Raw genomic sequence first — 111,763 nt, forward strand, 5'->3', positions numbered from 1 at the left:
TGTTGGGTAGTTAAATGTCGTTTCCACAAAATACTTGATCGTATTATTTGGACTGTTCATCACTGCTTGACCAATGTGAATAATTTCCGCAGCGTTATTACCAAAACAATGTACGCCCAAAATTTCCAAAGTATCGCGGTGGAATAAAATCTTCAACTCACCGACGGTATCGCCTGTAATTTGCGCACGAGCTAAATGACGGAAAGATGCCTGCCCCACTTCATAGGGAATTTTTTCTTCCGTTAATTGCTGTTCATTCTTACCAATCGAAGAAATTTCTGGAATGGTGTAAATCCCTGTAGGAATATCAACTACAGGTTCAATACCTTCTTCACCACTCATATTTGCCCCTGCACAACGACCTTGGTCATAAGCAGCAGAAGCCAAAGATGGCCAACCAATTACATCACCTGCAGCGTAAATATTCTCAACTTCAGTTTGATATTGATCATTTACAGTAATTTGACCGCGGCTGTTTGGCGTAATACCGACATTCTCTAGTCCAAGACCATCTGTATTACCAGAACGGCCATTACACCATAAAATCGCATCAGCCTTAATTTTCTTACCACTGAGCAAATGCATCACCACGTGATCATCGAAAGTTTCAAGATGATCAATCTGTTCGTTATGACGAATCAATACACCCTGCTCACGCAAGTGATATGACAAGGCATCTGAAATTTCATCATCTAAATAGCTGAGCAATTTCATTTGGGTATTGATCAGATCAACTTTATGATCCAATCCAATGAAAATTGACGCATATTCGCAGCCAATTACACCTGCACCATAAATGATGATTTTCTGAATCGAGAAATCCAAATCCAAAATTTTATCTGAATCAAATACACGCGGATGATTAAAATCAAGCATCGCAGGACGATAAGGACGGCTACCTGTCGCAATTACCAACTGCTTGAACATGATGGTTTCTTTAATCCCATCAGGCGTAAAGACCAATACTGTGTTTTGATCTTGGATATAAGCACGCCCATGATAAATATCAATCTTGTTACGATCGTAAAAACGCGAATGTGTTTCTACCTGTTGTTGAATGACTTTATGTGCATTGCGCAGTACTTGCTTCATGGTGAATTGTTTCCAATCCCCCACTTTTTGGAACATTGGATCGCGTTGATAGCGAATAATGCTCGATACTGTTTGACGCAACGCCTTACTCGGAATTGTGCCAACGTGAGTACAGTTTCCCCCCAGTTGCTCTCGCATATCAATAATTGCAACGCGCTTACCAGATTTGGCAAGTTTCATTGCCGCGCCTTCACCAGCTGGGCCCGAACCTAGAACGACCGCATCATATTTCAAGAAAGTTCCACTAACGACCTCTTTCTTACGTGCCATTCAACGCTCCTTTTCTATAAATTTGTGTCTATTTTCACTCTATTATGACTGAAAATAGCTGACTTTGCTGTATTTCATAGTCATATATTGAATGATAACGACATTTAGAAAATGAATAGTGTTTTCGCCCTATCAATGTGCAATTCCGTTATAATGTTTAAATATCTCTCCGTGTAAACAGTGGAAAAGTTGAATATGTCTGAAAGCCGTAAACCTGAACAGGGTATCAAACTTCGTGGTGCAGAAAAAGTTTCACGTATTCCTGTCAAAGTTGTACCTACGGTTGAAGTGCCTCGTAAGCCAGACTGGATTCGTGTCAAGATGACAGCGCCAGAGGAAGTTCAACGCATTAAAACAACTTTACGTGCACAAAAATTACATACTGTATGTGAAGAAGCTGCCTGCCCAAATTTACCAGAATGTTTTGGCGGTGGTACTGCAACCTTTATGATTATGGGTGACATCTGTACTCGTCGTTGTCCATTCTGTGATGTTGCTCATGGTCGTCCAAATGCGCTTGACCCAGATGAACCACGTCATATGGCTGAAACTATTTCCAATTTAGGTTTGAAATATGCCGTAATTACTTCGGTAGACCGTGATGATCTATTGGATGGTGGCGCACAGCACTTTGTAGATTGTATTAAAGAAGCTCGTAACTTAAGCCCGAAAACTCTACTCGAAATTTTGGTGCCAGACTTCCGTGGTCGTATGGATATTGCCTTACGTATTATGACTGAATGCCCACCAGACGTGTTTAACCACAATATCGAAACTGTGCCACGTTTGTATAAAGCGATGCGTCCAGGTTCAGATTACCAACACTCTTTAACGCTACTTAAAATGTTTAAAGAGTACTGCCCTGATGTTCCAACCAAATGTGGTTTGATGGTCGGTATTGGTGAAACTGAAGAAGAAGTCATTGCACTATTAGATGACTTACGTGCCCATGATGTAGACTATGTAACCATCGGTCAGTATTTACAGCCATCTAAAGAACATGCACCGATTGACCGTTTTGTCAGCCCAGAAGAATTCGAGCGTTACGCAGAACATGGTCGTAAACTTGGTTTTAGAAACATCTGGTCTGCACCAATGGTTCGATCAAGTTACTTTGCTGACCGCCAATACTATGGCGAACCTGTACCCGCAGTGCGTCGTAAAGTTGACCCAGCAAAGAAAATTACAGTGCAAACAATTGAAGCTTAATTAAGTCTTTGATTTTAAAAACCCTTTAAATACATAATTTAAAGGGTTTTTTATTGTCATAAACATCAATTAAAGCGATTACGCTATATCCAGTACACGTTAAAACTATAAAAGAACTCATTTACTTCGAAACGAACTTGATAACCCAACTGGGTCAATTCAGCCGAAAGCTCCCGAATTTCACTAAGCGGCAAATGCTTAGGTAAAACAGCAAATACTGCTGTATTCCCCTGCTGAGCACTTTCTTCGATTAATTTTGCTAAGCGCTCTTTATAGAGGTTGATATCCAATTTGGCGGTTGCCGTAAGAATTTTGGCATGTTCGGCGGTAATAAAGCTCATTCTTGTTCTCTTGGTATTGATGAATTATTTCTTTTGATCATAGCAAACAGAATAGAGATAAAGTTGAAAAATTGTACGGATTTTTATCTTTAAATTTCTAACATGATCTATTTTCAAGAACTGGGATGATGAGGTGATTGTATAAAAATATGACCAATTCAAAAGTTGCTCTAAAACTAAGCATATTTTACCTATGAGTAAATAACCCTCCAATAAATTGCATCATCATAAGTCAAATTAACTAATTTAATTTTCACACAATTTATTAGAAGTATTGAATTGATTGAGAAATCAAAATTGGCATAAGGATTGCTATATATCAAATACATAGATTGGAGATAGATTAAGTAAAGGTTAAACTTATGTTGAAAATTAAACTTATTTCATTGGCTGTATTAACGACATTGAGCTCAGCATTCACCTATGCCGATGATTTCAAAATTCTTAAACAAATATCTGAAAAACCAACCTTACTTAAAGAGGGTGCATATAAAGGCAACTACTATGTACCATCCACACTAAATACCATTACTTGGGGCTATTTACCCAATCGAGATGCAAAACCAGTTTTGACGGTAAATTCTGGAAGCATTGTCACATTCGATACGGTCTCCCATGAAGGTTTACTTGAAGATCAAGGCCGTGATGCAGACAAATATTTCCAATCTAAAGGGGTCAAGTCTGAATATATTCTAGATGAAGCCAAAAAAATTACTCAATCCAAATTAGCACATGACTTCCATAAAGATGGCCCCCACATTGTTACAGGGCCAGTTGCCATTGCAGGTGCTGAGCCTGGGGATATTTTAAAAGTCGAAGTGATTAAGGTCGAACCACGTGTACCCTATGGTGTAATTTCGAATCGACATGGAAAAGGAGCATTGGTCGGAGAATTCCCAAAGACACCTCAACAAGATAATCCATCTGCTGAACATCCTGAACGTTTCGGCAATGTTTCAATTTTCACCCCAATTGAAAAGAATGCTCAAGGTGAATATGAAGGTGTATTAAAAACCGCGTCAGGTAAAGCGATTCGTTTCCCGCTTTACCCTTTTATGGGCATTATGGGGGTAGCTGCAAATACTTCTGAACCTGTTCACTCTGTACCACCGGCATTGTATGGTGGAAATATTGATATTAATGAGCTTGGTGCGGGTGCAACTGCCTATTATCCAGTACAAGTCAAAGGTGCACTTTTTTACACAGGCGATAGCCATTTCTCGCAAGGTGATGGTGAAGTCGCACTGACAGCATTGGAAGCATCAGCGCGTGCAACCCTCAAATTTACCTTATTAAAGGCTGGTAAGGACAAGATTCCAGGTCAAGAAATTAAACAACCTTTAGCAGAGAATGCAGAGTTTTGGATTACTCCAGGTTTAGATGCCGATCTAGATGAAGCGATGAAAAAATCTACCCGTGAAGCAATCCGTTTTTTACATCAAGAATATGGTATTGATGAAGCGACTGCCTATGCTTACTTAAGTGCTGCAACAGATTTTGAAGTTTCACAAGTGGTTGACCGCACTAAAGGTATTCATGCCAAAATCCGCAAAGCTGATTTTAAAGAGTTTGAGCCAACCAATCCTAACAAATAACGAATCCTTAAACTGAAAATGAAGGTGATTGCACAATCGCCTTCGTTGAATAAATAGCTTCAATACAATCGATAGAGGTGATTCTCGTACCCATTACATCAGTTTAAATTCACTGTTGTTTACATCTCATCACCACATTTATACGGCAAACCATTGATTAAAAAATACTCAAAGTCATAAACTATTTATATAAGCTACAGGATAACAATAATGACAGGATTCAAACTCTTTACGTACTTAACGATGAGGATGCCCAGATAATTTAAGCCAGTAACAACTTTCGATCTCATGTGAACTAGGGCAAATTGATCTGTTTCGAAAAGCCTAATTGCCCCTGAAACTCAAAGTCATTTAAATGCTCGACCCAATTCTGATCTGAATATATCCTGCTTAAAGTGTCATTCCAGTACTGTAAGTTTGCGCCTAGGAAGGTTTTATAGGAGGTTGATATGAATTTTCTGACAAATTTATTGGTCGCAAAACCTCTTTCCATTTTCGGGATTGCCTGTATCTTTTTTATCGGCTATTTAATTGTACGTAATTTTAGCCACCAGCATAGTGCAAAATATTTAGGCCTAACCTCAATTTTATGGCTGCTTTATGCGCTGTGGGAATTTTTTGTTCAGCTCAAATCACCAGACACCAATATTCGTATTGATTTACTCATTATCTGGCCGGTAATTTTTATACTGACTTTCATTTCCATGCTGTTGCTGTTTTTTAAAAGTGAAAAATAAATGACCATCAGAAATACATCTACCCTCCAAAAAAGAACCAGCCGTTTCCGACTGGTTAAGGAAAAAAGCGACGACTCCATCTAAAGAATAGCGATTCTTTTATGGCTGGATAGAGTCGTCTCTCAATTTATAAGTATTGTTATTGTGCAGTGTATCCTCCATCCATGACTACAGCCTGCCCCGTAATACCGGCACCTTTGTCACTGGCCAAGAAAATTGCATAATCAGCAATTTCTTCAACACGAAGCAAACGCTTTTGTGGCACCATCGCTAAAATCACATCTTCAAGTGCGGAGTCCAAACTCACATTACGCGTTTTAGCTAAATCTGCAATTTGACCACGAACCAATGGCGTATCCACATAACCTGGACACAGTGCATTTACGGTAATGCCATCACGAGCACACTCTAAAGCTGCAACTTTAGTTAGCCCAATCACACCATGTTTGGCACTGTTATAACCCGCTTTACCCGCAAATCCAATTAAGCCATTAATCGATGCCATATTAATAATACGACCTGATTTCTGTGCTTTCATAATTGGAAAGGCATGTTTGATTCCAATAAAAGAACCTGTCAGCATCACTTGAATCAGTTTTTGATACACTGCTGTTGGAAATTCTTCAATTGGCGCGACATGCTGAAAGCCCGCGTTATTAATCAAAATATCCAAAGTTCCAAAAGTGTTTTGCGTTAATTCAATTGCTGCCTGATATTCGGCTTCATCCGTCACATCACAAGGGGCTGAAAGTGCCTGAAAACCCTGTGCTTTTAGTGCTTCAGCCGTTTCCTGACTTTTTTCAGCATTCATGTCGGAGATCACAACTTTTGCACCTTCTTGTGCAAATTTTTTGGCAATTTCTAAACCAATGCCACTGGCCGAACCTGTAATAAATGCAACTTTATTTTCTAATTGCAAGCTCATGACTCACTCCTTTTACATCTAGCCTGCAACTTGTACAGGCCTAGTCCTCAACGTAATTTTAGACAATACCGAAAATTGTAAATGCTGCAATCACAACAAATACCGCAGTGGTTTTAATGATAGTGACAGCAAAAATATCTTTATAAGACTGCTTGTGGGTTAAGCCAGTCACCGCAAGTAGGGTAATTACTGCGCCATTATGCGGTAAGGTATCCATCCCCCCTGATGCCATAGACACTACACGGTGCATGACTTCTGGTGGAATACCTGTTGCGAGAATTGCTGCGTTGTATGTATCCGCCATCGCACTCAGGGCAATACTCATACCACCTGATGCCGAACCTGTAATCCCCGCCAGCACAGTCGTGGTCACGGCACCATTCACCAAAGGATTGGTAAAAGTTGAACTTAAACCGTGACTGATCAAAGCGAAGCCTGGTAATGCCGCAATAATGGCACCAAAACCATATTCCGAAGCGGTATTCATGACCGCAAGTAAAGCACCGCTAATACTGGTATTCACACCTTCTTTGAACTGCACAATTACACGCTGATAGTCATATAAAAATGCACTGATTATGCCGACAATTAACGCCAAGCCGACCGCCCAGATTGCACCCGTTTTCGCTACATCTACAGTGTAATTGGCCAAACCAATCGCATTAAAATCGAAGCCATTTGGGTACCATTTTGGAATTGCAGTAGATAAAAACTTGTTCATGACCGCAACTAAAATAAGCGGTACAAAAGCCAGTGCCTGACGTGCTCTAGAACCATTTTGACTATCTAAAAGATTTACTGTCGTAGTCGAATCTGTTGCTTGTACTTGTTCATTCGCGAACCCTGCATAACCCTCACCTGCTTGTTCAGCAGCACGACAACGCCATTGTAGATAAAGCAGCCCCATACATAGCACAAAAATTGCACCAATAATCCCTAAAAAAGGCGCTGCATAAATATTGGTTCCAAAGAACGTGGTTGGAATCACGTTTTGAATTTGTGGTGTGCCTGGCAGAGCATCCATGGTAAAGGTAAATGCACCGAGTGCAATTGTGCCTGGAATTAAACGTTTTGGAATATTCGCTTCTTGGAACAGTTGGTTCGCAAATGGATATACCGCAAACACCACCACAAACAAGCTCACACCACTATAAGTCAAAATTGCACCTAACAATACAACCGTTAAAATTGCACGTTTAGCCCCAATTAAACTGACAATGGTTTTTGCAATCGAGGAGGCAATCCCCGACATTTCCACAACTTTGCCGAAAATTGCACCCAATAAAAAGACCAAAAAATAGTCTTTAATAAAATTCACCATTTTGGGCATAAATACGCCTGAATAGAATGGTAAAACATGGTTGGGTGCAATTAAAAATACCGCAAGTAAGGCACAGAGGGGTGCCATGAGAATGACCGAAAATCCCTTATAGGCTGTGTACATCAACAAACCTAAAGACAGTAGGATGACAAATAAATCCCACATATTCTTTTCTCCCTGATAAAGAATACATAAGGGCGCACACATTGCGATAGACAATGTGATAGACCTTTATTTTTTGACCGAAAAAATGCTCAATTTTATTAAGAGTTATCCTAAACCCTATATAAAAACAACAAGCAGAAAAATTTTTAATACCACTTTTAGTATTTAAAAAAATAACACCAAAAATTCAAAACACAACATTTAAATATTATAAATAATCACTAATTCAAAATAAAAACATAAATATCAATAATTTAAAAAATAAAAATAAACAAAATTTAATATATTTAAAAATATGATTAATTATTTTAAAAAACTCATCAATCCTTTTCATTATAATAAAATTAAACACCCAATAATATTTAAAATTATTATAAAAAATAGAATTTAAATAAATTTAATTATCTGTAACTTCATTGTTTTTTTGCATTTCATGTGAAAAAGGATCAAAATCAAGCCAGACCTCATATTTCGCTTAGCCCGCGTGGTACACATCTAGTTATGACCTTAAAACAACTAAAAGCCTTCTTAGCCCTAGCCCGCAGTTTGAACTATGCCAATGCATCGAATGAACTTCATCTTAGTCAATCTGCATTAAGCCTCACCATTAAAACCTTAGAAGAAGAACTGGGTGGAAAACTTTTTAAGCGCAATACACGCCGAGTAGAATTAACTTTCGAGGGTAAATCCCTGATTCCTTATGCCAAAAAACTATTGGCAAATTGGGAAGATATGGAAAAAGATGTCAAACAACGTTTTAAATTACAGCGCGGGACACTCAATATTGCCTCTATGCCGTTTGTCACGCATGCCATCATGCCGAATGTAATTCAAAACTTCTTAGGCTTACACCCGAATATTAATTTTTCAATTCATGACATTACCAATGAAAAAATTATTGAGAATGTGCTCGATGGTATTTTTGAACTCGGTATATGTTTCGAACCACAACAAATCGATACGCTTGAATTCTTACCGTTATTCAATGAAGATTTTCTTGCCTTATTACCCAAAGCACATCCATTAGCGCATACAACTTCAATTACATGGAAAGACCTCTGTGCCAATCCTTTCGTGACCTTGCAACAGCCTTCGATTGTGCGCTATCTGATTGAAGAAAATTGCAAAAAAAATAACATTCAATTGGACTTAAAAGTTGAATGTCATCAAATCAGCTCTCTATCGAGTTTTGTTGCATTAGGCATTGGAGTAAGTGTAATTCCACGTCATTTCCAACAGTTTATTGATACTGAAAAAAATGTACTGATTGAATTACAAGATCAAGATTTGATTAAACCTGTTGGAATTATTTATAAAAAGAATTTTGAAATTTCCAACATCACAGCGCAGTTTATTGAAACACTTAAGCAATATAATTATAAAAAACACATATAAAATAAATACTTAAAATTAAAAACAATTTCTAAACTATTCAGCTTAGCTCATTATAAGGTGTTCAACCCCATGTACTGTGCTAAATTTTGCCTATTTTTCACTCCATTATTGAGTTTTTCTGATTAATTGTTTGAAAATTTCAACTTCATTATCTGTCAAAGCAATGCTAATAATGGATTCAGGATAACTAAGGGATTTAGAGAAGTTAATATGAATAAGCTCTATTCAAGTGCAACACTTGCATTGCAAGATGTAGTTAAAAATGGACAAACGATTGCAGTCGGTGGTTTTGGCTTATGTGGTATTCCAGAAGCCCTGATTGAAGCACTCAAACAAACTGGGGTAAATGACCTCACCTGTATTTCAAACAACGCAGGCGTGGATGATTTTGGTTTAGGCAAACTCTTACAAACCAAACAAATTAAAAAAATGATTTCATCTTATGTTGGTGAAAATAAAGAATTTGAACGCCAATATTTAAATGGTGAACTCGAAGTTGAACTCACCCCACAAGGCACACTGGCAGAAAAATTACGCGCTGGTGGTGCAGGTATCCCTGCTTTCTTCACACAAACGGGTGTTGGCACACTGATTGCCGAAGGTAAAGAGCAACGCGATTTTGACGGTAAACCGTATATTCTCGAAAACTCATTAACGGCAGATGTAGCATTGGTCAAAGCCTACAAAGCGGATAAAGCTGGTAATTTGGTCTTCCGTAAAACCGCGCGTAACTTTAATCCTGAATGCGCAATGGCAGGTAAATTTACTGTAGTTGAAGTAGAACACGTGGTTGAAATTGGCGAACTCGATCCAGATGACATTCATTTGCCAGGCATCTATGTCAATCGCATTATCTTGAATGCCACCCCTGAAAAACGCATTGAACAATTAACCATTAAGCAGGAGGCTTAATCATGGCTTGGACACGCAATGAAATGGCTGCACGCGCTGCACTAGAACTTGAAGATGGATTTTATGTCAATCTTGGTATTGGTTTACCGACGTTGGTCGCCAACTATATTCCGGAGAATATCAATGTCTGGTTACAGTCTGAAAATGGTTTATTGGGTATAGGTGAATTTCCAACCGAAGCAACCGTAGATGCCGACCTGATTAATGCAGGTAAACAAACCGTAACTGCACGCAAAGGCGCTGCATTTTTCTCAAGTTCAGAATCTTTTGCCATGATCCGTGGTGGTCACGTGAATATTGCCATTTTGGGTGCTATGGAAGTTTCTGAACAAGGCGACCTTGCCAACTGGATGATTCCAGGCAAGAAAGTTAAAGGTATGGGCGGTGCGATGGACTTGGTTGCTGGTGTGCAAAAAGTCGTTGTGCTGATGGAACACTGCGCCAAAGATGGTAGTCCCAAGATTGTGGAACAATGTGCCCTACCATTGACTGGCCAAGGTGTAGTCAATCGTATTATCAGTGATTTAGGTGTAATGGACATTACGCCTGAAGGTGTGAAACTCATTGAGCTGGCGAAAGATGTTAGCTTAGAACAAATTCAAGCAGTTACTGGCGTACAATTGATTGTCGATAACGTTCAAGAAACGGTAAGCGCATAAATCAGATGAGTTAAAGCAGCTTCGGCTGCTTTAATTTTGATTCAACAAGAACGGAACAGGTATAAATACACGGAGATAAACATGAATAAAGACATCGTCATTGTTGCTGGTAGCCGAACTGCAATGGGAAGTTTTCAAGGCGCACTATCAAGTCTTTCAGCCCCTGAACTTGGCGCAGCCGTTATTCAAGAGACTTTAAACCGCGCAAATGTTGCCGCTCAGGATATTGATGAAGTCATTATGGGCTGCGTTTTGCCTGCGGGCTTAAAACAAGCTCCAGCTCGCCAAGCAATGCGCCTTGCAGGTGTACCTGATCATGTTGGTGCAACCACTATCAATAAAATTTGCGGTTCAGGTATGAAAGCTGTGATGCAGGCTGCCGATGCTATTTGCGCTGGTAATGCAGAAATTATCATGGCAGGTGGTATGGAATCCATGAGTAATGCACCGTACTTACTACCAAAAGCACGTTCAGGTTACCGTATGGGTCATGGCGAAGTGAAAGACCATATGTTCCAAGAAGGTCTAGAAGATGCAGAAACTGGACTTTCAATGGGTGTTCTGGCACAAAAAATGGCAGATAAAAAAGGCTACACTCGCGAGCAACAAGACGCATTTGCAATTCGTTCTTTAACTCGTGCACAAGTTGCTATTCAAAATGGTTTTTTACAAGCTGAAATTGCACCGATTACCGTATCGAGCCGCAAAGGTGAGGTCATTGTGGCACAAGATGAAAATCCGTTTCATGCCAATATTGATAAAATTCCAAACCTACGTCCTGCCTTTGCCAAAGATGGCACCATCACCGCAGCCAATTCAAGTTCCATTTCAGATGGTGCATCTGCCATGTTGGTGATGTCGGCTGAACAAGCGGCAGCTCGCAGTTTAACCCCACTGGCCCATATTCGCGCTACAGCAACTAACTCTCAACATCCTTCAGAATTTACCATTGCGCCTGTGGCTGCAATTGAAAAAGTCCTGAAAAAAGCGGGATGGTCTGTAGAAGATGTAGATTTATGGGAGATCAATGAAGCCTTTGCTATGGTGACCATGGCAGCGATTGATGCTTTCAATCTAGACCCTGAAAAAGTCAACGTAAACGGTGGTGCATGTGCATTGGGTCACCCATTGGGTTCATCAGGCTCACGCATCATTTTAACCTTAATCTATGCATTAAAGCGTTTAGGTAAAACCAAAGGCGTAGCTACACTCTGTATTGGTGGTGGTGAAGCGACTGCAATTGCCGTAGAACTTGTTGATTAACTGTCAAGTTTCGAGAAAATCATACAGATCAAAGTGATAAAAGGTTAAACTTTTATCACTTTTTAATGAAGAAGAGTGACTCAAATGTCTCAGCAAGATTATGAAAATGGATTAAAAGTACGCACCGAAGTAATGGGTGAAAGCTTTGTCAAACGCGCTCAAGACAATACTGTACCTTTTACTCAACCGCTACAAGATTGGATTAATGAACATGCTTGGGGCTCGACTTGGCAACGTGAAGGTGTATTACCTCGTAAATATCGCTCACTAATTACCCTTGCCTTTTTAACTGCACTCAAAAGTCCCACTGAACTGAAAGGACATGTCCGTGGTGCACTCAACAATGGAGCGACAGTTGAAGAAATTCAGGAAGTGTTACTACACAGCTTGCCCTATTGTGGCGCGCCTGCAACACAAGAAGCCTTCCGCGCAGCATTAGAAGTTATTACCGAATACCAAAATAACAACTGATAATTTACCAACGATTAAGAGCCAGATTTGATGGCTCTTAATGTCTTATTTTAGACATTACAGATTTTGTGCAATGACATAACCGAGTATTAAGCTCAATTGTAGACTGACCACAACCACGAACCACTTCCAGCCCTTTTGCTTAAGCACCATCTTATTTGGATATGTTGCTGTTTTTATCATTTACTACCTCCAACACTATTATCATTTTAATAAACTGCATATTTCGATTATTTATTAAGCAAATTTTACACCAACTTTTTAGCGCTTTATACAGTTCAGATTTTTCAAACTGTATCCTGATGATTTTAAAGTCGTACAACTGCATCTATAGCAGTGCTAAAATATCAACACAAAAAAAGAGTTGGGATAATAATGAAACGTCCTCTTTCCCTTGTTACTTTTTGTCTGCTCGTATTGTTTAATATGCAAACTAGCTATGCTAACTTTTTTCAAAATCTAGATATTTTTCGAGCAAAAAATACAATACGAAATATTGCTTATGGGCCCAATACATTACAAAAATTAGATGTCTATCTACCACAATCTAATCTGCCGAATCAAAAACTTGCACCCATTTTAATGATTGTACATGGTGGAACTTGGAGTATTGGAGATAAGTCTCATCAAGGCTTAATACAGCATAAAGCGACCTATTGGAATCAACAAGGTTGGATCGTGATTTCAGTGAATTATCGCTTAGTTCCTAAAGTCACAGTGCAACAGCAAACTCAAGATATTGCCGATGCACTGAATTTTGTGCAAAAGAATGCCTCAAATTGGCAGGCTGATAGTCACAAAATCGTGATTATGGGACATTCTGCAGGTGCACATTTGGTCACCTTACTCTCTACTCACCCAGAATGGATTTCAAATTTTCCCAAACCATGGAAAGCAACGATTGCCTTAGATAGTGCTGCCTATGACATAGAAACCATCATGTCCAATCAACATGCTCAATTTTATGATCGTGTTTTTGGGTCTTCTAAAGAAAACTGGCGTTTGGTTTCACCCAAAGTTCAGTTAAAACATTCCTTGCCTGCTTTTCTGGCGGTCTGCTCCACCATTCGTCCTGATCAACCTTGTATACAAGCGCATTCATTTATTCAACAAGCCAAAGCTTTAGGTACTTCGACAGCCTATTTACCTCTGCCTTTGTCTCATGCCGAAATTAATCGAAACTTGGGGCAAGATAATGACTATACCCATCAAGTGGATCAATTTATGCAACAGTATTTACAACACTAATATTCAAGCAAAAAAAAGCCACCAGAAGGTGGCTTTTTAATGAGTTATGGATTAACCGATAAACTTACGTGCATTACGGAACATACGTAACCATGCACCATCTTCAGTCCACTCTTCAGGTTTCCAAGAATGCTGAATGGCGCGGAAATTACGCTCTGGATGCGGCATCATAATCGTTGCACGACCATCTTTAGAAGTTACACCAGTAATCGCTTCTGGAGAACCATTCGGGTTCAATGGATAGTGCTGAGTTGGGTTTCCATGACTATCTACATAACGTAAAGTCACTTGGTTCCCCGCATTTAACGCAGCAAGTTGATCTGCAGTTGCCACCACACGACCTTCACCATGTGCAACAGCAATTGGAAGAATCGAACCTTCCATACCTTCAAGCAATACAGAATGTGATTTTTCAATACGAACGTTCACTGCACGTGCTTCAAATACTTCTGAAGTGTTGCGATGGAAACGTGGCCAAGCATCTGCACCAGGAATTAACGGCGCAAGTTGTGACATCATTTGACAACCGTTACACACACCTAAAGTGAATGTTTCTTGACGGTTAAAGAATTTCTCGAACTGGTCACGTAAGCGTGGGTTAAATAGGACTGATTTTGCCCAACCACCACCAGCACCTAGAACGTCACCATAAGAGAAACCACCACAAGCTACCAAGCCTTCGAAGTCATTTAAATCCACTCGACCTGCAAGCAAATCACTCATGTGCACATCGGTTGTGTTAAAGCCAACTTTGTCAAATGCAGCCGCCATTTCAGTTTGGCCATTGACACCTTGTTCACGCAAAATCACCATACTTGGGCGGCGTAAATTAATAAACGGCGCTTCGACTGGTTCATTCAAATCAAAAGTAGGCTGTGCAATGATGCCTTGGTGTGAATTGTCTGCGATTAAGGCAAATTCTTGATCAGCAGTTTCAGAGTTATCACGTAAACGTTGAATTTGGTGTGATACTTCAGCCCAAGCATGTTGTAAGTCAACACGAGGTAAAGTCAAACCATTGATCGTTAACTGATCTGTGTTATTGACTGAACCTACAACTGAAATGGCGTCTTTTAAGCTTGATGCAGCAACTTCGTCTGCAAGAGTCGCCCAGTCAGAAGTACTGATTTGAAGCACTGCGCCAATTTCTTCTGCGAACAACGCTGCTGTAGATTGATTGTCTAGTGCTACACCTAAACGTGAAGCGAACATCATTTCTGCAACTGTTGCCAATAAACCACCATCACCAATGTCATGGTAAGCTTGAATTAAGCCACGGTTGTTCCAGTCTTGTACCAAATCAAAGAATGCTTTGAAATCCGCAAAACTGTCAACATCTGGAGTAACTGAACCAATCGCTTTATAGACTTGCGCAAGGATCGAACCACCTAAACGGAATTGACCTTTAGATAAATCAATACGAACCAATACAGAATCAGTATTTTTCAATTCAGGCGTTAAGGTTTTACGTACATCATTTACAGGTGCAAATGCGGTAATCACACCACTCATTGGCGAAGTCACTGACTTGTCCTGACCTTCGTCATTCCAAGTGGTACGCATCGAAAGTGAGTCTTTACCTACTGGAATTGCAATACCTAAAGCAGGACACATTTCCATACCAATCGCTTTGACACCTTCAAACAAGGCTTGGTCTTCACCTTTTTGCCCTGCTGCTGCCATCCAGTTTGCTGACAATTTAATGTCACTGATCTGTTCGATATTGGCACACATGATGTTTGAAATTGATTCTGCAACTGCCAAACGTGCAGATGCTGCTGGATTTAACAATGCCACAGGTGGACGTTCACCCATTGCCATCGCTTCACCAGTATAACCTTGTAAGCTTGTAGTCGTTACTGCTGCATCAGCAACAGGAACCTGCCAACGACCTACGAGCTGATCACGTGCAACCATACCTGTAATTGAACGGTCACCAATCGTGATTAAGAATGATTTAGACGCAACTGTTGGGTTCTTTAATACACGGAAAATCGCATCTTTCAAGTCCACTTGAGCAGCATCAAAATCATCGCCCTTACGCTCGATGGTTTCGTATGAACGGCTCATACGTGGTGTACCACCAAGCATGACTTGCATTGGCATATCCACTGCTTTGTTATCGAACAATGGATCGTTTACAGTCAATTGACGAGCTTCTGTCGCTTCGCCTAATACAGCAAATGGGCAGCGTTCACGCGCACAAATCGATTCAAATAATTCTAAAGACTCAGGCTTAATTGCAAGTACATAACGTTCTTGCGCTTCGTTTGACCAAATCTCCATTGGAGACATACCTGGTTCAAGTGAAGGAATCTTACGAAGGTCTAAAATAGCACCGAGCTCATGGTCATTCACCAATTCAGGCATTGCATTGGAAATACCACCCGCGCCCACGTCATGTACAGACACGATTGGGTTTTCATTTTCCATGCGCCAGCAGGTATCAATCACTTCTTGGCAACGGCGTTCCATTTCTGGGTTTTCACGTTGTACCGAAGCGAAATCTAGGCTTTCACCCATCGTACCGCTATCTACAGATGATGCAGCACCACCACCCAGACCAATCAGCATCGCAGGACCACCTAAAACGATGAGTAAGTCGCCCGGTTGAATCGCATCTTTTTCTACATGGTCAGGACGGATATTACCGTAACCACCTGCAATCATAATTGGCTTATGGAAGCCTTTCACTTCACCGTTTATATTCTGTTCGAAAGTACGGAAATAACCATTTAAGGCAGGACGACCAAATTCGTTGTTAAACGCCGCACCACCTAATGGACCTTCAATCATGATTTGAAGTGGAGATGCCATACGCGATGGTTTACCGTAATTTTCTTCCCACGGTTGTTCAAAACCAGGAATATTCAAGTTCGATACAGTAAAGCCTGTTAAGCCTGCTTTTGGCTTACCACCACGACCTGTCGCACCTTCATCACGAATTTCACCGCCCGAACCTGTTGCTGCGCCTGCAAATGGTGCAATCGCTGTTGGGTGGTTGTGGGTTTCCACTTTCATTAGGATGTGAGCCGCTTGACTCTTATACTTATATGTATAGTGACCTGTGTCTTCGTCTTTTTTCGGGTAGAAACGTTGTGTGTCATAACCCACAATCACCGATGCATTATCTTTATAGGCAGATAAAACGTCAGTTGGTGATTCTTTATAGGTATTTTTAATCATTTGGAACAATGATAATGGTTGAACTTCACCATCAATCGTCCATTCAGAACCGAAAATTTTGTGACGACAGTGCTCAGAGTTCGCTTGAGCAAACATCATCAATTCGATGTCATGCGGGTTACGACCAAGCTTGATAAACGCTTCAGTTAAGTAGTCGATTTCTTCATCAGACAAAGCAAAACCAAATTCAGAGTTGGCTTGAACTAATGCCTGTTTACCCTGACCCAAAATATCAATTGAATTTAAAGGTTTTGGCGCAGTTTCTTGAAATAATGCCGTAGCATCTTCAATGCTGCTAAATACGCTCTCAGTCATGCGGTCATGTAACGCCAGCTTTACTTCATTCGATACTTCAGAAATACCTTTTAAAGTAAACAAAACACCGCGTTCAAGGCGGTGTATCGGGGTATTACAGTTGGCAAAAATATCCGTCGCTTTAGAAGACCACGGTGAAATTGTACCCACGCGAGGCGTCACTAAAATTTGGACTTCATCATTCGCAGCTTGACGAATTTGGAAGACTTCGCCTTCATTTAATAATTGTAAAGCAGATTGCTGCTGTTGCTCGTTGAGCGCTTGGTCAAACAGATAGACCCATTGGCTTTCTATTGATTGAACAGAACTAATTGACGCTAGACGTGATAATAGTTGAGTTTTCTTAAAAGAAGAATGTGCTGGTGCACCGGCCACGATAAACATGCTGATTTTGGCTCCACGGGCAAGTCTTTTGAACTTTACCGCAATGTGACTTTGAAGAGAGTCACATATTCTACTGTGAAAAGGTCAAATCAGCTAGATGGATAACCCTGATTATGTAACCTAATCCTGCAAGAATTTCACTTACAACCGTTTTATTACGCTTTTTTAGATAAAATGACTTAAAAATAAATAACTAGATTGACCACTAAAGCTGAAATAGTGAGATTTTTTCAAAAAAAATATTTATTTTTGCCTAAAATACACACAAAACTTTAATTCAAGATTCTGCTTCATTCTTTTAGCCTTCAATTTAAACCTCAACGCCACTTTATTTACCTTACAACCGACAAATCGTGTCGCACTGCTCTAGTGCAACCCAACATTTTTTGGCATGATTTAAGCAATCCTTCTATGAAACATAATAAATGGAACAAATGCGTTGGTTAGAACTGCTTTCCACAGTTCGGATTGGTAGTAAAAAACAAAGTACAGAACAAGCTCGAAGCCCTTTTCATAAAGATTATGATCGTATTATTTTTTCGCAAAGTTTTAGACAGCTCAACCGTAAAACCCAAGTCCACCCACTAACGCAACATGATGGCATCCATACGCGCCTCACGCATTCACTTGAAGTATCGTGTATAGGCCGCTCTCTTGGCATGCTCGCAGCAGAGAAAATAAAAGACGAACTTCCTGTCTGGATTTCTCCTGCCGATGTTGGTGCCATTATTCAAGCTGCATGTTTAGCACATGATATTGGCAACCCCCCTTTTGGACATGCAGGGGAATATGCCATTCGTGAATGGTTTGATGATGCTTCACATGGCAATTTTTTGGCAAAACTCACTCCAGAAGAAGAAGCTGATGTCCGTCAATTTGAAGGTAATGCGCAAGGTTTACGCTTACTGACTAAAATTGACTACCATCCCAATGATGGTGGTATGCGTTTAACTTACGCTACTTTAGGTGCATATCTAAAGTATCCGTGGTTATCCAAAACCATTGCCGAACAAGGCAATACCCCAGCCAGCATGCGTGCTAAATTTGGTTGTTATCAGTCTGAAAAAGAAATATTGGGGCAAATTGCAGAGCAACTTGGACTCATTCAATTGGCAAAAGATCGTTACTGCCGTCATCCACTGACCTATCTATTAGAGGCCGCAGACGATATTTGTTATGCCCTAATTGATTTAGAAGATGGCATTATTTTAAATATGCTCAGCTATGAAGAAGTTGAACCCATTTTTCTTGACTTAATTGCGGACTATGGTAAGCCTTCCGAACTCTCGATGGATACGACTTGGCAACAAAAAATTGCGGCATTGCGTGGTCGGGTAATGAAACGTCTGGTCGATGAAGTGACCACAGCTTTTGCCAAACATCATTATGAAATTCTGACAGGACAGCTCAAAGGCAGCCTATTACAATACTGTGCAGAAGATATTGAATTGGGAATCAACCGCGCCAAAGAGCTGGCACGGGATAAGATTTTTGAACATCCACAAAAAGCGGGATTAGAAATTATTGCCCATCAAAGTTTGCAGAATATTCTAGATGCTTTCATTCCGCTTACGACGCCACATAAAACATTAAGTTTTAAGGAGCAACGCCTGTTTACTATTTTACAGCGTTCAGGTGCGCGTTTTGGCAACAATCATTATGAAAATATTATGCAAGTACTGGATATTATTTCAAAGTTTTCAGATCATCAAGCCTATAATCTTTCACAAGAATTGCAAGGCAATAAGTCTGGTTTGATGTAACCCATATTAAAGATAAACATGCTTTTAACATGACTTTTAAATAAGTAAGCTTAAAAGCACAACTTTCCTACTGGCAACCGTATACACCTAAAATAGTGAAGCTTTAAAAATGATTGGATGTTTAATTGGCGCAGTGTTTGCCCTCGAAGCCCCGACCGTACTGCTCAATGTCAACGGCGTTGGCTATGAGATTGACACACCTTTATCGACATTTTGCCAATTACAAAAAGGACAAAAAGTCACATTGTGGACGCATTTGGCAGTTCGTGAAGATGCACAATTACTGTATGGTTTTTTACATCAGCAAGAAAAACTCATCTTCCGAACACTGTTAAAAGTGAATGGTGTCGGCCCCAAAATGGCTTTGGGGATTCTTTCGACTTTAAGCGTAGATATGCTGATTCATACTGTTGAACATGAAGATGTAAATACACTGGTTAAAGTCCCTGGTGTGGGTAAAAAGACTGCTGAACGCCTAATGATTGAATTACGTGACCGTTTTAAAGCCATGTCTACAGGTACAGTTCCAAGCAACTCTACAGTGGAACAAATTCAATTTACAGGTAACTCAGCCGTTGCCGAAGCTGAAGCCGCATTACAATCTTTGGGTTATAAACCTTTAGAAGCTCAAAAACTCGTAAATGCGGCAAAAGGTGATTTTACTGAAGCCAGTGACATCATCCGTGCTGCACTCAAGTCGATGAATAAATAAAGTACTTCCTCTAAGACGTCATTCGATACACGTAAACGTCATTCGCAACTGTTCGAATCAGGAGACATTTGCACAACAATGTTTCTGCGATATAGTCGATACGAACTTTCATTCGATGAGTTTTGCGAATGACAATGGTTTTGCTTACTTTTGCCAAAACAAAAGTAAGGCGAACCGCAGGTTATGCCTGAGTTTCGCTCGAAGCTGGAAAGACTGCACCAAGGTACACAATTTCTTTTCTGACATTTTGCTACGAAGCCTATTCACTTAAAGTTTAAATAATATATGCAAGACCGTCTCATCGGTGGTTCCGAAAAACCCGAAGATCATATCGATCGAGCCATTCGCCCTACCTCACTGGATGACTATATTGGTCAACCTGTGGTACGTGAACAAATGGAAATCTTTATTGGTGCCGCGCGTGGTCGTGCCGAAGCACTCGACCATACTTTGATTTTTGGTCCACCTGGTTTGGGTAAAACCACACTGGCCAATATTATTGCGCGTGAAATGGGTGGCAACTTAAAATCAACTTCAGGACCTGTATTAGAACGAGCAGGTGATTTGGCTGCTATGCTGACCAATCTTGAAGAAGGCGATGTGCTTTTTATTGATGAAATTCATCGTCTTTCGCCTGTGATTGAAGAAATTCTGTACCCTGCAATGGAAGATTACCAACTCGATATCATGATTGGTGAAGGTCCAGCAGCCCGCTCGATTAAATTGGATTTACCCCCATTTACCCTTGTTGCAGCGACTACACGTGCAGGCTTATTGACGTCTCCACTACGTGACCGTTTCGGGATTGTACAACGTCTTGAATTTTACTCGGTGGCCGATTTAACCCATATTGTCACGCGTTCTGCCAACTTAATGGATGTGCCGATTACTCGTGAAGGCTCGGCAGAAATTGCGCGCCGCGCACGCGGAACACCACGTATTGCTAACCGTTTGCTACGTCGAGTTCGTGATTATGCGCAAGTGAAAGGTACAGGCGAAGTAACACAAGACATGGCTCAACGTGCACTCGATATGCTAAATGTTGATAAAGACGGTTTAGATACTCTAGACCGCCGTTATTTAAGTATGCTGCTTGAGCGATTTGATGGTGGTCCCGCAGGTATTGAAGCCTTAGCTGCTGCTATGGCTGAAGATTCAGGCACATTGGAAGATGTGATTGAGCCATATTTAATTCAACAAGGTTATGTAATGCGGACTGCGCGTGGTCGTATTGCCACAAATATGGCGTATTTACAGTTTGGGATGACACCGCCTGAACCGAAAGAAAAATGATTTAAAAGGGAGCTTGTCTCCTTTTTTTAGATACCTGCTTAAACAAGAATGTTTGATGTCGCAACGACCTATAAGATATTTAAAATTGAATTGATGATCAGATTATCCTAAGTATGTTTATAGCTGTCATGTTATACACCGTTGAAATTTTTAGGTTCGACAATAAAACCCTGTACGACTTTTTTTGCTTGTTGTTGAATGACTTTCCAATCTTGTAGATGAACGCTTTGAAATACTGCTGAGATTCGAACCTTCATTTCAGGCTCTAAAACAAATTCTTGTTCACATATTCGCGCTAATGGGTATTCAGAATGTTCACATTTAATGAGTGTGAGTACTTTTCCTTTAGAGTCTTTTTGAACATATAAATCGTCTATATCATATAGGCTCTTTGGTGTACTAATATTTTTCCTCATTAATCTAGTGTTTTCGTCGACCCACTCAGGATGGGGCACATATTTTTGTAAACCATATTCAAAATCGCTAGTTGGCAAATATATGTTCATATAATTGAATTCTTTTAAATTTTGTTTCGACTCTATCCTCGTTTCTAAAGTTGAATTAATTAGCCTAGTTGTTAAGTCTCCATTATAACTCTGACCTGCATATACACTTACTCTTACCCAATGATTATCAGGCAGATTAATTTCTGCGTTATATTGTTTCTCCGAATACGGTGATGCTTTATAATAAACGACTAAAACCAATCCATCGGTGTAGCGCATATCAAATCCAAAGGCCTGAATTTTAGATTGATAGGTCCGCGTCTGACGTTTATATTTCTTACCTGTTACGAAGCCTGTATTATCTTCATATTCAACCCATGGGGCTTCTCTACCAAGGTTAACAGGCCTTCCTCCTAAATCACCTACACTATAGCGTGCACCATATTGGTCGCGTGGTGTTATAAATTCAGGTTCTGTTTTTTTCTGCTCACATGCGATTAAAAAGATTAAACCTATACACACAGCTATAATTATTCTTTTCATTAAATCCCCTTTTATCTTTTAGATCATAAAGTATGCAGCTCGACCATTCCTTTTCCACCTCAGTGAATAATGAAAAAGTCAGATTCATATCATTCAACACATCTAATACTAATTCATGATCTATCTCAATTTCGCAGGATGCTTGAATTAGCCTTATTCCTTATCTGCTATTGACTTATAGCTCCCTCACCTCTTCCACCAACATTAACTCACATGCCCCGTTGCCTGTATCTTCACGACTTAGTGAACTACGCCACATCCAGCCATCTGCCGATTTTACTTCGACTAAATGTCCTTTTAAGTAAATCAGGTCATCCTGATCAACATCTGCCAATTGCTTTGCAATTGTAGAATTCGCAGGAATCAAATGTGTATTAGCACTATGCGTTTCAATTTCATGGTGCGGAATCGGTGGCTGATTTTCATAACGCCAGTAATACCAGCGATTACTTTGGCGTATCGAAAGCTGTTTATAAACAGATGGATCTGCCATCGCGCCCCATCCCAAGGCAAAATCGACAGGGCTAAGCTCTGCTTCACGTCCAGAATGGTAGGTTTCCCGTGATAAAACTCTAAATTGCCCCTCATAATTCGCTAAATTGGTCATGGTATAACCATTAAAGGTTTGCACTGTGTCACTAACTCGTTGATGATCTTTAGCATTTTCAATCGTAGGACTAGGCTTCCACCAGTAAATGAGCCCCGCAACAATCACAATCAACCAAATTAAATGGGCTCGACGGCTCATCTTTCCCCCCAAAAATGTAAATCGAAATATCCATTTTTATTATTCAAACTTAACCTCATCCATTTTCAGATTGAAATCTTGTGCCATTGGACGGTCATTTCAAACTGCTAAACTTCATGGCATTACCTAGCCCATGACTCAGACCCATTGTACCTGCAATTATTCTAAGCAGCTTTGGACAAGCACGGGCTTCGAAACACCATATTAAATCTAGACGTGGAACACTATCATGGCGAATAAATTCGAATTTCAAATTCTACAACTTGTATAAAATCTAGCAACAACAAGCAATAATGAAAAACAAAATATAAAAACTAATGCATTTAAAACAATATCTTGCAAATTATAAACCCTATTAAGCAATATTTAAAATTAATAAGCGGTCTATTTACAGTCTACTATAAGTCTACTTTTTGAGAATTCTATACCTTATAATCTGAGTGGGCTATTAGTGCTGTCTTGTATATAGAAAATATTGACCGTATTGACGTGTAAAAATTGCTATATTTACTCCTAATACCAAACCATACAACAAGAATGACAATGAAAGTATCAGAATTATCTTTTGAGCAGCTTCCCAGCATTCTTGCAGTCGCAATGAAAGTAAAAACTATACCCGTAATTGATTGGGAGCTTTGTGGGAAGCTTATAGAAAAAGAAAAAATTAGCCTTGTTCGCTCATACTCAAGGTGGAATGCATTCTATGTTGGCCCACGCTCTGACAGCAGAGAAGCTGAACAGGTTGGTGACAGTGCTATGGAAGCGGTTGTGAAATGTTTTATTGAAAAGAAGCTTGGAAGCGAGATTTAATGTTATGAATGACTGGCCTTATGTCTACATCAAACACTTGCTTAGTATAAGTGAGCCTTTCCACGAGTACCCAGGATGGTCGTTGGGTTTCCCGAATAGTTATATAGTTTTGACTGAGGTACGAAGCTAATGTGGTGTATCAAAAAGAAAGGCCTATATCTATCCAGCAAGACAATAGTTCATGAAGATGACTATTGGGAACCTTCAGAAGTCACAGCTCAAATGACGACTGGTTATGCTTGGGTAGATGATGTTGATTTAGCAGATACATTTATTGATCGAATGACAGCAGAAGGTTATTTGGCTAGAAAGCGTGGGGAATTTTGGCGGGATGCTAAGGTTGTGGAGGAGTAGAATTATAAAGATAACAACTATTAATATTATTTGATAACATAGAAAAACTATTACATTAATTTTATAGAGTTTTTATGAAAAAAACAATTTTAGGGGTTCTACTAACAACATTTGGTTTCAGCTCTCATATATTTGCAGCAATTCCTGTAATCAACAATAGTATCTCGTTCAACAATCTCCCTAATGAGATTAAGGAAGAGATTCAAAGCAATTACATAGATTCATGTGAAGGTCTATCTGAAGACTTGGAAATTAAAAACCCCAATATTACCTTCGATAAAGATTTTATAGCAAATGTTGACTTCAATGGGGATGGTTTAAAAGACTACATTATTCGATCTTCAGAAGTTTTTTGTACAGCAGGTGCTTCAATGTTCACAGGAAATTCTGATGGTTTCATTGATATATTTTATCAAAATAAAACAGGCCAATATGACCACGTACTTAACTATTGGTTGGGTCGTGAAGGTTTAGTGCTTGAAAAAAGAAAAGATGGTTATCGTTTTAAATCTGAATATAACGACAGCTACTTAGTATGGGACAAATCAATAAATAAATTTATCTCATTCTACGGTCCTGAAAAACGTAGAGACATTTTAGATATTAATGATGAAAACTCTACAATCAGTCAAACTTCGGTTGAAAAAGCTGAATTTTTAAAACAAGCTCTACAATAGATTAGTAAAGCCCTCACTTAGAGGGCCTTTACAATCGCACCATGCTTCGCTTTACAATCATTGTATTTGGCAACTACATCAATAGCCCAAACCAAAGCCACCTTGCCTTGCCCTGACTCTAACTTTTGCAAATGAGCGCAAGGCTCAAGGAGGTTCGCTGGAATCGTTGGTGATAAGTGAGTTGATGATCTGCACGCCTGAGTCATCAAAACAATTCCGCTGATACACAGGACGATCAATGATCTTTTGCACTTCACGTGTAACCGTTTCGACTTTGACACGCTGCTTTGATTTTTCGGCTTCATAATCTGAGCTCACTTTATTAATTTGATCTTGTTTGGCTGCTAGGGCCTTTAAGTGCTTCTGTTCAATTCCCTGCACTTTGGCAATGCACTTGGAATCTGCATCTTTTAACTGTCCAGCCAAGTGATTGGTGTATGCAATTTGGAACACCCATAAAATAAAAAGGATCGCAATTGCGACCCAGTATTTGAACTTCCATAAGGCTATGAGTATTGGCATGATTATTCCTCTACTGATGGTAGATCGACGGTCTGCCCAGCTAGGCTATGATGACAATCGGATAGGAATTGAATCTTTCCATCCGTCACAAATGAGTGGCATTGACTAGGGTGGCCTTGATTCACCATCAAACTAGGACTAAACGTAGGCTTCTCTAAATTTCCATTAAAGTTCCAACGAATTTTGTGTTTCTGATCAACATGAAATGGATGCAAAGTTTTACATCCCGGGCATTCAATAAAATAAATACCATTCGACTCAAGCAAGACATTACTTACTTTCTTAAATTCCCCCATTTACTGCGCCCCCATACATTTTTGATAACGCTCTTGTTGACGAACCCAAACGCCATAACAGCCGTTCTTACGAATTGAGCAATCTTTCTTGACAACATACTTCCACTTCAAAAGAGACTTGCACGCCTGGACATACTGCCCCGATTTCAAATTGCGAAGCATCGAAGATTGATTCCAATTGGCTTGGCCAAAATTGTAAGTAAAGTCGAGATAAACATCATATTCAACTTGAGACAACTTCACTCCTAGCATGGATTTACGAAAAACTACTTCATCTTTGGCCACGTGTGCTTTTGCCCATTCCTGCGCAGTCTTTCGAGTGATAGGTGGATCTGTCATTTTGATCGATTGGCCATTCGGTTTTACTGTTGAGCCAATACCTTGAGTTACTACACCACCGCTATCTTTATAAGGCTTAGCAGAATAACCTTCATGCAATTCTAGGGACGAAAAAAAAGCAGCCGAAGCTGCTAATCCCATCACCCAATATTTAGTCTTTGACATTGCACTCCCCGTTTAATTTGCGCTTTTCTAGTTCATGTATTTCTTGCTCACGTTGATCTTTACGTTTCTGAAATTGGCGATTCGATAGGAAATTCATGAAGCTAATAATCAAACCAGCCAAACCAATTCCAACACCAATTAAAAAACCCCAGTCCCATGTTGCTGCCCAGGACACAAGTGTTACCCCTGTGCCTGTTGCTGTAGTAACTTTTCCTGCAATCGCTGCTGAAGTTTCAGCAACTGCAGTTGTTGTTTCAGACATGTTATTCCCCGAATTTTTGACATAAAAAAAGCCCCGATGTGGGGCCTGCATAGTTTTGGCTCGTATAAAAGATTCAATTACTCAAAAAGACCACTCATATATTCAAATATAAGCTGCTGATCAGTTGCGTTTGGTATTTTATCAACCACCATAGCACCATAGAAATTTCCTACAAATGGAGATGATCCTGAAGGTGAATTTAGCAAGGTTAAAACACTAGCTGGATCATTAAAATCAATAGTATTCGCTTCAAATTCTCTATTACTAATTGATGTCAAATCCTCCTTAATTACAGGGATATTGTTAGTGACAGAAGGGGTTTGAGAAATTACAAAAACAATATTCTTATTTAATGTTGGTGGTGCTGCAGATAAATATTTCGATGTATAAGTTGTTCCAGATGAGAGACTTCTTGAGCATTGAAATAATGTCGTATTTTTAAAAGGAACTGTTGTTCTATAGTCGAAATATATAGCACATGCAACATTCGCGGCAGTTGATGGCTCTCCTGTTGAAGCTATTACTTGAGCTGTTGATGGACCTGTTACTTTTATCGCCAAAACAATGTATTTATTTTTATCCCTCTCGTGTAAAAATCTCCACTTTGTTTTGTTTGTATCATTCAGCTTTAATACTGAATTTGCACTGGTTAGATGGTTACCTGTTTTTGGTGGCTTGGTTGAAGATGTAACCAGCATTGCAGCTTCTTTTCCCGCCTTACTTGGTATCGATAATACATTGCCGCTACCATCAAGTATGGCATCTTTTACTATCCATGCATCACCTACTGATGCATTTGATAATATCCAATTCTTTAACCAATCGACTGTTGTAAACGTTGACTCCGAACTAATCTTTTCATTACTACCTCGAACAGCTCCAATCCTAAAGAAATAGTTTTTATTCTCCTCAATTGTTGAGTCTGAATAACTTGTTTCAGTTATCCCTGTAACAATTGGAGGTGGAAGTCCATTTATAGGCGTAGAAATTTCATATCTATAGTAATTGAAGCTATGAACTAGACCATCGACATGCCAACTTAAATCAACTTTTTTACTCATATTTCATTCACTATCGCAGTTAAGTTATAAGGGGCACTGAAGAAAGTAGAAAGCTCAACAATATGATTGAAATATTGGTACGAGTCATATCCCTCTCTCGTTGTTTTTAAAACAATTTGCACCGATCTCGTGGCTGGCTGCATCGAGGACATTGGCAGTGTATAACTGCTCGACCCTGTTACATTGACGGCATTACTTGCAAGAACCAGATTGGCTTCATCTAACTCAATCAAGGTTAAATAGGTCTGTGTATTTGCCTCTATCGCAACTCCACTCTCAAACCAACCAAGAATTTCACCACCTGTTTGTTGTGATCGATTTCGGTCCACCCATGTCAAAATTAGATCCGTCTCAATTTCTATTGGGAAATATTGACCATTAATTTTCACATTTGCTGGTGGGTATGGTCGTATAGCACGTGAATGTATAGTGACTGTTTGAGTATCAGAGCCAGATAAATCTAAAATGCCACTTGGTGTCGTACTCAATGCTTTTACATCAATGGCTTCTCCCAAGGCATACTCAGTCGAATCTACAGCAACAAAATCATCAGCAAAGAATAAAACACTATCATCAGCATGGATTTTCGGGATTGTATCCAACGCACCGCGCTTTACTGTTAATAACTTAGATGCTGCATCAAAACCTTGAAACACCATAATTTCATTGTTTATAAAGATTTGACTTCCAATTCGAACAGAAGCCAAGTCTCCAACTTTTTTGACAATAAATGATGATGCAAGTCTGTCTATTGATTGATCAAGTTGAGCTGTTTCACAGTACTGAATTACTGCTGAATTTTCATATCCAGTGCCAGCATCTGTATGCATTTGAGCATTCAATGAGTTATTTTGAGAACGTTGTGCTACGACAGCAACATACCCAGCATCTGGGTTATAAGCTAACTCATCATCTACTGTACGTTGCCCATGAGCTTGTACAGCTTCAAAATACGATAACTCAAAAGCTTTAAATAAAATGGGTTGCGGTGGCACTGGTGTTACATCAATCTTGTCATCAATGACCACGGTAGATGTTAATTCATCAGAAAACGGTACAACTTCAACAAAATCAATACTGACTGTATTGTCTACCCCATCACCCAGATTAATACTCATAATCCGTACCGGCAGATCAGCAATGCCTTTTCTGGACCAATTCAATTTTACAATGTCATAGCGGTTCCACTTACGCGCCTGATTGTGGCCAGTCGTAAAAGATCCTTTCCAACACGGTGTTGTGAATTGTTTGAGTTTCCATTGCGCTACGATTGCAGCATTACGCTGATTCATAAAATATGGAAAATCTGAACTCTCAGCATTGACTCGACCTTGCATATTTTTGATGGATGCATTTTCAGAAATTGAAAATGATGCATTTTTAATATTATTTCGATCGTAATAACTCACATTGAGTTGATTCACAACATCATCTGCATTCTGGACTTCAAATGAGATAGATTTAATCTTACTTTCAGCAAGTGTGTGAATTTCATCTTCTTTAAACCAGTCGTCACGAAACAGTACCATTTCATATAAGCCTGTTTGACGATTGACTCGAATCCCCGCTTCAATGTGTGAACACAATTCATTAATGGCATCAATGCATGATTTTTCAGTAATCGCCCATGAAATTCCCAAACCTTCATCCCAAACTCGATCAGCAGCTTTAACGAAATTAGCAACATTGACATTATGTTCAGGCTTATTCATTGCTGTATCGTCGGTCAGGATCTCACGGATTTTATGGATCGGATTGATGTCACCAGAATTGGCATAAATTGGGGTTTGATGGTTATCTAGATTATTGATCACAAAATCATAATCAAACTTAAAGCGACCATCAAAACCATATTTCCCATGCATATCTAAACCAATATCAGTCGCAGATGAACGACAAATATAGGTCACGCGTCTTGCTTTAAATCCAGAAGTATTTGGATATTCACTACTTACATCTTCTTCTGTATGTTCAAAAATCTCGAGTCCAGGTGGAACATTGGTATCCATTTCAACTGTGTGATACGTAATCAAATAGCTTACTTTTATAAACTCGAATTGTAAAAATCCAGAGCCTTGCACGCGATTCAAAATAGATTGCTTATAGTTACTCACATCGCCTTGGGCATCGTTTGAACCTGAACCATCACTTAAAGGCAATCCCCTAAATAATTCATCTCTCAAATATCCAATTTCAAGATCAGCAAAATAGTAAGTAAAAGTTTGATATGGGACATCATTATTGATTTCAAAGTTATTTTTATAATCTACAATATTGGTTAAATCTGGAACTTCTGCTTTAGCGTCATACCATTGCGGACCGTAATCATTCTTAATGTGAATTCGCTTTGGCCAAAGCAACATTTCTTTCATGTAGCCTGAATTGCCTAGATAAAAGCCACCGTTGTAATACTGATCATTGACTTCTAGCTCATCACCGACTGCTTCCAACTCTGCTTCTGAAAGCCCGTATGCTCCCTGTGGAAAACCACCCCCGCCAAACAAGATATAAGACTGGTATGGATATGCAGAAACTGGAAGACCATTCTCATCTAAATACTTTTTATACAATGTGCAAGGAGTTTGCGTGTTGGTTCCATGTTTAACTCTTAACGTTCCATAAACCCCTCCTTCATTCTCACCATATAAATTTGGCTTTTCGATATAAATCATCTCACCATTAGAGCCAAATGAAATGCGTTCACCAATCTGCCATGCGCGCTTGTCAAAATTAATGCCTAGCAATTTTTCAATCGGATTACCAATAAACAAAAGGAAATTGGCAAAGTATTGATAGCCTGTGACTTGCTTACTGCTCCCGCCCATTTTTTACATACTCCACAACTTGCTGCGCCATTGCATCATTGGTCTGCTCGACAATTTCAAGATCAATTCCATTTTCTAGAAAGTCTTTCCAATCCCAACCTTTTGCCAAAAAAAATGCCCGCGATCCGCGAGCACACATCTGGGTTTTGCGTAAATCAGACATATAGATTTTCATTACTTACCTGACTTGGATTTAATTGGTGTCGTTCGTTGCCCCCAAATATGCGTCATGTTGCCATACATGTGCGGACTTCCCGCAATGTCTGAAAATGAAGTTCCTTCATCTGCAATCGTTCCATCCAGTTGATTAGCCTCTTGCTTATTTTTCTTTTGCATTTTGCGCATGGTGTAGTAGCTATATGCTGCTGTAGCCACCATCAACGCAAGCATGGCGTAAATTACCCAAGGTGCAATAACCATTTGACTCTCCTCATTTAATTAATTGCGTATAAATTGGGTTGCTATTCGGAATAAATGGATGCCCAGCAAACCGTAAATTATTGGCAAATTTCTCATGACACATTTTCAAAGACTGATCACAACCTGGTGCAACACGGACGACATCACCGACTTGTAAACCAATATGTTGCCGATACAACTTGGCACCCGTACCTGATCCTGTAATCAGTAATGTGTGCACACTATCTTTGACCAATAATCCGAGATACAGATAGCCATCTGGGTAGGTTTTGGTTTCCACCACTGGCGCACCATCTTGATAAGTAGGATTCCCTTGGCCATCAAGAACTGGGTTTCCTTCACCATCCAAGACAGGAACTTGCTCAAAGACTGGATCGCCATTCTCATCGATAACTTGAATCGGGTTGACTGTGAATGAAATGTTCAAAGCATTGATTGCAGTAATCGTTACATCAAAAGACCACGCATCAAAAGAAAGACCGCAGAAGCGGTCATAAATTGAATTTGGGCATGTGGCCTGAAACTTCCGCGTTAGAATATTGCGGTTTAAGTAAGACTCCCCAGTCTCACAGACCAAAGTCATCGTATCTGCAGATTCATCAAACTTGGGCTGCGTTACACGTCCTTTGTGCAAGACCAGCGTTTCGTTATTCAAAAGCTCTAAGATAGTGATCGTTACCCCGCCATAGAATATCTTGTTAATGAATACAGCTTTCAGGTCATCCCCGTCTGCATTAAGCAAATTCATTTGCGGAAAAGTCACTTCGGTATCACATTTATCAATGCTTTCATCTTCAATCACAGTACGTTGTAAGCCACGAACTGGAAGGTATTCAATACTGTTATGGACCACAGTTTTACGTGCACTGGTAAAATTCCAAGTCTTATCCCCATGCTTAAGCTGATACAGCTCGACACGTGTTTTCATGAAGATAACTCCGTTATTGGCACCGTGACTTGTGTGATTCCAGCACCTAAAAACTGAAATTCAATTTGATCCGCGTCAAAGCGATGTAGACCTAAATAACAGACCTTTTGAATATCGCTCACGGGCACATTCAAAGCGGGTGAAACCGTCAAAGTCGTTGCTGTTTTTGCTGTAATTGCGTGTGCTGTCCAAATATCATTGATCTTAATGGCTAAATGCTTTCGATCCGCTTCCAAGAAATACGCTGTATCAGTATTCAGGACGTTATAAACCATGCCTGTGTTTGCAATGTGGATGTGCTTTTCATACAACGGCATCCAAAATGCTTTTAAACGTCCCATGCGTCGAAACAGAAAACGTCGGTATTCATGAAATTCTGACCAGTCTTTCAGTACTGACTTAAAAGGCTTCATGTAACGTGGCTTGGCATGATGGGTAAATTGCTGAAATCCACCAATCGTGCCATCCACAATGCTTTGCTGCTGGGTCAAGGTCATCTCTAAAGAATCACCATCCAAAACCAAAGGATTGAAGTAAATATCATCGCCCAAGTACTGCGTTGGCACATCGCCATCATGTTCTGGTAAATCATCAGCAATCACACGAAAGACCATTGAAGCATTGGACCAGAAGCCACCTGCATTGATTGAGGCATCGCCATCAATAATGCAGATCCGCAAAGGCATCATCACAGCATTGGTTACCGTGATATTTGCTGAAAGTCGAAAGCCGTCTTGATATTCAGTTTCTATAGGCTGAATCACTTCATTGGTTTCAGGATCTCGGATTTCCTCTTGGGTGATGATATAGCGCCCGATCTCGGTAATTTCGACCACCTGGATACCTTCACTACTCTCTATAAAAGCAAAACCGACTTTTAAGTCGGTTTGAGTGGGTGTAGTGTCCAGGATAATGAAATCATCATCGGCAATATCGGGAATGCTTCGTTTCACCTGTCGCAGCGGTATGCCCCAATACTTACGCAAATTTGCATACAGCATATGGAATAGATCACCCATGACTTTCTGCATTTGCACATACTTAAAACTGAGGATCTGACGCGGTGCATCACGTAATGCATTACGCTCTTCACTACCATCAAAGGCTTCATGCACTTCAGTTAAGAACTCAAGCCGTTCTGTGGATTCAAGCAGAGGGCAATTTGTTAATACATGCACCTCACCATATGACGTTTGTATTTTCATTTTGTCCTCAAAAAAAGCATCAGGTTATACACCCAAGGCTGCACGATTACGTTTAAAGAATTTCACAAAGGCTTTGGTTCCATCTGGGTTAAATAGATAATCACTTAAATTCTGACGCTCATCCACAATCACAAAGTTTGGATTTAGATTAACGTTTGCTTGTGATGATTGTTGAGCCTGCTGTATATATCCGCTCATTTTCGGATTTTGCATATTCAGAACTTTTGGTGCATCTAATGCAATTGCTCCGCCATCAGCATATGTCCGCGGAAGTTCACCAGTTCTATTCATGTAGTAGAGATTTTCTAAGCCTATTTTTTCAACAGCAGCTGCTCTAAACATGAACTCTCTGTTTGATGCCATGATTGGAATTTCGTCGCTTGTACCCGTGCCCTTGCCAGTAATAAGACCGCCAGTTGCGTAATATCCTGCAGGAGTTAACGCAGACACGGCGGCTTGCAAAAGCCCTGTTTCCATAGTAGCCATAGCAACAGCAGGTAAGTTATATGGGAAAGGTGCTGAAGCCCAAGCTGCCGAAATAGCTGCATAGCTATTCATGGCAGTAGAAAATAGTGCTGCCCCTTTCTGAATACCCCCAAGAATTGCATAAGCAGAACTTGATGAATCAACAAGACCCATCATCATTCCAGCGAAATCAGCACCGTATTGCGCACCATAGGTCAACTGTAATCGTAAACGCTGAGATTGAAATTCCTCTTCAGTAACTAACATCTGCGCACGCGCTTCTGCAAGTAATTCAATGTCTTGTTGGTAGGGAGATTTGTCCAAGCCCATCATGGACTTGAGATCGTCCCAAGTTTTTTCCTTTTCTGCGTTCTGATCTATACCTTGCTGGATGTTTGCCTGTTTAACTAAGGCATCTTTCATTTCAGGCGAATAGTTTGCAGTATTCAATATCTCTGCACGTACCAGCGCATAGTATTGCTCTGCATATTCACTTGCAGTCATCCAGAGTTGCTTGACTTGAAGTAGCTCTTTAGCTTGATTGATCTCCAATTGTTTCTTCTGATATGCGTATTGCTCATCAAGAAACTTTAATTTTGATTCACGGACTTCATCAGCAATTTTTACATCATTTTCAGCAATCTCACGATCCATCTGGTATGAGTATTCAAGCTTCTTCTCTTCGGTCCACTTGTACTGGTTTAGCTCTAGATTAAGGGTTTTGAAATATTCAGCACTTTCTGCATCAAATCGTTTTTGCACTAATGCCAAATACTTGGCTTGCTCTGCTGCGCTGAACCCTGCACCTTTTACTAAATCCTGCTGATCTTTCTCATCCCAAACTAGATTTTGGAAATCCGATGCATATGCTTTTGAAATCTGCTCACGATCTCTCTTCTGCTGCTCTAGAATTCGATTCTGTTCAGCAAGTGCTTTATTGTGCGCCGCAACGGCTTTAGATGCATCACTTTGCTTTTTAGCCCAATCCTCCATTCCAGTGGTAACGCCAGCGACACTCTGTTGTGTTTGTGCCATGGTTTTTACGGCGTCATTGACCGTTCCAGAAAATAACTTACGCAAAGAGGCGTCAATATCTTCAATGACTTTTGCATTATCTTCAGCAGCCATCGAAGTGCCGCTGGTTGGTGCTTTGGCAACTGTCGCTCCGAAAATTGCAGTGCGTGCAAATTTCACGCCTGGCAACTTTGAGAACCAACTACTACCCTCTGATTCAGCCGCACCATATACAACATTTTTAGCGTTCACAGCATCAACTGCCAAACCCGCTACAGCATTGGTCAGCAGCTTTACGGATGCATAAACACCCAAAGCAATTGCAGCCACGCCTTTAAATACATACCCGAGATCTTCACCAGCATCTTTAAGCAAATTGGTTTCGGTGGTTGCATCCGTCATCGCATCGCCAACGGATACCAAAGATGGGATTAATCCTTGAATGAATTGATTTTTAGCGCCCTTTACCTGCATCTCAAGCAATTCAAGCTGTATCTTAAATTCAGCCGCTTTTTGAATGCCTGATTCATCAATAATGATGCCTGCTTTTTCAGCCTCTTCCGCCCAAAATCTAAACCCTTCGCCTCCATCTTTTAGCAATGGAATAAGGTTCGTTGTATCAGATGCCATGCTTTCTAAATAGAAGGACATTTGTTGTTGTGTAACGCCTGCCTCTTCAAGCTTGTCCACATATAATTGAAGTGCTTGTGGTCCGCTTAGCTTTTGCATTTCAAGAGCTAGTTTCTTTGCACCATCTGCACTGCCCTCGGTTTTAACAGCAATTTTTTCAAAGAAATCTACCGCACCGCCTGATCCAATTGTGATGAACTCGCCTAACTTTTCATTAAAATCTTTTAATTGGTCTGCGAGTTTTTCTTGGCTAATACCCATGGTCTGGGCGCCAGCGGCCATTTTTTGAAATTCTTGCGTAGTGGTATTTGAGATTGAAGCAAAAGTTCTTAATTCGTTAGCTGCATTAGCATACTCATTTGCCATTGCATAAATGCCCACGCCAACAGCGGCTGCACTTGCGGCTGCTACAGTTCCATAGGTACTGATATAGCCGCGCATCTTTTCAAAACTGACTTTCGCTTGTTTTTCTGCCTCTTTGATTGGAGCAACAAAACTACCAGTTTTCGCAATTAAATCGAGCGTAAGTGTTCCGAGTTTTGTGCTCATATAAAACCTCAGGCAATAAAAAACCCCGCTATTGCGGGGCTTTATGAATTAAGAAAATCTATTGAATTTGGGTGGAAAATCTCTGAAGGGCTTTAAATGCCAAAGTGTCTTTTCCATCGTTAATGAGATAAGTTTCTATATAACTTCCATCTGCACGATTAATTTTAAGCCAAACTTTTTGAGCTTTTAATATTTTGTCGAGATCAGTTTTTTCTATTGCAAACCGCTGAAAGGATTCCTTGTACAAGCCAACTGTTTTTAAATCTGATGCCTCTCTGACACGAGTTGCTTTAACGATTTCGCCATCGATATTTATCCACAAATCCGCCATTACGACGAATTCGCGTAAAGCGTATAAATCCAATCCCACCAGATCATTTAAGTCGCTTTTCCACAAAGCGCCTACAGAAATGCATGTTTGCTTCATGTTCATACAGGATGAGGACCCATAAGGCTTAAGTGTGACTTCCTTTGTTCCGTCAAAACCGCTTGTTTTTATAGTCACGCCTTTTGGTTCTGAATGCGCAAATGTTGTTAATAACGTGCAGGTTAATGCTGTAAAAATTATTCTTTTCATGTGTATCTCGAATACTGATATGTAAAACAAGATACTAATTCTTAGCATAAAAAGAAACCTCCCGAAGGAGGCTATTCATCCCTAGAAGTTATAACGCAAACCTGCCTTATACGTGACTCCATCTACATCGTATTCACTTCCAGAATCGGACGCGCAGTAACCCATATAGCAGGCTTCAACAGACGTATTCCACAGCCACTTATAACCAACTGCTCCATATAAAGCTAAATTTGGTTGCACGTAGTGGCCGAATTCAAATTCAACTGGCACAGTAAAATACTCAAGATCTACATCATAGTATTCTTCATTCGCCCATACATAGCCTAGACCAATAGAAGCTATGCCGTAATTATTATTTTGGTTGAAAAGTTTATAACCAAATTTTGAATAAAATTCAGAATAATTGAAGTCATCACCGCCTTGATAGGTATACCCTATACCACCAAGGAAATTGCCCATTACCCCCATAAAGCCTAAATCAACACCATTAAAATTCTCATCACCACCCATGTCATTTGAGCCGATTTTTGAACCAGCATATCCAATATTAAAGGTTGTGTAAGAATCAGGCGCTGAACTATATGAATTACGATAATTGTTCTGTTCAGTTCGTACTGGTTGAGCCTTTACTGGCTCACCCATTGGCTGTGGTGTGCCATAATTTACTGGTAACGGTTTTTCTTGCCAATCACTCGCATTCGCAGAACCTGCAACTAAACCCATCAATCCGATTAAAACTAATTTTTTCATAAAGCACCCATTGTTATTTTCTTTACCGAATCTAACAAAAGCTTCACAAAAAATCCATTATTCATGAGCCTAATCAAAGAAACCAACCTAAGCTGATTTCTTCTTTTCAAGTTCTTGCATACGCATCTGCTCATAGGTTAATTCTGGAGTAGCTTCGTGTGGCATGAAATCTCGGGGGTCAACTTCTGCGCCTTCTCTAACTTTGAATCGAGTGTAGTGCGCCATCAAGTTGCCGAAGCCTTGTTCAATGCGGCGACCAAAAAAAAGAGAGCCAAACTTTTTACGATAGGCTCTCCACATATCCAACTCTGCTGTGCTTAGGTTTCGTCTGGCGTCGGCAATGGTGCTTCCACCGATTCCGTTGAGGACGAGTTCGCAGAAGAATTCTTCTTCTTCGTTGAGATCCAATTCTTTCCCAAAAGATCCAGAACCTCATCCACAGCTTCATACATTGCGTTCAGTATTTCAGTAGAGACCCCACCAGTATCTTTAATATCTGGGAAGAAGCGCTTATTTTCTGATTCAAACACCGTTTGAAATACAATAGCCTTTGTGCTCTGGTCTAGGGTTGCTTTAGATTTATCTTTCAACCCCCAAGCGTCTAAAGCATTAACTTTTTCATCATGCGAAATCACCTTAATCAGGATTTCACCTTCAAATTCTTCGCCATTTGCATCATTAAACTTAATCGTTTTTTCAACAAATGTACCAACACCAATAGCATCCTTCGCTTTTTTAAAAGTTAATTTAGCCATTATGGAGTCACCTTAAATTCTTCAATTACTTTTGACTGACGCTTTAACGGAATTGTATGGTTCACAAGCGCATCAGGATCAAACACTGGTGAGTTTTTACGAAGCTTCACAGTTGCATAGGACCATGAACGTGTATCAGGAAGTGTGACATCTGAGCCTGTTAAAGTCGGCACACCTGCACCATCAGACCAACCCACATACACACCTACTTCATCGCGGTCATCCGCTAATTGAAGCAAAGTCATGTGCGTTGCATTCGTGGGGTCGGTGTTGATAACCAAGGATCCTTCACCAGGTGTTACCAAGCCAAAATCAGAAGTCTTTGTTTCTTCTTCATCTAGGCAAGTCGTGTCAATTTCCGTTGAACTATCATCACCCCATGCAATCGACTTAATGCATAGAATACGAGTCAGTGAAGGAGTTGCACCGTGGAGAATCCATACGTGCGTACCTTGTGATAAAACGCCTTTCGCCATGAGTAGCTACTCCTCTTTTTAGGCAATAAAAAACCGCCCTTTACGGCGGTTAAGTTGGAAAATTAAAATTTAGTCAGAAAGTTTGGTTTGAATCCGTGTACCAGAGATGATGAACTTCTTATCACCATCGCCCATTGCTGTTGCATCAATTGTGGTCACATAAATATCGTGAATATTTACGCCAGTATCAGATTCAAATTGAGCTGCTTTTTCTTGAAGATAGGCAGCAATTTCTTGCTCATATTGCTCTTTGATAGTTAGAAAATCATCTACTGAAATTTGGCTCATTTTTGGATTCCTACTCGCAGATTTAGGCAATAAAAAACCGCCTCTATGGGCGGCTATTCGTGTTTTAAAATCTATGGATGAATATCGTAAAGCTGATTAGCCTCATAGGTTGCCGCATTAAGTGCGGTCCATGTGAAGTGTTGTGTTGAGTTTAATTTCTTACAACAGCCCAGAATCGCATCAAGGATTGCTTGTGGTTGTGCGCCTCGGAGAGTCTGAGCATCAAAGCCAGCAGGCTTAAAAACTTCGTTATTGATAACTTCAAAGTTATTGAGGTATGTAGATCCTGTTGTCATCCATTCATTGAATTTTTCAGCAACATCCATCAAAACATCTTGTTTTTGTTCTTCAGTCAGCATTTTTAATACCCCAATTTTTAATCAGTATATCACCAATCCAACCACCAATTCGCATCAAACCCGCGACCAAAAACATTGGTATCGTTAATTCGCTCAAAATGATTCGGATGAATACCAGTGATATAACAATGCGGTTCAAGCGAAGTCCGAATGGCTGCTCGAATATCAGAAGCTCCCTTTTGACTGGTGTCATAAACCACTATCTGGAAGGACACATGGTCAATATTTGCAGCACAATCCAAGTTATTTTCAGGATTGCCCGTGACCACCGACCAAACTGCATAAGGATATGTTGTGCCTGTTGGTGCAATATCTTCAAATACTTTTAAAGGACTGTTTCCGAGTAATGCTGTGATATTTGGATCTGCTTTTAATGTTGGAACTATTGGAAGGATGTTCATAGTTTTGCAAGTTCCTTATCGAGCTCAGTACTAAAGTTCTGTGCAAATGAATCTGTCATAGCCTGAATATTGTTCTCTAAAGCAGGTCGCATAAATGGGGTTGGTGGATTATGTACTGATCCAAACTCTATCCATCGCCAGTGTCGCGTATCTCCACCGCTTAAGCTTGGTGGATTTGGATTTGAAAATGAAGCACCCCCACGAACACCAACCCTCATAACGATTGAATTTGAATCGCGGGATTTTCCAGCTGCAATTGCGATATTTTTCCAGATTTTTTCATCTGTAAGCCTATTATCGATTCCTTTAGCATTGCTACGCGCTGCATCACGGACAATTGCCATGGCTTTACGCGCTGAACGCTTTGCAGCATTTTTTGCTAAACGTGGATTAGCCAAGACTCTGAGCTTTCGCTCAATTTCATCCATCCCCGTTATTTCAACATCAACAACCATGACCTACTCCAATACAGCAAGCTCCAACGTCATGTAGATCTTACCATTCACATTGTCGGGCTTAGGTGGCGAAACAATCTGAAAGGTGTATCCACCCCAAAGCACGCGCATTTCTGTGGTGATATCACTACGTTTACGTAGTTTTAAGCGTGCTGTAGTTTGTGAACCAGCAGCCTTGGCATTGATTGAGTCTTTAACTGATAAAAACTCAACCTTAGCCCAAAGCTTTTTGAACTCAGCCCACATTTCTGTTTCGTAGTTGTTTTCATCGTAAGTGCTAGTTTTATTTTGGATCGTGACGCGATGGCAAAGTTCACCTGCTGCTAATGTCATGTATTCACCCATCGATGCTTTTTCCAAAGCCAAGCAGTTGCCATTGGAAGTTCAGTACCTACACCAACAGATTCCCGATTTTTATACCAATGCCCAATCAACATATGAGCACCTTGAAGAATTGAATCTGTGACAATCATTCCATTTAATACATCTTCTGGAATTACTGCTCCAACTTCGTAAAGCTTACGGTTAGTTTCCTGCTCAAAGGCATCAAAAGCTGCACTGATTAAAGACTCAATCAATGTATCTTCTTCATCGTGATCAACTTTAAGATTCAGCTTCACCTGTTCCAGCGTCAGAAATTGGCTCATCTACTTTACCCTTTGCACCGCGTTTAGGTTTTGGTTTTGTGTCAGGCTCTGGCTGCTCTGGCTGCTCTGGCTGCTCTGGCTGCTCTGGCTGCTCTGGCTGCTCTGGCTGCTCTGGCTGCTCTGGCTGCTCTGGCTGCTCTGGCTGCTCAGCATCTTGCGAAGGTGGTGGTACGTCAATTTCTTTATTCACTTTACCTTCTTCCACATAACTCGCAACCTGAAGATGCTTAACGGCGTTTTCTGCAATACGATCATCAACATCATGAACGCCCGGTTCAATCTCGATGACGCGATTTCCGTTATCAACAGCAACTTTAAATAACTTGTGCACTTCAATTACTGGTGGCATTTTTCAATCTCCAAGAAATAAGGCTCCGTTAGGAGCCTTATTCAATATCGTTAAGCAGATAGAGTTAGAATTTTTGTTGCATTTGAATCTGTGAGCAATCCACCAACACGTTTTGTAGTGTAAAACTCAACATAAGGTTTTGCTGAGTACGGATCTCGTAGCACTCGCGTTCCCATTCGGTCTACTACTGAATAAGTGCGTTTAAAGTTACCAAACATTACTGCATTTGCATCTGCTGCTACATCAGGCATGTCTTCATTTTCCGCGATTCCATAACCTAATAGCGTTGATGGCTGATCCATTTGTAATCCTGGTTGCCACAAATAGTTGCCTTGATCATCTTTGAACTTTCGCACATACATCTGCGTTAAACCATTCATCATGAATTTAGCGCCATTACGATAACCTTTACGCAACCCATAAATTAGATCAATAAGGTTATCTGCCGTAAATGAACCTGCAGTGCCAGACTTAAAGTTTTGCAGTGTTCCGAATGGTCGATTTTTATCACTGGTTGTAGCCAACGAATGTGCCAATAAGCCCTTAGGCTTATTTGTGCCATTTCCAAGTAAAAATGCCGCTGATTCTTGCTCTGCAAATTCAATCACAACTTCGCTCGACAACCACTGTTCTACATCAAAGAACATATCATCTAAAGACTGTTGGGTTGCCTTAGGTTTTGCATAAAGCTCACCCATTGTTGCGATAATTTCTTTTAAGGTTGGCGTGTTAGTTTCTGGTCGAGCATCTGTTTCCCCAACCCAGCCAGATCCAGCACCACCAAGATTCACAAGTTTTTTATAGCCAGAAGCGCTGATAAGAATTGACCCACATTCTTCACGCATAACGTTGTCTTTACGAAGAATCTCAAGCAGATTTTTATCTAGCTCTTCAGGTGCAGCATATCCCCCATCTTCATCAACAGCCAATTGCACGGCTTTTTGTTGAAGTTCTGCCAGATTTTCATCAGAACCTTTACGGATAAATTGATTAAATGCTGCTTTATGCTCATCAACTTCTTTGCCTTTGGCTAAACCTGGGCGCTTTGCTGCTTTCAGCTCTTTTTCCAGTTCGGTTTTCAGGTTGTCGAGTTCACTCATTTTTTCATTGATCTTATCGACTTGTTCAGACAATTTGCCTTTTTCAGCTTTAATACCATCTAGCTCTTTGTCATTTTTCTTTTTGAATTCTTCAAACGCACCTTTAAGGTCTGCTGCAACTTCTTCAATATCTTTCTTTTCAATACCCATGATTACTTACCTACGAAAATGGATTTTAAGGATTTAAGTGGTTGTAGCGCATCTTCGTCATCAGCATCTCGCTGAGTATCAATTGCACTGTAGCCTTTGGCCATAAATGCCTTGGCTTGCGAACGTGTAAACCCAACATCTCGCAGGGTACGCTCAATTTTGCTTGGGGAAGGTGTTTCCCCTTTTTCAAGCAGCGATTTCACTTCTGAAATGCGTGCTTCATCATTTGCGGGCATGGTCACAAGCGACACTTCCCACAAATCGATTTCTTTTAGTAGATAGACTCCTTTTGAAGAGTCATATTCCCAATCTTTTAAGATGTATCCAATTGATAGACCACCAAGGCTTCCTGCTTTAGCATGAGCATAAGCACGCTTAGCCAATGGATCGTCATCGATAAGAAGACGGCCTTTCACATATAAGCCATGGTCGTCTTCTTTCATTTCTGTATAGATGCCGATTGGCTCAGACATTTTGTGTTGCCAAAGCAATGAAGGCAGCCGACCTTTTTCAGCCCAAGAAGAAAGAGACTTTTGAAAAGCCCCTTTAACCACTACATCTGAATAACTATCTTCGACACCGAATACCGAGCCATAGCCTTCAAATTCCCCCGTATCAGTTAGAGATTTAATCTTTAACGGGATATCAAGACGCTGCTTTGTTTGCATCGTTTTCCCCTTCTGGATCTGTTGTCATATTCATTGGTGTTAGATAGATGTCCCCGCCTTCACGCGGGTTCATATCCTCAAGTTCGCGGCAATCATTTGGACTTAACCAGCCCCACTGGATGCCTTTACCATAAGATTCATAGCGGGTTTTAAGGTCCCCTCGAAGTAATGCCCCAGCGTTGAATTTTGCATAATGGGTTTTGCGGTCCTTCTCACTGAGCAATCCAACTTTGATTCGAGACTCAATCCGCGTCATATAAGGGACCAATGAGTAATTCACAAAACTCATACCCATATGTTCGATATTGTTGAGCGTCATTTTTTCCATATTGGCTGCCAAATGCGGTGGCACACGGAAAAGACCGCAAATTTCAGTGGCTTGATACTGCCGTGTTTCTAAAAATTGAGAGTCTTCAAGGTTTAAGGCTGTCGGCTTCCATGTCAGCCCTTGCTCAAGAATCATCGGCTTATAGGTGTTAGCTAATCCCGCATAATTTTCGGAGAACTCGGTTTTTAAGCGATTGAACGCAACATCTGTTAATTGCTCGCTTGTTTCCAATACTCCTGAAGTCACTGCACCGTTTTTAAATAACTTGGTTCCATGCTCTTCAGTATCTAATCCAAGTCCAATACACTTCCGTGCATAAGCAATAGGGTTAAGACCATTCAAACCATCCAGTGTGAACAATCTAACGTGCCAAATTTCATCTTGGGACAGGGTTTTTACTCCGCCATTTTTGAAATTCACCTGGTATTCCACGGTCCAATCATCGTTAAGTTTTGGTGTTACTGATGATGGATCTAAGGGAAGTAGCTCAACCACATCGCCTAATGCATAAACTTTATATGCGTAAAAATTACCCCGCAGACACAAGCAGACCATCAACAGCTCCCAAAACTCTTGAGCTGTCATATAGTCATTTGGTGCCACATAAAGCAGATCATGCAATCGATGGTTATCCGCTATTTCCTTGTTTCGTCCTACCTTTTTATATAAACGACATGGCAACATGCCCATGGATTCAGATAACACCCGAACACATGTAAAAACAGTCGTTAATTGCATTGCACGCAAAGGCGTTACTGGTTGCCCCATACCTGTTACATATTCAGCCCCAAAGAATTTTGCCAAATCATCAGGACTAGAAATGATTTGGGGAGTTGTCTTGAAACCAAGAAACTCCCCAATTTTAGTTTTTAAGCTCATTACAATTTCCTAATCCCGTGTTTCTCAAGATGACTAGATAGATTTGATTCCTCAGGACTACTGTTAAGTGTAAGGATTCGATTAATACCCATAAGGCTTGCTACAGCACCATCAATTTTCTTAAAGCTCTTTTCCTTATGAGGAAAATCCGTGTCGTTAGCACCCTTCTTAGAGACTACATTCCCAATCATCCAAGATAAAATTGGGTTTCCATCATGGTGCCAACGTCCAGAAGCGATTGCCGCCTCAAGCTCTTTCATTGCTGGAGAAAAGACTTTTGTGATTTTGGGTATCTTGATTGACGTATAACCTGCATCATCAATTTTTTTAGCGATTTGAAAGCCACCCCATTCATCATATGGAACTTCTTGAACAACTAAATTTTCAGCGTCATCCGTTATATCCTCGGCAATTTCATTTAAGTCATTCTCGGCACCATCACAAACAGTCAATAAATCTTGGTTCAACCATTTCTGGTAACGTTCAATGACTTGTTTTTCATCACCGTTATAAACCGTGTCATAAGGTAGATAGAATCTTGGTGCGACACTGTAATAGTGAATCTTTCCATTAATGATTCGATAGAACAGATTGATACGCGCAGCAATATCGATCTTTGATGACAAATCCACACAAACCATGCAGGGATCATTTCTAAAATCATCAATCTTTAAGGTCGTATCCTTGCACTTATTCCATTGCTCCATGTTGAAGAACGCTGATTTCGCAGAAACCCAAATATTAAGATGCTTAGTTTTGAACGTGTTCTGCTTAGAAGCATTTTGAACTGCTCGTCTTTGTTGGGACTCTAAGTAATCTGCATAAACAGAAACGTTAAAATTTGGGTTAGCCTTCGCCAGTACCTTTGGATCGGTCCAGTCATCACCCTCATCAATTGTCCAAATCCAACCAAACAGCTCTTCATCAGGAACAACACCTTCAAGCATTTCTTGCACACGAACCCGCAGGTCATAGCAAGGACCTTCGATATTGAATCCTGCAGTTGTAATCGTAAAAATTAGCGGCTGTCTGCGTGCCCCCATACCTGTTTGCATGGTGTCATATAATCTGGCATCAGCATGCTCATGATACTCATCGACAATTGCACAATGTGGTGATTGGCCATCTGGTGGATCTCCAATGATTGGCTCAAACAAGGAACCATCTGTTGGAATTTCCAAACTGCCCGCATTTACCAAAATTCCTGCTGCTTCAACCAGATCTGGTGATCGATTCACCATTAGCCTTGCAGGCTTAAACACTTCCCATGCTTGTTTTTCTGTTGTGGCACCAGAATAAACTTCAGAACCAAACTCACCATCGTTCGCAAACATGTTAAGTGCAACGCCAGCTGCAATTGCTGACTTACCATTCTTACGAGGTACTTCCCAATAGCTTTCACGGAAACGGCGATAGCCATCTTTTTTACGGATCCAGCCAAAAGTGCAGGCAATACCAAATTTTTGCCAATCTTCTAACTTAATTTTTAATCGTTTTAGTGCCCATTCACCCTTTGTATGAGGCAATAATTCAATAAAAAGAATCTTTTTTTCAGCTAATTTTGGTTCAAATTTATAAGGAAAATCACGAGATTTTGATTTTTTTAGGTCATCTAAGTGTCTTTGACACGCTAATTTCACCCATTTACATGCAGGGATTTTTCCAGAAGTTACTGACTTTGCCCATTTGTTGGCAGCGTCAACATTTGGATAATTGTCAGCCATCTATACCCTCACATGTCTAAAACTCCTGCAAATGCATTACCCTTTTTCTTTTGTCCACCACCAGTTAAACGCGCACGAGATGAAGGATCTAATCCAAGTAAAGAACCAAGCGTTGCCATCTGACGGACCGCCTCATTCATAGCAGTTAAAGCTGGATTCTTAATTGGTCCACCTTGAGATCCGATTACAACGATTCCATTCAAAGACACTTCTTTCTGGGCTTTCCGCCAGTTTTCATAAGCCAGACAAAACCCTTCTACGTTATGCATATCGGTAATGCGTAGAATCTTATTTTTAAGTAGTTCAGGTACGATTGATTTCCAAATCATGGGAGCATATTCCAAGGCCTCCATGTATTCAGGTACATCAATATTTGTGACTTCAGAAAATTCAGGTACATGATTGTTGAGTGGACGCTTACCAGGATTACCATTCGCTTTCTTTGTCTCTTGTGGTTTTGGCTTTCGGCCTCGCCCTGGCACTGATGCTATTCCGCTCATAAAGTCAACCCGTAAAATTTTTAATTTCGCGCACGTAAAAATATGCCTCAGGGGGCGGTCATTTAGTTGAAAGGTCTCAACTTTTTACCTCCCCCCTCCCCATCAACAGATTGTCGGCTGGGCCACGGCGCGTACTAATGCCATAATTCCAGTCTGAATATCAGTCTTACCGATAGCTGCCCATCGCTGTGGCTCTGCTGATTTAAATCGGTTGAACTCTTGGTATTCAGTACTGGCAAAGTCATTTGGACCATGCTGTGAACGAAGTGCTTCTGCATACTTAAACTCAAAGTCAGTGTTTAAGCGATTAGCAAGTTCATCTTGCAGCGCTAACAGTTCAGCACCTTTTTCTTTGATTCGATTCATTAGATCAATTTCTTCCTGAGTTAAGTCTCGATAGCCTTTGATCTTTTGATGTTGATTATCCATTCTGTTTTCCTTCAGTTGCAGTTTTCTCTTTATGACACGGCGAGCATAGCGATTGAAGATTACTTAGATCATCCGTACCACCGTGGGCTTTAGCCTTGATATGATCGACATCTGTGGCATGTGTTACTAACCCACGGCGAGCACAGACTACACATTGATAGTTATCGCGCTTTAGCACAGCTTCACGAATCTTTCGCCATGAATGACCATAGCCTCGCTCAGTTGTTGATCCCTTTCGATCTAACCGTTTGTTCCAGTTGCTGCGCTTATCAGCATGCGTATCACAGTAACCTTGTTGGTTACGTGACTTCACTACGTTGGGACACCCGAACTCACGGCAAGGTCTACTCATGTTGAACCACCTTTAACTCTTCAACCAATGCATCAATCTGCTTCTGATTAGTTGGATAAACTTCAATGATTGCCTTCCAAGGTTGATCTACTTCTGCTTTCAAAGTGATACTCATAACCCCTTCAAGATAACTACCATCATCCAACAATACTTTAGTGCCTTGTGCTAAATGGGCGTGCTTATTTCCCTCCTTCAGAGGAGGAATGATAGAAACTACTCTAGCCATACCTAATCATCCAAATTGCGTGAGCTTCTTGGCTCTTCACCTTCATCTTCCAATCGAATCAAAAGCTCATTGATCTGTGCTGTCTGTTCGTTGTTGATCTGCACCATCTGACTGATCAATTGAATCAACTGATTGTTTTGCTCCAACACCAAGTGACATGAGCACCCGCTGCATTCTTTCTTTGGCTTGTCTTGCATGTTTCTTTATCCATTCACGGCGGGCTTCGCAGCCTTGGCAGGTCATAATCGCTGCTCACTATATTCAAATAAAAACTTCAAATCATCAGGCGTCATCAAATAACACCCATGCTTATTGCACCACCCATGAATATCATTTAGGTACTCAGTGAATTGCTCTACTGTTGCGTCTGTAGTGCTGATCAATTCATTCAACCCATCAGCGACATATTGGTACACAGGGTGCTTTTGGTCCTTCAATACCTTGACTGCATCAAAGGTCTCTCGGTACTGCCCGACATCATCCCGATAATAGATTCGAGCCAAGAAATGTTTTTTAAAATAAAGATGCTATGAATCCTTATCTGTACCTTGATGTTTTGACCATTGAGACAGCCATTTCCAATACAAGCGGTTTTGCGCTTTGGATCTATCTTCCTGTTTCTGGTCAATGCGAATGACTAAAGGCTTACCCTCTTCACATGCTTGTGAATGGTTACGGTGCATGTAGTTAATTACATTGCCAACCTTGTCGAATGAGTTTATTACGAAAACGGCTGGCTCGATTTTTGGAGTAGGTTTTGACATGACTACTCCTTAATAGTTCTGGAATAACAGCTTTAGAAGCCACCCCAGTAGAAAAATGTAAATTACAAAATCAATGTGCTTGGATATTAGGATAAGCATCACACCAAAGACCAAGCCGATAGCAATAGAAATGAGGGTTTTCTTATCCATCAAAACACCTCTTTACTTTCCACCCTAAGCATCCGATTAGTTTGCTCTAACCACTGCTCAAACATTGCCTCGCTCTCTGCACGACCACCCAATTTGAATTGATCAAATGCGCTATGGCATGAATGGCACAATGGGATTGTATAAGCATCATCAGCTTTGATTGATCTACCCTTGCCATGCTTTGAGCTGTTTGAGTGTGCTGCTTGACTGTCTGGATTGCCGCATCGAATACAAGGCAATTTTCGTATTGCTGCCAGTCGCTTGCTATCGCGCATGACGTTTAATGTTTTCTTTGAGTGTTTCAATGTTGTGGTCGATCTGACGCACTCGCTTATCACACTCGAATTTAAATGCCTGTGTTGAGTTCAGGTGATTCAGACCTTGTATTTTGTCTTTATCGTCATGCAGCATTTTCAAATTCTTCTTTGCTTCGACTATATCCATGGTCACTTCACCTTCTTGCCAAGCCGACGTGCGTATAAGCGCTTTTTCTTTTGGCTAACCTTATTTGGTTTTGACTTTATTTTTGGCGGTGCTGTCCATCGAAGAATACTTGATAGATCCTGAAGGTTATTTGTAGCTCTATCCATCTCAGCACTCATCGCACCCATTGAAGCAACCAGCATTCCCAAACCTATTCGACTCATTCGCATTTTTAACCACCAATAAGAAAAGAAAAACCCCTCAACATCTAGAATGCGAGGGGCTTTGATTGCCGTAATACGTTCGGCTAAGTCACCGAAGTGAAAAGGGTTTATTTAATTTCTTTCAAACAATTTCGGCACACTTTGATTTCTTCATCGTCAACTGTGTAATCAATCTCTGTCGCACCGTGTAGGCCGAATAAACATAATAGGAATTGGAGCATTTTGTTCTCCTTAATCCCAATTATGGGATATGAGAGGGATTATCACTTGAAGCAATCCCTCCATCTTATATGGTGCCGAATTCGAAAGGTTTGAAATTTGGAGCACCATGTAGGATTCGAACCCACAACCATTGGTATAGAAAACCCATGCTCTGTCCAGTTGAGCTAATGGCGCTTAAAAAAGGATGTGGTGATCTGCCACACCCTTGCCTTAGATTACGATATTGACCAGCTCGGCAACTAATCTACCGCTACTCACAATCACACACACCTAACATGCCCGGTCTGCTTTACTTGCTTTCAATCCTCTTTAGGTCGGGACGCTACTCCCTAGTCTAGATTCCCAAGGGAAGTTTACTCGATGGCATGTTCCACTGGTCAGCACTCCAGTAGGCTAGGTTGCCTTTTCACAGGCATTAAAAAAGCCCACCTTTCGATGAGCTTCTTTCCGATCAAGTGCTTAACTAACACTTCGACCACTTATAACACAAATATAAACAAAGTGTGCTGCATAGTCAATCACTTAAAACCTCTATTTTCCCATCAAGATATGCCAATCCTTTATCGATTTCAGCACGCACTTTCGCCTTACTACATCTGTGGGCATTGGCAATACTTTGATATGACCAATTGTTTTCGTATGACAGAATCAAGAACCATGCGCGTTCCTGTAGGTACTCCCGCGAGTCTGTATGCATTTTCGCTAACAATTTGCTAACCCGCACGGCTTCATAGTCTTCAATCTCAACTGGCATTGACACCTTGCTTGCACGTATTCTTGTTTTGTCATTTTGGTCAATCAAAATAGCAAGCGGATTGGCTGACACGCCTGTCTTTGTGGTTCTTACCCAAGCCCCGTATTGCTCAAGCCATTGATGCGCTGAACGCTTAGACCAATTCATTTTTAACCCTGTCGCCGCATTCATCCCTATTCCCTCTTAAATCTTGCTTAAATCTAAAATTGTCATTGTTCCCCAATGCACTGCACCGGTATCAATCCAGTAGCAGTTATCGCGCTTACATGGCTTCTGGGTAACCGTATGCCCCATGATTACCGCATCAATGCCGGACACATGGGTGTATTGCTTTTTATCTTCGTCTAGTCGATCACGACCCCACATGGCCAACTCAGATGGATCGCGGGATGCTGTTGGCTCTTGATTGAAAGTTTCCTTAAATTCCTCCCAATTATTCTGCTCAATATGCCCATGAACAAAACCGAACTTTTTACCGCTGCGGTTGATTTCTAGAACCACTGGCAACTCGGCGAAGGTTTTTGCAATGTTGTACATCGCCTGTCCATCCAGCATGTAAAACCACTCACCACCATTCGCAACATGACATCGCTTATATGACTCATTGTGTAGTCCACCAATGCATAAATCCTCATGATTGCCACGCACTGACGTAAACCATGGCTTTGATAGCAGCTCTACACACTGGATATTTTGAGTGCCGCGGTCCACCAGATCACCAACCGCAACCAGCAAATCATTTTCAAAGTCGAAGCCAATTTCTTTAAGTCGAGTCATAAGCAGGTTGTAGCAGCCATGAATATCCCCAACAGCCCACAATTTCCCTTTAATTTCTTTATCCCAAATTTTTACTAAAGACATATCGCCCTCACACCATTGCTAAATATTGCTTAATTTCTTTGATTGCCTCGTCCGCCCCAAAACAGACTTTGCATAAATACCCTTGTTCTTCTAAACGCTGCATGAATAAACGCTGATTTGGTTGTACTTTGCCTTTCTTGGCTTTGAGTTCAATCCACAGCCCATGAATCAATCCATTTGGAATAAGCAACTGAAGATCAGGCACACCTGCCTTTACACCCATCTTTTTAAATTTGCTTGCCTCAATAACATTCCGTGAACCACCATTTGGAATATGGATTAAGTAATCACTCAAGCGACCATTCCCATACTTCACTTTGTGCGCCCAGCTTATGAGCGCAATTTGTTCTTGATCTTCTGTCGGTGGTTTGTGGAATCGTTTTGAACGCGCCACCTTTTGAGATTGAATGCGCAAACCTTCTGGTACTTTTGAGTTCATTTAATAAGCTCCTTTATGATTTCAATTTGACGCTCAACTTGATCAGAAGCGCCACCCCAAAGATCAAACTCGGAAACAATACTTTTGAGATGATTTTGAAGCTCATTAATTTTGGATTGCCGATCATCACGCAACGCAGCGACAGCACCAGTAAACGCAATCCATCCAGCATTAAATTCACTTGATTTAGTTGTGGACCGAAAGCCGTTTTTCTTAGCGTTAAGATCAATAAATCCGTGTTCTTCTGCGATTTTGCAGTACACCTCGTACTGACGTTCAATATCGGTAATAAAATCACTCATCCCACCACCCAAAATAATTGCTTAGCTTTATCGGTTGCCCTAAGACTCAGTGGATTTGAACCGCTTGATTCCAAATAACCCTCAGCCATTAGCTGCTTAATGAAACTCAAAGTCGCTCGTTCTGAGATTCCGATCCACTGTTTGACCTCAAGCACACTTGTTCTGCCTTTCTTTTCGATAATCCCCTTTAAAACAATCACAAGTCGCTCACCTTGTTTGACCGCATGGCGAGTGCTGAAACAATCCACGGTTTTGTTGTCGTGTTGATCTTTCATGCTGCACCAACCTTACCCACCATAAAACTTGGTGGTACTGGCAATGATTGTTCTGTTGGTCGCCACATGTGCAGGCAATAAGGATGATTGTTTACATAGTCACTTTTAGGTGGGTGGTACTGAATGACACAATCACCCTCCCCCCAAAATAGCGACTTGATGAAGCACATTTCATCCCAAGTTGGGCAGCGTGTTGGAAGCGATACGCTTACATGCTCCCAACCCATTAGATCGCTAGCGATGACTGTAAAAACACACTTCTTAGCCTTTACCCAAAAAGCACCATTGTTCCCATAGCTCTCATTGCTTGCTAGTGGTCCCGATTTAATTCTGAATTTCTCTGGAACAATAAAACTCACACCCCACCTCCCACCAATGCAGCAATATCTCTAGGCACAGGCACACCATCACGGCGGCACATTTCTGCATATGCCTCTGGGTTATCGAATGGATCTGGACCAAGCTCTTGCTTAACCTGCTGCGGTTTTTCAGTCGGCTTAAATTCCTGAGCTTTCTCAACATGGCGGTTACGCACGTTCAGTTTTTTCTTTAGGTTTTCCAGAGCTAATCGAGCATCTTCTTTTTCAACTGGCACATGCTCTTTCTTCTCGTTATTCCAAGTCAGTTGAGCAGGTTCCTGATACCACTCTTGCACACGACCTTTCAATTGAGCTTCGGCAAGGTATTCCTCATACAATCGAATGAATTCACGTTTAGCCTCATACATCTCGCCATCTGTGATTAACAGCATGACTTGATCCAAAGCGAACTTTGCAATCGTTGTAATTTCTTGGTATTGCTCTCTGTTATCAGCAAGCTTGGTTTTTTTATGATGCATGATCTTGGTGTACTCACATGCTTTCACCCATGCTTTTTGAGCATTCCACCAGTCTTGGCCAACACATAATTCTTTGAATTCAGCAAAGCTAGGCATGTACTTTTTGCCTGATGTGCTAAGCAAAACAATGCCACGATCAAACTGTTGTTTGGTTACCCCAGTCAATGCATTTCCTACAATCCCTTCGACCATGCTCAATGGAAATGCATTTACCCCTTCAGTAGGGAAATTCTTATTGAACTGCGATGCATACAATGCACGAAGTGTTGCAATCAGAAACCGAATATCATATTGAGTGATTTGGTTATTCATAGGTGATAAACCTCCACAGCATTTGAATCTGGTGTTACATCAATCACGGTTGATTGTGTTTGCTCGTTAAACATTTGCATGAAGTAACCAGGCTCACTTGGTGCTTGTTGAGCATGATTGTTTTGCGGGTTGGCAGAGTGATCTGGCTTTGGAGCGAATACACCCTGATAATTTCCAATGATTGAGTTCTCCAGAGACTGGTTTGCCAATGCTCCAAATGACTCGAGTTTTTTCACAATGAGTTTTACGGCGTTTTCAGTAAGTGGTTTTTTGTTCGCTGCTCGCATATCAACAAACTGAATCCAAAGATCACGGTTCACGTTCACTGGTAATTCAACAGGTTTGGCATCGAAATCATTTGGCTTCACAGCTTTTTGTTTTTCAGCCTTCTGTTGTTCAGAACCACTCGCACTTTTTTTATTTATTTTTTTAGGCTCTAGACTAGCAGATTTATACTTAATTTTATCTAATGATGTTCCACAACTCAGTTGCTAACTCATTAGGTTCTCTCATCCAACGCCATTCAGACTCCTTCAGATGGTAGTCAAAATAATCTTTTGAGATACCATTGAACTTGGATAATCTTCGTTTACAGAAACTCCAAAATGATTCTATTCCATTTATGTGACATTGTCCTCTAGCAAACTCATTTGCTCCGTGATTTACCCTGAAATGCTTTGAATAACCAACATCAACTAGACCATTATAGCCTCGCCATCCATCACTATAAATGACACTTTCTAGTGCCACCTTACCTAAGATAACCTTTTGTAAAGTCTTCATTTTACAGTCAGGAACGATTTCAGTATAAACACGCCCATCCCGTTCAAATATTCCAAATACGGGTTGTTTTAAAGTGCCACGACCACGTTTTAACTTCCCATGAAAACCACGTTGTCGTTTAGCGCCAAAATAGCTTTCATCCACTTCAATAGAACCTACAAATTTAGTTCTTAAATCTGTTTGATGATCATAAATAGCTTCCCTAAAAAGCATGTACCAATAGTTGATCGTATTACGATTTAAATTGAGTAATAATGCAGTTTTAGAAGCGGGTATATCAATGCAAAAGCATTGAATGATTTTTTTAATCTTGTAGTGGCTTAATTTACTGTTTTTAATCATGATTACAGACCAACATAACTAGTCTGCTAGTCTAGAGCCTTTTTTATTTTGAATAGTTGGTTTTGATAGTGTGTTTTGTGTGTAAAGATTTTTTACTAGTAGCGGTAAAAATTTTTTACTAGAGTAGTTAAATTTTTTTACTATCACTGGTAAAGATTTTTTACTAGCAGATGCTTTGTTTTCACCTAGTAAAATATTTTTACTAGGGAAAGACATTTTCCAACCTACAACACATTCGTCATTCAATTTGTACGAATTGCCATGAATCGTCGAATCGCATTCAATCACTAAACCCACTTGGATTAGCTCCGCAAGTGCCTTAGTCACCGTAGGACGACTTTTGCCTGAAATCTCTTGGAATTGGCTCAGTGAGATTGAATCGAACTCTTTGAACCACCCGCGTGTCTTTCTGCAAATGATCAGGTACATCTTTGCTGCAGCATCACTAATTTGATTTAGCACTTCATCTACAAAGGCGTTTGGCACCTGAAAACTGTTTGGTGTGTATTGGCTCATTTCTTTAATAACCCCGCAGCAGCTACAAGCGCCGTCAATCTTGTTAATCCGAACGCTGTGACACGTGCTTGAGTGAATACTTTGTCACCCTCAGCACTTACTATGACTTTTGATACTTTGTTGGCCATGACCTTCTGGTCTATTCGATGTGCATAAGCACATAAACGGCGACAATGGCTGTTCTCTCGATATACCCAGCGCTTTTGAAGCATGAGATCAATCAGCTTTGATTCTTGAACACCTATGGTTTTTGCAGTTTCACGAATGGTATAGGTGTTCACCGTGTCAGCAATCACATCAACCACTTGTGCCTTAGGTTCGAGCACAGCAACATGTTGTTTAAGTGCCTCGTTCTCTTGTTCAGCAGCCAAAGCCAATTGAATAAGATCCATTCGACTTAATTCTTTAGGTTGGGCACTTTCTAATTCTTTGAGCTTATGCAGAACACTTTTACGTACACCTTTTGATTCGCGCATACCAATCAAGGTGCATTGTTCCAGTGTTAAGTGAAAACCTTGGGACGTTGTTTTGTTTGGATTTAATACTACGAAACTTTCGTAGTTCTCCCCGTCCAACTCATCAACAATTCGGACATTGAAATCGTTCAATCGAATAATGCTTTCACCATGACTTTTTCGAATCTCATTGATCAGGTCCAAAAGCTCTAGATTTGTCATCGTCTTAATTTGTGATATATTGATTGGCATGTTCATTTGATTTCCTTCTGGGTTATCAACGTTAAAAGCCTGATCTCGACCATCAGGCTTTTTCTGTTTCTATGCTTGCCGTGTATTTCTTCATTTGCTTAAGCGCTGCTTGATCAACCGCCGCAATCAACTCTGTTAAGCCCTGCGTCAATTGGTGAATTTCTTCATATTCCGCAGGTGTGATAACGCCATCTTCATAAGCTTCATACACAACATGGTTTGCCTTTCCGCTCTTAATGTTGTGCTGCATCATTGCTTCAAAAATTGATAACTCGTGATGTTTGCTTGAGTCACAGCTAACTGGCACCAATGCATAGCCAAGTTGATGTGCCCATACTTTTAAAATTTCTGGGTTCTGCGTATACATCATGATTGTTTCGAGCTTTTTTAAACTCGGTAGGTGGTTTGGCATACCTACGTTTCCGTAGTTGCAAATTGTGTTATGCGAATCACCAGTAACCTGGGCAATTTCTTTTGGTGAAATACCCTTAGTCTGGTTGATCATTTTAAAAATGGCCGTTTGTGCTTCGCGGCTAAGTGATATTTCTTGCATTTGTGAAATCCTTTTGATTTTTCACGTTTATTTAAAACATTGACCGAAACATAATTGGGTTATGCCGCTGAATTACTCTTTTTAAGAAAAAACTCAAAAAGGTTTTTATGTGAAAGTTTGTTATTGCTTGCCTCAACAATTGCCTGAATGGTTTCCATACGTGGCTTCTTACGACCATGGATTAAGTGAGATTCCATATATCCATAGGAAACACCGACACGTTGGCAGAATTGATTTTTCTCGGTTTCGCTCAAAGCTTTCCAATATTCATATAAGTTGAGCATTTAAAAATACACCCATTAGGTAAACTAATAGTAAATATACCTTTCAGGTAAAAATTATTCAACCTGTCAGGGTATTTATTTTTTCTACCCAGCGGGTAAATTAATAGATAGAAATATTGAGTACCCTTCCTATGCCTGACTTGCTTAAAATTCATGAAATTCGACTACTTAATGCTCGCAAAATAATGAAAGAAAGCGGGTTAGACCGAACCCAATTCGCTGAAAAAATTGGCATGTCTTATAATTTATTCAGCCAATACATAGGTAAAAATCCAAAAAAGAATATTGGTGACGATACTGCTGCCAAAATTGAGCAAGCATTTTTAAAGCCCAAGGGTTATCTGGATCAATCAGCGGAAATTGAAACTAGCAAACCAACATCAAACGATCGTGCAGAGCTATCAGGTCGTTGGGTCCCAGTAAAGTCATTTAGTAAAATGGGACTAGATGGATACTTCTCGGAAATGGGTTACGATGGAAATGGTGGTGACGGCTATGTCCCTTCTCTTACTGCTGGGAAATATGCCTATGCAGTAAAAGGTACTGGTGATTCAATGTACCCAGTTGTTCGAAATGGTTGGTTCTTAGTTTGCGATCCAGATGCGGAGCCGCAAGTGACTGAGTTTGTAGAAGTTCAATTAAAAGATGGTCGAAGAACAATTAAAGAATTTATTGGCATCATTGGTAATGTTCTGCATGTTTTAGCAGTCAATGGTAATGAAAGAATTACCATAGATATGGAAGACGTTGAAAGAATTGTTCCTGTTGTCGAGATAATTCCACCGAGTCGCCATCAGCACGAAATCCCATTGATTGGATAAGTAAATTACCCAATGATATTTGGAAAAGCTGTTGGTTTATATAGAAAAATTTAAACCTGCGAACCCGACGCAGCCCTTTAGAACAGATCGGGTGGAGAAAACATGTACGCAACACTTATAACTGAATACTCATTGCGCAATATCTTGATGAATAGTGCTAATTTAATAGATGAAATGCTCAAAACTGAACATGTAACTCAGAATATGCAAAATAGTTTTACATTCTATTTACCTAAAGCCAGTCAAGACTTAGCTAATTTGCAGTACATCCTCAATAGAAGTCATACAAGCTTTCAAATTATATATTCAGAAGTAAAGCCTGAAAGTTTTATTGCAATATTTTAAGATCGAATTTCTGAATTTTTAAAAGCCCTTTGTCTCTGTTCTAGAAACCCTTTTGCTATTCCATCAAGCATTTCACGATCAATTTTATTTGCGATGCAATATGTAAGATGTTCTTGAAAAACATAATCCTCAATTTTTTTCGCAGATGAAATAAGTTCATCAATTGTTAAATCATGGGTATCCATTAATTTAAGTACAACAGTAGATCGGAATGCTTGTTTCTTTTTAATTTTAACCATAACAAACTCCTTGCAACCCACCCCTGCGGTGGGTTTTCTTTTACTTATATTAAAAAAATACACCTATCAAGTAAAATTATTTTTATATTATTTTACCTTGTAGGTATTTACTTTATTTTACCTCATGGGTATATTTATTTCACAGACAACAACCCAACTGTGAGAAACCACATGTCTAATAACAAACAAACTGATGCACCCCAATTCATTGCCGATCTTTCAGGCGGTAACTTCGCTCAGCAACTTGGTATCGCTATTTCTGAAGTAGCTCAAGGCGTTGTGGCAAACGGCAAAAAAGGCAAAGTTCAAGTGACTATCGATGTTTCACATATAGGTGAATCTAACCAGGTGAATATCTCTCATACCCTTGCATATGTCGAACCAACTGCAAAAGGCAAACGCTCAGAAGACACCACTTCTGAAACACCTATGTATTTAAACAATGATGGCAGCGTCACTATTTTTGCAAACCACACAAAGCAATTGTATGAACAATTCGATAAAGCTTAATCAACAACTCAAACCCTTTTAATTTTTCAACCACCAATAGGAAAGTTCCAAATGGAAAACACTGAAGCAAAAGCAATCGCGACACTTGGCAACCCGGCTACAGATTTAACTCGTGGCGGTTTAATTGCACTAAATAACGACTACACAGTTAATGATTTGGAAGAATTCCAAAACGGTCGAAATCGTGCTCGTGGTGAACTTAAAACTCCATCTTTTGAAGACTTCAAAAGTTACGTTCTAAACTGCGCTCCTACTTTGGCCGAAGATGAAAGTTTAAAAGTTCAAGTACTAGCGCCTGTATTTGTTGACCATAAAAATGTGTCAGCAACTGCAATCTTAAACTTTACTTCAACTGGTTACTCACAGGGCCACTGCGACCATAAAGCTTTATTGCAACTTGAACCTACTGTTGTTTGGTCAAAGCTGAATGCACTTAAGGACCGAAAGTTATCTCAACGTGATTTTGCTGTTTTCTTAGAAGACTGGGTAAGCGTATTAGAAATTACCGATGCTGACGGCAATATTATTGGTGGTGCACAAGCATTATCAGCAATCCGCAATATGAAAATTGATGCCACAGTTAGTGCTGATCATTCTGTTGGTAATTTATCTGAAAGCCGTTCTCGCTTTGAACAAGTTGAAGCGCGTTCAAAAGAAGAATTCACGCCTGCGTATTTCAAGATTCGTGATTCTGCTTATTTCGGATTAGATGAGCGCCTTATTGTTCTTCGCCTAATCGTAAATACAAACGATGAAAAACCAACATTCTCAATTCAAATCGTAAAAGAAGAACTATTGCTGGATGAAATCATCCAAGACTTTAAAGCAAAAGTTATTGAGTTGCTTCCTGAGAATCCTGTGCGTATCGGCACATTCACAGCTTAATTCCAGACACAAAAAAAGCCCTGATTACTTTGGACGGCGATCATGGCCCAATGTAAACACTTGCAAGCTTACGGGGCAAAGTATGAATCAATCAGTTTCACATAGCAACACACCTGTGTTTGACGTAGTCGAAAGTCAAACGACACAAATGCTATATCAAGAACCAACTCAAGAAGAGTTGTATTCAAAGCCAGTGAACATCTTTCGCAATTTATGCGCAGTGCTTGTGATCTTCATTTCATTGGCTTCTATGGTCTACATAGCTGTTGTAGCTGATGACAACGTAGCGGTTAATCAAATGCAAAAGGCTGAAGGCATTGAAAAGTCATGAAGTACCTAAATACCCCTATCGAACCAGAAGGTGGTAAAACAATTCACCGTCAAATGGCGGCATGCTTTGAAACTTGGTTATTGAATGATGGCTACCAAGCAAAACTCTTAAAGCACATTGCTGTAGTTCGATACTTCAAAACTGGCAAGCCATCGTTAGAAGTTAATTGTCATGGTGTTATGAACACACCTGCCCAAAATCGCTACACCGTATTTTTAAAACAGTATTTGCGCCATGGGAAAGTTCTAATTACTACCCTACGCGGTCAACACCCAAAAGCTTTAAGAGTTGCAGCATGATCGAATACTGCATGTTTTGTCAGAAATTCACAGTACGCCACGGCGTTTACTGCACTGTGTGCGGATTTAAATAAAGATTAGGTGAAGTGATGAGTATTAAAGAATTAGAAATTAAAAAAATTGATGTAGGTTTGGCTCCGAGTGCAATTGCTCAAGATATTTTCACCAAGGCCGTTTCACCAGTAATGGGCATTCTTAAACAAGAAGGCAGCGATTCCGTAAAAGAATTTTCATTTTGTGCAATGTGGTTAGCCATGGGCTTGTATGTAAATAACTTAAGCACCGAAGATGCTGAGAAAGCTCTAAACCATGCAACAGCCAACATAATCACCCATTTAAAGAAATTGCGGGGTGAAATGTAATGAGTAATCCCGAAACTATCGAAATTCAAGGCTTAAGCACTATTCATAAGCTTTGCAAATTTGGTGCAGACAACAACATGGAAGGCTGCTCTTTTACTGAAATCGTTGAGCGCATGTTTGCTGAGTTAGCTGAGGCTCAAAAAGCAAAAGGTGTAATTCTTTCGTGTCAGCAACTCAAAGAAGCACTCGAGTTTGGAGCACCTGATTTATTTTCAGAAACGAAAGGTCATGAAAGTGATCTTGAATTCCAATTGGAAACTGAAATGTCCATTGAGTTTATGAAAGATGGTCATAGTGGTTCTGGTTATTACTGCTGGTATTACGACCTACCTGAAGAAGGCTCAATCATTCTTGGTGAAGAAGCACAGGAGCAAAGTCATGAAGAATAGATTTTACCTAACTTCTGCTCATGGGTTTCTCGGAACTAATGTTGTTTGGCACCGCCATGAAGGTTGTGGTTATCACACTGATTTGGATCAAGCTCACGTGTATACACTTAAAGAGGCTCAAGAGTATTGGGCGGATTCACACGGTGATTGCTTGCCAATTTCCGCTGATCATGTAGATGCTTTAGCTGTATGGAAGGTTGATTGCCAATACATACCCAAGGAATCTCAAATCATTGATGGCGTTTATAGATACGTAGCATATGAAAAAAAGAAATGGGATGGGAATGATGTTTATTGGATGAATCGATATTCATATCCAACTACCGATTTTTCACAAGCCTCTACATTGGATGAAGTAGAAGCTCAGGCATTTCTAAATAGCGAGAAAAATTTCATTGTAATACCTCGCTACATTGCTGAAAAAGTGAAACGTCGGACTTTCGATTATCGCCAAATCAACAAGAGAAAAATGGTATTTGGTGCAGGCCTAAAAACTCCTGAAATAGTGAAGAAACTTCAACGCAGAAAATCGGAACCAAAACATCGTTTTAATTGTCCATGCTGTGGACGCATTACATGGCAAGACAATCCTTATGATTATGAAGGCTGTCGAAATTTAAATTGTGATGAATGGAGTGTGCACGCATGATTCTAAAAACTAATCAATTGATGCCTGTTGAAGTTACTCGCAATGATGAAGGGTATTGGTCACACCCCGCCTTCGATAAATATTGGGCTGAAAATTATGGTGATGCCGAATACCTAAATAAACCTGAATGGGATGAATTGGAGCGTCATTTTAATATTGACACCTTTACTACATCCTTAGAGTTAGAGGATTACGATCTTTATCAGCAATATTACGAAACTGGTGAGTTATTAGCTTGGAATCCAGACCAACCAGTTGCAAGTGGAGACTGGTTTCTAATTTCCATTTACAGCAATGAAGATGGCGCATTTGCCACATGGGCAAAACCTAGACCAAATCCTATGGTTGAAGTTGAGGAAAGTTTGAAGGAGGTGACATGATGAGCAGACAAACAAGACTTTCAAAAATGACTGAAGAAGAAAAGTTGTTAGCAACAAAGTTATTTTGGGAATCACCGAATGATGCAATATTCCCACCTACAACAGTTGCACTTGTTTTTAATGTTTCTCTTCAATGGTTACAGTTGAAACGGTGTGAAGGCGGCGGCATTCCATTCACTAAAGGATTGCGGAAAATTTCATATGCAAAAGGTGATGTTATTAAATACTTTGAAGGTCAAAAACTCTCAAATACAATGTGTGCGTAAAGAAAGGAGGTTTAACCTCCTTTTTTATATCCTTCAAAAACAATGTCCTCAATTTCCTGCATTGCTAACCTTAATTTTTTATCACTTATCTGAATATAACCTTCAGTTACATCGCCCGTAACAGTGTGGTTTAACAATCTTTTAATTGTGTATTGCCCGTAATCTAGGTTTTCCGCAATCGTCCCAAATGTACGGCGTAAATCGTGAAACGTGAACTGAATTCCAGTTTCTTCAATAATTTTTCGCTTTGCATCAAATAGGTTAGTTGTATATCCCTTTAGCTTGGATTTTGGGGATGAAAAAACATATTCATTAAATTTCTGTTCGTACCGACTTCTCATTATTTCCCACAGTCTATCCCCCATCGGTAGAGAATGAGCTTCACCGTTTTTTGGATCATTTGAGGTGATCCAACCATATTTTAAATCAACTGAATCCCACTTTAGTGTCTGACACTCATCACGTCGAAAGCCTGTAAGAATTAGAGTGATAAGGAAATCTCTAACAGTGTTTCTTTCTTGCCTTAAAGCACTAAACGACATTACTGCATTAACCCAATCAGAAAGCTGTTCTTGTTTGATATATCCTTTACGGCGTTTAATTTTATTCCAAGTTCTCTTAGCCTTGAGGGTCAATACTGGGTTCACAGAGGTAATAATTGATTCATCGTTTTCATCTAAAAAATGCTCTAGAGAAAAATTAAAGATAGCCCTTAAAACAGCCATTGCTAAGTTTGCTTGAGCTGGACTCCTTTCCGATAAGTCTGTGTATTTTTGTTGGACCTGAGCTCTTGAAATTTCACCAATCTTGAAGCTCTTCCAATCTTTTAAATAGACGTTAACAACTTGGTCATAGTCTTTCAAAGTTCGTGGCTTTAGGGTTCTATTTTTAAGGTATTCATTGTATGCAAGCTCAAGCGTTGGATGCTGTCTAAAGGTAAGCAACTCACCTTCAATCTTCTGGCGCTCAGCCTTTTTTGCCTCATTTGGATTGTAACCTTGTGCCATTTGCGAAAGTAGACCTTGTGCTAAAATTCGCGCTTGAGATAGCGTTAGGTTGCCATGCAGACCTATTGTTGCTCTTACTGACTTGCCTTTGACCTTCTTTTCAACAATGTAAGTTTTACATGTGGTATTTACTCGTATAGCAAAACCAATTAGCTCGCTATCCCTGTAAATACCAGGTTCACTCAAAGCATCGATAGTTGTTTTGGTGAATTTAAGACGATCAGACTTGGGCATTGACTAGCACTCATTTAGCAACAAATAACACCAGTAAGCAGTATACAATTTAGTCTACTATGCGTCTACTTTTTGAAAAACTTAAGTTATTTAAATTTTTCATTCGCCAAAAAATCTCAGCAAGATATTGATAGATATAGTATTAACAACACAGGAATGCCTAGCCAAATGAGTAACAAATTCGAATTTCAAATTCGTGTATATATTGAAGACACTGACGCAGGCGGTATTGTCTATCATGCCAACCATATTCGCTTTATGGAACGTACCCGTACCGAATGGTTACGTGCCTCTGGTGTAGACCATTACTGGCACCAAAAAGACTACAACTTCGTGGTGCACAAAATTAATGTTAAATACATGCGTCCAATTCTCATGGATGACCTTATTACTGTTACAGCAAGTGTAGTTTCGTGTAAAGCTACGTCTTTTGTATTGCAACAAAATATTTATCGTGGTGAAATCTTGTTAGCTTCTGGCGAAGTCGAGTTAGCATGTATCAGTGCCGAAATGAAACCTCGTCGTTTGCCAGATGAAATTCGCGATCTAATTCGTAAAGAGTTAGAACAAATCTAAGAAAACTCGACTCCAGTGTAACTATGGCAAATCAATTAGACTCCACACTTCACGTTTCAGACCTCATTTTACAAGCAAGTCCTGTCGTACAACTGGTGATGCTTTTACTTTTATTTGCATCACTCTATAGTTGGTTTTTGATTGCCAAGTTACATCAGAGCTATAAAAAAGCCCAAGCAGATGATGAACATTTCCAAAAAATCTTCTGGTCGGGTGCCGAACTCAATACCCTTTACAACAATGCTCAACTCAACTCTAAACGTGTCGGGCTAGAAGACATTTTCTACCAAGGTTTGGGTGAATACCTCAAACTTAAAAAACGTCATGCAGCAACACAACAAACCATCGAAGGTACTGAACGTATTTTACGTGTTGGTTTAAGCCGTGATCAGGGCAATTTAGAACAAGGTCTAGGTGCTTTAGCCAGTATCGGTTCTGTCGCACCTTATGTAGGTTTATTCGGAACTGTTTGGGGCATTATGAATGCCTTTATTGGTCTGGCAGATGTCGATCAAGTAACCTTGGCGACTGTTGCACCTGGTATTGCGGAGGCTTTGATTGCAACTGCGATTGGTTTATTTGCAGCGATTCCAGCCGTTCTAGCCTTCAACCATTTTACTGCTAAAGGCGAAGCTGTTTATTCAGACCGTGCTTTGTTTGCAGAAGAAATGGTGGCGCTATTACAACGTCAGTCGGTAGGTTCTGTTCAGGAAAATGACTGATGGCAATTCAACGTTCAGGACGCTTTGAGCGCATTAAAAAACCATTAAAGAGCGACATGAATGTCGTGCCCTATATTGACGTGATGTTGGTACTTTTGGTGATCTTTATGGTCACCGCCCCTATGATCACTAGCGGCATTAAAGTCGATTTACCGCAAGCTAATGGCACTCCACTACAGTCTGAAGATGCTCCTTCTATCGTCTCTTTAAAAGCAGATGGTACATACTTCTTAGAACAAAAAGGTCAAACGACAGGGCCGCTTGCACTAACAGAATTGACCCAAAGATTGCTCAAGTCTCAAGCGCAAGCTCAACAAAATAACAAAAAACTCAATGTTGTGATCAATGGGCATCAAACTCGTCCTTATGGAGAAGTGATGGCTTTAATGTCAAGCCTTCAAGATGCAGGCTTAACCCAAGTTGGTTTACTGACCGAACCTTTAAAGTAATATGAAGAATTTTAAAAAGCCACCTTTTAAACAAAACGCAATTGCACTGGGTTTTACCTTCGGTGTACACGTACTTGCGGTTGTTGGCTTGCTTTATTTAGGCATGAGTAAACCACCTAAACCACCCGAGCAAATCAAAACCATATTAATTAAACCGCAAGATTTACAACCTACTCCGCTTGAAGAAACAGAATTTACAGAAACTGCGCATGAGAATATTGCCCCTGAAATTACACAAACAGCAGAACCTAGCGTAGAGCCTGCTCCTGTCATTCCTGTTGCACCACCAAAAACCAATACAGCTGAGCAAGAGACGGCTCGTTTAGCTCAGGAAAAGGCTAAAGCTGATGCTGCCGCGAAAGCCAAAGCTCAGGCGGATGCTGCTATAAAAGCCAAAGCGCAAGCTGATGCTGCCGCAAAAGCCAAAGCTCAGGCAGATGCTGCCGCAAAAGCCAAAGCTCAGGCGGATGCTGCTATAAAAGCCAAAGCGCAAGCGGATGCTGCCGCAAAAGCCAAAGCGCAAGCGGATGCTGCCGCAAAAGCCAAAGCTCAGGCAGATGCTGCCGCAAAAGCCAAAGCTCAGGCAGATGCTGCCGCAAAAGCCAAAGCTCAGGCGGATGCTGCTATAAAAGCCAAAGCGCAAGCGGATGCTACTGCAAAAGCCAAAGTGCAGGCAGATACTGCCGCAAAAGCCAAAGCTCAGGCAGATGCTGCCGCAAAAGCCAAAGCTCAGGCAGATGCTGCCGCAAAAGCCAAAGCTCAGGCAGATGCTGCCGCAAAAGCCAAAACTCAAGCGGATGCCGCTGCAAAAGCCAAAGCGCAAGCAGATGCTGCCGCAAAAGCCAAAGCACAGGCGGATGCCGCTGCAAAAGCCAAAGCGCAGGCGGATGCTGCTGCAAAAGCCAAAGCGCAGGCGGATGCTGCTGCAAAAGAACGCGCCGAAGCAGAAGCTAAAGCCTCTGCGGCTAAGAAAGCTGCCGAAGAAGCTGCCAATAAAAAAGCTGAAGCAAAACGTATTGCCTCTACAGCAAAACGAGATTTTGAAAACAAAGTCAAGCGAGCGTGGAATCCACCAGCGAGCGCATCAGGTCAGAAAGCCAGTGCCCGAGTCACCTTAAGTGAGAGTGGTGCAGTCTTATCAGTTGTCGTCAATGCAAGCGACCCAGATATGAAAGCAAGTGTCGAAGCCGCAGTTCGTGCAGCGGCACCTTATCCAATGCCTTCAGACCCTGATGCACGGCGTGAAGCGCGCACATTTACTTCATCTTTCACTGCCCAATAATCACAATCGCCATGCCAAAAGCATGGCGATTAAGTATTTTCACAGTGTTATAACAGTTTAGCCATAATCTAATGCTTTAAATCATGCAAATTCATGCCATTATGTTAGGCAATTTCACACAACCCACAAAGACTGACGTTTCAGAGTATACAGCGAATGATGGAAAATACGCGTAAACATCTACTTGGTTTAGCAATCATGACGGCACTTATGCCGCTACTTGTTCAAACCAGTCATGCACAACTTCATTTAGAAATTGCCAAAGCACCAGAACAAGCCCCTAAAATTGCGATTATTCCATTCAGTAATGATCAAACCATTTATTCTATTGTTGAAAATGACCTGAATCGTTCAGGAAAATTTAGCAGTGCATCACAAAACTTACCTGCAACTGCAAGCATGGACAACCCCAATGCGGCAGCATGGCAAGCCGCAGGCGTACCCTATCTGGTTACAGGTAATTTAAAAGCAACTGCTGCGGGAACCTTTGAGGTTCAATATCAACTGTATGATGTCGAAAAAAAACAATATCTACTCAATGAGTTATTGACCGTACCCACTTCACGCGTACGTCAAGCTGCACATATGATCAGCGATGCCATTTACCAAGCATTAACTGGCATTCAAGGGGATTTTAGCGGACGTATTGCCTATGTACTCCGTAATCCTGCAACACCTGAGCAGCGCTATACCTTACAAATTGCAGATACAGATGGTGAACAGCCTAAAACTATTCTCACCTCGCGTGATCCAATCTTGTCTCCTGCGTGGACACCGGATGCCCAAAAAATTGCTTATGTGTCGTTTGAAAGCAAACGTCCTGCGATTTATGTACAAGATTTAGCCACAGGTCAACGTGAGAAACTGGCAAGCTTCCGTGGCTTAAATGGCGCACCAAGTTTCTCTCCAGATGGCAAATCGATGCTATTTACTGCGTCTATGCATGGTAATCCTGAAATTTACCAAATGGATTTAAATACTCGCCAGTTACAACGCATGACCAATGACAGTGCAATTGATACCGAAGCACGTTATGCACCTGATGGTAAGTCATTTATTTTTACCTCTGACCGTGGTGGATCACCACAAATTTACCGTTATAGCTTTGCCGATGGCAGTAGCAAGCGTATTACCTTCCGTGGTGCATTCAACGCACGAGGTACATTAAGTGCCGATGGTAAAAAAGTGGCATTAGTGCATCGTCCAAGTGGCAGTAGCTACAAAGTTGCAATTCAAGACATTAATACGGGGATCACCAATATTCTAACCCCAACCAGTCTGGACGAATCCCCAAGCTTCTCGCCAAATGGGCAAATGGTGGTGTATGCCACTCGCGAAGACAACCGTGGTTTGCTCTCAATTATGTCGGTCGATGGCCGTTTCCGTATGAATTTACCAAGTGAACAAGGTGAAGTTCGTGAACCTGCTTGGGCACCTAAATAATTTTTAAAAATCAATCTTTATGGAGATGAAGATGAACACTCTTAAATTGTTAGTTTTACCTGTTTTAGCTTCAGCGCTAATTATAACTGGATGTGCCAGCCGCAAACCTGCAGCCGAGATTCAAACAGGTCAAACGCCAAACTCAGCAGGTACAACCGTCAGCACTGAAGGATTAAGTGAAGATGCTGCATTAAATGCACAAAATCTTGCAGGCGCATCTTCAAAAGGGGTTACGGCTGCAAACAAAGCTTTTCTAGCAAAACGCGTAGTGCATTTTGACTACGACAGCAGCGATCTTTCAAATGAAGACTATCAAACATTGCAAGCGCACGCACAATTCCTCGTAGCAAATGCAAACTCTAAAGTGGCATTAACAGGTCACACGGATGAACGCGGTACGCGTGAATACAATATGGCACTAGGTGAGCGTCGTGCCAAAGCTGTAGAAAGCTTTTTAATCACGAATGGTGTAAACCCGACTCAATTAGAAGCAGTCAGCTATGGTAAAGAAATGCCAATCAATGCAGGTCATGATGAAAATGCGTGGAAAGAAAACCGCCGTGTCGAATTGAACTACGAAGCTGTACCACCTTTATTAAAATAACAAGGTCTACAGACATAAAAAAGCGCTTTAAATTAAAGCGCTTTTTTATAATGTGTTAAGCAGGTTTCTGCTCATCTTCTTCATGCTCATGCTGCATGGATTCAATGAGGTCATGCTTATTGAAATTCTTGTATTCAGGCTTGGCTTCATATTCTTTCCAAGCTTCTTTCACCTTTTCAGGACTAATATCATCTAAACTAATGCCTTCATTTTGCGTTGGCATGGCATCAAACTTTTGTGTAGTCATTCTGCTGCTCCTCAATTCTTCTTCATCCTTCACATCAACATAGCATTATCCCTAAAAGTTGCAAGGGCAAAATCAAGCCAAATAATCGAGTTTAATTTTTCTTTTGCGGCATTCTCCTCTAAAATAGCTATCTAAATTTTTTTTGCTCAATTTGATTGGTTTTCACTCGGAGTTTTCCTGCCATGGCATACCTCACCCTTTCCCAATTCTTAGAACAACAAACTGGGAATCTTACACCTGAACTTGCAAAAGTCATTGATACTATTGCAAATACGTGTAAAACGATTGACCAAGCTTTACAAAAAGGTGCACTTGCTGGGGTATTAGGCAGTGCGCAGCATGAAAATGTGCAAGGTGAAGAACAAAAAAAATTAGATGTGATTTCAAATGACTATTTAATTGATGCATTAAAAGTTCACCCACATGTCGGTGGTTTGGCGTCAGAAGAACTTGATGAATTCACACCTGCACAAGAAAATGGTGAATATTTGGTGTTATTTGACCCACTCGATGGTTCAAGCAACATCGATATCAACATGTGTGTTGGTACGATTTTCTCAATTCTTCCAGCCAAAAATGCCGTGACGCAATCAGCTGATTTCATGCAAGCAGGTATTCACCAAGTTGCTGCGGGCTATGTACTTTATGGTCCATCAACCATGATGGCATTAACTGTAGGTGCAGGCGTAGTCTTCTTTACTTTCGACCCTGAATCTCAACAGTTCTTATTAACTACTGACAGCATTCAGGTGGCAGCAGACACCAAAGAATATGCAATCAATGCATCTAATCAACGTCACTGGGAACAACCTGTAAAACGTTATATTGATGAATTACTTGCTGGGAAAACTGGTCCACGTGAAAAAGACTTTAACATGCGCTGGGTTGCATGTATGGTCGGTGATATTCATCGTATTCTTTGCCGTAGCGGTATCTTCATGTACCCATACGACCTTAAAGATCCGAAAAAAGCGGGGCGTTTACGTTTAATGTACGAAGCCAACCCAATGAGTATGTTGATGGAACAAGCAGGTGGTGCTTCTACAACTGGTCGCGTTCGTATTCTTGAGATTGAACCAACAGAGTTACACCAACGTGTACCTGTAATTATTGGTTCAAAAAATGAAGTTGACCTAGTAACTCAATACCACAATTAATTTAAAAAACAGAAGTAGGTTTTGTGCCTACTTCTGTGGACTCTAGCAAACATGCCTATAATTTTTTTAGAATCGAAAGACAACCCAAAAATTAAACACTTACGTGGCTTAATTGAGCAAAACACCTATCGCAAAAAGCAAGGTCAAACCGTGCTTGAAGGTACACATTTGTGTTTGGCATGGTTGCAAGAGCAAAAAAAAATCAATGCCATTTTTACCACGGAACTCGCACTACAACACCCAGACCTAGAAGAAATCCAACGTCTTTATCATGGTGCAATTTTTGTTTTAAGTGAATCTTTATACAAAGATTTAAGTACTTTAGGCACTACCCTTGCGTGTCTTGCCATTATCGATTTGCCATCTTCTTCTCAGGCATTGCAATACAATTTAGATACTTTGATTTTGGAAAATATCCAAGATCCAGGCAATGTCGGTACTTTACTCCGTTCTGCAGCCGCAGCAGGCGTTCAGCAAATTATTGCCACTAAAGGTACGGCTTCACTTTGGTCACCACGTGTACTCCGTGCAGGTATGGGGGCTCACTTCTCTTTAGATATTTATGAAAATGTCGAGCTGGAACAAGTTTTGCCACAGTTCAAAATTCCTGTCTATGTAACCAGTTCACATCGCTCAACCAGTCTATATGCTCAAGATTTAACGCGAGCATGCGTCTGGATCATGGGTAATGAAGGTCAAGGTGCTTCAGACTATGCGCTTGCACATGCACAAGCTGTGGCAATTCCACAACCAGGTGGGCAAGAATCACTAAATGTTGCTATTGCAGGTTCTATTTGCTTATTTGAAATGGTACGTCAACGTATCTAATACACTTTTTATTTTAAATTGTCCCGCCCAATTTCAAAAATAGATTACACTTGAAAAAATAATAACGGATATTGTCAACCAAACCATTATTTCCAACGTTATTAAGGATATGTATTGGAAATAATGGTGATAATCCAATGACAGGGTTTTCCATTTCTATGGATTTAGCGCCAAAGCAGTCTCAGCCTGAAAATTTAAGTGCTTTAAAAAGTACGGCTGAACAACGTCTGAAAAATTTTATGCAAGACGTGACTGGACGTGCACTCGTGATGATGGAAAATGCAACGCAAGGACAACAAGGCATCGCAATGGATTTAGTCCAAGAAGCCTTTATTTCTTTGCATAAATCCTATTCAGAGAAGTCGACTGAAGAATGGTATCCCCTGTTTTACACCATTTTAAATAACAAACTGCAAGATTGGCGCCGTAAAGAAGCTCGTCGCTCTCAACCTTTTTCCTTTTTCAAAAAGGTGAGTCTAGATGAAGATGATCTTGAAATTCAGGATGTTATTGATGAAGCAACCCCTAGTCCACTTGAATTTCTGGATCAGGCTGTCACGATTGAAGAAATTCAAGCTGCGATTCGCCGACTACCAGTTCGTCAACAGCAAGCGTTTATGCTTCGGGCTTGGGAAGGTTTTGATACGCAAACGACTGCTCAAATTATGAACTGTAGTGAAGGCAGTGTAAAAACACATTATCATCGCGCGATTCAAGGTTTGCGATCTGCATTATCGCATTTGAATCCATATTCGGGAGGGTCATCTGAATGAAACAGGATGATTTCTTAAAACAAGTCACTTGTAAACTTGATGGTCTTGCGCAGCAACATAAGGCAAAACCTGTCGTGATGAATCATGTTCTGGATCATATCCAGCAACAAAAATCATCTCGCTTTGTCTATTTCAAAATGACTGGGTTTGCTCTTGCAGCAGCAATTGCAGGAATTGTGGTTTTACCGAATTCTTTCGATATGTCTGAAAAACCACAGAATCAAGTTGTAGTAACACCAAAACTTTCTCCACAAATGGTTGAAGATTTGGAAATGTTAATGGTTTTAGGTGAGGACAAGGTTCCACATGGCAGCTAGACGGTTAGCTTTTGCTTTTTGTGCACTCGGTTTCTTGCAAACAAGTTTTGCAGGTTTCGAACGTTTTTGGATTTTTTCTAAAGATGCCAATACTCAAGTGGCTGAAACGTGGGAAACGCTTTCTGAACAAGAACAGCGTGCATTGATTAAACGCTATCAATCCCTTAAAGAAATTCCTGATGAACAAAGCAATAGCTTACAACAACGTATGGACTGGTTTACGCAATTACCTGAACAAGAAAAACAGAAAATGCGCGAAACTTGGCAACAAATGAGTAGCCAAGAACGCAATGATTTGCGCGCGCGCATGCAAAAAGCGACACCCGAAGAACGTATTACTATACGTGAAGAGTATATGAACAAATACTTACACCATACCATTGAACAGCATTAAGAACGCTTTAACAGCAATAAATAATCATATATAAAAGCCAATCTACAATAAGTAAGATTGGCTTTTTATATTCTACTCAACACTTAAGTATTAACTTCATCACTACGCAATGAAGTTAATACCAACACTTAATTTAACGCTTTTTTGTTTGACTATGACGGCGATACAAACCTAAACCCAACAAACCCAATAAACCCCACCATCCAATTGAACCGCCGCCACCACCAGAGGTGACTGTATTCTTAGCTGTGTTATTTAAATAAATTTTTGCTCTGTACACGACAAATTTCATAGGGCCCTTGTCCTATCAGGCTTTTTCTTTCTTAAAATTGCTAGCACTTTCTTAAATTCTTCTTTTTTTCCAAAACCAATCAAACGTAGAATAGCCATCTGAACATAGTCCAAACCGTAGCGAAATAAACTTACTGAAAGTCGTCCATGCTTCTTTAGTTTTATCGCTTTTTTTCGATCATGTTGCCATTCACCTGTTAAATAGCACCAACAGAAACCGATCGCTAGCACTGCTATCAATTTCTTGACTCGTCTAGGGTCTGTTAAACGAGTATTTTCAAGATTGAATCCACGTCCTTTGAGACAACTAAATAAGGTTTCGATTTCCCAGCGTAATGCATAATCACCAATAGCAGAAGCATTAAACATAGGAGAAACAACAAGTAAAAGTTCTCCATCTTCTAATCGTAGCGCACTAATATACAGTTTCACTCGACCAACCCAAATACGTCGTTTACGACATTCTGTTTGACCAACTTGAAGATGACGAAATAAATCACTAATTTTATGATTCTTGGCTAAGTGATTGGTCACAATAAAGTTTTTTTAACACGTATACAGAAGTTAATGTCATTTTCAATTAACCATGTAAACCATTTCTCACCGATAAATTCTCTGTCTGCGAACACATTCACAATACGATCTTTACCAAAAATGGAGATAAAGCGTTGAATCAAAGCAATACGCTCTTTTGTATCTGAATTTCCACGTTTATTGAGCAATGTCCAAACAATAGGTATCGCTATTCCACGATAGACGATGGCTAACATCAAGATATTGATATCTCGTTTTCCCCATTTCCAGTTGGTTCTATCCAAAGTTAATTGGACTTTATCGAATGAAAATATATTGAAAATTAACTGAGAAATTTGACGATAATCGAAATACTGATCTGCAAAGAAGCGTTGTATACGTCGATAAAATGATTGTGGTAAGCACGTGATGGGTAAGGCTTTAGATGCAGAAGAAAGATTACATGTCTGTTTTACAATTAATGCCAGCATAATCAGTGTAAAACATTTTACACGTGACTTGTTCCACTTTAGATATTTGTTTAAGATGAGATGTAACTCATTGAAATGTGTCATCATATTCGTCGTCAGAAAACAAGTATTATGCCATTATTTCAATGAGTTGTCTTTTTTTGTCGTGTACAAAGAAATTTTTGCTCGATTTGAAGCCAAGCCTTCCGCATCAAATACGGTATATTCCAAAATCTGGTCGAATGGGCTGTAATTATTTTTTACCTGCACCACCAAGTCGCTCGAATAACAAGTATCTCGCATGGCACTTCCAGGACATGGTCCATGCGGAACTGACGGGTCAACCATCATAGCACTGGGTAAACTATCCAATCGAATTGCCAATTCTTGACCCGCTTCATTACGATAAAAATCGGCTTTATTCAATCCAGCAATACTGGCTTTGGGACCATCATCATCAAAATCATTTTCAAGTGGATGCAAGGAAATTTTCTGGCTAGACCCATATTGCAAGCTGTAAGTATCCTCTTTTGCAATAGGAGCAATATTGGTAAAACTTGCGCTTAATAAACCAGAAGTGGTTTTAGTTGTATCCGCTTTCGAGGTAATACGATAAATACATAATGCACTTTCACCAATGGTAGAAATACTGTCATCCAGTCGATAAAACATGATTCGTTTAAGTTCTGGTACCCATTCACATTTTAACTTCGGATCTTGATCACCAATAAATTGGAAGTTACTGCCTTCACCAGAATAATGCCCCACACCTAAAACTTGGGTATTAATCGTATAATTTTCTGCATTCAATGCCTGAACCTGAGACTCGTTATTGACCCATTGTTCATCTGGCAATGCTAGCGCAAATGGATCAATATAAATTGCACGGTACTTGGCATACTTTTCAGTATTGCTCTTCAAATCCTTAAAAGCGCTCAATTCAGCTTGATATTGTGTTAAATACTTTGCATCCGTCGATTTATCATCAATTCGTTTTTGATATAAATCAATCGCTCGCTGATAGTCAGCGATCATCTGTGAATAAGATAAATTTTTTAAATTAATAATATCTGCTGCAGTTAGACGCATCAGCTCAACCGAACCAATATCACATGTATTTTTCATACTCGGATTGAGAATTAATGTGGCATCCGTAATGCGACTAAATCCGCGTTGATCAACATCACTACATCCTACGGTACCTAGATTGACCAAATCATTTGCTGTCTGATTATTTCTAGGATAATACAGCGGTAGATATTCAGTATTGGCATTCGGTTCTGTATATGTAGTCAGTAATGTTGCCATCGAAATATTACTGACATCAATATTGGTGTTGGTCCCAGAAACATTACTTTCATAAGCCACCTTCGGCAGATTACATTGCCCTGTTACAGCGGCCAATTGCAAAGCATTATTGATTGCACTCATATTGAGCTTGGCATCGGTCACATTCCCGTTATTCAAAGCATAACGGCATGACTGCCCCGAGTTATAAGCCAACACATTAAACGAAATATTTTTACTCCCTAATTGATCGTAAAGTAGTGTACTGGCCGCATTGTTCTCAACAATGGTATTACTGAGCAATGTCAGCGTGCTATTTTCACTTAAATTGGCCTGCGTGGCATTCGAAGAGACATTTTTAATGATTGCCCCTGTACTGCTATTCGCCTGATTTTTAGCAATCGTATTGGTTTGTAATAATATTGATGCTTCACCACAAAGATCCAACATACTCTGATTATTCGCTGCACCATTCGCCACAAGACTACTGTTTTGAATGGTAATGTTCGGCTTGGTGAATAACAAATTATTCAGGCACGTCATTGCTAGAACGCTACCCTGTCCTGCTTGGTTACCTTGTATTAAGCCATGATCGATAGTCAAAGCGATGTTGCCATCAAGGTAAATTGCACCACCTTGTGCCGCACGTGAATTTATAATGGTAACATTAGACAAATTAATGTCTGCACCAGCATAAATAGCTCCACCCAATCCAGTACTTACCGCATTTGCCAAAGTTAAGTTTTTAAATGAAACCCCATATTTGGACAAAGAACTATTCAGAATCCGTGTTTGATTTTCTCCACTGATGGTTGTTTTAATCGCGGTCGTGGCAGGATAAGTATTGGTCAATACATGTTTCTTGGAATAATCAAGCGGTTCAGCACCATAAATCTCTATCACTGATTGCGGGACCAATTCACGCTTCAGTTTATAAGAGCCTTCTTTTAACTGAATCCGATCTTTTTGCCCTAAACGTGTATCACCTGCATTACATCCACCAAAAGCTTTATTATCGGCGGCAGTTTTTATGGCTTCGCGTAAAGAACATTGATTTAGATTCTCACCATCTTCATCATCAAACGTAGTGACATGAATAAATGTATCTTCTGCTGCCATCAATGACATTGCAGAAAGTACCATTAACGTCAGTAAACCTTTTTTATAATTTTTCACGGTCAATTCCCTTGCCTATTTCTTGTAACGACGTAATCCAATTAGTCCCAATAAACCGAATAAACTGAATACTCCTGCACTCCCGCCAGAAGTTTTCACTTTACTACTTTCCATTTGTCCAGCTGGTGCCTGAGAGACTTGCACTTTTATCTCTAAATAAGGGTTTTGAGAATCATTGAATCGTGTAGTTGTCGTGACTAAGCGAATCTTGAAAATATCAGCACCATGCCAGTTCCCATTCGGCTTGTACTGAATGTTTCCTTCCTCATCTATCGTTAAAGTCCCTTTAGGCTGAGTAATTGTTGGAACAACCTGTAAGCATCCATCTTGCCAAGCACCACCCGCTGGATTCATCCCCAATAAGGCTTCACATTGATCTTTCGGTAAAAGCTCTCCATCACCCAGTAAATCGGCAACCGACATTTTCGCAACTTCACCGTAATTGATATCATCCCCGATTAACGCGATTGTTGTTGGAAACACTAACTCAATAGCACCACGGTCACAAAGGACATTATTTGAATCACGTACTTGTCCACGCTGATCACTCGATTCACATTCGACCCGTGCAGTGTCAGAACCTGTAGATTGTTTACCCTTATTAACGATTAAAGAATCACTCAAGTTTTGATAAGACACCAATAAACGTGGCTTAAAGTAACCTAAAAAATCACTCGTTCCCTGATTAAATGGACAGACTAAACTTTGTCGGTCTAAATTTGCACTGCTACATTTTCCTTCAATTGTACTGCCTGCAACTAAAGCCGTTTGGGTCAAAATATCATTCGGATACTCTGCTAATCCTTGTCCACAAACCGCAGAAACTAAATTATTTTGTAAAATGCTTTGATCACCAGACTCAAATTTACAATCTTGCTGATTTGTAATCGGATACGGATTCCCCACCAAAATACTGTTTGCCAGAAAAGCTTTTCCCTGAGGAGCAACAAACTGGATACCTTGGGTATTCCCAATTATGGTCAGGTTATTTAAGCCAATGCCATCACGTAAATTCAGCAAGTAACCTTTATTCTGTAGAAAAGTACTGTTCTTAATAAAATTGGCGACATTTAATATAGAAGTCGGCAACTGATTGGTATTGAATAATAACGATGAATAAATGCCTGCCGATGTAGTATTTGCTGTCTCATTATTTCGAATAACACTGTTGAAAATTTTATAAGCAGGACGTTGGGTAAATAAAACCGCACCTTCATTGGCATAGTTTTTCTCAAACAAACTATTCTGGATTACAACCAAACTATCCGTCGTATTTTCTATCGTTGAATTACCGACGTTATAAATTGCCCCACCTTGAGCAGCATATCCACCTGACAATGCTGCATAACTTAATTGCAAATATTCATTGTTATAAATCAGTCCACCTTGTTGAGCACATTGAACCTGACCACAACCTTGTAGGCTGATTTCATACAGAGCTACACTCAGTAACTTCTCTTGTGAACCATCATCAATGCGTAAAATATTATCTTTCGCCTGCATTTGTAGCACGGCATTGTTTTTACCTAAAACAGGCGTCTCATTAAAATCAGCCTCATAATTGGTTTTAATGGTTAATTCACGCTGAATGTTTAAGTGTGAATTGAGTTTATAAACTTTCTGCTTCTCTAATAAAATGACAGGACTTGCATCATCCCCACCACAGCCAAAATATCCTTCTTTAGGCATATCTTTATTGATATAGTTTACGGCCTCTCTTAATGAACATTCTTTATCATCCTTAACAACATCTTCAGTGGTGGTGACACTAATATTTGCACTATAAGCATGCCCCGCTAGACATAACATTCCCACACCAATGCTCTGCTTGAGCATACATCTCTCCTTAATTTTTTAATTATCTTGTTTTTCTAGATTGCATCTTCTAAACAATTTAATGCAATCTGATTGCAGTCCTTTTGCTGTACAGCCTAAAAGATGCCAATACAAATAAAATTGACTAAATTGCCAAATTCTTTGGGCATTAAGGCAACTACAGCACGATTGCACTGCATATTTTCTGAGCTAAGATAAGATTTGAATGGGTTTGGACATACTGAGGCTTCATGCTGATTTGCAGCATCATGTTCTCCTTAACTTACATTTCTATTATTTTTCTATGCTCGCAAATCCCTGCGATGCGAATTTATCAGTACTTTCTCATAGCTATTTAAATTACTCAAGCGCTTTTATCTATTACTGATATTCATCAATTAAGGCATAAATCTGTCTTAAAGTGGCATGACTGAGTTTAGTCTTTTCGCCTTTAAGCAATTGAATTAACTGCTCTAAAGTTTGTAAAAGTATCGAAGCCTGCTGTGGGCCATGTAACAGAAGATAATCAATAATTTGCTGATCAATATGAATGCCACGTCGAGCCAGCACTGAACTGACTAAAATTTGTCGATCTGCATATAAACTGCCAGTCGGAACTTTGACACTGACCGCTTGGGTTAATCTGGACTGCAAATCTGGTAATTCTAATTTCAATTCAATTGGTGCAAAGCGAGAGGAAAAAACCAGTTGTCCGCCAACTTCATTATTATAATTGATCAGGTGAAATACTGCTTTTTGCCAATGCGGGACACCACAAATCGCTTCGATATCATCAAGTGCCACCAAATCATAGCGTTCTAAAGAAGTAATTGCTTCTGTAGGCGCATCCAGTAGCTCTAATAATGAAACTTTAATCGCAGATTTCCCCACATCCAAATAAGAATCACAAATCGCAGAAAGTAAATGGCTTTTACCTGTACCCGCACCACCATAAACATAAAAGCGATTCATCAAACCTGCATGTAACTGGCGAATTGCATCAATCACATGCCCCCATCCCGGACCAGAAAAATCACTGATTCGGGCATCAAGTTGAGGTTCAATATCTAATTGCAGTTGACGCATATTTATGTTTAAGCCTTATACGCTTTATGGTTTAGGTTCGATGTTACTTGATTTTTCAGCTACTTGCTGATCTTTCGCAATTTGATCTTTAATTTCAATATCCACTTCCATTTGTGACGTTTCTATACTAATAGAATTTGTTTCAGCAAAGGAAGTCACAACTGCTTGCGTACCATACAACTGACTCTGTTCATACCATTCTCGTGCATGTTTAAGCAGCACCACAATCACCGCAGCTACAGGCAAAGCAATTAACATCCCTAAGAATCCTGCCAATTGTGCCCCCGCCAATACCGCAAAAACCACGGCAACAGGTGATAACCCAATCTTATCGCCCAATAAGAAAGGTTGAAGAATATAACCTTCTACAGCTTGACCAATCATAAAAACCACAACAACCAAAGCCAAATGCATCCAGTCCAATCCAAATTGGAAGAGCGATGCAATCACTGCAGCAATAATCCCGACCGCAAAACCTAAATAAGGAATAATACTGGCCAAGCCCGCCACCATACCAATAATCAGACCGACTTCAAGACCAATTAATTGCAAACCAACCGCATAGACAATACCGAGCAACAACATGACCAAAAATTGACCTTTCACAAATGCACCAAGTACGCTATGGCATTCACCCACAATTTTTAAGGTCGATTCTTCATAAGGACGGGGAATGAGGCGACGCATACTATCAAGCATACGATCCCAATCTAACAAGAAATAAAAAGCAATAATTGGGATAAGAACTACAGTCCCACCGACTTGAATAAAACTCAGTCCAGACTGGGCAATTTTCAGTGCCATCGCCTGTAAACTGTCTGCGCTATAATTGGTCTGAATATAGTCCATAACTGCCGCAGACAATTGATGTTTATCAATTTCCATCTGCACTAAATTAAAAGTACGCGACAGCCAAGGTAAAAAAGTATCATTCAGCCAATGAATCCCTGCTGGAATACTACTTTTAGCATACATTAGCTGCTGCCAAATTAAAGGTACCAAATAAGAAATCGCTAAAGTTAAGGCTACACCAATTCCAATAAATACGATGCTAATCGCTAACCAACGCGGCAATCCAAACTGATGGAACTTTTGAACCAATGGATTAAATAAATAAGCGACTAAAAAGGCGACAATAAAGGGCAATACAACAGGCTTTAATAAATAGAGTACCCACAAAATAAGTACAATACCCGTAAGAATAAAAATGCGCCGCAAGGTTCGGTCGACCATATAAACCCGCCTTTTTCGATTTAATCGTTATAAAAAGTAAAATATTTAATTAAAGATAGCATTTTAGAGCATAAATAACATAAGAGTTTCGTTTATTCAGGTTATAATCCCCGCGCAAATGCGGAGACTTCACTATGAGCAACTCAACTTCTACCCCAAACACTGGTTTAAGCTATAAAGATGCAGGTGTCGATATTGAAGCGGGCGACGCACTTGTCGATCGAATCAAATCTGTCGCTAAGCGTACAACTCGTCCTGAAGTGATGGGCGGATTAGGTGGCTTTGGCGCACTATGTAAAATTCCTAAAGGCTATGAAGAGCCTGTTCTTGTATCTGGCACAGATGGTGTGGGTACTAAATTACGTTTAGCATTGAACTTAAACCGTCATGACACGATTGGTCAAGACTTAGTTGCGATGTGTGTAAATGATCTTTTAGTGTGTGGGGCAGAACCATTATTCTTCCTTGACTACTATGCAACAGGTCACTTAAATGTTGATGTCGCTGCTGATGTCGTTACAGGTATTGGTAAAGGCTGTGAGCTTGCTGGCTGTGCATTGGTAGGTGGTGAAACTGCTGAAATGCCAGGCATGTATGAAGGCGAAGATTATGACCTTGCAGGTTTCTGTGTAGGCGTCGTTGAGCAAAGCAAAATCATTGATGGCTCTAAAGTTAAAGCGGGTGATATCTTAATTGGTGTTGCATCAAGCGGCGCACATTCAAATGGCTACTCTCTGCTTCGCAAAATCTTAGACGTGAAAAATGTCGATCTTACTCAAATCGTAGATGGCCGCCCACTTGCTGACACAGCAATGGAACCAACACGTATTTATGTCAAACCAATTCTTGAACTTTGCAAACAAGTTGATGTTCATGCAATGGCGCACATCACTGGTGGCGGTTTACCTGGTAATTTACCTCGTGTATTACCAAATGGTGCTCAAGCGATTATTAATGAATCTTCTTGGGAATGGCCAGAATTGTTCAAACTTCTTCAAAAAGAAGGTGGTGTTGAACAATTCGAGATGTACCGTACTTTCAACTGTGGCGTAGGTATGGTTATTGCTGTTGATGCAAATGATGCAGATAAAACCATTGCACTTTTAACTGAACAAGGTGAAAAAGCTTGGGCTATGGGTCACATCGTAGACAACGCAGAATCTGTTGAAGGTGCTGACGAGAAAATTCGCGTAATCTTTGCATAATGAAAATTGCTGTCCTTGTTTCAGGAAGTGGTAGTAACTTACAGGCCCTCATAGACGCACGTCTATCAGGGCAAATTGTAGGTGTAATTTGCAATAAGCCTGAAGCGTACGCGCTAAAACGTGCTCAACAAGCAGGCATCCAGACTGCTGTCATTGAGCACAAACAATATCCAACTCGAGAAACATTTGATGATGTAATGCATCAACAGTTATTAGATTGGAATATTGATTTAGTGGTATTGGCAGGTTTTATGCGTATCCTAAGTGCTAAGTTTGTCCATGCATGGGAAGGGAAAATGCTCAATATTCACCCTTCTCTTTTGCCACACTATAAAGGTATGCATACCCACCAACGTGTACTAAATACAGGTGATATGTATCATGGTTGTACCGTGCACTATGTCACCGCAGAGTTAGATGCGGGACAATCTCTGGCACAAGGTGTATTGCAAGTTGCTCGTCATGATGATGTCGATAAACTTGCGCAGCGTGTGCATGAACTCGAACACTTGATCTATCCTCAAGTTGTAGAATGGATCTGCACAGGTGCCTTGCAATATCACAACACCAATACCGTGATGTATCGCAATCAAGTTTTGAATCAACCGATTCAATTTTGCAAACTGTAAAGAATAATATTCCAATAAAAAATGCATCCTCGGATGCATTTTTTATTGGATTCTACTCTATTGTTGAATCAGTTTTTTTATCACTTCTACCGTCGTTTCAGGGCGTTCCAGAGGGAACATATGCCCTCCTTCAACCACACTAAATGGAATACCCACTTTTTTCTTAGCAACTTGCGGAAAACCGTGTTTTAAAAACTCACTTTGATTCCCAACCACCAAATGCATCGGAACTTTAGGTTTCGACATAGGTAACCACCACCAAGATGGTGTATTACGAAATATTGCAACTTCAGCAGCTTTAGGAATGGTCAAGGTTACACCACCGCGCTCCGCATCTTCGATTAAGGCATGATCTAAATAAGCCTGAAAACACTCAACATCAAATTTTTGATATAAGTTTTTCGGTCGCAACATTTCACCTGCCTGTTCACGAGACTCCCAATGATCACGGCGGCGATTACTTAGACTTGCTGGCGTCATACGATCTACCAGTTTCGGTTGAAACAGCTTCGCAGTGTGGAACAGTAAAGAGGCTTTACCCATAATCAGTGGTGGATCAAGCATAATCACTTGCTGAAATAATTCAGGTCGCTTATATGCTGTCATCATGGTCAAGACAGAACCTAAAGAGTGCCCCAATCCAATGACAGGACGCCCATGGGCCTGACGTACAATACTGTCGGTCAGCTGATCCACCAAGTGCGGCCAATGATTGGTCACAGGGTAACGTTGGTCAGTTCCGATGAGTGGAACATAGACAATATCGTAATCTTCCCGAAGTAGATTAAACAGCTTCTCGTAGACTTTAGATGGTACGCCATTGGCGTGTGCAAAGTGGATCAGTGGTTTCATTGTAGTTTTGTCGTTTGCTCAGCTTGAACTTGCTCTGAGAGTGAAGTTGCAAAACCTTGTCCGATTGAACTTCCCATACGCCCCAGAACAGAATCCAATGGATTATATTGAACGGTATAGTCCACTGTTTTATCGATTTTCAGTTCACGTTTCAAGCTATTTAGACTACCTGTACGGTCAGCAATCCCAAGTTTTACTGCTTGCTCACCTGTCCAAAATAGTCCAGAGAAAATTGCAGGGTCTTGCGATTTCAATTTGGCGCCACGACCTTTCTTAACCGCGTCAATGAAGTGATCATGTACATTATCTAATACGGCTTGTACATGTGCCTTCTGCGCAGCATCAACGGGTTGAGTCATTGATAAAATTGCTTTGTTTTCACCCGAAGTCATTGTGCGGTCTTCTACACCCAACTTTTGCATCAACCCATTCACACCATAATTCGGCATAATGACCCCAATAGAGCCGACTAAACTCGATGGGTTGACAATAATTTCATCCGCCGCAGAAGCAATATAATAAGCACCTGATGCACCAGTATCACCAATAAGAGCATACAGTTTTTTATCTTTATGCTGTTGTTTTAGATATTGAATTTCTTGCCAAATTTCATCTGACTGGACTGGAGAGCCACCAGGTGAATTGATATTTAAGACAACGGCTTTACTATTGTTGTTCTCGAATGCTTTCTTCAAAGATTTGATAGTGTCTTCACTATTCACACTTTGTTTATCAGCAGCAATTGTGCCAATAATATCAACTACTGCGATATGTGATCCTGTAGTTGAACTGACATCTGTAGGAGCAGTGCTACAGCTTTTACCCAAAATTACCAAGATGAAGAGAAGATAAGCAAAAGTCAGCAACTTAAAGAATATGCTCCAACGACGTGCGCGACGTTGCTCTTCCACGGAAGCCAATACGGCTTTCTCAAGAATTTGCCATTCTTTTCCTGACTGCTTTTCTAAATTTTGTTGTGTAATATGACTTTCGTTTTGTGGTTTAGGTGGCCAATCGGACATTTAATATGATCCAATAATGAATAAAATTACCCCCATTATATACATGCAGACGCAATAAACTATTTAAACCCTGTATTTTCGCCTATAATAATTACTGTTTTTATATTTCTTATCCTCATATTTTTTAGGCAATGACTGACAAAACTTCAAAAACAATGACTGATCGCGTACTCCAATTTGTAAGTCGACAACCTATTCAAATTTCTCGCATGATTGCCCGTTCACTCGCGAGTTTAGTGAACGTATTAAAAATTTCTAAAACATCACAAACAATTCGTCTCAATCTTGAAATTGCGTTACCTGAACTGACTGGCCAGCAACGTGAATTGATTATTAAACACGCTATTCGAAATGAACTTATATCCTATTTTGAATTCTTTAGTATTTGGGGCTCAGAAAATCAGAAAAACATCTCACGGATTCATTCAATTACTGGTGAACAGTATTTACACGATGCGCTGGCTGAGAAAAAAGGGGTGGTATTAATTGTCCCACATTTTGGCACTTGGGAAGTAATGAATGCTTGGGTCGCTCAATTTACTGAAATGACAATTCTCTATAAACCTGTAAAAAATCCATCAGCAGATAATTTCGTACGCAGCGCGCGCAGCCGTGAACAAGCGAATCTGGTTCCGACTGATGAAACGGGTGTACGACAAATTTTTAAAGCATTAAAACAAGGTGGAACGACCGTTATTTTGCCCGACCACACTCCCAATGTTGGCGGGGAGCTGGTTCCTATGTTTGGTTTACCATTAGAGTCGAGTAATTTAAGTGCCAAGCTAATTCAAAAACTAAAGCTAAGGCATTGTTATTATATGCAATTCGTAATGATGTGCATGGCTTTGATATGCATATAGAGCCAATTTCTGATGAAATTTATCATGGCAGTGCCAATGATGGTACAGAAGTTATTCATCATGAAATTGAAAAACTGATTCAACGTTTCCCAGAACATTATCATTGGAGCTATAAGCGTTTTAAAGCTAATCCAGCGCTACGCAATCTCTATAACTTACCTCATGAACAAGCCATATCGTTGGTCACGAAAATTAGACAACAGCAGACTAGCGATTAAGCCAACGCTGCCGATCACGATAAAAATTTAATTGTATCGTTTGATCCTGTGCCTGTATAAATTGAATACTTCCCTTATCAATTGTGCTATAAAGCGGAATCTTAAGTTCATTTAAACGCTGTAGAGTCAGTTTACTTGGATGCCCATAACGGTTATTAAATCCCGCAGAGGCAATCGCAATTTTGGGTTTTAATTGTTTTAAAAAATCATAAGCCGAACTGTTTTTACTACCATGATGCCCCAATACCAGAACATCCACTTTTAAATCTGGATAGTCCTTTAAAATCTGATATTCTGCTTCCCACCCTGCGTCCCCCATAAGTAAAAAGTTGGCATACGGTTGGGCATTTTGCACTTGAACATAGAGGACACAAGAAAGCTCATTTTGATTATCAGTAACTTCAGTTAATTGCTGCTGTTTTGGTGATAATACCTGTATTTTGACACCCTCTAATTGCCATACCTGTCCTGAATGACAATAATTGAATTGAGACTCAGGCATGACGTGTACCTGCTCATTACTGTAAATTGTTTGAATAGGCAAAGTTGAACGTAAAGAAAAGTATGCGCCGCTATGATCTTGGTCTAAGTGAGTCAATACCAACTGATCTAAATTAGATATTCCCCTGCTATTTAAAAAAGGACGAATGAGTTGCTGTCCTACACTAAATTTTTGTTCATCATAATGACCACCCATATCAATCATCATCTGCTGATCGTGGTTTTGTAAAAAAATAGCTTGCCCCTGCCCAACATCTAGAATTTGTAATTCAAACGCATGTTTTGATTCATCCAGTATAAAAATCGGTAAAAAGCAGACAACGCTCCAACTTTTTGGCACAACACCCGGAGGTAAAAACAGAATAATCAAGCCCAAAATCAGCCCAAACATCACTGTCCAGCTCATGGCAATATTTTGTAGCGTTGAACCGAATATCTGATCACCAGTATTTAAAATTGAAAGTAAAAAAGACACACCTAGATCATTCAATTTAAATAACAAAGTTCCTAATGGAGGAATAACCCACAAACACAGGGTCGCAATAATGCTTAATGGAACAACAAGCAGACTTAACCATGGTAATGCCAGCATATTACTGAATGGTGCAATCCAGACCACTTGTTGAAAGAAAACCAACATCAAGGGTAATAACGCTAAAAATATTTTCCATTGTGATTCAAATAAAATAGCAATGTATAACTTAAGTTGTGCATAACGCGTTAGCATCAACTGCTCAGACTGCTGCTGTATGGTTTGATAAATTCTTAACAACACTAAACAGGCGCAATAAGACAACCAAAAGGCAGCGGATAAAATACTAAAAGGATCTAAAAACAGTAGAATTGCAGCACTGAGGAGGAGTACTTGCAGGGCTTGTAATTTGAATCTCAATAAAATCAGTACAGCAACAATACAACTGGTTAACAGTGTCCTTAATGCAGGAATTTCAAACCCCACAAAAGCCGTATAGAGCAATACTCCCATACAAAATGGAATCACCAATAAATAAGGTTTGGGATAACGTAAATACCAACTGGGTGTAAAACGGATAATTAACCGATGAATCATCCAACACAACATTGCTGCAAAAATCAAAACATGGGGACCAGAAATTGCCAATAGATGACTGAGTCCCATACGTTTAAATAATGCTTCAACGTCGGGGTTCAATAAACTTTGGTCACCTGTTAACAACGCTAAAAGTAAACCTGAGTGATGTAAGGATTGCTGTTGTAATATATTTCGCAACTTTAATCTTTGTCGCTCAATAGCTAACTGTATTTCAGCAACTATACTATGCTGCTGTCTTAGATAGGACATGAACCCCATAGCATAAAGCTGTTGTTCAGTCAGCTTTTCTGCTTTTTTTACTCGAAATGCAGCCATGATGTTTTGCTGCAAAAACCATTTTTCTTGATCAAATGCACCTTCAATTGCATAACTATGGGCTGGTAACACCTCTCCATACAATCGGTAGTATTGCCCCAATTCAAGCTGACTATCTAAGGATGGATAGACATAAGCTAACCACTTCACAGGTTGCTTTCGATCATTCAATACCATAATCTGCTGTTGAATATGTTTTGATTGAAGCTGATTCAATGATTTTACATGCACAATCACTTCAGTAGGTTTCGCGGTCAATTCACGTAAAGAGAGACGCTGTGTTAAAGCACTATCTGCGTATACGTAAGCCAAATTAAAACTCAGCAAACACAATAAACTTAGCCTTATTAATCGAATCGATGGCAAATTGAGTTGTGGGAATTTAAAGAGAACACATTGAACAATCAAACATACTATTGCCAATAGAGCACAAGTTTGACCTGTCAGTGCCCAAACCTTTCCCATACCCGTGATACCTAAAATCCAAGCGATTAATATGTAATACATCATTATTTTTCATATTGTTTTTATGCGTGCCGCACATCATAAAGCCCACCAAGGTGGGCTTCAAGTACAAGATAAGAATTTAAATTTTATTACGGTTCAGCCCAAAGGCCATCTTGCATATGCAATATAGAATCTGCCGTTTGTGCCAATTGTTCATCATGCGTGACAATCAACATCGCCATATTAAATTCTTGACGTAAATCGCTGAGTAATTCAAAAATTTTAACCGCAGTTTTCCGATCTAAATTTCCTGTAGGTTCATCCGCCATCATTAATGCTGGTTTTGCTACCAAGGCACGTGCAAGTGCAACACGCTGACGCTCACCACCTGATAATTCACCAGGCTTATGCGTTAAACGATGCGATAGCCCAACACGATTTAATAAATATTCCGCCTGTGCTTTGACGTCTTTATAATTCGTCCCTTCACGTAACATTAGCGGCATCGCAACATTTTCTAAAGCAGAAAATTCAGGTAATAAATGATGGAATTGATACACAAAACCGAGATGCTGGTTACGCAAATAGCCTCGTTCAGCTTCTCCCATATGGTCAAAACGCTGACCATTGAGCCAGACTTGCCCTTCTGTAGGACGATCTAATCCCCCTAACACATGTAGCAAAGTACTTTTACCAGAACCACTTGAACCTACAATCGAAACAAATTCACCAGCATGGACTTTTAAAGATAGACCTTTAATCACTTCAACCGTTGATTTGCCATCGGTAAAATGTTTAACCACATTTTTGGCTTCTAATACCACGTTACTCATAACGCAAAGCCTCCGCAGGTTGAATTTTAGCAGCACGCAAGGCTGGGTAAATGGTCGCCAAGAAACTTAAAATTAAAGACAGGCTGACAATAATCACCACATCTTGCCATCTTAAATAGGATGGTAAGTAGTTGATAAAATAAGCATCAAATAAATGTAAACCGAGTGTAGTATTTACCCAATCAATGAAACCACTGATTCCTGTCGCCAAAATAATACCTAAAACTGCACCCGCTACAGTACCAATAACGCCAATAACCGTACCCTGTACCATAAAAATTTTGGTAATGGTCGCGGGTGAAGCACCAAGAGTTCTTAAAATCGCAATATCTGCCTTTTTATCAGTGACTACCATCACCAGTGAAGAGACAATATTAAATGCTGCAACCAATACAATCAGGAACAATAGCAGACTGACCATCGCCTTTTCCATTTGAATGGCACTGAACAAATTACCGTGGGTATAAGTCCAGTCTGAAGCGTAATAATTGCCTGGCAATTCGCGTACAATTTCGTTACTGACTTGTGGTGCAACAAAAATATCATCTAACTTTAAACGTATTCCTTGTGCACCATCAGGCAAACGAAGCAACGTTGATGCGTCATTCAGGGCAATATAGCCCATCATGGAGTCTACTTCCGCTCCAATGCTAAATATGCCAACAATTTTAAAACGCTTGAAGCGTGGCACCACACCCGCAGGTGACGGCGTTGCTTCAGGCAAGACCAACGTGACACTATCGTTCAAACCCAAGCCCAACGCATCGGTTAATTGCTTGCCTAAAACAATGCCAAATTCGCCTTTTTTCAATTGATCAATATTACCTTCGACCATGTGATCTTGAATAATCGAGACTTTTTTCTCGTATTCTGGCTCAATACCTGTCACCATAAGACCAGAGACCTGACCATGTGCAGTAATCATGCCTTGTAATTGAGTAAATGGCGCAACACCTTTAACATGCTCATGCTGTTCAACTTTTTTTGCAAGTTCAGGCCAATCTGTTAAAATTTGTGTTGATGAAACAGTGGCCTGAGGTATCATGCCTAGTACACGGTTTTTTAATTCTCGGTCAAACCCATTCATCACAGATAAAACTGTAATGAGAACAGCCACACCTAATGTGAGACCGATCATTGAAACCAGAGCAATAAAAGAAATAAAGTGGTTGCTACGCCGTGCGCGAGTATATCTTAACCCGATGTACAGCGAGATTGGTTTAAACATACCATCTAGTCCGAGGTAATACATTATGGAAAATTTACAGCATCAAAGCGCCTCAGCGGAACGTAGAGTTATGTCACGTATCGATGCTGCCTTGCGAATTAATTATCAGATTATTTCTGATGATGTTGCTCTTAATGATCCTTACGATCCAAATTTTGTCTTGCCCCGCTATTTTCTACTACTCGCAGAATTAGATCAATTTGATCTGGCATTAAACTACGAATTAGAACAATTAACTGAAAAAGATCAACAAATTGCTCGAATATTATCCTTATTCAATCAAAAATTAAACCTCATTACAGGCTCTTTATACGACGCAATTGTACAATCCATGTTACCTGTGCCTGAACATGTCAATTTTTCTGAGAGTGGATTTAGTTTTCACAGTGACCGTGAAATTCAGGAAGGCACTTACATTCATGTCACTTTGAGTCATCCTGAAAACTTCTTCCACATTGCTGCGACGGCTCAGGTGGTTTACAGTCGCGACGAAGGCAAAGGAAAATACCGCACAGGTGCCTATTTTATTACATTACACCCACAAGATCGGGTCAAATTGGCTGAATGTGTCGACTTGGAACAATCCAAAGATTAAGCTTGCGGATTATTTGGATCGCTTGAGTTTAAGAGCGAGCTCTCTGCTCGCTTTCAAATCTCGATAAAAATAGGTAAATAAACCCAACAATAAAATGCCCGCGCCGACAAAAACCATTACCGACAACATTTCTTGATTCAACAGAGCACCAATCAACATTGCTAGAATTGGCGTCATGACTGTGGTTAATGAAATGGTGGTCGGTTGTAAGTTTTGTACCAATTTAAAATAACAGAACATCGCAATCAGAGATGCCATGATTACGGTATAAAATAATGCCAATATCGATTTTACTTGTGGCATATGAGTAGGTGCATACTGCCAAATAAAAGGAATTAAACAGGCCGCCACAATGCTCGATACCAAAATTGAACCTGTTGCTTGCGCAATAGGATTGATTGGTGCATTGACTTTTTTGACCCAAAACATCGATAAAGCATAAATAAATACGCTAAGCAACATCAGCATAATGCCGATTGGATGCACATGTTGCTGACTACCTGTAAAGCAAATAATCGCTAAACCTGATACCGAAATCGTCATGCCCAACCATTGCAGTCGATGTAATTGTTGCTGAAAAGCAAAACGACCTATGAGTCCCGCCATAATCGGAGCTAAACCGAACATCAAAGCAATCATCCCTGAGGATAAATAACGGGTGGCCATATAGGTAAAAATTTGCGAGCCAATAAAACTTGCAGCACCTGCCAAATAACTTCGCAAACTGATTCGATCAAATGGCAAATGCACTTTCAGTACATAAATAAGTCCCAAAGCCAAAGGCAAGGCGATAAAAAATCGCAAAACCAACGCCCACATTAAATGGATGTCTGAAACACTCCATACAATGGCTAATGGTGTGGTTGCCCAGATGAACACCAATAAGGCATAGGTGGACATCAAATTGGCTTTGGATGGCATAGTCAATTCCATTTAAACGCTAGTTTTGCGCTTTTGCTTTTGAATCGTTTGATCAAGACTGCTCGAAAATTCGCGCTTATCACGTTCTGAAATTGGCGGTGGACCACCAGTTTGTACACCTGCTCCACGTAAGGTGTCCATAAAATCACGCAAATGTAGACGTGCTTTTACATTGGCAGTGGTATAAATTTCACCACGGGGATGAATGGCAATCCCCCCTTTCTCAATCACTTGAGCCGCCAATGGAATATCTTGTGTCACTACAATGTCATTGGCTTGCATACGCGATACAATTTCTTGGTCGGCTGCGTCTGCGCCACTCATCACTTGTATGGAGTTAATACGCACCGAAGGGGTAATACCCACGTTTTGGTTGGCAACAAAAGTTACCTCTAACTGGTAACGATCTGAAGCACGTAAAATCACTTCACGTAAAATTTTTGGCAATGCATCAGCATCAACCCAGAGTTTAAAAGCTAACACAGGCATCTACGATATTAAAAATTTCACTCAGTGTAACAAAAAGCTCTGCATTACTCTGCTGTTCATTTTAAATATACTTGAAAAGTATAATATTAATAAAAGGCAAGATGAAAAACGCGTTAACTTAAAATTGGGATGCTCACAAATATACAACATGCTTTCCTTTCTCAGTCCAGATTCATCACTTAGTTTGTATTTTTACCCTTATTTTCATCCAGATAGACTTGAAATCTCCAAATCACCCTCGATTAATAGATTAAAGCCACTGAACATTCAAAATTGTGCTTATGAAAAATCAAAACAGACCAGAAATGATCAGCATTGAAGATCAAAACTTCGGCAGTCATATTGAGCATTGGAATCTGCTGACAGAGAATCCAGCCACTGAAGTTCCCAAATGGTTAGGTCTGGCGCTTGATGAACCCATCATGCCAATGGGACTTTGCCGTGAAGAATGTGATATGGATGCATCTGTATGGCTGATTCAAGGTCCTAGCAAGGAAAAAGTACAACTTTGCCAAGTGATTGCTGTTGAAAACAATAAGCCTAAAGCGGTGAAGACCGCTTTTCCAAGTTTTGAAAGCCCGTATAAAGTCAAAGCCTCAATTGAGCGAATTATTAGCTGTAAATCTAATACTCAGGCAGTACTGCGTTTAAATTTAGGCGATAATAGCATTGTTTATGCATTTGATAGTCTCTACAGTGTGAATCATGATCAATACCAAAAAGATCAAACCTATTTGGTTCAATTAAATGCATGGGCCTATGAATTAGAAGCAGTTTCTGAACATGAACAACTGGTAGTAGATGATCCAGCTTCAATTAAACATCACCGTGCCTTGAATGATATTCTGGCTGCAAATGATGGTATTGCACCCGCCAATCTACAAGAGCAAATAGATGCATGGGAGCCTAAATCTGATGATGATAAAGCACCTGTCACTGTCGACTTCTCCAAAATGGTCGCCTATTTGTATGGCGAAAAAATGGGGCAAGAAGATGAGGCTTGGTTCCAAGGAAATATTGTGGGCAAAACTAGCCTAGAATTTATGGGACAAGAATATACGCTCTATGATGTCACGCTTATTCATGATGAAAATCAAGAGGCTACCCTCATTCGTATTGCGACTAAAGATGATCAATATAAACATTTTAATATTGGTCAATACATTCGTGGCAATATTTGGGTTCAAGTGAGTATTCACTCAAAAAATTAATTTTTTCATCAAGATAGCATCTTAAAAAGCGGAATACAGATCATATCGAATCCATGATTTGTATTTCGCTTTTTTTATTTAACTCCCATTAAAAAAAGTCAGCCACATATCACTGCTTATATTTTATCCACAATTTTTTATTTTAAGATTCTTTTTAAATTCAAATAATGCACACTTATCCACAATTTTAAATTTATTTACTGCTGTATTCCTCTTAAAATAAAAAACAAATAAAAACATTTAGTTATAATAATACTGAGTAAAAGTTAGATTTATTGAATATAGATAAGTTATTTAAATTAAAATATGCGCGATTTTTGAATTAATGCAAATTAGTACTTTATTTAATCAATTTTTTATGTCTATAATATGAACAAGCAATAGGATTTAACGATAATATAGATCGGAACGAAATATCTATGAAAATCGTACAAGAAGAAAATTTACAACGCGTTGAAACTCAACTTGAACAACGCTACCCTCTTGATGTGATGTCATGCATTTTTTTTATTTTTGGCATGATGTCATCGGCTTATATTCTGCACCAGTTTATTCTTTAATTTTACGCTTAAAATAAAAAAAACCCATCTTATTCAGATGGGTTTTTGCATATTAGGATTAACCGTTACGTTTTGCAAAGTCATCCATAAAGTTAACCAACGCTTGTACCCCTTCTAAAGGAACGGCGTTATAAATACTTGCACGCATACCACCTACAGAACGGTGACCTGCCAAATTCAACAAGTGATTTTCTTCAGCTTCTTTCAGGAATAATTTTTCTAAATCTGGATTCGCCAAAGTAAATGGTACGTTCATAATTGAACGGTTTGCTTCTGCAATTGGATTTGCATAGAAGTCGCTAGAATCAATATAGCCATAAAGCAATTGTGCTTTTTGCAGATTCACTTGATGCATGGCATCTACACCGCCATTTTCAAGTAACCATTCAAATACTAAACCTGACAAATACCATGCATATGTTGATGGTGTATTCACCATCGAATCATTTTTAGCTTGAGCAGAATATTTCAACAAACTTGGAATTTCTGGTTTCGCTTGATCCAGTAAATCTTCACGAATAATGACCAATGTTAAGCCTGCTGGACCAATATTCTTTTGCGCACCTGCATAAATCAACCCAAATTTAGACACATCTAAAGGCGCAGACAATATGCTTGATGAAAAATCAGAGACCAATGGCTTATCTGTTTCTGGAATGCCAGCGAACTGTAGACCACCAATTGTTTCATTATCTGCATAATGCACATACGCAGCATCATCCGATAAATTCCATTGACTTTGTGGCGTAATCGCGAGTTTGCCGTCAATTTTTGTTCCAGCTTCTACAACATGAATATCGCCATAACGCTGCGCTTCTTGCAACGCTTTTTCAGACCAAATACCCGTATGGATATAGTCCGCTTTGTTGTTTTTACCCAACAGGTTTAATGGAATTGCAGAGAATTGTAGTGATGCCCCACCCTGTAAAAATAACACTTTGTAATTTTCAGGAATGTTCATGAGCTTACGTAAGTCAGCTTCGGCCTTTTCTGCAACTGCAACATAGTCTTTGCTACGGTGGCTCATTTCCATAATGGACAGCCCTTTGCCATGCCAATCCAACAACTCTTGTTGAGCTTTTTCTAAAACGGCAGTAGGTAATGCAGCAGGACCAGCACAGAAATTGTACGCGCGCATGATTTTTCCTTTCAGAGGTGAAACACAATAAAATGATGGCATTTAATCATATCTTGCTCAGGCTTGCAGTAAATTATCCTGAAAATATTTCAATGCTATCGGGTATTTAAAGTCAAAACTTCAATAAAGATCGATTCTTTTTTAGGTGGAATAGCTTTATTAAATGATTTAACAGTCACTAAGTAGCTGACTATACGTACAATTAATGCTGAAATCATCACCATAGCATGAATCAACATCGTAGCTATTAAATAACAGCCCAATTCAACATAACGCTAAACATGAATTTTTTTCTTTTTAGGCCAAGTAAAATGTTGTTCTTTTAAATCTTTCAATAATTTTTCATCATGTATATTAATCCTGTGACATGTAGATTGAGCATACAAATTTTGGCTAGTCACCTCAAACTAAAATACCCACTACATTTGTCGTAGCTTAAAAAAACCGTTGAAAGCAGTATTAAATTCATTAAGCTAAGTATGGGATGATTCAACATAGAAACCAGCACCAACTCACAAGGACTGACCTTACTCTCATCCATTCTACAAATAAGATAGCCAGTTAAAATATGGTGTAAATCATGATATTTTGAGATTTATGTCTTACTACAATATTCGGAAGCGAGATGAGTAAGTAACCATAAGAAACATGAACGGTGCAAAACTCTGGTTCGAGTTGGATCAAGCAAAACCATTGTTCTGATAAAATAAATCTAAGATTTAATGAATATAGATCTGGTCTGATTGCATTGATACAAGTAAATGTAAATTGAAAACGTACGCTGTCATTGCTATTTTTATCTATGTAATTTTTTAAAAAGTTTAAATTTATCGTATTATCTATTTACTGGAAAATGAGTCTAGCATCTGCAACACTCACAATGTAAACGCGCCCGTTTACACCAATAAAATAAAGATCTGTATAATTCATTACAACAACAATGCGAGTTTGATTAATGCCACAGCGTTTTCAATTAAAACCAAGAAAATTAACGCTTAGGATGAATCCCGTTTTCCCTAGTTTTATTTGCCTATGTACGAGTATGCTATTTCATACTCCAAGTTATGCAAAATCAATCAGCTATATTGAGGCTGAACAAAACATACTGACTCAATCCTATAGCACTCGAGCTGCGCAAGCTCTACAACAATCTGCTCAACTGCAAGCCGAAGCAGTGAAAGGGCTCGGACTCCCGCGTATAGATTTAAATGTACGTGCTTATGCCTTCCATAATGAAGTGGATGTGCCACTAAACTCCTTAAAAAACAATCTGGATAATACGCTTACTCAGGGCGTGAATAATCAAATTGATCAATGGCAAAATAATAGTGGCATACCCAGCGGAATTACAGACACGCTAAAAGATAGTGTTGGGCAAGTCATTGACCGTGGCGTTGGATTAATTCCCAATGAAGCGACTGTGAATTTGGATGATCAAGTCGTACGTCCTACTGTTTCTGTTTTTATGCCTTTATATACTGGCGGGTTGACCTCTAGTGCCAAACAAATGGCACAAATTCAGTCAGAGCGCAGCGTTATCAATAACAAACAGCAACAAGACCTTCAACGTTTCGAAATTATTCAGGCTTATTTTAACTCTCAATTACAGACACAATTATTAGCGGCAAGCCGCTTTAATGCTCAAGCGATGCAAACGCATTATCAAAATGCATTGAAATTAGAACAGCAAGGCTTTATTAGCAAAGGGCAACGGATGCAATTTGAAGTTGCTAAAAACAATGCTGAACGTTTAGCACAAAATGCCCAAGCCAACCTACAAGCCAGCTTGTTTCAGTTGAATAATCTACTCCAAAGCAGTGAAATAACAGAATTAAGCACGCCTCTTTTTATCAATACAACCCAAAATCATTCGATTAATCAATTATTAAAAAGTTACCCTGAACAATCCTCTCTGGTTCAAAAATTGCAAAAGGATACTGAACTTGCTGGAGTAAAAGTAAAAGCGGAATCGGCAGCCAAAAAGCCGACTGTATTTGCCTTCGGTGAATACAGCTTAGATGAACATCAAAACTGGATTGTTGGTATTGCCGCTCAGTACAATTTATTTTCGGGCATCGACAAACAAAAAAATATACAAGCTGCTGAATTACAAAGATACGCTTTACAATTAACCACTGAGCGTACCAAGCAAGAAATCGAAAACATGATTTATAAATCATATAGCGAGCTTGAAACTGCACAACAAAGCCATGTTTTACTGCAACAAAACATGTTAGCCGCACAAGAAAATTTACGTATTCAAACACTTTCTTTCAAAGAAGATATGGGTACGGCCACACAAGTCATTGATGCTCAAAATGCCATGACGGCTCTTAAATCTGAGATGGCACTGAATGCTTATAAATATGTGATGTCATTAGCCACTTTATTACAAAGCCACGGTTCTATAGCTGAGTTTCAAAGCTATGTAAATCAAAAAAATACGCAATATATTCGTTAACTTTAATGGGGAAACCACATGAATCAAGATCAATCAACACCTGATCAAGAACCTAATGCTTCCTCATTGGAAGAAGAAAAAACAGCTAAATCTGAAACGGATGTATCAGTGCAACTGACCGAAAATAACACTGAGACAGAAAATTCAGCAGAACAGTTAAATGATGTCTCTAAAAAAGTGACTGATCCAACATCAAAAACTAAGCTTCTGAAAAGCTTCGGTATTATTCTAGCCATCTTACTGCTTGGGTTAATCGCATTTGGTTTGTGGAAAAGCTACCAACCCAAAATGGTTGAAATACAAGGAAGAGTTGAAGCGGAAACCATTCATATCAGTACCAAAATACCAAGCCGAATTGAAGAACTCTATGTACATGATGGGGAAAAAGTTCAAAAAAATCAGCCTCTCGTACGCTTATATAGTCCTGAGATTGATGCTAAAAAACAGCAGGCACTGGCTACTTTGCAATCTGCACTAGCACTGCAATCGACAGCTGATCGAGGCTCACAACAAGAGAATATTGATACCCTATTTGCCAACTGGCAAGCCGTGAAAGCTCAACAAGAGTTGGCACAGACAACCTACCAACGTGGAGCAAAACTTTTTCAGGAGGGTGTTATTTCACGTCAGCGCCGTGACGAAATGCAGGCTGCCGCCCAATCTGCTGCTCAGTTGACTGAAGCAGCCTATCAACAATATGCTCGGGCAAAACGAGGAAGTACAACTGAACAGAAATCCACAGCCGATGCGCAGGTTGAAATTGCTAAAGCTGCGGTTGCAGAGGCCAATGCGCTAGATGCTGAAACAAAATTATATTCACCTGTAAACGGTACAATTTCCAAAACCTACGGCAAAGTCTCAGAATTAGTCGCGATTGGCGTGCCTGTCATGAGTATTATTTTAGACGATGAGCTCTGGGTGAGCTTAAATGTTCGAGAAGATCAGTATGCTCAGGTCTATCAAGCTAAAACTTTGGAAGGATTTATACCCGCTTTAAATAAAACTGCACAATTTAAAATTGAAAACATTGATGCAGAGGGTGAGTTTGCCACCATCAAAACAACGCGACAAACTGGAGGCTACGACATCCGTAGTTTCAAGCTCCATTTAACACCAAGTACGCCCATTCCTGATCTCAAAGTCGGCATGAGTGTGCTGTTTAAAGTTAAAGAGAAATCCTGATGTGGGCTGGTCTCTGGCGTGAACTTCGCTATTTAGCCACACACAAATGGGACTTGTGTTTAGTTACACTCGCGCCTTTATGTGTCATTGTGCTATTTAGCTGCATGTTTGCACAGGGAAAACCTGAACATTTACCCATTGCGATTATTGATCAAGATCAGAGTAGTCTGAGTCGAAACATCGAAAAATATTTATCCAGCAATCAAAGCTTAACTATTTATACAGTAACGCCCGATTCCAATGAAGCCGAACGCCTACTGAATGAAACAAAAATATGGGGCTACGTACTGATTCCAGAAGGTGCTGAACAACGACTGGTTCAGGCCAAGGATGCTCAAATTGCTCTTGCATTTAACCAAAGCTACTTCAGCGTCGGCAATACCATTTCTTCAGCCATGCTCAGCAGTACTGTGCAAGCCATGGCAAATTACATGGGACAAAATTATTTAGAAAATAATATTCCCTATTTAGACATCCCTACCCCTAATGTGAAAATCTCGCCACTCTACAATCCGAGTCTCAGTTACGAATTTTATTTAGAACCTTTTGTCATTCCTGCTGTTCTACATTTATTACTCTGTTGTTGTGTGGCATTTTCCGTAGGTCAAGAATTTCAATTTGGGTCTGCAAAAGACTGGCTGAAATCTTCAACAATATGGATAGCGTTACTCAGTAAAGCTCTTGTATATGTTTTTATTTTCAGTATTTGGACATGGTTGTGGATGTTCTGGCTTATAGAAATTCGAGGGTGGTTTGTGGCTGGTCAACTCTGGCTCTTACTTTTAGCTCAGTTTTTATTTTATTTTGCCTATGCTTTAATTAGTGCAACTGTAGTATTAGCTACCCATAATTTAGCCAAAACTTTCGGCTTTATTGCTGTATATGGCGGTTCATCCTTAAGTTTTGCAGGTGTGACACTCCCCTTAAATAATGCTCCTGCATTTACCAAATTTTGGGCAAATATTATTCCGTACACCCCTTATGCCAAACTTCAAACTGAACAATGGGTCGTTGGTAGTCCGATACAACTTTCATTCATTCCTTTAGCAATTCTAGGTTGTTATTGTCTCGTCTATTGGACAACTTCTTTCCTGTTATTAAAAAAACGTCGAGTAGAGGTGCAGGAATGAAACAAACATTAAAGTCATTTCTTTTCTACTTTGTAAAAACATTTAAAGATATTACAAAGAATAGTTCCATTCTCACAACGATGGTGCTTTCTATCTTCTTTTATAGTTTTTTCTACCCAACAGCATACAAAGCACAACATGCTGAATCATTACCCATCATTATTGTAGATGAAGAACAAAGTACTTTAACTGCCAGTATCATTAATGCAGCAAGTAACAGTCCAAATATTCAGGTTCGTGCGGTAACAGGAAATTTTGCCGAAGCAGAGATGTGGGTAAAGCAACAACGTGCAGATGGTATTTTGCTATTACCAAATAATTTGTCTAATAGTATTCATCGCGGTGAAGTCGGAGGTGTTGGGTTATATTTGAGTGCTGCCTATTTTTTAAGAACTAAACAAATTGGTTTAGGATTGGCAACAGCCATTGAAAATACCCTCGCTGAACGCGCAGAAAAGTTTGGACAGATTTCACATTTTTCACCCGTCCTTTCTGTTCATCAAATTCCATTATTTAATACACTTTCAGGCTATGGCAGTTATATTTTTCCGGCGATTGCCCCATTAATTATTCATCAAACTATTGTCTTGGGCTTGTGTATGCTGATAGCAGGTTATCGCAACTCAAATTGGCGGAGCAAAACAACTGAGTTTTGGGGATTATTTGCTGCTGCGCTAAGCATAGGTTGTTTAGGCTGCTTTTATTTATTTGGTTTTACCTTTTGGTTCTATGACTATCCACGTGGCGGAAATTTTTTGGGAATGCTGATTGCTGTCCCAATTTTTATAAGCAGTGTGATTGGGCTGAGTCTTGTCTTGGCTTCTTATCTGGATCTTCCCGAACGCGCTGGTCATCTTATTGTTTTCACCTCCATTCCGCTATTTTTACTTTCGGGTACAGCATGGCCACATGCCGCTATGCCACAATGGATGCAATACTTAGGCTCAGTTCTACCATCTACTCAAGGTATTCAAATGTTTATTCAATTGAATCAGATGGGTGTACCTACGCAAATGGTCATTACTAAGCTCATTTATCTGAGTGTTTTTGCAAGCATCTGTTTAAGCTGGGCACATTATCGCTTATGTATCAGACCTAAATAGTCACATATTCACCACTTTTATTTTACAAATTAATCTATTTTCTATAATTAATCGTATTACCAAATTAAATTGATTAGGCTCTAGACTAGCAGACTAGTTATGTTGGTCTGTAATCATGATTAAAAACAGTAAATTAAGCCACTACAAGATTAAAAAAATCATTCAATGCTTTTGCATTGATATACCCGCTTCTAAAACTGCATTATTACTCAATTTAAATCGTAATACGATCAACTATTGGTACATGCTTTTTAGGGAAGCTATTTATGATCATCAAACAGATTTAAGAACTAAATTTGTAGGTTCTATTGAAGTGGATGAAAGCTATTTTGGCGCTAAACGACAACGTGGTTTTCATGGGAAGTTAAAACGTGGTCGTGGCACTTTAAAACAACCCGTATTTGGAATATTTGAACGGGATGGGCGTGTTTATACTGAAATCGTTCCTGACTGTAAAATGAAGACTTTACAAAAGGTTATCTTAGGTAAGGTGGCACTAGAAAGTGTCATTTATAGTGATGGATGGCGAGGCTATAATGGTCTAGTTGATGTTGGTTATTCAAAGCATTTCAGGGTAAATCACGGAGCAAATGAGTTTGCTAGAGGACAATGTCACATAAATGGAATAGAATCATTTTGGAGTTTCTGTAAACGAAGATTATCCAAGTTCAATGGTATCTCAAAAGATTATTTTGACTACCATCTGAAGGAGTCTGAATGGCGTTGGATGAGAGAACCTAATGAGTTAGCAACTGAGTTGTGGAACATCATTAGATAAAATTAAGTATAAATCTGCTAGTCTAGAGCCTTGATTAAATAGCAATCAATCAATAATAATAAATTAAAAAAAGATCGCTCATTCTTCATAATAACTTCACAATAGCCACCTTCCATCTGCCAGCATTCTTCTTTTTTTCGTGCCATCGCATTTTGATGCAGCATAAGAGTTCTTGCAGATATTTTTTGCCCCTAATTTTTTTTCTGAGCTGAGTATGAAAAAAATTAAGATAAGCCTTGCATGGCAAATTGTAATTGCACTCATTTTAGGTGTACTTCTAGGCTCTTTTCTGCACTATTCTCCTGAATATCGTGATGCCTTTGTAACTAATTTATTGAGCCCATTAGGTTCAATATTCATTAGCCTCATCAAAATGATTGTAATCCCACTTGTAGTTTCAATGCTGATTCTCGGCATTGCGAATACAAGTCATGGTACCAATGTTGGTCGCCTAGGTTTCAAAACTATTTTATATTTTGAAATTATTACAACCATTGCCATTATTGTTGGCTTGGTTGCGGCAAATATATTCCAGCCAGGCGCTGGTATTGATATGTCGACGCTAACTCAAGTCGATATTTCTAAATATCAAGAAACCAGTCATGAAGTTAGCCAACATTCTCATGGTTTAGTACAAACCATTTTGTCGCTAATTCCACCGAACTTCTTTGCTGCATTAACTAGCGGTCAAATGCTGCCGATTATTTTCTTCTCGGTATTGTTTGGTATTGGCTTAGGTTCTTTGTCTAAAGAAACGAAACAACCGCTGATTCAGGTATTGCATGGTGTTTCTGAGACAATGTTCAAAGTTACACACATGATCATGAAGTTTGCACCTTTAGGTGTATTCGGCTTGATCGCTGCGACCGTTGCAAACTTTGGCTTTAGCTCGTTACTTCCATTGGTCAAACTTGCCGTATTGGTGTATGCCGCTATTTTCTTCTTCACTTTTATTGTATTAGGATTTGTTGCCAAAATTTGCGGATTCAGCATTTGGACCATTATTAAAATCTTAAAAGATGAATTGATTTTAGCTTACTCGACTGCCAGTTCAGAAACCGTACTTCCACGTATTATGGAAAAAATGGAAGCTTATGGCGCGCCAAAAACAATTACCAGTTTTGTTATCCCAATTGGCTATTCATTCAATTTGGATGGTTCAACACTGTATCAAAGTATCGCCGCGATTTTCATTGCTCAGCTCTATGGCATTGACTTAAGCTTAGGTCAGCAAATCATTCTCGTGCTTACTCTTATGATTACCTCTAAAGGTATTGCAGGTGTACCTGGTGTTTCTTTCGTGGTGCTATTGGCGACTTTAGGCAGCGTTGGTATTCCACTTGAAGGTCTGGCGTTTATTGCAGGTATTGACCGTATTTTAGATATGGCACGTACTGCATTGAATGTTGTTGGTAATGCCTTGGCTGTACTCGTGATCAGTAAATGGGAAGGCCAATTCGATACTGAAAAGCAAAAGAACTACAATGTACAACTGAATGATACTTTGTAATTACTAATGCAATTAAAAAGGACGCTAAGGCGTCCTTTTTTATTTAATACTGCTTTTGATTATTCAATTTTCTCACCAAATACTGACACGCTAATGTCTCGAATTTTGCTGCTGCCATTGGGTTTATCAAAACTCACGTCATACTGTACTAAGTTTTTATCATAGGCATATTCATAGGTCACAGTATATTTACTTGGCTGATTGCTTTCATTCAGCAATTTTTTTGAGACAATTTTTTTGGTTTTATAATTTTCTTGAGGCAAACCACGTGCAAACTTTTGCATATCTTTTTGATTGCCTTGATAGCGTGCCTGCAACTCAGGCTCAAAATGCGTCATTAATCGATCAAAGTTTTGCGCACGTAAATCATCATAGGCCTCTTGAGCAGCCTGTACTTGCTGTGGACTAGGATCTGGAATATTGGCCTGCTGTCCCAGTTTATCGCACCCACTGAAAACCAATACCGATGCTAGAATCGCATACTTCATCTTCATCATTCTTTTCCCATTATTTATGCAGCAAATCATATAGAAAAAGGACGCCTTAGCGTCCTTTTAATTTAGATCATCACTTATTCTTCTTCAGATTCATTCAAATCTGATTCGTTTTCAGTTTCATCTACAATCATTTCTTCATCAACTAACTTTTCATTAGCCACTACTGATTCTATAGTTTCGATTTCATCTTCTTCTACTGCATCAATCGCCTCTACACCCACCAATGTTTCATCTTCACCTAAACGGATCAAACGAACACCTTGTGCGTTACGGCCTGTTTGTGCAACTTCTGAAGCGCGAGTACGAACCAAAGTACCACCGTCTGAAATCAGCATCAGTTCTTTGGTTTCATCAATCGCAACAGCACCGACCAATTCACCATTACGCTCAGAGGTTTTAATCGCAATTACACCTTTTCCGCCACGTTTCTTGGTCGGGAAGTCATCGACAGGTGTACGTTTACCGTAACCATTAGCTGAAGCACACAGCACTTCACCTGTTTCTGGAACAACAACTAAAGATACAATGCGACTAATGAAGTTTGCATCTGCTGCATCATCTTCATCCGATTCAACTTCTTCTGACTCATCGACTTGAGCTGAACCAATTGTGACACGCATACCACGTACACCCTTGGCAGAACGGCCCATCGCCCGTACATCTGTTTCAGCAAAACGAATCGCCTTACCTTCATTAGAGAACAACATAATTTGCTGTTCGCCATCAGTAATCGCTACACCAATCAAGGTATCTTCTTCATTCAGCTCAATTGCACGTAAACCATTTGAACGTACATTACTGAATTGTTCCAGCTCTACACGTTTCACAGTACCTGACGCAGTTGCCATAAATACAAAGAAGTTTTTACGTAACTTCTCAGTCAATTCTGCAAATTCAGCAACAATTTCATCGTCCAAATCAATTGCAGAAAGTTCAACACTCAACTCTTTCAGTTGCTTACGCAATGCATCGGATAATTCATCAGGATCTTCTGCCAAAGCATCAAACGAAGCTTTTAACGCTTCATAATGGGCTTCGATAATGCTATTTTCACGGAGTTTAACCACATTAGCACGAACAAAAGCTTTAAAGTCGGCTAAACGATCTTTAAATTTCTTCGGCGCATCAATCACAGGCAAAATTGCGGTAATCGTTTCATCTGCCTCTAACGGCAGTAAGTTCACCATTGGGCGACCTTTTGCACCGCGAGAAGCTTGTGGCACTTCAAACACTTTCAGGCGATATACTTTACCTACATTGGTAAAGCATAAAACCGTTGCATGGTTTGAGGTGACAATCAGATGTTGGATGTAGTCATCTTCTTTCATCGATGTTGCGGATTTACCACGTCCACCACGACGCTGCGCCGCATAGTCAGACAATGGTTGCGTTTTTGCATAACCCGTTTGCGAAACAGTTAATACAACTTGCTCTTCTGGAATTAAATCTTCACGGCAGAAATCAATACGTGATTCCACAATTTCAGTACGACGTGCATCGCCATATTGCTGAAGAATTAAAGCCAGTTCTTCTTTAATGACATTCATCAATAAATTGAAATCGTTCAGAATTGCAGTTAACTCAGCAATTTGACCTAGAATTTCGGTATATTCAGCGTGAAGCTTGTCTTGCTCTAAACCAGTTAAACGGTGCAAGCGTAACTCTAAAATCGCACCGACTTGAGTCGGAGACAAACGGTACACATCACCATCTAAACCAAATGGACGGTTTGGATCTTCACCGTCGATCACTTCAGGACGAACAGAAACTGAACCCGCTTTTTCTAGAAGTGCAACCACACCACCCGCAGCCCATTCACCTGCTTGTAAACGTTCACGCGCTTCAGCTGGGTTTGCAGAGGTCTTGATCGTTTCGATGATGGCATCAATATTCGCCAACGCAACCGTCAAGCCTTCTAAGATATGACCACGTTCACGCGCTTTGCGTAATTCGAACATGGTGCGGCGGGTCACGACTTCTTGACGATGACGAATAAATGCCGCAATGATATCTTTGAGGTTCATTAACTTAGGCTGTCCGTTGTCCAGACACACCATGTTAATGCTGAAAGAATTTTCGAGTTGCGTATTCAAGAATAAGTTGTTCACGACAACTTCTGCATTTTCGCCACGTTTTAAATCAATGGCAATACGCATACCCTCTTTATCAGATTCGTCGCGTAGCTCTGAAATACCTTCGAGTTTCTTTTCTTTCACCAACTCAGCAATACGCTCGATGGTTTTCGCTTTGTTAACTTGATATGGAATTTCAGTAAAAACAATCGTAGTACGACCTGTTTTTTGGTCTTCCTCGAAGTGATATTTACCACGGATATGCAAACGACCTTTACCCGTACGGTAAGCATCTACAATGCCTGATTTACCATAAATAATACCGCCAGTCGGGAAGTCTGGACCCGAAATATGCTGCATCAAACCTTCAATGCTGATATTTGGGTTTTCAGCATAAGCCAGACATGCATTCACAACTTCCGTCATGTTATGAGGCGCCATATTAGTCGCCATACCCACAGCAATACCAGTCGTACCGTTAATTAACAAATTCGGAATGCGCGTCGGCATCACTTGCGGGATACGTTCTGAACCGTCGTAGTTATCTTCCCAGTCTACGGTATCTTTTTCGAGATCCGCCAAAATTTCATGGGTAAGCTTTTGCATACGCACTTCGGTATAACGCATTGCTGCTGCACTATCACCATCGACAGAACCGAAGTTACCTTGACCATCTACAAGCATATAACGCAAACTAAAATCTTGCGCCATACGAACAATAGTTTCATAAACAGCATAATCACCGTGAGGGTGATATTTACCGATTACGTCACCGACAACACGGGCAGACTTTTTGTATGCTTTGTTGTAGTCATTACCCAATTCGTGCATTGCAAAAAGCACACGACGATGAACAGGTTTTAGACCATCTCGTACATCAGGTAAAGCGCGTGATACAATCACGCTCATTGCATAATCCAAATACGAGTGCTTGAGTTCATCCTCAATGGCAATCGGTCTAATTTCCGATACGCTCATGCATACTCCTTGTTATACAAGCAGGAATTCTGCCCGCATTTATATCTTAAATCTTGCAAAAATTTAACTCAGGGAATTGAGCTAAAAAACTAAAATACAGCCGTAAATTTTAGCATATTTTATCCCTTTTAGGTGCGTATTTAGCCGAGTTAATTTCGTTTGTTTTCCTTTGTTTATCGTCGTTTTTTTATACGAATTTTGAATCTGAATTAAGTTGAAAAATAAGCTATTTTGCAAAGCTAATATTCATAGCATATACAACACTTTAAATTGTTGTTTTACTTATAGTATTCGTAAATTAATTTAATATTTTTAATACTTCTAATGACTTTCGCGCTTTACAGCCTTTCTAAACTCTATTTTGCCTCACAGGTTATCTTCTATTTAGCCCTGATGAGATAAGCGCTAAGCGCAAAAAAACGCCCCTGTTCATAACAACTTAAGCATGACTTAAATTGCTTACACAAGAGCGTTTTTCGAACAATCGTTCAGAAATTAGATTTTAGATACTAATTCAGGAACAACAGTATTCAAATCACCAACTAACCAGTAGTCAGCAACTGCATTGATTGGCGCTTCTTCGTCTTTGTTGATCGCAACGATCACTTTAGAGTCTTTCATACCAGCCAAGTGCTGGATCGCACCAGAAATACCTACAGCGATATATAAGTCAGGTGCAACGATTTTACCTGTTTGACCAACTTGCATGTCGTTTGGAACGAAACCGGCATCGACCGCAGCACGTGAAGCACCTTGTGCAGCACCAAGCTTGTCAGCTAATGGGTCAAGTACTTTATGGTAGTTCTCACCAGAACCTACACCACGACCACCAGAAACAACAATTCGTGCAGCCGTTAATTCAGGACGTTCAGATTTTACGATCTCTTCAGATACAAACTTAGAGATACCTGCATCTTTTGCTTCGCTTACAGCTTCAACCGCAGCAGAACCGCCTTCAGCAGCTACAGGATCAAACGCTGTACCACGTACTGTACCTACAATGATTGCTTCGTCAGATTGAACTGTTGCAATCGCGTTACCCGCATAGATTGGACGCTTGAATGTATTTGCAGATTCAACAGCAATGATGTCTGTGATCATACTTACATCAAGAAGCGCAGCAACACGTGGAAGAATGTTCTTACCTGTTGTTGTAGATGCAGCCAATACGTGTTTGAAACCACCTTTCGCAACGTCAGCAACTAAAGCTGCAACGTTTTCAGCCAATTGGTTTGCATAAGCAGCGTTGTCAGCAAGTAATACTTTGCTTACGCCTGCAACTTTTGCAGCTGCATCAGCAACTGCTTGCGCGCCAGAGCCTGCTACCAATACAGTGATATCACCACCGATTTTTTGTGCCGCAGCAACAACGTTTAAAGTTGCACCGTTAAGTGTCTTGTTGTCGTGCTCAGCGATAACTAAAATACTCATGATTTTATCCTTCTGTATTAGATCACTTTCGCTTCATTTTTCAATTTTTCAACAAGCTCATCAACAGATTTCACTTGTACGCCTGCTTTACGGTCAGCAGGTGGTTCAACTTTAACTGTTTTAAGCTTAGTTGCTGTAGAAACACCAAAATCAGCTGGTGACTTAGTATCAAGCGGTTTTTTACGCGCTTTCATGATGTTTGGAAGAGCTGCATAACGTGGCTCGTTCAAACGTAAGTCAGTGGTGATGATTGCTGGAAGTGACAATTCAACAGTTTGTAAACCACCGTCAACTTCACGAGTCACTTGTACTTTGTCGCCATCAACTTTAACTTCAGATGCGAACGTACCTTGACCTGCACCTAAAAGTGCACCAAGCATTTGACCAACTTGGTTAGAGTCGTCATCAATTGCTTGCTTACCAAGAAGGATTAATTGTGGTTGTTCAGCTTCAACAACACCTTTAAGGATTTTAGCAACTTCCAAAGCACCAAGTTGGCTGTCATCAGCTTCAACCAAGATACCGCGGTCAGCGCCAAGTGCCATTGCAGAACGAATTTGTTCTTGAGCTTCTTTAGGACCAATAGAAACAACGATGATTTCTGAAACAGTTCCTTTTTCTTTTAAGCGAACCGCTTCTTCCACTGCGATTTCACAGAATGGGTTAATTGACATCTTAACGTTAGTAAGGTCTACCCCACTATTGTCCGGTTTAACGCGAACTTTAACGTTGGCATCAACCACACGTTTTACAGCAACAAGAGCCTTCATGTAATCCTCGGCTGTTTTAGCAAAAGTAAATGTTGAGAAAAGTTAGATTAACTCTTCACTTAAAATTTTTTAGGTGTCCTATCTTGCAATTGTATGGCATTTCGGTCAAGTCACAATTACTGAATCCGCTGTAAAAATGCGTAAAAATGGCTGAACGTCGCGTTCAAAGTTTTATTTGCATGAATTTTAATTCTAAAATAGCGGTTTTACTGTTCTAATTTTAAGCATTGATTTTTATTATTTTTTTACTTTATTTACTACATAATTTTTTCTGATCAATGACTTAAATTTCTGCTTTAGCTGTTTGAACAACTGACCAAGTATGGCTGTAAAATCAACCAAATGACTTGTCAGTTTTGACAGAACCATATTCCTGATTAAAATTTTATTCCCTAGCTACCTTTAAGTAGTCTCCCAATCCTACTTATGGCTTCGACATGATAAGAAATCTGCTGTTATACATATAAAAAAGCATGCCAATCAAGAGCATGCTTTTTTATTTCAATTAATTGGCGATCAACCAACTCGCAGCTAGCATAAGTAAACCGCCCGAACCCGCGTCAACCCATTTTTGTTTTTGAGCATCTAATTGTGCATTTGCAGTAATTTTAGCAATAACAATACTTAATCCACTATATACCACCAAGCACAAGCCTATAAAAATAGACGATAGAATCAGACCTTGTATGACAGTATTTTCCGCATTACGCATAAACTGCGGTAAAATTGCAAAATAAATCAGCATCCCTTTTGGGTTTAACAATGAAGTTAAAAAGCCCTTAGCAATTGGACTGCCTGCAGAAGCCTTGGGCACATCCAAAGATTTGCTGTTAAAAACAGCGCGAAATAAACTAAAAGCCAGATATAAAAGATAAGCAATCCCTAACCAGCGAATTGTTTCGAACAACATCGGAAAAGAAACCAATATTGCCGCGATGCCCAAGGCAACCAAGACCGAATGCACCATATAGCCCATACAAACCCCAAGTGTTGCCATAAAGCCTGCTTTTACACCTTTCGCCATCACTTGCGAAAAAATAAATAGCATGTCAGGTCCTGGAGTACACACCAGTGGTAGAACGGTCAACGCAAAGAGTAAATATACAGACATATCCTTTTCCCTTTCGAATATCGACTGAAAGTGAAAATTAGTATCTTCGAATTTATACAAAATAGGATTGCAAATATTCTATAATTAGATCCATATTTCGAATTTAATTCTATTTTATGAAATCATCTTCCAAGAATATTTTAATCAAGCTAGATCGGATTGATAAAAGTATCATTCGAGCCTTACAAGAAAATGGTCGAATCCAAAACAATGATTTGGCTAAAGAAGTTGGGCTATCTCCATCTTCCTGTTTAAGACGGGTCAAACTGTTGGAAGAGGCAGGTGTCATACAAAACTACACCACCGTGGTCGATCCTCAAAAGATTGGCTTCCAATTGATTTTATTTTCACGTATTTGGTTGGTCGGACAAGATGCTGAAACGATTGATCGTTTTATTGAAGCAATGAAAGAACTGCCTCAGGTCATGGAGTGTTATATTATTTTGGGTGAATGTGATGCCATGCTCAAAGTTGTCGTCCCTGATTTGGAAAGTTATCGAAAATTCCAGTCTACACATTTGACCAAAAAAAATGGCATTACCAGTGTCAAAACAGATTTACCTAGCCAAATTATTAAACAAAGTTTTCAACTTCCACTTGAAGATTTATAAGAGAGACAATGCAAAAGTTTCTAGAAAGTGCTCGCTTAATTTTACGTCCATGGCAAGAGACTGATCGGTTACCATTTTATCAGCTCAATGCAGACCCTGCTGTGATGCGTTACTTCCCCAAATGCTTGACTCGGACTGAAAGCGATCTGCTCATCGATAAATGCCAAGCTTTCATTGAACAACAGGGCTGGGGCTTTTGGGCAGTCGAATTAAAATCTGAACAACGTTTGATTGGTATGGCAGGATTGCATTCTCAACCTGATCAATTTAGTTTTTCACCGTGTACCGAAATTGGCTGGCGGTTGAACAAAGACTATTGGGGGCAAGGCTATGCGACTGAAGCAGCGCAACTTGCTTTAGATTTCGCATTTCAAACCCTCAATTTAAAGGAAGTTGTTTCGTTTACAGCCTCAATTAATCATCCTTCACAAGCGGTAATGAAAAGGTTAGGTATGCAATATCAACAAGAGTTTTTACATCCCGCCCTGACTGCCGAGAGTATTTTGCAAAAGCATGTGCTGTACACCATTCATCAGCATGATTTTAGCTCAGACGTGTGCATTGCCTAAAAAGTCGCGATGTACATGACTCAGTTCAATCAATTCATAACGGGACAAATCAAAAATTTCCCAGACCAATTGAAAGTCATCGGTTGTATCCATAATTGGAATAAAGTTTGTAGATACATTCCACGTTGTACCGTCCCAAACATAACATTTACGAGTATCCTGTTGCACCGCTTGCACCATACCAGAGGTATTAATTCCTTCAATCACGGAATTTTCTGGCAATAGAGGCTGCACTTCAGGTAAGCAATATTCAATAAAATGTTTAATCTGACGTAAACCATATCCTGCAAAAATATCTTTCTGCACTGAATTTAATTGATCATATTTTTCTTGTATATTCGAAATCATGGCTTGCATTCCTCTTTCATTTAACACTCAAAATTCGCAATCGGTATATTTATGCCCAATACCGCATGCCATGCGACACTTATACTTCATCTTTTGATTTTTTATTATTCTACAATAGTACAAATATGCTCCTTTTCATTTTACTCATATAATGACTGAAGCAAATTTTGTACCAGAACAAAATCATTCAGGCATATATCTACACTGAAATTGTTACTGTTTTTTGAATTGAGCACGCGGATGTGCTTGATCATAGACATTGGCAAGTCGATCAAAATCGACATGGGTATATATTTGGGTAGTACTTAAATTACTATGCCCCAACATTTCTTGTACAGCTCTTAAATCACCGCTATTTGACAGCATATGGCTTGCAAAACAATGTCTTAATAAATGTGGATGTAAATCGACACTCACCCCTGCACGTTGCGCTTGAAACTTGACACGATTTTCAATTTGTCTGGCGCCCAGTGGATTGCCTTTACGACTAATGAATACATGAGCATCAGGAACAAAATCACCATGCCACAATGGATACAACTTTAGCCAATCCATTAACGCATCTCTGGCTTTGGAACCAAAGGGAACTACACGGGTTTTGTTACCTTTACCCGTGATCCGCAATAGAAGCCGATTAAAATCAATATCTTTAATTTTAAGACTTTGTACTTCTGCTAAACGTAAGCCACTGGAATACAATAATTCCAAAATTGCCTTGTCGCGCAACCATAACTCCTGATCAGATTCTTTTTCAGGTTTAGGTTGATCTAAAATTTGCTGAATGGTTTCAATGTCGACCATACCTGGCAAGGGTCGTGGTTGACGTTTTAATTGAAAATCATCAGAAGGGTTAAATTCCAGATATTGCCCGTCTTGAGCCCATTTCATGAACTGGCGAATCGCAGACAATAACCGCTGCAAACTACTAGAACTCAATTGCTGTTGCTCTACTTTGACAGCCAAATATTCGCGTAAATCAGCCGTTTCGATATCTTGTAACAGCAATTTTTTCTGATCACAAAACTGTAAAAAATCACCAACGTCACGCTCATATGCGAGTAAAGTTAATTTAGACTGATTTTGTATTTCTCTTGCTTTCAGCCACATACCGAGTAACTGTTGGGATTCTACAGACATCATACCCACCCTAAACCTAAAAATTAAAATGAGTTAAATACTGCTGAATGTGTGCTGCAACTGCTTCTGAATGGTGTTCAGCAAAAGCATGATCACCCCCATGAATAATATGAAGTTCAGCTTGCGGGAATTTTTGCTGTAAAGTCTGTCCAACTGCGATTGGGCTAATCGGATCTTGATCTCCCCACAATAACAATACTGGTATTCTGATCTTTTCAAGTTGCTGCGATAAATCGATTTGAATATCCACAAACCAGTCTGGATAGTGAAGATACTGTTGTTGATAAGCGGTTCGCCAATCTTGTACCTGAAATGGAGTTAAATCAATTCCGCCCGAAGTTGCCAAAAGCACTAATCCTTTGACCAAATCTGGACGTGCTATTGCTGCCTGTACAGCAAAAATTCCGCCCATAGACTGTGCAATTAAAATCGATTCAGACTGAATCTGTTGCAAAACATAATTCGACAAACTGGCAAAATCGTAGACGCTTTGGTGGCTTGGTTCGTCACCAAAACTCGGATAAGCAATGACCTGTTTAGATTCTGTATGAGATAACTTATTGATTAAAGGGTGCCAGAACGTGGTACTTCCCGACGCACCCGGCAGAAAAATTAAATTTGGCATGTCTTGTACTTTATATCAATTTATCTTTGGCTTCAGCATAGCCGATTTTGATCCATAAAAAAGCACCATCATAAAGACAGTGCTTTTTTCAACATCAATACTGGTTTAGCCTTGGAAATAACGCAAGTCGATACGTCCTTCATAAACGTTGGCTGTCGGACCTGTCATCCAGACCACATCACCATCACGCCATTCAATTTGTAACTTCCCACCCGCCAGTTCAATTTCAACCTGATTTGCCAATAAACCACGGCGGATGCCTGAAACAGCAGCAGCACACGCCCCTGTACCACAAGC

129 protein-coding genes, 1 tRNA gene and 4 pseudogenes (2 of these 134 cut by a window edge) are annotated in these 111,763 nt (G+C 39.9%); 51 read left to right on the forward strand and 83 right to left on the reverse strand.

The genetic code is table 11. The annotated features are described in order from the left end of the window. Positions 1 to 1,362 carry the 5' portion of a Si-specific NAD(P)(+) transhydrogenase gene (gene sthA / locus C3F34_RS01220; RefSeq protein WP_016167388.1) on the reverse strand. 54 nt of this gene lie to the left of the window's left edge, so the window shows 1,362 of its 1,416 coding nt (coding positions 1-1,362); it begins with the start codon at positions 1,360 to 1,362; its stop codon lies beyond the left edge, outside the window. 195 nt (positions 1,363 to 1,557) lie between these two features. Here sthA and lipA point away from each other — a divergent pair, with 195 nt between their 5' ends. Then, positions 1,558 to 2,571: a lipoyl synthase gene (gene lipA / locus C3F34_RS01225; RefSeq protein ID WP_104440901.1), complete on the forward strand. Its 1,014-nt coding sequence runs from the start codon at positions 1,558 to 1,560 to the stop codon at positions 2,569 to 2,571. An 83-nt stretch (positions 2,572 to 2,654) separates the two neighbouring features. Here the strand turns inward: lipA and C3F34_RS01230 are convergent, their stop codons facing one another. Then, complete coding sequence (locus C3F34_RS01230; RefSeq protein ID WP_044739361.1) at positions 2,655 to 2,912, reverse strand: hypothetical protein; 258 nt, start codon at positions 2,910 to 2,912, stop codon at positions 2,655 to 2,657. Between the two features lie 362 nt (positions 2,913 to 3,274). Here C3F34_RS01230 and C3F34_RS01235 point away from each other — a divergent pair, with 362 nt between their 5' ends. Beyond that, positions 3,275 to 4,507 carry an acetamidase/formamidase family protein gene (locus C3F34_RS01235; RefSeq protein ID WP_104440902.1) on the forward strand — a complete coding sequence of 411 codons (1,233 nt, stop codon included), beginning with the start codon at positions 3,275 to 3,277 and terminating at the stop codon, positions 4,505 to 4,507. Between the two features lie 449 nt (positions 4,508 to 4,956). Then, positions 4,957 to 5,244 (forward strand): hypothetical protein, encoded by a 288-nt coding sequence (locus C3F34_RS01240; RefSeq protein WP_044739359.1) that lies wholly within the window; start codon positions 4,957 to 4,959, stop codon positions 5,242 to 5,244. Between the two features lie 139 nt (positions 5,245 to 5,383). Here C3F34_RS01240 and C3F34_RS01245 read toward each other — a convergent pair whose 3' ends face one another. Beyond that, positions 5,384 to 6,169: a 3-hydroxybutyrate dehydrogenase gene (locus C3F34_RS01245; protein WP_104440903.1), complete on the reverse strand. Its 786-nt coding sequence runs from the start codon at positions 6,167 to 6,169 to the stop codon at positions 5,384 to 5,386. A gap of 58 nt (positions 6,170 to 6,227) precedes the next feature. Beyond that, positions 6,228 to 7,655 (reverse strand): GntP family permease, encoded by a 1,428-nt coding sequence (locus C3F34_RS01250; protein WP_104440904.1) that lies wholly within the window; start codon positions 7,653 to 7,655, stop codon positions 6,228 to 6,230. 501 nt (positions 7,656 to 8,156) lie between these two features. Between C3F34_RS01250 and C3F34_RS01255 the strand changes: the two genes are divergently transcribed. The 5 genes from C3F34_RS01255 to C3F34_RS01275 all read left to right on the forward strand — a co-directional run bounded on the left by C3F34_RS01255 (position 8,157) and on the right by C3F34_RS01275 (position 12,355). After that, complete coding sequence (locus C3F34_RS01255) at positions 8,157 to 9,050, forward strand: LysR family transcriptional regulator (protein WP_026440987.1); 894 nt, start codon at positions 8,157 to 8,159, stop codon at positions 9,048 to 9,050. Between the two features lie 210 nt (positions 9,051 to 9,260). After that, positions 9,261 to 9,962 carry a CoA transferase subunit A gene (locus tag C3F34_RS01260; RefSeq protein ID WP_104440905.1) on the forward strand — a complete coding sequence of 234 codons (702 nt, stop codon included), beginning with the start codon at positions 9,261 to 9,263 and terminating at the stop codon, positions 9,960 to 9,962. A 2-nt stretch (positions 9,963 to 9,964) separates the two neighbouring features. Continuing rightward, positions 9,965 to 10,621: a CoA transferase subunit B gene (locus C3F34_RS01265; protein WP_044739356.1), complete on the forward strand. Its 657-nt coding sequence runs from the start codon at positions 9,965 to 9,967 to the stop codon at positions 10,619 to 10,621. 81 nt (positions 10,622 to 10,702) lie between these two features. Next, a complete protein-coding gene (locus tag C3F34_RS01270; protein ID WP_104440906.1) occupies positions 10,703 to 11,884 on the forward strand; it encodes a thiolase family protein in 1,182 nt (393 codons plus the stop codon). A gap of 84 nt (positions 11,885 to 11,968) precedes the next feature. After that, positions 11,969 to 12,355 (forward strand): carboxymuconolactone decarboxylase family protein, encoded by a 387-nt coding sequence (locus tag C3F34_RS01275; RefSeq protein WP_104440907.1) that lies wholly within the window; start codon positions 11,969 to 11,971, stop codon positions 12,353 to 12,355. A gap of 57 nt (positions 12,356 to 12,412) precedes the next feature. Here the strand turns inward: C3F34_RS01275 and C3F34_RS20685 are convergent, their stop codons facing one another. Next, positions 12,413 to 12,538 carry a KGW motif small protein gene (locus C3F34_RS20685; protein ID WP_016167376.1) on the reverse strand — a complete coding sequence of 42 codons (126 nt, stop codon included), beginning with the start codon at positions 12,536 to 12,538 and terminating at the stop codon, positions 12,413 to 12,415. A 192-nt stretch (positions 12,539 to 12,730) separates the two neighbouring features. Between C3F34_RS20685 and C3F34_RS01280 the strand changes: the two genes are divergently transcribed. Continuing rightward, a complete protein-coding gene (locus C3F34_RS01280) occupies positions 12,731 to 13,603 on the forward strand; it encodes an alpha/beta hydrolase (RefSeq protein ID WP_104440908.1) in 873 nt (290 codons plus the stop codon). Positions 13,604 to 13,654: 51 nt separating this feature from the next. Here C3F34_RS01280 and purL read toward each other — a convergent pair whose 3' ends face one another. After that, the gene (gene purL / locus C3F34_RS01285) at positions 13,655 to 17,488 is read right to left on the reverse strand and encodes a phosphoribosylformylglycinamidine synthase (RefSeq protein ID WP_104440909.1); all 3,834 of its coding nucleotides are present in this window, start codon (positions 17,486 to 17,488) and stop codon (positions 13,655 to 13,657) included. Positions 17,489 to 17,913: 425 nt separating this feature from the next. Here purL and C3F34_RS01290 point away from each other — a divergent pair, with 425 nt between their 5' ends. From C3F34_RS01290 to ruvB, 3 genes are all read left to right on the forward strand, one after another. After that, positions 17,914 to 19,251: a deoxyguanosinetriphosphate triphosphohydrolase gene (locus C3F34_RS01290; protein ID WP_016167372.1), complete on the forward strand. Its 1,338-nt coding sequence runs from the start codon at positions 17,914 to 17,916 to the stop codon at positions 19,249 to 19,251. A gap of 109 nt (positions 19,252 to 19,360) precedes the next feature. Further along, positions 19,361 to 19,963 (forward strand): Holliday junction branch migration protein RuvA, encoded by a 603-nt coding sequence (ruvA, locus tag C3F34_RS01295; protein WP_104440910.1) that lies wholly within the window; start codon positions 19,361 to 19,363, stop codon positions 19,961 to 19,963. A 285-nt stretch (positions 19,964 to 20,248) separates the two neighbouring features. Next, positions 20,249 to 21,256 (forward strand): Holliday junction branch migration DNA helicase RuvB, encoded by a 1,008-nt coding sequence (ruvB, locus tag C3F34_RS01300; protein ID WP_044739349.1) that lies wholly within the window; start codon positions 20,249 to 20,251, stop codon positions 21,254 to 21,256. A 131-nt stretch (positions 21,257 to 21,387) separates the two neighbouring features. Here ruvB and C3F34_RS01305 read toward each other — a convergent pair whose 3' ends face one another. After that, a complete protein-coding gene (locus C3F34_RS01305) occupies positions 21,388 to 22,245 on the reverse strand; it encodes a hypothetical protein (RefSeq protein WP_044739348.1) in 858 nt (285 codons plus the stop codon). A gap of 175 nt (positions 22,246 to 22,420) precedes the next feature. After that, positions 22,421 to 22,993 carry a hypothetical protein gene (locus tag C3F34_RS01310; RefSeq protein ID WP_044739347.1) on the reverse strand — a complete coding sequence of 191 codons (573 nt, stop codon included), beginning with the start codon at positions 22,991 to 22,993 and terminating at the stop codon, positions 22,421 to 22,423. Between the two features lie 543 nt (positions 22,994 to 23,536). Between C3F34_RS01310 and C3F34_RS01315 the strand changes: the two genes are divergently transcribed. From C3F34_RS01315 to C3F34_RS01325, 3 genes are all read left to right on the forward strand, one after another. Beyond that, entirely contained in the window at positions 23,537 to 23,803 is a 267-nt protein-coding gene (locus tag C3F34_RS01315; protein ID WP_228155319.1) for a phage protein NinX family protein, read from the forward strand. Between the two features lie 129 nt (positions 23,804 to 23,932). Then, positions 23,933 to 24,157 carry a hypothetical protein gene (locus C3F34_RS01320; RefSeq protein ID WP_104440912.1) on the forward strand — a complete coding sequence of 75 codons (225 nt, stop codon included), beginning with the start codon at positions 23,933 to 23,935 and terminating at the stop codon, positions 24,155 to 24,157. Between the two features lie 74 nt (positions 24,158 to 24,231). After that, on the forward strand, positions 24,232 to 24,834 hold the full coding sequence (locus C3F34_RS01325) for a hypothetical protein (RefSeq protein ID WP_104440913.1): 603 nt from the start codon (positions 24,232 to 24,234) through the stop codon (positions 24,832 to 24,834). A gap of 144 nt (positions 24,835 to 24,978) precedes the next feature. On the opposite strand, the gene C3F34_RS01335 is transcribed toward C3F34_RS01325, so the two are convergent. The 49 genes and pseudogenes from C3F34_RS01335 to C3F34_RS01575 form a co-directional block, all read right to left on the reverse strand. After that, positions 24,979 to 25,356, reverse strand: coding sequence for a hypothetical protein (locus C3F34_RS01335; RefSeq protein ID WP_104440915.1), 378 nt, complete (start codon positions 25,354 to 25,356; stop codon positions 24,979 to 24,981). Positions 25,357 to 25,358: 2 nt separating this feature from the next. Next, on the reverse strand, positions 25,359 to 25,652 hold the full coding sequence (locus C3F34_RS01340) for a DUF6527 family protein (protein ID WP_104440916.1): 294 nt from the start codon (positions 25,650 to 25,652) through the stop codon (positions 25,359 to 25,361). Beyond that, entirely contained in the window at positions 25,653 to 26,156 is a 504-nt protein-coding gene (locus C3F34_RS01345; protein WP_104440917.1) for a lysozyme, read from the reverse strand. Then, positions 26,143 to 26,418, reverse strand: coding sequence for a hypothetical protein (locus tag C3F34_RS01350; protein WP_016167876.1), 276 nt, complete (start codon positions 26,416 to 26,418; stop codon positions 26,143 to 26,145). Before C3F34_RS01350 ends, C3F34_RS01345 begins: the two co-directional genes overlap by 14 nt. A 77-nt stretch (positions 26,419 to 26,495) precedes the next feature. Beyond that, complete coding sequence (locus tag C3F34_RS01355) at positions 26,496 to 27,479, reverse strand: hypothetical protein (RefSeq protein WP_104440918.1); 984 nt, start codon at positions 27,477 to 27,479, stop codon at positions 26,496 to 26,498. After that, the gene (locus C3F34_RS01360) at positions 27,476 to 30,304 is read right to left on the reverse strand and encodes a phage tail protein (protein ID WP_104440919.1); all 2,829 of its coding nucleotides are present in this window, start codon (positions 30,302 to 30,304) and stop codon (positions 27,476 to 27,478) included. The genes C3F34_RS01355 and C3F34_RS01360 overlap by 4 nt, the downstream gene beginning before the upstream one ends. Beyond that, positions 30,288 to 30,467, reverse strand: coding sequence for a hypothetical protein (locus tag C3F34_RS01365; protein WP_228155320.1), 180 nt, complete (start codon positions 30,465 to 30,467; stop codon positions 30,288 to 30,290). Before C3F34_RS01365 ends, C3F34_RS01360 begins: the two co-directional genes overlap by 17 nt. An 11-nt stretch (positions 30,468 to 30,478) precedes the next feature. Next, positions 30,479 to 30,724: a hypothetical protein gene (locus C3F34_RS01370; protein WP_016167355.1), complete on the reverse strand. Its 246-nt coding sequence runs from the start codon at positions 30,722 to 30,724 to the stop codon at positions 30,479 to 30,481. Between the two features lie 10 nt (positions 30,725 to 30,734). Continuing rightward, on the reverse strand, positions 30,735 to 31,652 hold the full coding sequence (locus tag C3F34_RS01375) for a phage BR0599 family protein (RefSeq protein ID WP_104440921.1): 918 nt from the start codon (positions 31,650 to 31,652) through the stop codon (positions 30,735 to 30,737). Further along, a complete protein-coding gene (locus C3F34_RS01380) occupies positions 31,649 to 32,857 on the reverse strand; it encodes a hypothetical protein (RefSeq protein WP_104440922.1) in 1,209 nt (402 codons plus the stop codon). The genes C3F34_RS01375 and C3F34_RS01380 overlap by 4 nt, the downstream gene beginning before the upstream one ends. Positions 32,858 to 32,881: 24 nt before the next feature. Continuing rightward, complete coding sequence (locus C3F34_RS01385; protein ID WP_104440923.1) at positions 32,882 to 35,515, reverse strand: hypothetical protein; 2,634 nt, start codon at positions 35,513 to 35,515, stop codon at positions 32,882 to 32,884. Positions 35,516 to 35,573: 58 nt separating this feature from the next. Further along, positions 35,574 to 36,092, reverse strand: coding sequence for a hypothetical protein (locus C3F34_RS01390; protein ID WP_104440924.1), 519 nt, complete (start codon positions 36,090 to 36,092; stop codon positions 35,574 to 35,576). Between the two features lie 81 nt (positions 36,093 to 36,173). Beyond that, entirely contained in the window at positions 36,174 to 36,842 is a 669-nt protein-coding gene (locus C3F34_RS01395; protein WP_104440925.1) for a hypothetical protein, read from the reverse strand. An 87-nt stretch (positions 36,843 to 36,929) separates the two neighbouring features. Next, positions 36,930 to 37,142: a hypothetical protein gene (locus C3F34_RS01400; protein ID WP_104440926.1), complete on the reverse strand. Its 213-nt coding sequence runs from the start codon at positions 37,140 to 37,142 to the stop codon at positions 36,930 to 36,932. A 17-nt stretch (positions 37,143 to 37,159) separates the two neighbouring features. Continuing rightward, complete coding sequence (locus tag C3F34_RS01405) at positions 37,160 to 37,597, reverse strand: hypothetical protein (RefSeq protein WP_104440927.1); 438 nt, start codon at positions 37,595 to 37,597, stop codon at positions 37,160 to 37,162. After that, on the reverse strand, positions 37,597 to 38,073 hold the full coding sequence (locus C3F34_RS01410) for a phage tail tube protein (RefSeq protein WP_104440928.1): 477 nt from the start codon (positions 38,071 to 38,073) through the stop codon (positions 37,597 to 37,599). Before C3F34_RS01410 ends, C3F34_RS01405 begins: the two co-directional genes overlap by 1 nt. Positions 38,074 to 38,142: 69 nt before the next feature. Next, positions 38,143 to 38,361, reverse strand: coding sequence for a hypothetical protein (locus C3F34_RS01415; RefSeq protein WP_104440929.1), 219 nt, complete (start codon positions 38,359 to 38,361; stop codon positions 38,143 to 38,145). 71 nt (positions 38,362 to 38,432) lie between these two features. Then, positions 38,433 to 38,720, reverse strand: a complete 288-nt coding sequence (locus C3F34_RS01420) for a hypothetical protein (RefSeq protein WP_104440930.1) — start codon at positions 38,718 to 38,720, stop codon at positions 38,433 to 38,435. Positions 38,721 to 38,749: 29 nt separating this feature from the next. Continuing rightward, entirely contained in the window at positions 38,750 to 39,121 is a 372-nt protein-coding gene (locus C3F34_RS01425; protein ID WP_104440931.1) for a DUF3168 domain-containing protein, read from the reverse strand. Beyond that, positions 39,118 to 39,576: an HK97-gp10 family putative phage morphogenesis protein gene (locus tag C3F34_RS01430; RefSeq protein ID WP_104440932.1), complete on the reverse strand. Its 459-nt coding sequence runs from the start codon at positions 39,574 to 39,576 to the stop codon at positions 39,118 to 39,120. The genes C3F34_RS01425 and C3F34_RS01430 overlap by 4 nt, the downstream gene beginning before the upstream one ends. A 3-nt stretch (positions 39,577 to 39,579) precedes the next feature. Beyond that, the gene (locus C3F34_RS01435; RefSeq protein ID WP_104442275.1) at positions 39,580 to 39,909 is read right to left on the reverse strand and encodes a phage head closure protein; all 330 of its coding nucleotides are present in this window, start codon (positions 39,907 to 39,909) and stop codon (positions 39,580 to 39,582) included. Next, positions 39,906 to 40,223: a head-tail connector protein gene (locus tag C3F34_RS01440; RefSeq protein ID WP_104440933.1), complete on the reverse strand. Its 318-nt coding sequence runs from the start codon at positions 40,221 to 40,223 to the stop codon at positions 39,906 to 39,908. The genes C3F34_RS01435 and C3F34_RS01440 overlap by 4 nt, the downstream gene beginning before the upstream one ends. Then, positions 40,180 to 40,572: a hypothetical protein gene (locus C3F34_RS20455; protein WP_213064792.1), complete on the reverse strand. Its 393-nt coding sequence runs from the start codon at positions 40,570 to 40,572 to the stop codon at positions 40,180 to 40,182. The genes C3F34_RS01440 and C3F34_RS20455 overlap by 44 nt, the downstream gene beginning before the upstream one ends. A 50-nt stretch (positions 40,573 to 40,622) precedes the next feature. Further along, on the reverse strand, positions 40,623 to 41,822 hold the full coding sequence (locus tag C3F34_RS01445; protein WP_104440934.1) for a phage major capsid protein: 1,200 nt from the start codon (positions 41,820 to 41,822) through the stop codon (positions 40,623 to 40,625). Positions 41,823 to 41,824: 2 nt separating this feature from the next. Then, the gene (locus C3F34_RS01450) at positions 41,825 to 42,490 is read right to left on the reverse strand and encodes an HK97 family phage prohead protease (RefSeq protein ID WP_104440935.1); all 666 of its coding nucleotides are present in this window, start codon (positions 42,488 to 42,490) and stop codon (positions 41,825 to 41,827) included. Then, positions 42,468 to 43,697: a phage portal protein gene (locus C3F34_RS01455; protein ID WP_104440936.1), complete on the reverse strand. Its 1,230-nt coding sequence runs from the start codon at positions 43,695 to 43,697 to the stop codon at positions 42,468 to 42,470. The genes C3F34_RS01450 and C3F34_RS01455 overlap by 23 nt, the downstream gene beginning before the upstream one ends. After that, positions 43,697 to 45,421: a terminase large subunit gene (locus tag C3F34_RS01460; protein WP_104440937.1), complete on the reverse strand. Its 1,725-nt coding sequence runs from the start codon at positions 45,419 to 45,421 to the stop codon at positions 43,697 to 43,699. The genes C3F34_RS01455 and C3F34_RS01460 overlap by 1 nt, the downstream gene beginning before the upstream one ends. 8 nt (positions 45,422 to 45,429) lie before the next feature. Then, the gene (locus C3F34_RS01465; RefSeq protein ID WP_104440938.1) at positions 45,430 to 45,921 is read right to left on the reverse strand and encodes a phage terminase small subunit P27 family; all 492 of its coding nucleotides are present in this window, start codon (positions 45,919 to 45,921) and stop codon (positions 45,430 to 45,432) included. Between the two features lie 102 nt (positions 45,922 to 46,023). Further along, positions 46,024 to 46,350, reverse strand: coding sequence for a hypothetical protein (locus C3F34_RS01470; protein WP_104440939.1), 327 nt, complete (start codon positions 46,348 to 46,350; stop codon positions 46,024 to 46,026). Further along, entirely contained in the window at positions 46,343 to 46,702 is a 360-nt protein-coding gene (locus tag C3F34_RS01475) for an HNH endonuclease (protein ID WP_104440940.1), read from the reverse strand. Before C3F34_RS01475 ends, C3F34_RS01470 begins: the two co-directional genes overlap by 8 nt. Further along, a complete protein-coding gene (locus tag C3F34_RS01480; protein ID WP_104440941.1) occupies positions 46,695 to 46,928 on the reverse strand; it encodes a hypothetical protein in 234 nt (77 codons plus the stop codon). The genes C3F34_RS01475 and C3F34_RS01480 overlap by 8 nt, the downstream gene beginning before the upstream one ends. 66 nt (positions 46,929 to 46,994) lie before the next feature. Continuing rightward, a complete protein-coding gene (locus C3F34_RS01485) occupies positions 46,995 to 47,171 on the reverse strand; it encodes a hypothetical protein (RefSeq protein WP_158654324.1) in 177 nt (58 codons plus the stop codon). Next, positions 47,168 to 47,671 (reverse strand): annotated as a pseudogene (locus C3F34_RS01490) (hypothetical protein). The gene C3F34_RS01485 and the pseudogene C3F34_RS01490 overlap by 4 nt, the downstream one beginning before the upstream one ends. A 170-nt stretch (positions 47,672 to 47,841) precedes the next feature. Next, a complete protein-coding gene (locus C3F34_RS20505; protein ID WP_104440943.1) occupies positions 47,842 to 48,117 on the reverse strand; it encodes a hypothetical protein in 276 nt (91 codons plus the stop codon). Next, positions 48,107 to 48,286, reverse strand: a complete 180-nt coding sequence (locus C3F34_RS01500; protein WP_104440944.1) for a hypothetical protein — start codon at positions 48,284 to 48,286, stop codon at positions 48,107 to 48,109. The genes C3F34_RS20505 and C3F34_RS01500 overlap by 11 nt, the downstream gene beginning before the upstream one ends. Before the next feature lie 522 nt (positions 48,287 to 48,808). Then, positions 48,809 to 48,885, reverse strand: a tRNA-Arg gene (locus C3F34_RS01510). A gap of 340 nt (positions 48,886 to 49,225) precedes the next feature. Then, complete coding sequence (locus C3F34_RS01515) at positions 49,226 to 49,636, reverse strand: antiterminator Q family protein (RefSeq protein WP_104440946.1); 411 nt, start codon at positions 49,634 to 49,636, stop codon at positions 49,226 to 49,228. A gap of 12 nt (positions 49,637 to 49,648) precedes the next feature. Then, the gene (locus C3F34_RS01520) at positions 49,649 to 50,326 is read right to left on the reverse strand and encodes a metallophosphoesterase (protein ID WP_104440947.1); all 678 of its coding nucleotides are present in this window, start codon (positions 50,324 to 50,326) and stop codon (positions 49,649 to 49,651) included. A 7-nt stretch (positions 50,327 to 50,333) separates the two neighbouring features. Continuing rightward, entirely contained in the window at positions 50,334 to 50,765 is a 432-nt protein-coding gene (locus C3F34_RS01525) for a VRR-NUC domain-containing protein (protein WP_104440948.1), read from the reverse strand. Beyond that, entirely contained in the window at positions 50,762 to 51,067 is a 306-nt protein-coding gene (locus C3F34_RS01530; protein WP_104440949.1) for a hypothetical protein, read from the reverse strand. Before C3F34_RS01530 ends, C3F34_RS01525 begins: the two co-directional genes overlap by 4 nt. Continuing rightward, positions 51,064 to 51,342, reverse strand: coding sequence for a hypothetical protein (locus C3F34_RS01535; protein ID WP_104440950.1), 279 nt, complete (start codon positions 51,340 to 51,342; stop codon positions 51,064 to 51,066). Before C3F34_RS01535 ends, C3F34_RS01530 begins: the two co-directional genes overlap by 4 nt. Next, entirely contained in the window at positions 51,339 to 51,701 is a 363-nt protein-coding gene (locus C3F34_RS01540) for a hypothetical protein (RefSeq protein ID WP_171284941.1), read from the reverse strand. Before C3F34_RS01540 ends, C3F34_RS01535 begins: the two co-directional genes overlap by 4 nt. Continuing rightward, positions 51,698 to 52,492, reverse strand: a complete 795-nt coding sequence (locus tag C3F34_RS01545; protein ID WP_104440951.1) for a hypothetical protein — start codon at positions 52,490 to 52,492, stop codon at positions 51,698 to 51,700. Before C3F34_RS01545 ends, C3F34_RS01540 begins: the two co-directional genes overlap by 4 nt. Further along, a pseudogene (locus C3F34_RS01550) lies at positions 52,489 to 52,953 on the reverse strand (MarR family transcriptional regulator); the annotation flags it as partial. The gene C3F34_RS01545 and the pseudogene C3F34_RS01550, both read right to left, overlap by 4 nt. A 1-nt stretch (position 52,954) precedes the next feature. Further along, positions 52,955 to 53,617 carry an IS1595 family transposase gene (locus C3F34_RS01555; protein ID WP_104440784.1) on the reverse strand — a complete coding sequence of 221 codons (663 nt, stop codon included), beginning with the start codon at positions 53,615 to 53,617 and terminating at the stop codon, positions 52,955 to 52,957. A gap of 39 nt (positions 53,618 to 53,656) precedes the next feature. Next, positions 53,657 to 54,133 (reverse strand): annotated as a pseudogene (locus C3F34_RS01560) (replication protein); the annotation flags it as partial. Then, entirely contained in the window at positions 54,130 to 54,846 is a 717-nt protein-coding gene (locus C3F34_RS01565; RefSeq protein ID WP_104440953.1) for a phage antirepressor KilAC domain-containing protein, read from the reverse strand. The pseudogene C3F34_RS01560 and the gene C3F34_RS01565, both read right to left, overlap by 4 nt. Before the next feature lie 46 nt (positions 54,847 to 54,892). Then, entirely contained in the window at positions 54,893 to 55,393 is a 501-nt protein-coding gene (locus C3F34_RS01570) for a phage regulatory CII family protein (protein WP_016165970.1), read from the reverse strand. Positions 55,394 to 55,452: 59 nt separating this feature from the next. After that, positions 55,453 to 55,677 (reverse strand): transcriptional regulator, encoded by a 225-nt coding sequence (locus C3F34_RS01575; protein ID WP_104440954.1) that lies wholly within the window; start codon positions 55,675 to 55,677, stop codon positions 55,453 to 55,455. A gap of 131 nt (positions 55,678 to 55,808) precedes the next feature. Here C3F34_RS01575 and C3F34_RS01580 point away from each other — a divergent pair, with 131 nt between their 5' ends. Together C3F34_RS01580 and C3F34_RS01585 are read left to right on the forward strand one after the other, a co-directional pair. Beyond that, complete coding sequence (locus C3F34_RS01580; protein WP_104440955.1) at positions 55,809 to 56,498, forward strand: LexA family transcriptional regulator; 690 nt, start codon at positions 55,809 to 55,811, stop codon at positions 56,496 to 56,498. Positions 56,499 to 56,600: 102 nt separating this feature from the next. Then, complete coding sequence (locus C3F34_RS01585; RefSeq protein ID WP_104440956.1) at positions 56,601 to 56,843, forward strand: hypothetical protein; 243 nt, start codon at positions 56,601 to 56,603, stop codon at positions 56,841 to 56,843. On the opposite strand, the gene C3F34_RS01590 is transcribed toward C3F34_RS01585, so the two are convergent. Then, positions 56,840 to 57,082, reverse strand: coding sequence for a hypothetical protein (locus C3F34_RS01590; protein WP_104440957.1), 243 nt, complete (start codon positions 57,080 to 57,082; stop codon positions 56,840 to 56,842). The genes C3F34_RS01585 and C3F34_RS01590 overlap by 4 nt on opposite strands. A gap of 171 nt (positions 57,083 to 57,253) precedes the next feature. Between C3F34_RS01590 and C3F34_RS01595 the strand changes: the two genes are divergently transcribed. The 9 genes from C3F34_RS01595 to C3F34_RS01635 all read left to right on the forward strand — a co-directional run bounded on the left by C3F34_RS01595 (position 57,254) and on the right by C3F34_RS01635 (position 61,153). Continuing rightward, positions 57,254 to 57,592, forward strand: coding sequence for a hypothetical protein (locus C3F34_RS01595; protein ID WP_104440958.1), 339 nt, complete (start codon positions 57,254 to 57,256; stop codon positions 57,590 to 57,592). 51 nt (positions 57,593 to 57,643) lie between these two features. Then, positions 57,644 to 58,477, forward strand: a complete 834-nt coding sequence (locus tag C3F34_RS01600) for a DUF2303 family protein (RefSeq protein WP_104440959.1) — start codon at positions 57,644 to 57,646, stop codon at positions 58,475 to 58,477. Positions 58,478 to 58,559: 82 nt separating this feature from the next. After that, the gene (locus C3F34_RS01605) at positions 58,560 to 58,808 is read left to right on the forward strand and encodes a hypothetical protein (RefSeq protein ID WP_104440960.1); all 249 of its coding nucleotides are present in this window, start codon (positions 58,560 to 58,562) and stop codon (positions 58,806 to 58,808) included. Beyond that, positions 58,805 to 59,107, forward strand: coding sequence for a hypothetical protein (locus C3F34_RS01610; protein WP_104440961.1), 303 nt, complete (start codon positions 58,805 to 58,807; stop codon positions 59,105 to 59,107). The genes C3F34_RS01605 and C3F34_RS01610 overlap by 4 nt, the downstream gene beginning before the upstream one ends. Before the next feature lie 89 nt (positions 59,108 to 59,196). Next, positions 59,197 to 59,469 carry a hypothetical protein gene (locus C3F34_RS01615; RefSeq protein WP_104440962.1) on the forward strand — a complete coding sequence of 91 codons (273 nt, stop codon included), beginning with the start codon at positions 59,197 to 59,199 and terminating at the stop codon, positions 59,467 to 59,469. Then, complete coding sequence (locus C3F34_RS01620; protein WP_104440963.1) at positions 59,469 to 59,858, forward strand: hypothetical protein; 390 nt, start codon at positions 59,469 to 59,471, stop codon at positions 59,856 to 59,858. Before C3F34_RS01615 ends, C3F34_RS01620 begins: the two co-directional genes overlap by 1 nt. Further along, entirely contained in the window at positions 59,848 to 60,507 is a 660-nt protein-coding gene (locus C3F34_RS01625; protein ID WP_104440964.1) for a hypothetical protein, read from the forward strand. Before C3F34_RS01620 ends, C3F34_RS01625 begins: the two co-directional genes overlap by 11 nt. Further along, positions 60,504 to 60,887: a hypothetical protein gene (locus tag C3F34_RS01630; protein ID WP_104440965.1), complete on the forward strand. Its 384-nt coding sequence runs from the start codon at positions 60,504 to 60,506 to the stop codon at positions 60,885 to 60,887. Before C3F34_RS01625 ends, C3F34_RS01630 begins: the two co-directional genes overlap by 4 nt. Further along, a complete protein-coding gene (locus C3F34_RS01635) occupies positions 60,884 to 61,153 on the forward strand; it encodes a DNA-binding protein (protein WP_416333083.1) in 270 nt (89 codons plus the stop codon). Before C3F34_RS01630 ends, C3F34_RS01635 begins: the two co-directional genes overlap by 4 nt. 11 nt (positions 61,154 to 61,164) lie before the next feature. Here C3F34_RS01635 and C3F34_RS01640 read toward each other — a convergent pair whose 3' ends face one another. Further along, a complete protein-coding gene (locus C3F34_RS01640; protein WP_104440966.1) occupies positions 61,165 to 62,394 on the reverse strand; it encodes an integrase family protein in 1,230 nt (409 codons plus the stop codon). Positions 62,395 to 62,562: 168 nt separating this feature from the next. On the opposite strand from C3F34_RS01640, the gene ybgC reads away from it, so the two are divergent. From ybgC to pal, 6 genes are all read left to right on the forward strand, one after another. After that, on the forward strand, positions 62,563 to 62,970 hold the full coding sequence (gene ybgC / locus C3F34_RS01645; protein ID WP_016165955.1) for a tol-pal system-associated acyl-CoA thioesterase: 408 nt from the start codon (positions 62,563 to 62,565) through the stop codon (positions 62,968 to 62,970). Between the two features lie 23 nt (positions 62,971 to 62,993). Further along, on the forward strand, positions 62,994 to 63,692 hold the full coding sequence (gene tolQ, locus C3F34_RS01650) for a protein TolQ (protein ID WP_016165954.1): 699 nt from the start codon (positions 62,994 to 62,996) through the stop codon (positions 63,690 to 63,692). Continuing rightward, positions 63,692 to 64,141 carry a protein TolR gene (gene tolR / locus C3F34_RS01655; protein WP_104440967.1) on the forward strand — a complete coding sequence of 150 codons (450 nt, stop codon included), beginning with the start codon at positions 63,692 to 63,694 and terminating at the stop codon, positions 64,139 to 64,141. The genes tolQ and tolR overlap by 1 nt, the downstream gene beginning before the upstream one ends. A gap of 1 nt (position 64,142) precedes the next feature. Next, positions 64,143 to 65,423 (forward strand): cell envelope integrity protein TolA, encoded by a 1,281-nt coding sequence (gene tolA / locus C3F34_RS01660; protein WP_104440968.1) that lies wholly within the window; start codon positions 64,143 to 64,145, stop codon positions 65,421 to 65,423. Between the two features lie 159 nt (positions 65,424 to 65,582). Beyond that, entirely contained in the window at positions 65,583 to 66,866 is a 1,284-nt protein-coding gene (gene tolB / locus C3F34_RS01665) for a Tol-Pal system beta propeller repeat protein TolB (RefSeq protein ID WP_171284980.1), read from the forward strand. A 31-nt stretch (positions 66,867 to 66,897) separates the two neighbouring features. Then, complete coding sequence (gene pal, locus C3F34_RS01670; protein WP_044740135.1) at positions 66,898 to 67,470, forward strand: peptidoglycan-associated lipoprotein Pal; 573 nt, start codon at positions 66,898 to 66,900, stop codon at positions 67,468 to 67,470. A gap of 55 nt (positions 67,471 to 67,525) precedes the next feature. On the opposite strand, the gene C3F34_RS01675 is transcribed toward pal, so the two are convergent. Beyond that, on the reverse strand, positions 67,526 to 67,717 hold the full coding sequence (locus tag C3F34_RS01675) for an NF038105 family protein (RefSeq protein WP_016165948.1): 192 nt from the start codon (positions 67,715 to 67,717) through the stop codon (positions 67,526 to 67,528). A 182-nt stretch (positions 67,718 to 67,899) separates the two neighbouring features. On the opposite strand from C3F34_RS01675, the gene C3F34_RS01680 reads away from it, so the two are divergent. The 5 genes from C3F34_RS01680 (at position 67,900) to C3F34_RS01700 (ending at position 71,186) form a co-directional block, all read left to right on the forward strand. After that, positions 67,900 to 68,874 carry a class 1 fructose-bisphosphatase gene (locus C3F34_RS01680; RefSeq protein ID WP_044740136.1) on the forward strand — a complete coding sequence of 325 codons (975 nt, stop codon included), beginning with the start codon at positions 67,900 to 67,902 and terminating at the stop codon, positions 68,872 to 68,874. Between the two features lie 51 nt (positions 68,875 to 68,925). Next, positions 68,926 to 69,702, forward strand: a complete 777-nt coding sequence (locus C3F34_RS01685; protein ID WP_044740137.1) for a TrmH family RNA methyltransferase — start codon at positions 68,926 to 68,928, stop codon at positions 69,700 to 69,702. A 158-nt stretch (positions 69,703 to 69,860) separates the two neighbouring features. Continuing rightward, the gene (locus C3F34_RS01690) at positions 69,861 to 70,475 is read left to right on the forward strand and encodes an RNA polymerase sigma factor (RefSeq protein WP_044740226.1); all 615 of its coding nucleotides are present in this window, start codon (positions 69,861 to 69,863) and stop codon (positions 70,473 to 70,475) included. Beyond that, positions 70,472 to 70,792: a hypothetical protein gene (locus C3F34_RS01695; protein WP_016165944.1), complete on the forward strand. Its 321-nt coding sequence runs from the start codon at positions 70,472 to 70,474 to the stop codon at positions 70,790 to 70,792. Before C3F34_RS01690 ends, C3F34_RS01695 begins: the two co-directional genes overlap by 4 nt. Beyond that, the gene (locus tag C3F34_RS01700) at positions 70,782 to 71,186 is read left to right on the forward strand and encodes a DUF3106 domain-containing protein (protein ID WP_016165943.1); all 405 of its coding nucleotides are present in this window, start codon (positions 70,782 to 70,784) and stop codon (positions 71,184 to 71,186) included. The genes C3F34_RS01695 and C3F34_RS01700 overlap by 11 nt, the downstream gene beginning before the upstream one ends. Before the next feature lie 133 nt (positions 71,187 to 71,319). Here C3F34_RS01700 and C3F34_RS01705 read toward each other — a convergent pair whose 3' ends face one another. The 6 genes from C3F34_RS01705 to cxpE all read right to left on the reverse strand — a co-directional run bounded on the left by C3F34_RS01705 (position 71,320) and on the right by cxpE (position 79,057). Continuing rightward, entirely contained in the window at positions 71,320 to 71,478 is a 159-nt protein-coding gene (locus C3F34_RS01705; RefSeq protein WP_104440969.1) for a GlyGly-CTERM sorting domain-containing protein, read from the reverse strand. Beyond that, a protein-coding gene (locus C3F34_RS01710; protein WP_104442269.1) for an IS4 family transposase occupies positions 71,475 to 72,565 on the reverse strand; the annotation gives its coding sequence in 2 pieces (ribosomal slippage) (positions 71,475 to 72,025 and positions 72,025 to 72,565; 1,092 coding nt in all). The genes C3F34_RS01705 and C3F34_RS01710 overlap by 4 nt, the downstream gene beginning before the upstream one ends. Before the next feature lie 33 nt (positions 72,566 to 72,598). Continuing rightward, positions 72,599 to 74,923 (reverse strand): CSLREA domain-containing protein, encoded by a 2,325-nt coding sequence (locus C3F34_RS01715; RefSeq protein ID WP_104440970.1) that lies wholly within the window; start codon positions 74,921 to 74,923, stop codon positions 72,599 to 72,601. Positions 74,924 to 74,938: 15 nt separating this feature from the next. Next, complete coding sequence (rbtA, locus tag C3F34_RS01720; RefSeq protein WP_044740139.1) at positions 74,939 to 76,759, reverse strand: rhombotarget A; 1,821 nt, start codon at positions 76,757 to 76,759, stop codon at positions 74,939 to 74,941. A gap of 360 nt (positions 76,760 to 77,119) precedes the next feature. Continuing rightward, positions 77,120 to 77,824, reverse strand: coding sequence for a DnaA regulatory inactivator Hda (gene hda, locus C3F34_RS01725; protein WP_016165940.1), 705 nt, complete (start codon positions 77,822 to 77,824; stop codon positions 77,120 to 77,122). Positions 77,825 to 77,848: 24 nt separating this feature from the next. After that, the gene (cxpE, locus tag C3F34_RS01730) at positions 77,849 to 79,057 is read right to left on the reverse strand and encodes a chloramphenicol efflux transporter CxpE (protein ID WP_104440971.1); all 1,209 of its coding nucleotides are present in this window, start codon (positions 79,055 to 79,057) and stop codon (positions 77,849 to 77,851) included. A gap of 134 nt (positions 79,058 to 79,191) precedes the next feature. Here cxpE and purM point away from each other — a divergent pair, with 134 nt between their 5' ends. Both purM and purN read left to right on the forward strand, forming a co-directional pair. Next, positions 79,192 to 80,262 carry a phosphoribosylformylglycinamidine cyclo-ligase gene (gene purM / locus C3F34_RS01735; protein ID WP_104440972.1) on the forward strand — a complete coding sequence of 357 codons (1,071 nt, stop codon included), beginning with the start codon at positions 79,192 to 79,194 and terminating at the stop codon, positions 80,260 to 80,262. After that, positions 80,259 to 80,891 carry a phosphoribosylglycinamide formyltransferase gene (gene purN / locus C3F34_RS01740; protein WP_104440973.1) on the forward strand — a complete coding sequence of 211 codons (633 nt, stop codon included), beginning with the start codon at positions 80,259 to 80,261 and terminating at the stop codon, positions 80,889 to 80,891. Before purM ends, purN begins: the two co-directional genes overlap by 4 nt. Positions 80,892 to 80,948: 57 nt before the next feature. On the opposite strand, the gene C3F34_RS01745 is transcribed toward purN, so the two are convergent. Further along, positions 80,949 to 81,743 (reverse strand): alpha/beta fold hydrolase, encoded by a 795-nt coding sequence (locus C3F34_RS01745; protein WP_104440974.1) that lies wholly within the window; start codon positions 81,741 to 81,743, stop codon positions 80,949 to 80,951. Continuing rightward, a complete protein-coding gene (gene sppA / locus C3F34_RS01750) occupies positions 81,740 to 82,765 on the reverse strand; it encodes a signal peptide peptidase SppA (RefSeq protein WP_016165935.1) in 1,026 nt (341 codons plus the stop codon). Before sppA ends, C3F34_RS01745 begins: the two co-directional genes overlap by 4 nt. 131 nt (positions 82,766 to 82,896) lie before the next feature. Between sppA and C3F34_RS01755 the strand changes: the two are divergent. Continuing rightward, positions 82,897 to 83,843, forward strand: a pseudogene (locus C3F34_RS01755) (lysophospholipid acyltransferase family protein). Here the strand turns inward: C3F34_RS01755 and C3F34_RS01760 are convergent. The 3 genes from C3F34_RS01760 to C3F34_RS01770 form a co-directional block, all read right to left on the reverse strand. Further along, on the reverse strand, positions 83,833 to 86,241 hold the full coding sequence (locus tag C3F34_RS01760; protein WP_104440975.1) for a DNA internalization-related competence protein ComEC/Rec2: 2,409 nt from the start codon (positions 86,239 to 86,241) through the stop codon (positions 83,833 to 83,835). The pseudogene C3F34_RS01755 and the gene C3F34_RS01760 overlap by 11 nt on opposite strands. An 86-nt stretch (positions 86,242 to 86,327) precedes the next feature. Continuing rightward, positions 86,328 to 87,011, reverse strand: coding sequence for a lipoprotein-releasing ABC transporter ATP-binding protein LolD (gene lolD / locus C3F34_RS01765; RefSeq protein WP_104440976.1), 684 nt, complete (start codon positions 87,009 to 87,011; stop codon positions 86,328 to 86,330). Continuing rightward, positions 87,004 to 88,239, reverse strand: coding sequence for a lipoprotein-releasing ABC transporter permease subunit (locus tag C3F34_RS01770; RefSeq protein WP_104442277.1), 1,236 nt, complete (start codon positions 88,237 to 88,239; stop codon positions 87,004 to 87,006). The genes lolD and C3F34_RS01770 overlap by 8 nt, the downstream gene beginning before the upstream one ends. A 25-nt stretch (positions 88,240 to 88,264) precedes the next feature. Between C3F34_RS01770 and C3F34_RS01775 the strand changes: the two genes are divergently transcribed. After that, positions 88,265 to 88,834 (forward strand): PilZ domain-containing protein, encoded by a 570-nt coding sequence (locus tag C3F34_RS01775; protein ID WP_104440977.1) that lies wholly within the window; start codon positions 88,265 to 88,267, stop codon positions 88,832 to 88,834. A 9-nt stretch (positions 88,835 to 88,843) separates the two neighbouring features. On the opposite strand, the gene C3F34_RS01780 is transcribed toward C3F34_RS01775, so the two are convergent. Further along, positions 88,844 to 89,755, reverse strand: coding sequence for a DMT family transporter (locus C3F34_RS01780; protein ID WP_104440978.1), 912 nt, complete (start codon positions 89,753 to 89,755; stop codon positions 88,844 to 88,846). Positions 89,756 to 89,767: 12 nt separating this feature from the next. Continuing rightward, positions 89,768 to 90,244, reverse strand: a complete 477-nt coding sequence (locus tag C3F34_RS01785; RefSeq protein WP_016165928.1) for a YaiI/YqxD family protein — start codon at positions 90,242 to 90,244, stop codon at positions 89,768 to 89,770. 281 nt (positions 90,245 to 90,525) lie between these two features. On the opposite strand from C3F34_RS01785, the gene C3F34_RS01790 reads away from it, so the two are divergent. After that, complete coding sequence (locus C3F34_RS01790; RefSeq protein ID WP_104440979.1) at positions 90,526 to 91,455, forward strand: hypothetical protein; 930 nt, start codon at positions 90,526 to 90,528, stop codon at positions 91,453 to 91,455. Between the two features lie 419 nt (positions 91,456 to 91,874). Then, positions 91,875 to 92,015 carry a hypothetical protein gene (locus C3F34_RS20385; protein WP_016165926.1) on the forward strand — a complete coding sequence of 47 codons (141 nt, stop codon included), beginning with the start codon at positions 91,875 to 91,877 and terminating at the stop codon, positions 92,013 to 92,015. A gap of 58 nt (positions 92,016 to 92,073) precedes the next feature. Here C3F34_RS20385 and serC read toward each other — a convergent pair whose 3' ends face one another. Continuing rightward, on the reverse strand, positions 92,074 to 93,153 hold the full coding sequence (serC, locus tag C3F34_RS01795) for a 3-phosphoserine/phosphohydroxythreonine transaminase (protein WP_044740150.1): 1,080 nt from the start codon (positions 93,151 to 93,153) through the stop codon (positions 92,074 to 92,076). Positions 93,154 to 94,195: 1,042 nt separating this feature from the next. Between serC and C3F34_RS01800 the strand changes: the two genes are divergently transcribed. The 6 genes from C3F34_RS01800 to gltP all read left to right on the forward strand — a co-directional run bounded on the left by C3F34_RS01800 (position 94,196) and on the right by gltP (position 101,317). Further along, positions 94,196 to 95,614 carry a TolC family protein gene (locus C3F34_RS01800; RefSeq protein WP_228155321.1) on the forward strand — a complete coding sequence of 473 codons (1,419 nt, stop codon included), beginning with the start codon at positions 94,196 to 94,198 and terminating at the stop codon, positions 95,612 to 95,614. Positions 95,615 to 95,632: 18 nt separating this feature from the next. Further along, the gene (locus C3F34_RS01805) at positions 95,633 to 96,796 is read left to right on the forward strand and encodes an HlyD family secretion protein (RefSeq protein WP_044740151.1); all 1,164 of its coding nucleotides are present in this window, start codon (positions 95,633 to 95,635) and stop codon (positions 96,794 to 96,796) included. Further along, a complete protein-coding gene (locus C3F34_RS01810) occupies positions 96,796 to 97,926 on the forward strand; it encodes an ABC transporter permease (RefSeq protein WP_104440980.1) in 1,131 nt (376 codons plus the stop codon). The genes C3F34_RS01805 and C3F34_RS01810 overlap by 1 nt, the downstream gene beginning before the upstream one ends. Next, on the forward strand, positions 97,923 to 99,029 hold the full coding sequence (locus C3F34_RS01815; protein ID WP_104440981.1) for an ABC transporter permease: 1,107 nt from the start codon (positions 97,923 to 97,925) through the stop codon (positions 99,027 to 99,029). Before C3F34_RS01810 ends, C3F34_RS01815 begins: the two co-directional genes overlap by 4 nt. A gap of 115 nt (positions 99,030 to 99,144) precedes the next feature. After that, entirely contained in the window at positions 99,145 to 99,807 is a 663-nt protein-coding gene (locus C3F34_RS01820; RefSeq protein WP_104440784.1) for an IS1595 family transposase, read from the forward strand. Positions 99,808 to 100,021: 214 nt separating this feature from the next. Next, positions 100,022 to 101,317: a glutamate/aspartate:proton symporter GltP gene (gene gltP, locus C3F34_RS01825; protein ID WP_016165920.1), complete on the forward strand. Its 1,296-nt coding sequence runs from the start codon at positions 100,022 to 100,024 to the stop codon at positions 101,315 to 101,317. 59 nt (positions 101,318 to 101,376) lie between these two features. Here the strand turns inward: gltP and C3F34_RS01830 are convergent, their stop codons facing one another. The 5 genes from C3F34_RS01830 to C3F34_RS01850 all read right to left on the reverse strand — a co-directional run bounded on the left by C3F34_RS01830 (position 101,377) and on the right by C3F34_RS01850 (position 108,176). Next, on the reverse strand, positions 101,377 to 101,814 hold the full coding sequence (locus C3F34_RS01830) for a DUF3887 domain-containing protein (RefSeq protein ID WP_228130554.1): 438 nt from the start codon (positions 101,812 to 101,814) through the stop codon (positions 101,377 to 101,379). A gap of 74 nt (positions 101,815 to 101,888) precedes the next feature. Continuing rightward, complete coding sequence (gene gyrA / locus C3F34_RS01835; RefSeq protein ID WP_104440982.1) at positions 101,889 to 104,864, reverse strand: DNA gyrase subunit A; 2,976 nt, start codon at positions 104,862 to 104,864, stop codon at positions 101,889 to 101,891. A 495-nt stretch (positions 104,865 to 105,359) separates the two neighbouring features. Further along, positions 105,360 to 106,295 carry an FAD-binding protein gene (locus C3F34_RS01840; protein ID WP_016165917.1) on the reverse strand — a complete coding sequence of 312 codons (936 nt, stop codon included), beginning with the start codon at positions 106,293 to 106,295 and terminating at the stop codon, positions 105,360 to 105,362. Positions 106,296 to 106,312: 17 nt separating this feature from the next. Beyond that, a complete protein-coding gene (locus C3F34_RS01845) occupies positions 106,313 to 107,065 on the reverse strand; it encodes an electron transfer flavoprotein subunit beta/FixA family protein (protein WP_016165916.1) in 753 nt (250 codons plus the stop codon). Positions 107,066 to 107,570: 505 nt separating this feature from the next. Continuing rightward, a complete protein-coding gene (locus tag C3F34_RS01850) occupies positions 107,571 to 108,176 on the reverse strand; it encodes a LysE family translocator (protein WP_044740155.1) in 606 nt (201 codons plus the stop codon). A gap of 116 nt (positions 108,177 to 108,292) precedes the next feature. On the opposite strand from C3F34_RS01850, the gene C3F34_RS01855 reads away from it, so the two are divergent. After that, positions 108,293 to 108,787, forward strand: coding sequence for an Lrp/AsnC family transcriptional regulator (locus C3F34_RS01855; RefSeq protein ID WP_016165914.1), 495 nt, complete (start codon positions 108,293 to 108,295; stop codon positions 108,785 to 108,787). Between the two features lie 8 nt (positions 108,788 to 108,795). Further along, positions 108,796 to 109,356, forward strand: coding sequence for a GNAT family N-acetyltransferase (locus C3F34_RS01860; protein ID WP_044740156.1), 561 nt, complete (start codon positions 108,796 to 108,798; stop codon positions 109,354 to 109,356). Here C3F34_RS01860 and C3F34_RS01865 read toward each other — a convergent pair. The 4 genes from C3F34_RS01865 to dapF all read right to left on the reverse strand — a co-directional run. Next, complete coding sequence (locus C3F34_RS01865) at positions 109,336 to 109,704, reverse strand: hypothetical protein (RefSeq protein WP_044740229.1); 369 nt, start codon at positions 109,702 to 109,704, stop codon at positions 109,336 to 109,338. The two genes, C3F34_RS01860 and C3F34_RS01865, sit on opposite strands and share 21 nt — an antisense overlap. Before the next feature lie 213 nt (positions 109,705 to 109,917). Further along, on the reverse strand, positions 109,918 to 110,841 hold the full coding sequence (locus tag C3F34_RS01870) for a tyrosine recombinase XerC (protein ID WP_044740157.1): 924 nt from the start codon (positions 110,839 to 110,841) through the stop codon (positions 109,918 to 109,920). A gap of 16 nt (positions 110,842 to 110,857) precedes the next feature. Next, complete coding sequence (locus C3F34_RS01875; protein ID WP_044740158.1) at positions 110,858 to 111,466, reverse strand: alpha/beta fold hydrolase; 609 nt, start codon at positions 111,464 to 111,466, stop codon at positions 110,858 to 110,860. A 105-nt stretch (positions 111,467 to 111,571) separates the two neighbouring features. Further along, positions 111,572 to 111,763 carry the final stretch of a diaminopimelate epimerase gene (dapF, locus tag C3F34_RS01880; RefSeq protein WP_044740159.1) on the reverse strand. 654 nt of this gene lie beyond the right edge of the window, so 192 of the gene's 846 nt are visible here — the last part of the coding sequence; its start codon lies beyond the right edge, outside the window; it ends in the stop codon at positions 111,572 to 111,574.

Origin of the sequence: Acinetobacter sp. ACNIH2, from assembly GCF_002934965.1 — a bacterium.
GTDB classification, from domain to species: domain Bacteria; phylum Pseudomonadota; class Gammaproteobacteria; order Pseudomonadales; family Moraxellaceae; genus Acinetobacter; species Acinetobacter tandoii.

What these genes read in the sequence shown, in the direction of transcription:
- C3F34_RS01515 (WP_104440946.1), bottom strand. Translation starts at nt 49,636, where the DNA reads ATGAATGCGGCGACAGGGTTAAAAATGAATTGGTCTAAGCGTTCAGCG.
- C3F34_RS01355 (WP_104440918.1), bottom strand. Translation starts at nt 27,479, where the DNA reads ATGAGTAAAAAAGTTGATTTAAGTTGGCATGTCGATGGTCTAGTTCAT.
- C3F34_RS01475 (WP_104440940.1), bottom strand. Translation starts at nt 46,702, where the DNA reads ATGAGTAGACCTTGCCGTGAGTTCGGGTGTCCCAACGTAGTGAAGTCA.
- C3F34_RS01805 (WP_044740151.1), top strand. Translation starts at nt 95,633, where the DNA reads ATGAATCAAGATCAATCAACACCTGATCAAGAACCTAATGCTTCCTCA.
- C3F34_RS01365 (WP_228155320.1), bottom strand. Translation starts at nt 30,467, where the DNA reads ATGTCTGATTTACGCAAAACCCAGATGTGTGCTCGCGGATCGCGGGCA.
- C3F34_RS01485 (WP_158654324.1), bottom strand. Translation starts at nt 47,171, where the DNA reads ATGACCTGCCAAGGCTGCGAAGCCCGCCGTGAATGGATAAAGAAACAT.
- purL (WP_104440909.1), bottom strand. Translation starts at nt 17,488, where the DNA reads ATGTTTATCGTGGCCGGTGCACCAGCACATTCTTCTTTTAAGAAAACT.
- C3F34_RS01500 (WP_104440944.1), bottom strand. Translation starts at nt 48,286, where the DNA reads ATGGATATAGTCGAAGCAAAGAAGAATTTGAAAATGCTGCATGACGAT.
- hda (WP_016165940.1), bottom strand. Translation starts at nt 77,824, where the DNA reads ATGCGTCAACTGCAATTAGATATTGAACCTCAACTTGATGCCCGAATC.
- C3F34_RS20385 (WP_016165926.1), top strand. Translation starts at nt 91,875, where the DNA reads ATGAAAATCGTACAAGAAGAAAATTTACAACGCGTTGAAACTCAACTT.
- ybgC (WP_016165955.1), top strand. Translation starts at nt 62,563, where the DNA reads ATGAGTAACAAATTCGAATTTCAAATTCGTGTATATATTGAAGACACT.
- C3F34_RS01780 (WP_104440978.1), bottom strand. Translation starts at nt 89,755, where the DNA reads ATGCCATCCAAAGCCAATTTGATGTCCACCTATGCCTTATTGGTGTTC.
- C3F34_RS01430 (WP_104440932.1), bottom strand. Translation starts at nt 39,576, where the DNA reads ATGGTTGTTGATGTTGAAATAACGGGGATGGATGAAATTGAGCGAAAG.
- C3F34_RS01245 (WP_104440903.1), bottom strand. Translation starts at nt 6,169, where the DNA reads ATGAGCTTGCAATTAGAAAATAAAGTTGCATTTATTACAGGTTCGGCC.
- C3F34_RS01595 (WP_104440958.1), top strand. Translation starts at nt 57,254, where the DNA reads ATGTCTAATAACAAACAAACTGATGCACCCCAATTCATTGCCGATCTT.
- C3F34_RS01360 (WP_104440919.1), bottom strand. Translation starts at nt 30,304, where the DNA reads ATGGGCGGGAGCAGTAAGCAAGTCACAGGCTATCAATACTTTGCCAAT.
- C3F34_RS01455 (WP_104440936.1), bottom strand. Translation starts at nt 43,697, where the DNA reads ATGAGCTTAAAAACTAAAATTGGGGAGTTTCTTGGTTTCAAGACAACT.
- C3F34_RS01260 (WP_104440905.1), top strand. Translation starts at nt 9,261, where the DNA reads ATGAATAAGCTCTATTCAAGTGCAACACTTGCATTGCAAGATGTAGTT.
- C3F34_RS01555 (WP_104440784.1), bottom strand. Translation starts at nt 53,617, where the DNA reads ATGATTAAAAACAGTAAATTAAGCCACTACAAGATTAAAAAAATCATT.
- C3F34_RS01350 (WP_016167876.1), bottom strand. Translation starts at nt 26,418, where the DNA reads ATGTCTGAAACAACAACTGCAGTTGCTGAAACTTCAGCAGCGATTGCA.
- C3F34_RS01450 (WP_104440935.1), bottom strand. Translation starts at nt 42,490, where the DNA reads ATGCAAACAAAGCAGCGTCTTGATATCCCGTTAAAGATTAAATCTCTA.
- tolR (WP_104440967.1), top strand. Translation starts at nt 63,692, where the DNA reads ATGGCAATTCAACGTTCAGGACGCTTTGAGCGCATTAAAAAACCATTA.
- C3F34_RS01335 (WP_104440915.1), bottom strand. Translation starts at nt 25,356, where the DNA reads ATGCCAATACTCATAGCCTTATGGAAGTTCAAATACTGGGTCGCAATT.
- C3F34_RS01310 (WP_044739347.1), bottom strand. Translation starts at nt 22,993, where the DNA reads ATGAGCCGTCGAGCCCATTTAATTTGGTTGATTGTGATTGTTGCGGGG.
- C3F34_RS01870 (WP_044740157.1), bottom strand. Translation starts at nt 110,841, where the DNA reads ATGTCTGTAGAATCCCAACAGTTACTCGGTATGTGGCTGAAAGCAAGA.
- serC (WP_044740150.1), bottom strand. Translation starts at nt 93,153, where the DNA reads ATGCGCGCGTACAATTTCTGTGCTGGTCCTGCTGCATTACCTACTGCC.
- ruvB (WP_044739349.1), top strand. Translation starts at nt 20,249, where the DNA reads ATGCAAGACCGTCTCATCGGTGGTTCCGAAAAACCCGAAGATCATATC.
- sppA (WP_016165935.1), bottom strand. Translation starts at nt 82,765, where the DNA reads ATGTCCGATTGGCCACCTAAACCACAAAACGAAAGTCATATTACACAA.
- C3F34_RS01840 (WP_016165917.1), bottom strand. Translation starts at nt 106,295, where the DNA reads ATGAGTATTTTAGTTATCGCTGAGCACGACAACAAGACACTTAACGGT.
- C3F34_RS01860 (WP_044740156.1), top strand. Translation starts at nt 108,796, where the DNA reads ATGCAAAAGTTTCTAGAAAGTGCTCGCTTAATTTTACGTCCATGGCAA.
- C3F34_RS01390 (WP_104440924.1), bottom strand. Translation starts at nt 36,092, where the DNA reads ATGAAAAGAATAATTTTTACAGCATTAACCTGCACGTTATTAACAACA.
- C3F34_RS01265 (WP_044739356.1), top strand. Translation starts at nt 9,965, where the DNA reads ATGGCTTGGACACGCAATGAAATGGCTGCACGCGCTGCACTAGAACTT.
- C3F34_RS01620 (WP_104440963.1), top strand. Translation starts at nt 59,469, where the DNA reads ATGAGTAATCCCGAAACTATCGAAATTCAAGGCTTAAGCACTATTCAT.
- gyrA (WP_104440982.1), bottom strand. Translation starts at nt 104,864, where the DNA reads ATGAGCGTATCGGAAATTAGACCGATTGCCATTGAGGATGAACTCAAG.
- C3F34_RS01400 (WP_104440926.1), bottom strand. Translation starts at nt 37,142, where the DNA reads ATGTGGAGAGCCTATCGTAAAAAGTTTGGCTCTCTTTTTTTTGGTCGC.
- C3F34_RS01410 (WP_104440928.1), bottom strand. Translation starts at nt 38,073, where the DNA reads ATGGCGAAAGGCGTTTTATCACAAGGTACGCACGTATGGATTCTCCAC.
- C3F34_RS01270 (WP_104440906.1), top strand. Translation starts at nt 10,703, where the DNA reads ATGAATAAAGACATCGTCATTGTTGCTGGTAGCCGAACTGCAATGGGA.
- C3F34_RS01395 (WP_104440925.1), bottom strand. Translation starts at nt 36,842, where the DNA reads ATGAAAAAATTAGTTTTAATCGGATTGATGGGTTTAGTTGCAGGTTCT.
- C3F34_RS01800 (WP_228155321.1), top strand. Translation starts at nt 94,196, where the DNA reads ATGCTATTTCATACTCCAAGTTATGCAAAATCAATCAGCTATATTGAG.
- C3F34_RS01570 (WP_016165970.1), bottom strand. Translation starts at nt 55,393, where the DNA reads ATGCAAGAAATATCACTTAGCCGCGAAGCACAAACGGCCATTTTTAAA.
- C3F34_RS01605 (WP_104440960.1), top strand. Translation starts at nt 58,560, where the DNA reads ATGAATCAATCAGTTTCACATAGCAACACACCTGTGTTTGACGTAGTC.
- C3F34_RS01230 (WP_044739361.1), bottom strand. Translation starts at nt 2,912, where the DNA reads ATGAGCTTTATTACCGCCGAACATGCCAAAATTCTTACGGCAACCGCC.
- C3F34_RS01535 (WP_104440950.1), bottom strand. Translation starts at nt 51,342, where the DNA reads ATGAAAGATCAACACGACAACAAAACCGTGGATTGTTTCAGCACTCGC.
- C3F34_RS01845 (WP_016165916.1), bottom strand. Translation starts at nt 107,065, where the DNA reads ATGAAGGCTCTTGTTGCTGTAAAACGTGTGGTTGATGCCAACGTTAAA.
- C3F34_RS01530 (WP_104440949.1), bottom strand. Translation starts at nt 51,067, where the DNA reads ATGAGTGATTTTATTACCGATATTGAACGTCAGTACGAGGTGTACTGC.
- C3F34_RS01680 (WP_044740136.1), top strand. Translation starts at nt 67,900, where the DNA reads ATGGCATACCTCACCCTTTCCCAATTCTTAGAACAACAAACTGGGAAT.
- C3F34_RS01690 (WP_044740226.1), top strand. Translation starts at nt 69,861, where the DNA reads ATGGATTTAGCGCCAAAGCAGTCTCAGCCTGAAAATTTAAGTGCTTTA.
- C3F34_RS01340 (WP_104440916.1), bottom strand. Translation starts at nt 25,652, where the DNA reads ATGGGGGAATTTAAGAAAGTAAGTAATGTCTTGCTTGAGTCGAATGGT.
- C3F34_RS01775 (WP_104440977.1), top strand. Translation starts at nt 88,265, where the DNA reads ATGGAAAATTTACAGCATCAAAGCGCCTCAGCGGAACGTAGAGTTATG.
- C3F34_RS01675 (WP_016165948.1), bottom strand. Translation starts at nt 67,717, where the DNA reads ATGACTACACAAAAGTTTGATGCCATGCCAACGCAAAATGAAGGCATT.
- C3F34_RS01830 (WP_228130554.1), bottom strand. Translation starts at nt 101,814, where the DNA reads ATGATGAAGATGAAGTATGCGATTCTAGCATCGGTATTGGTTTTCAGT.
- C3F34_RS01590 (WP_104440957.1), bottom strand. Translation starts at nt 57,082, where the DNA reads ATGGTTAAAATTAAAAAGAAACAAGCATTCCGATCTACTGTTGTACTT.
- C3F34_RS01865 (WP_044740229.1), bottom strand. Translation starts at nt 109,704, where the DNA reads ATGATTTCGAATATACAAGAAAAATATGATCAATTAAATTCAGTGCAG.
- C3F34_RS01770 (WP_104442277.1), bottom strand. Translation starts at nt 88,239, where the DNA reads ATGTTTAAACCAATCTCGCTGTACATCGGGTTAAGATATACTCGCGCA.
- C3F34_RS01630 (WP_104440965.1), top strand. Translation starts at nt 60,504, where the DNA reads ATGATTCTAAAAACTAATCAATTGATGCCTGTTGAAGTTACTCGCAAT.
- C3F34_RS01585 (WP_104440956.1), top strand. Translation starts at nt 56,601, where the DNA reads ATGTACGCAACACTTATAACTGAATACTCATTGCGCAATATCTTGATG.
- C3F34_RS01520 (WP_104440947.1), bottom strand. Translation starts at nt 50,326, where the DNA reads ATGTCTTTAGTAAAAATTTGGGATAAAGAAATTAAAGGGAAATTGTGG.
- C3F34_RS01850 (WP_044740155.1), bottom strand. Translation starts at nt 108,176, where the DNA reads ATGTCTGTATATTTACTCTTTGCGTTGACCGTTCTACCACTGGTGTGT.
- C3F34_RS01820 (WP_104440784.1), top strand. Translation starts at nt 99,145, where the DNA reads ATGATTAAAAACAGTAAATTAAGCCACTACAAGATTAAAAAAATCATT.
- C3F34_RS01275 (WP_104440907.1), top strand. Translation starts at nt 11,969, where the DNA reads ATGTCTCAGCAAGATTATGAAAATGGATTAAAAGTACGCACCGAAGTA.
- C3F34_RS01580 (WP_104440955.1), top strand. Translation starts at nt 55,809, where the DNA reads ATGCCTGACTTGCTTAAAATTCATGAAATTCGACTACTTAATGCTCGC.
- C3F34_RS01460 (WP_104440937.1), bottom strand. Translation starts at nt 45,421, where the DNA reads ATGGCTGACAATTATCCAAATGTTGACGCTGCCAACAAATGGGCAAAG.
- C3F34_RS01425 (WP_104440931.1), bottom strand. Translation starts at nt 39,121, where the DNA reads ATGAACATCCTTCCAATAGTTCCAACATTAAAAGCAGATCCAAATATC.
- C3F34_RS01280 (WP_104440908.1), top strand. Translation starts at nt 12,731, where the DNA reads ATGAAACGTCCTCTTTCCCTTGTTACTTTTTGTCTGCTCGTATTGTTT.
- C3F34_RS01610 (WP_104440961.1), top strand. Translation starts at nt 58,805, where the DNA reads ATGAAGTACCTAAATACCCCTATCGAACCAGAAGGTGGTAAAACAATT.
- C3F34_RS01815 (WP_104440981.1), top strand. Translation starts at nt 97,923, where the DNA reads ATGAAACAAACATTAAAGTCATTTCTTTTCTACTTTGTAAAAACATTT.
- C3F34_RS01635 (WP_416333083.1), top strand. Translation starts at nt 60,884, where the DNA reads ATGATGAGCAGACAAACAAGACTTTCAAAAATGACTGAAGAAGAAAAG.
- C3F34_RS01875 (WP_044740158.1), bottom strand. Translation starts at nt 111,466, where the DNA reads ATGCCAAATTTAATTTTTCTGCCGGGTGCGTCGGGAAGTACCACGTTC.
- C3F34_RS01250 (WP_104440904.1), bottom strand. Translation starts at nt 7,655, where the DNA reads ATGTGGGATTTATTTGTCATCCTACTGTCTTTAGGTTTGTTGATGTAC.
- C3F34_RS01240 (WP_044739359.1), top strand. Translation starts at nt 4,957, where the DNA reads ATGAATTTTCTGACAAATTTATTGGTCGCAAAACCTCTTTCCATTTTC.
- C3F34_RS01420 (WP_104440930.1), bottom strand. Translation starts at nt 38,720, where the DNA reads ATGCTGACTGAAGAACAAAAACAAGATGTTTTGATGGATGTTGCTGAA.
- purM (WP_104440972.1), top strand. Translation starts at nt 79,192, where the DNA reads ATGAGCAACTCAACTTCTACCCCAAACACTGGTTTAAGCTATAAAGAT.
- C3F34_RS01685 (WP_044740137.1), top strand. Translation starts at nt 68,926, where the DNA reads ATGCCTATAATTTTTTTAGAATCGAAAGACAACCCAAAAATTAAACAC.
- C3F34_RS20505 (WP_104440943.1), bottom strand. Translation starts at nt 48,117, where the DNA reads ATGCGCGATAGCAAGCGACTGGCAGCAATACGAAAATTGCCTTGTATT.
- lolD (WP_104440976.1), bottom strand. Translation starts at nt 87,011, where the DNA reads ATGAGTAACGTGGTATTAGAAGCCAAAAATGTGGTTAAACATTTTACC.
- ruvA (WP_104440910.1), top strand. Translation starts at nt 19,361, where the DNA reads ATGATTGGATGTTTAATTGGCGCAGTGTTTGCCCTCGAAGCCCCGACC.
- C3F34_RS01320 (WP_104440912.1), top strand. Translation starts at nt 23,933, where the DNA reads ATGTGGTGTATCAAAAAGAAAGGCCTATATCTATCCAGCAAGACAATA.
- C3F34_RS01345 (WP_104440917.1), bottom strand. Translation starts at nt 26,156, where the DNA reads ATGTCAAAGACTAAATATTGGGTGATGGGATTAGCAGCTTCGGCTGCT.
- C3F34_RS01695 (WP_016165944.1), top strand. Translation starts at nt 70,472, where the DNA reads ATGAAACAGGATGATTTCTTAAAACAAGTCACTTGTAAACTTGATGGT.
- C3F34_RS01575 (WP_104440954.1), bottom strand. Translation starts at nt 55,677, where the DNA reads ATGCTCAACTTATATGAATATTGGAAAGCTTTGAGCGAAACCGAGAAA.
- C3F34_RS01380 (WP_104440922.1), bottom strand. Translation starts at nt 32,857, where the DNA reads ATGAAAATACAAACGTCATATGGTGAGGTGCATGTATTAACAAATTGC.
- rbtA (WP_044740139.1), bottom strand. Translation starts at nt 76,759, where the DNA reads ATGCTCAAGCAGAGCATTGGTGTGGGAATGTTATGTCTAGCGGGGCAT.
- pal (WP_044740135.1), top strand. Translation starts at nt 66,898, where the DNA reads ATGAACACTCTTAAATTGTTAGTTTTACCTGTTTTAGCTTCAGCGCTA.
- C3F34_RS01625 (WP_104440964.1), top strand. Translation starts at nt 59,848, where the DNA reads ATGAAGAATAGATTTTACCTAACTTCTGCTCATGGGTTTCTCGGAACT.
- C3F34_RS20685 (WP_016167376.1), bottom strand. Translation starts at nt 12,538, where the DNA reads ATGATAAAAACAGCAACATATCCAAATAAGATGGTGCTTAAGCAAAAG.
- C3F34_RS01640 (WP_104440966.1), bottom strand. Translation starts at nt 62,394, where the DNA reads ATGCCCAAGTCTGATCGTCTTAAATTCACCAAAACAACTATCGATGCT.
- C3F34_RS01290 (WP_016167372.1), top strand. Translation starts at nt 17,914, where the DNA reads ATGGAACAAATGCGTTGGTTAGAACTGCTTTCCACAGTTCGGATTGGT.
- C3F34_RS01255 (WP_026440987.1), top strand. Translation starts at nt 8,157, where the DNA reads ATGACCTTAAAACAACTAAAAGCCTTCTTAGCCCTAGCCCGCAGTTTG.
- C3F34_RS01415 (WP_104440929.1), bottom strand. Translation starts at nt 38,361, where the DNA reads ATGAGCCAAATTTCAGTAGATGATTTTCTAACTATCAAAGAGCAATAT.
- tolA (WP_104440968.1), top strand. Translation starts at nt 64,143, where the DNA reads ATGAAGAATTTTAAAAAGCCACCTTTTAAACAAAACGCAATTGCACTG.
- C3F34_RS01315 (WP_228155319.1), top strand. Translation starts at nt 23,537, where the DNA reads ATGAAAGTATCAGAATTATCTTTTGAGCAGCTTCCCAGCATTCTTGCA.
- C3F34_RS01525 (WP_104440948.1), bottom strand. Translation starts at nt 50,765, where the DNA reads ATGAACTCAAAAGTACCAGAAGGTTTGCGCATTCAATCTCAAAAGGTG.
- C3F34_RS01305 (WP_044739348.1), bottom strand. Translation starts at nt 22,245, where the DNA reads ATGAAAAGAATAATTATAGCTGTGTGTATAGGTTTAATCTTTTTAATC.
- tolB (WP_171284980.1), top strand. Translation starts at nt 65,583, where the DNA reads ATGGAAAATACGCGTAAACATCTACTTGGTTTAGCAATCATGACGGCA.
- C3F34_RS20455 (WP_213064792.1), bottom strand. Translation starts at nt 40,572, where the DNA reads ATGCCACCAGTAATTGAAGTGCACAAGTTATTTAAAGTTGCTGTTGAT.
- C3F34_RS01565 (WP_104440953.1), bottom strand. Translation starts at nt 54,846, where the DNA reads ATGAACATGCCAATCAATATATCACAAATTAAGACGATGACAAATCTA.
- C3F34_RS01440 (WP_104440933.1), bottom strand. Translation starts at nt 40,223, where the DNA reads ATGAGCCAATTTCTGACGCTGGAACAGGTGAAGCTGAATCTTAAAGTT.
- C3F34_RS01705 (WP_104440969.1), bottom strand. Translation starts at nt 71,478, where the DNA reads ATGAAATTTGTCGTGTACAGAGCAAAAATTTATTTAAATAACACAGCT.
- C3F34_RS01810 (WP_104440980.1), top strand. Translation starts at nt 96,796, where the DNA reads ATGTGGGCTGGTCTCTGGCGTGAACTTCGCTATTTAGCCACACACAAA.
- C3F34_RS01600 (WP_104440959.1), top strand. Translation starts at nt 57,644, where the DNA reads ATGGAAAACACTGAAGCAAAAGCAATCGCGACACTTGGCAACCCGGCT.
- C3F34_RS01470 (WP_104440939.1), bottom strand. Translation starts at nt 46,350, where the DNA reads ATGGATAATCAACATCAAAAGATCAAAGGCTATCGAGACTTAACTCAG.
- C3F34_RS01465 (WP_104440938.1), bottom strand. Translation starts at nt 45,921, where the DNA reads ATGAGCGGAATAGCATCAGTGCCAGGGCGAGGCCGAAAGCCAAAACCA.
- C3F34_RS01385 (WP_104440923.1), bottom strand. Translation starts at nt 35,515, where the DNA reads ATGAGCACAAAACTCGGAACACTTACGCTCGATTTAATTGCGAAAACT.
- C3F34_RS01615 (WP_104440962.1), top strand. Translation starts at nt 59,197, where the DNA reads ATGAGTATTAAAGAATTAGAAATTAAAAAAATTGATGTAGGTTTGGCT.
- tolQ (WP_016165954.1), top strand. Translation starts at nt 62,994, where the DNA reads ATGGCAAATCAATTAGACTCCACACTTCACGTTTCAGACCTCATTTTA.
- C3F34_RS01545 (WP_104440951.1), bottom strand. Translation starts at nt 52,492, where the DNA reads ATGAATAACCAAATCACTCAATATGATATTCGGTTTCTGATTGCAACA.
- C3F34_RS01445 (WP_104440934.1), bottom strand. Translation starts at nt 41,822, where the DNA reads ATGGGTATTGAAAAGAAAGATATTGAAGAAGTTGCAGCAGACCTTAAA.
- C3F34_RS01405 (WP_104440927.1), bottom strand. Translation starts at nt 37,597, where the DNA reads ATGGCTAAATTAACTTTTAAAAAAGCGAAGGATGCTATTGGTGTTGGT.
- C3F34_RS01785 (WP_016165928.1), bottom strand. Translation starts at nt 90,244, where the DNA reads ATGCCTGTGTTAGCTTTTAAACTCTGGGTTGATGCTGATGCATTGCCA.
- cxpE (WP_104440971.1), bottom strand. Translation starts at nt 79,057, where the DNA reads ATGGTCGACCGAACCTTGCGGCGCATTTTTATTCTTACGGGTATTGTA.
- gltP (WP_016165920.1), top strand. Translation starts at nt 100,022, where the DNA reads ATGAAAAAAATTAAGATAAGCCTTGCATGGCAAATTGTAATTGCACTC.
- lipA (WP_104440901.1), top strand. Translation starts at nt 1,558, where the DNA reads ATGTCTGAAAGCCGTAAACCTGAACAGGGTATCAAACTTCGTGGTGCA.
- C3F34_RS01235 (WP_104440902.1), top strand. Translation starts at nt 3,275, where the DNA reads ATGTTGAAAATTAAACTTATTTCATTGGCTGTATTAACGACATTGAGC.
- C3F34_RS01855 (WP_016165914.1), top strand. Translation starts at nt 108,293, where the DNA reads ATGAAATCATCTTCCAAGAATATTTTAATCAAGCTAGATCGGATTGAT.
- C3F34_RS01480 (WP_104440941.1), bottom strand. Translation starts at nt 46,928, where the DNA reads ATGGCTAGAGTAGTTTCTATCATTCCTCCTCTGAAGGAGGGAAATAAG.
- C3F34_RS01790 (WP_104440979.1), top strand. Translation starts at nt 90,526, where the DNA reads ATGAAAAATCAAAACAGACCAGAAATGATCAGCATTGAAGATCAAAAC.
- C3F34_RS01760 (WP_104440975.1), bottom strand. Translation starts at nt 86,241, where the DNA reads ATGATGTATTACATATTAATCGCTTGGATTTTAGGTATCACGGGTATG.
- C3F34_RS01435 (WP_104442275.1), bottom strand. Translation starts at nt 39,909, where the DNA reads ATGACATTAGCAGCAGGTGAACTTTGCCATCGCGTCACGATCCAAAAT.
- C3F34_RS01375 (WP_104440921.1), bottom strand. Translation starts at nt 31,652, where the DNA reads ATGAAAACACGTGTCGAGCTGTATCAGCTTAAGCATGGGGATAAGACT.
- C3F34_RS01745 (WP_104440974.1), bottom strand. Translation starts at nt 81,743, where the DNA reads ATGAAACCACTGATCCACTTTGCACACGCCAATGGCGTACCATCTAAA.
- C3F34_RS01700 (WP_016165943.1), top strand. Translation starts at nt 70,782, where the DNA reads ATGGCAGCTAGACGGTTAGCTTTTGCTTTTTGTGCACTCGGTTTCTTG.
- C3F34_RS01370 (WP_016167355.1), bottom strand. Translation starts at nt 30,724, where the DNA reads ATGGTTATTGCACCTTGGGTAATTTACGCCATGCTTGCGTTGATGGTG.
- C3F34_RS01325 (WP_104440913.1), top strand. Translation starts at nt 24,232, where the DNA reads ATGAAAAAAACAATTTTAGGGGTTCTACTAACAACATTTGGTTTCAGC.